Genomic DNA, 115,343 nt, shown 5'->3' with positions numbered 1-115,343 from the left:
CAACCACCAAGCACTTCCGATCAACCGTGCGCGTAATGAAGTGAACAACTACCAGCGTGATGGTCAAATGCGTTTCGATAACAATGGCGGAAGCGGCGTTTACTATGAGCCGAACAGCTTCAACGGTCCGAAAGAAGACCCTGCAAGCAAAATTGCTCCATTCGAAGTGTCCGGACAAGCTGACAGCGTCGGTTACGATGAAAACGACCACTACACACAGCCTGGTGATCTTTATCGCCTTATGACTGATGATGAAAAAGCTCGTCTTGTACAAAACTTCGTTGATGCAATGAAGCCTGTTACAAGAAAAGACATTCTTGAACGCGAAGTAGCTCATATCTACAAAGCAGATAAAGAATGGGGCCAACGTGTAGCTGACGGCCTAGGAATTGCACTTCCACAGGAAGTTTAATAAAGAAAAAGGGTAGCTGAACAATTATGTTCAGCTACCCTTTTGTTTTTATATACCCATATAATTCTGAAAGCATGTGATGTAAAACTAGAATCACTTCTTCTCTTTGTTTATAAACCGATGTGTAGAAATTAATCTTTTCAATCTCTTGCCTTGCTTTATCAACGGATTTCTCCATATGATCAGGTACCTTGCATTCAGATAACCGTTTATCAAGTTCATTTATAGAAATGTTACTCTCTTCAAAGTTATTACATATTTCCCTGACGTGAGATAGATTATCCTTAGCAACTCTCCAGGCCGGATCTTTCTTATCATGATTATATGGTTCTCTAGTATATGGAATAACTCGCCTTTCACAAGCTCCAAAATCCATGTAATTCTTTTGCGCCTCTATAAGAGAAACTGTGTTGGCACCTCCTGCTTCATAAACATGCGCATTTTGGTAAGGATCATCCTCCCAAAAGCATATTGGACATATATCATATGAACCTTCATCATCTTCCAAAGTTTTATACCCGCAGCAAGTACACATATATAACATAATTCCTAATCACTCGCTTTCATTAGCTCAATTAAAAAAGTACACCACTCTAACGTGATGTACTCTTTCTCATTTATCTGGAGAATCTCCTATAATCCGTACTTCCCGGTGAAGACTCACATCGAATTTCTCTTTGACTGTTTCTTGTACGTGTTTGATCAGATTGATGTAATCTGATGCTGTACCATTGTCTACGTTTACCATGAAGCCTGCATGTTTACCTGACACCTCTACACCGCCGATTCGCGTCAGCTGCAGTCCTGCATCCATGATCAACTTGCCAGCAAAGTGACCTGGTGGGCGCTGGAAGACACTGCCGCAGGATGGATATTCAAGCGGCTGCTTTGATTCACGAAGGAATGTTAGTTCATCCATCTTCGCCTTAATCGCCGTTTGGTCACCATTCTCTAATACGAATGTTGCTTCTACAGCGATGTAATTATTCTTCTGCAGAAGGCTGGTACGGTAACTAAGCTCTAATTCTTCACTTGTCATTACCTTACGCTCACCAGTATCCGTTATGACAACTACCTGCTCCAATACATCCTTCACTTCTCCGCCATACGCGCCAGCATTCATATACAATGCTCCGCCGATAGAACCAGGAATGCCGCAGGCAAACTCTAATCCGGTCAAACTAGCATCTAGTGCAATTCTGGAAACATCTATAATCGCTGCACCTGACTGAGCTGTAATCCTGTTACCTTCTACTTTGACTTCATCGAGTTTCGTCAGGATCATGACCACTCCGCGCAGCCCGCCATCCTGTATAATGACGTTAGATGCATTACCGAGGATCGTCAGCGGTACACCATTTTCTTTTGTATAAGCAACAACCTGTTCGATTTCCGTGTAACTTCTCGGGAAAACGAGTACATCCGCTTTTCCGCCTACTTTTGTATACGTATAATCTGCAAGCGGCGCTTCTATAAGTACATCTGCAGCCTCTAAAAATTGCTTTATGTCTCTTTCCAATGTATTCACATTCATCATATAATCCCTCATTATTGTATTAGCCGCTGTAAATCAGCGTGCCCCAACCTGTATTGTATACCACATTTCGCACACGTGACAATGCCCTTATTTACCTGTTAGGCCAGACACCTATAGTTTATGCAAAAAAAGAACAAATGCGCATCATTTACAGCTTAGTACAATGTCCCGTAATCACTTGGTATTGCTCACCGATCAGCTGCCATACACGTGTATAAATAAAGTCACCACTGATTTTCTCGTCTCCCTCTTGTCCTTCCAAGTGGATACGGGAAATCGTTACGGCTCCATCCTTTGTCGGTTTGATTTGCAGATCGGAACAAGCTACTTTTGTAAAGCGGACAGCAAGTGTCCGATGTGCCTCCAAATCCATTTCCTTGGTCACATAGCTGCCTTCATGATTGATGAAAACAAGATCATCATGCAAAAATGTATCCAATGCAAATATATCCCTCGTCTGCATTGCTTCCCGAAGCTCCTGCTCCAGAAGTTCAAACTGATTAGGACTCACGATTTCTTCTGTTTGTTCAATCTGTTTTGGAGTCACGTTAAGATCTGCCTGTTCAAAACGATCAGGTCTCTTAATCACGTCTACAATGGATTGAATCTTAACTATATGAGCGGTAGCAATATGTACGTCCCCAATTACGATAAAAGCTTTATTCATCATGCCTTGGTTGTTCGTTATATGCTCTAGTATTTGATGTTCAGGCGCTTCTGTTCGAATTTGCTCACCTGTTGATAGCGTAATAATTGTTTCATTCATGAGTGTTCACTCCGTTCTATTTTTCTTCCGACATAAAGTAACTTTCATAATTGTATCGCGATACGAGCACTCAAGGAAATCATATGGTCTATTTTCGCTGACGCCAAAAATAGGAAAAGCTCCTTGGACTGTTTAGAGTAAGCCCTAAAGGGAAGGGATAAACTATATATGTAAATCTGGAGGTGTACAAAGTGAGTAATGATACGCGCGAATTCCGAACAGGACAAGGTGTACCGCAAACAGGTGTGTATATCTGTCAGTCTGGTGAAAGAGTTGAAATAAAAGAAAACGATGTGTTCCCTGTATGCCCGACAAAGGGCGAGGAAACAACGTGGAAACAAGAAAAAGCGTAATAGGGTGCTGAGGACTTCTCTCTCTGCACCTCTTTCTTTTCTGGAACAAATTTAAAACTAAATATATCAAGCAGATAAAAGGCCGAATCCCAAGTGGGAATCGGCCGTAAATAATTCTCTAATGTTCGTTAGAGAGTGACGATAATCGGACCATTTTTAGTAAGAATAATCGTATGTTCCACTTGAGCTACAAAGCTTTTTTCTGTAGCATAGGTCCAGCCGTCATTCTTTTGGAATACTTCTTCCTCAGAAGTTGAAATAAATGGTTCGAATGCAATAACCATCCCATCCTTTAATAATTCATCATCAAATGTATCCTTATAATTATAAATATGGTCAGGTGCTTCGTGAATTGTGCGTCCAATTCCATGTCCTGTAAGATTCGTGATAACAGTCAAATCATTCTGTCTTGCTGTTTGGAATACTGCTCTTCCGATTCCGCTTTTTTTGGAACCAGGTTTAGCTTTCTTAAGGCCTGCTTCAAAGGCTTGCTTAGCAACGTCACATATTTTCGTTAAAATTTCTTCTCCTTCACCTACTACAAACGAAATCCCTGTATCCGCGAAATAACCGTTTTTAGACCCAGAAACATCTACATTCACTAGATCTCCTTCAGAAATAACACGGCTTCCTGGAATACCATGTGCCACTTCATCATTCACACTAATGCAAGTATGGCCAGGAAAATCATATTCACTTTTCGGAGCAGAAACTGCGCCTTCTTTCTCGAACATCTCTCCGGCAATATCATCAAGTTCTTTCGTTGTTATGCCAGGAACTGTTCTTTTTACCAATTCATCTCTAATGGAGCCAACAATCTTACCAATTTCCTTCAATCCATTAAAATCTTCTTCTGTTTTTGCAATCATTTTTTTACCTCACTTTGATCATTAACTGTATAAGTGCTATTTTCTCGAAAAACACAAGTAATGTAAATCATAGTGTTTAAAGAGATGAAACAGTCTATCAAGACATTAATCTGAACTCTTATCCTTGTGCTTAAAAAAAGCCTGGAACGTTTAAACGTTCCAGGCTTTACTCCATTCCTACTATGTAAGGATGGAGACGGTGGGAGTCGAACCCACGTCCAAAGATAACGGCACTCAGGCATCTACGTGTGTATTCGCTATATTATAGTTCGCACACGCTTCGGCCTAACGACAGGCTTTCAGCGAGGCTAGCTTGATTGTCTTCTTCCGATTATCCGCAAGCCGAGAATAATGGCGTAGCCCACTTAAGTTTGAGACCCTCAAATCTGCCACATGGGCGATAGCAGCAAGGATCCACTAGTGCTGCTTACGCAGCTGCTAGAGAGTAGTTGTTGTTAGTTTTGCCAGTTATATTTAGGCGTAACGTTTTACGAGCCGTAACCTCGACACGCAGCCTGAGCTCGAACTATCCCTGTCGAATCCGTAACGTCCCCATGATATGGGGGCTACAGGAAGTAACCCGTTCTAAATCAGGATAATCAAATCCCAGACAACTTCCATTATATCATCTTTATTCGAAAATGCAAGTTTAGTAATCGCGGTCACGCATAGCACGATCTACATCGCGTTTCATCTGCTTTTGCTTGAGGTCTTCACGCTTATCATATTTCTTCTTCCCTTTACCGACACCTAATAATATCTTCGCAAAGCCGTCTTTGATATACATCTTTATCGGCACTAAGGAATAACCTTGCTGCTGCGTCTGACCAATTAGCTTATCGATCTGTTTGCGGTGCAATAATAACTTCCTTGTCCTTGTCGGATCATGATTAAATCGGTTCCCTTGTTCATAAGGGGAGATGTGCATATTGATGATACGCACCTCGCCACGGTCAATCCTTGCGAAACTATCCTTTAAATTTACGCGGCCGGCACGAATCGATTTGATCTCAGTACCTTGCAGGACGATTCCTGCTTCCATCGTTTCCTCAATCGCATATTCGAAATTAGCCTTCTTATTCTGTGCGAGTACTCTACCTTGTCCCTTAGCCATAGACTTCTTCCTCCTAACTACGAGCTTTATTTTATCAGAAACTGTATGATAATCCTAACGATTCATATACTGAATCGGGTATAGACAAGTGAACCCGATCGATTGGAGTGTACATAAATGACAACCATTAGACAATTGACAATAAATGATTATCAGGCAGTGCTTGCAATGCAAACAGGTATTGAGGATGACTATGTCCTCCGTATCTTCCCACAGCTGATTGAGAATTCAGCCCAAACTTTATTTGGCTTGATAACAGCAGAAGGTATTGCTGCAGTAGCCGGGGTGTACCGTTTACCGAATGGAAATGGGATACTCGGCCGATTGCGGAGTGATATACGTTTTCACTCCAAAGGAAATGCTACTTCTTTACTTCAGCATATTATTGCGTATTGCGAACAAGATCCAACTATGAATTGGCTCGGTGCTATCACCCTCAAGTCCAATCTACCTGCGCAGCGGGTGCTTGATAAACTTAATATACAGCCTGAGAGCTCCTTCATCAGTCTGTTGATGAAAGCCCCTGAAAGATTTATTGTCCCTTCTGCTGCACCTTGGGAATTGATCGAAGGAATAGATAGGAAGCGAGCTGTAATTGAACAAGCAGCTGTTGAAGCAAAAGCGGCTTTCTATCCATATGAGGCATATTTCCCGATCCCTTACGCTTCAGCCATATTAGAGGATGACTATATAGAAAAATTAGCTGTATTTCGTGATCCTAAATCCAGCCGCATCATGGCGATTCAAGAAGACTATAAGGGGCAGGATATAGCACAAATCCAATATTTCTGGCCAGATGTATTTCAACAAGACGGCTTATGGACTACTGTGTTCAACTATCTCAAGCAATCGGACAAGCAGCTGGTACCGCAGCTGGACGTGTCTCCCGAAACTGCCTCCAGCATACCTGCCGCCTTTCGCGACAGCTTCACGGAAAATAATGATCCTTGGCTCATTTATGGAAAATATATCAGATAACAAACGCCCCGACAATAAAGTCGGGGCGTTATTTTTATGGTCTTTTTCTTGTGTTGCGTTTCTTGCTTTTCTTTCCTCTTGCCGGTGGCTTCTTTTTACCTTTGTTCTTCGGCGGACGATGATCACCTGGTTTGTTCTTCTTTTCGGCTTTAATAATTGTAGGACGGTCACGATTCTCTCGCGGCTTACGCGGCTTCATGCCGACCACTTCGAAATCGATGATACGCTCTTCAATATTTACCTTCACAACGCGAATTGTGATTTCATCCCCGATACGGAATTGATTGCCTGTCCGTTCCCCGATCATCGCGTAACGCTTGTCATCGAAGTGGTAGAAATCATCTGTCAGGTAACTGACATGAACCAGACCTTCAATCGTATTCGGTAGCTCGACGAATAATCCGAAGCCTGTGACAGAGCTGATGACACCATCAAATTCCTCACCGACTTTATCTTGCATAAATTCTGCCTTTTTCAGATCATCTGTTTCCCGCTCTGCATCGACAGCAGCACGTTCTCGTTCCGAGGACTGTCTCGCGATCTCAGGCATCCGTTCTTTCCAGTGATCTTGTGTCTTTTTGTCCAGCTGATTGTTGACAATATACGTACGAATCAACCTGTGCACGATCAAATCCGGATAACGTCGGATTGGCGAAGTGAAATGTGTATAGAATTTCGTCGCCAGACCAAAGTGACCCAAGCCTTGCGGATCATATTTCGCCTGCTGCATTGAGCGCAGCATAAGTCGGTTGATGATCATTTCCTCCTGCGTTCCTCTTACCCGTTCCACGATTTTCTGCAAAGTCTGAGGATGAATATCCGAGGATGATCCTCTGACTGTATAGCCTAAACTCGTAATAAACTCGAAGAAATTCTGCAGCTTATCTGGATCCGGATCAGTATGAATCCTGTGGATAGCTGGTACATCCATCCAGTGAAAATGCTCCGCAACTGTTTCATTGGCAGCAAGCATGAATTCCTCAATCAGCTTCTCTGCAACAGAGCGCTCCCGAAGGATAACATCAATCGCCTTTCCTTCTTCATCAACAGCAACTCGCGCTTCTGGGAAATCAAAGTCGATTGCTCCCCGGTCCATCCGCTTCTTACGCAATGCAGCGGCGAGATCCTCCATTTGCTGGAACATAGGAACAAGATCCGAATAGCGGTCTTTCAGCTCCTGATCATCCTCTAGCAATATCCGGTTCACATCTCCATATGTCATCCGCTCATTCGTTTTGATGACACTTTGGTAAATCTCATGTTCCACCACTTCTCCTTGTGGTGTGATCTGCATATCACATGTCAAGGTAAGCCGGTCCACTTGTGGATTAAGAGAACAAATACCATTGGAAAGACGATGAGGGATCATCGGTATTACACGGTCGACAAGATAGACGCTCGTTGCTCGTTCCAAAGCTTCTTCATCAATTGGAGAGCCTTCTTCCACATAATAAGAGACGTCCGCAATGGAAACAACAAGACGATAGTTCCCATTTTCAAGACGGCTGACAGAAACCGCATCATCTAAATCCTTTGCGTCTGCACCATCTATGGTAACGGTCATCATATCTCTGATGTCCCGGCGGTTTTCTATCTCTGCAGGATCGATTGTATCTGGTGTATTCGCCGCCTGTTCCAGTACTTCCGGCGGGAATTCAGTGGAAATGCCATGCTTATAAATGATGGATAGTATATCAATACCCGGGTCGTTCTTATGACCAAGTATGCGAATAACTTCTCCTTCTGCACTCATGCGTCCTTCCGGATACTTTGTGATTCTTGCGATGACTTTGTGTCCATCAGTCGCTCCGCCTGATGCTCCACGCGGTATAAAGATATCGTTTGGGATACGTTTATCATCGGCAATAAGGAAGCCGAAACGGCCATTATCTTCATATGTACCGACAACCTCCGCTATTGCTCGCTCTAGTATCCGAACAACTTGTCCTTCGCGGCGCTGTCCGCCCTCGGCCTGATTTTCGATGCGTACCAGCACTATATCATTATTCATGGCAGACTGAAGATCGGAATAGTGGATATAAACATCAGCTACTCCCTCTTCATCTGGTATGAGGAAAGCAAAGCCTTTTGCATGCATCTGGATCTTTCCTCGCACGAGATTCAATTTTTCAGGCAGACCGAAGCGGTTGCTTCTCGTTCTTACAAGCTGTCCTTCTGTTTCCAGTTCATTCAGCCCTTTGACAAGGACAGTGAACTCACTTGCTTCATCGAGCGTTAATTGCTCCTCGATTTCTTCTACTGTTAACGGCTTAGCCGCATTTTCTTTGAAATAAGCCAATATTTTCTGTTTGATTTCTTCCATTATTGCTTCACCTTCTTTTCGGCTCTTTTTTCATCTAGTATGAACTATTCCCAATCAAGTGATTCGAGAAACTGATACACATCTTCATGCAGCTGTTCCTTTTCTTTCCCCATCGTAATAACGTGAGAAGAGTTATCGTACCACTTGATTTCTTTCAAATCTGACTCTGCGTGCTCATAAATGAAATTCGCACTTTCCGTGTTGATCATTTGGTCTTCTGTCGCTTGCACAGCGAACAGCGGTGCATAAATTTCATCTACATGCTTGCTCACATCAGTTATAAATGCTCCCAGACGCTGGAACATATCCGCAGTGGCAGGTGCCTCCATCAATTCAGCTAGTTCCTGCTCTATCGCCTGATTATCTTTTCCTTGCAGCTGTTTATGTTGTCTTGCATATAGCTTGAATCCTTTATTCAACTGGGTTTCGTTATCAAAGAACATCGGCGAACACATTGTTATAATGCCTTTTACAGGATACGAATAGGCAAGTTTTAAACCAAGTACTCCGCCAAGGGACAATCCAGCTACAGCTATTTTTTCATAACCTTTATCCTTCAGCTCCTGGTAAGCTGCCTGAACGTCCTCCCACCACTCATCAGAATTCGATGCAACGATATCATCAGGTGTTTTCCCATGACCGCGATAAATTGGAGCGTGAGCAGTGTACCCTTTCCCAGCAAGAAAACGGCCCATCATCCGCACATCAGCTGAATGACCAGTAAAGCCGTGCAGCAGCAGAACAGCTCGATCTCCTTTCCCCTCAAATGTGAACGGCTCTGGCTGTTTCATTGTGACCATATGTATCTCCCCTGTTATTTCTATATTATATAGTAGGTTTCCGCATTAGTTTTCCCTTCATCGGGAATAAATAATCCCCCACCACAGAAGTTGTGACGAGGGATGAAATTGGCTATTTGATTATTGCAAGACGTACGCCAAAAGGAACGTCAAAATGAAAAGAATTACTCCTGTAACAATTGTTCCACGATGGAGGAACAAGTCCAGTCCACGGGCTTTCTGTTTACCGAACAATTGCTCTGCCCCGCCAGATATCGCTCCGGACAAACCTGCACTCTTACCAGATTGTAAAAGGACTAACGCGATAAGCGCAATGGCATCGATTATTAATAGAACTACTAAAGTTGTCTGCATCCCAGCACCTCCTATAACAGCAAATACCTATGTCAACTGTAGCATACGTGTCAGATAATTGGCAAGATGTTCTTGTCCAATCGACGATATGCGACAAAACTATGAACTATTATTGCAGAAAATGAATTTATATGGAGATTTTTGAACTTTTTTGGTTGCAAGCTGAAACCGTTTCCTTTATAGTGTACTTAAGTTCAGGAGGAGGTTATGGAAATGCTTACACCTGAGCGGCAGGAAATGCTCTTACAGATGCTGCAAGAGCAGCGCGTTGTAACAATTCCAGAGTTCGTGAAAGCAACAGACGCTTCCATCTCGACAATACGCCGAGACCTGATTGAACTGGAGAAGCAGAAGCTGCTTCAGCGAGTTCATGGCGGAGCAACGATTGTTTCTTCATTAAGTTATGAAATGAGCTATACGGAAAAAGAAACACAAAACCAAACTGGAAAGCAGAACATCGCCGCTTATGCTGCAAGTCTTGTCGGTGAAGATGAATGCATCTTCTTGGATGCAGGTACGACAACATATCAAATGATTCCTTTTTTATCTGGCAGAAATGTAACCGTCGTCACAAATGGTTTGACACATTTGGAGGCGCTGTATGAAAAGGACATTACCGTGTATGTAACCGGCGGATTAGTAAAGGATAAAACGAGGACTTTGATCGGCCGAGGTGCAATGACAGCCCTCGCTCAATATCGTTTTGATAAATGTTTTCTCGGGACCAATGGTGTTCATCCGGAAAACGGCTATACAACCCCAGACCCGGAGGAAGCGGCCATTAAACGTCAGGCATTGCTTCGATCAGATGAAACTTTCGTTTTAGCTGACCGCAGTAAACTGGACAAGACAACCTTCGCGCATATAGCGGATCTGACAGAAGCGACACTTGTCGTAGACACTGTCAGTTCAAAACAGCATACTGCTTACAAGAAATTTACATCAATAAAGGTTGTGGACTCATGAATTACACATGTACGCTGAACCCATCCATCGACTATATCATGCATGTGGACGGCTTCAAGGCAGAAGATTTGAACCGTGCCACAGAGACAGCATACTTTGCTGGCGGAAAAGGTATTAATGTTTCCCGCTTGCTAAAACGATTGGATGTGGACACAACAGCATTAGGATATATCGGTGGTTTCACCGGAGCCTTCATTAGGGAAACGCTTGAAAGTGCTGGCATTGAACATCAGTTCATCGAAATCAATGAACCGACACGTGTTAATGTGAAACTTAAGTCCGGCGGAGAAACAGAGATTAATGGACCCGGACCATCCATTACAACAGAACAGCTTGCTTTGCTTTTTGAACAAATTAGAAGCCTCGGGAAACAGGATGCTCTGGTTGCAGCAGGAAATGCCCCCGGCTCCGTTCCGGCTGACATCTATGCAAGGATGGCTGATATCTGTGAAGAGAATGGAACTAGATTCATCGCTGATACATCGAGTGCTGCCCTTCGTGACTTAATCGGCAAGCGTATGTTCCTCGTAAAGCCAAACCATCATGAATTGGGTGAGCTTTTCGATACAACAATCTCTTCTATTGAAGACATTGTCAGCTACGCACGTAAGCTGCACGAAACAGGCATCGAAAACGTTATCGTTTCAATGGGTGGTGAAGGTGCCATCTTTGTGAACAAGGATCATGCTTGGAAAGCCCAGACACCAAAAGGAACAGTTAAGAACTCTGTTGGTGCTGGCGATAGTATGGTGGCAGGCTTCTTGGCCGCATATGAAAAATCAGGTGATTACAAACAAGCTTTCACCTACGCAGTAGCAGCAGGAAGTGCTACGGCATTCAGTGATGACCTCGGCGAGAGACAATATATAGAAGAATTAGTCAGCCAAGTCAAACTCACATCTATTTAAGAGGGGTGTTAATCATGCGCATTACAGAACTACTTACAAAAGATACGGTTATTTTGCAGCTTCAATCCCAATCAAAAGCAGATGTGATTGAAGAGCTTGTTTCCAAACTGGACCAAGCTGGCAAGTTGAATGATAAAGCAGGATTCAAAGATGCAATTCTTGCTCGTGAAGCACAATCTACCACAGGAATTGGCGAAGGAATTGCTATTCCGCATGGTAAATCCGCTGCCGTTAAAACACCGGCTATCGCTTTCGGTCGTTCTAAGGAAGGCTTGGATTATGAAGCGTTGGATGGAAAGCCATCCCATCTATTCTTTATGATTGCAGCTTCTGAAGGAGCCAATCAGACGCATTTGGAAACATTGTCCCGACTTTCTTCTTTCTTAATGGATAGCACATTCCGCTCTAACATTGAAAATGCTGAAACGGAAGAACAAATCATGTCTATCATCGATGCGAAGGAAAAAGAAGAGCTAGGTGAAGAAGAGGAACAAGAAAATCCAGCTGTAGAATTGGCACAGGATGCACCAGGCACACAAGGTAAAGTACTAGCCATTACTGCTTGCCCTACTGGTATCGCACATACCTTCATGGCTGCAGATAAGCTGAAGCAAACAGCAGCCGAGATGAATGTGCCGATTAAAGTACAAACAAATGGAGCTGGCGGAGTCAAAAACCGTCTGACTGATGAAGATATTAAAGATGCAACTGCTATTATCGTTGCAGCTGATGTCAATGTCGATCTTAGCCCATTCGACGGCAAACACGTTTTGCAAGTACCAGTTGGACGTGCGTTGAAAATACCAAAAGAATTGATTGAAAAAGCACTTTCTCAAGATGCACCAGTACATCATAACAGTGGTGGCGGCTCAGAAGCAGCTGCAGAAGGCGGACAGAAGAAAGAACAGCGTTCCGGATTCTACAAGCACATCATGAATGGTGTTTCTAATATGCTTCCATTCGTTGTCGGCGGCGGTATCCTGATCGCACTAAGCATTCTTTTCGGTGAGTTGTTCCCAGACAGCCGTTTTGCAGAGATGCTGAATGAAATCGGAAGCAGCCAGGCGTTCTTCCTGATCGTACCTGTACTTGCTGGTTTCATTTCCAGCAGTATTGCTGACAAACCTGGTTTCGCACCTGGTGCTATCGGCGGTTTGATTGCTGTTACTTATGGTCATGGTGACGCGACTAGTTCCGGATTCCTTGGCGGGTTAATTGCAGGTTTCCTAGCTGGTTATGTAACACTTGGTATTAAAAAAGCACTATCTGGTCTTCCTCCTGTATTGGAAGGGTTGAAAACGATTCTCTTCTTCCCTGTATTAAGTATTTTCATTACAGGTATGATCATGCTATTGATCAATCCTTCTTTGACACAAGTTTATGTAGCACTTTCTAACTTCCTGGAAGGTCTTGGAGGCACGAATTTAGTTCTGGTAGGAATCGTTCTTGGTGCCATGATGGCAATTGATATGGGCGGTCCGATCAACAAAGCAGCTTATACTTTCGGTATCGCCATGCTTGATGCGGGCAACTTGGAATTCATGGCTGCTGTTATGGCCGGTGGTATGGTACCGCCGCTAGGACTAGCGCTGGCAACTTCCCTATTCCGCCACAAGTTTACGAAACAAGAAAGAGAAACAGGTAAGACAGCATACGTGCTGGGCGCATTCTTCATCTCAGAAGGTGTTATTCCATTCGCAGCTGCTGACCCGCTTCGTGTCATTCCAGCAACAGCAATCGGTGCTGCAGTAGCAGGAGGTCTATCTGCCTTCTTCGCAATTGGTCTGAATGCACCACATGGCGGTATTATCTCAGCAAGCCTGGTAGATGGAAATCCATTGCTTTACTTCCTTTCCATCATTATTGGTGCATTTGTCACAGCTATTATTGTAGGACTATTGAAAAAAGACCTAAGAAAAGTATAAAATAAGATAGAATGAAAGCATTCACAAAAATAAGGATGAAAGCATTCACATAACAAAAACTTTGGAGGTATTTACCATGGCAGAAAAAACAATGACTATCACAGATGAGACTGGCGTTCACGCTCGTCCGGCAACAATCTTAGTAAATAAAGCGGGCGGATTCAAATCCGACATCCAGCTTGCATACAACGGTAAAAGCGTTAACCTTAAATCTATCATGGGTGTTATGAGCCTAGGTATTCCACAAGGTGCTGAAATCACGATCTCTGCTGAAGGCGACGATGCAGAAGAAGCAGTCAACACAATTGCGGAAACAATCAAAAGCGAAGGCCTAGGAGAATAATTCCGATGAGCATGATAAACGGAATTGCAGCTTCAAATGGTATTGCTATTGCAAAAGCATACCATTTGGCTGTACCAGACCTCTCTTTCGATAAGACAACTGTTGCGAATGCGGAAGAAGAGATCAGCCGTTTGGATGCTGCCCTCGAGATCAGCAAAAAAGAGTTGGAGAAAATCCGCGAGAATGCTCGTGTGTCACTTGGCGACGAGCATGCCGAGATTTTCTCGGCTCATTTGCTTGTCTTGGCAGATCCAGAACTGATCAATCCTGTGAAAGACAACGTTCGCAATAATAACATTAATGCAGAAGCTGCTCTTGATGAGACAGCTACAATGTTCATCGACATGTTCCGCAGCATGGACAATGAATATATGAAAGAACGCGCTGCTGACATCCAGGATGTTACAAAACGCGTTATGGCACACCTTTTACAGGTATCCTTCCCGGATCCTGCACTTATAGACGAAGAAGTTATCATTATCGCTGAGGACCTGACTCCTTCTGATACAGCACAGCTAAACAAACAGTTTGTGAAAGGGTTTACAACTGATATCGGCGGACGTACTTCCCACTCTGCCATTATGGCTCGTTCCCTTGAAATTCCTGCTGTTGTTGGTACGAAGTCCATCACATCTTCAGCTGCAAATGACGTTATGATTATTGTTGATGGTATTGAAGGTACTGTTATCATCGATCCAACAGAAGATGAACTAGCAACATACAGAGCAAAACAAGAAGCTTTCGAACAGCAAAAGCAAGAATGGGCGAAGCTGAAGAACGAACCGACTATTACAACAGACGGTGTTCATGTAGAGCTTGTTGCTAATATCGGTACGCCAGAAGACGTTATCGGCGTTCAAAACAATGGCGGCGAAGGTGTTGGCCTTTACCGTACAGAATTCCTTTACATGGGTAAGAGTGAGCTTCCAAGTGAGGACGAGCAGTTTGAATCCTACAAAGCTGTACTTGAAAACATGGGAGACAAGCCTGTCGTAGTTCGTACATTGGATATCGGCGGCGACAAAGAGCTAAGCTACTTGCAGCTTCCAAAAGAAATGAACCCGTTCCTAGGCTACCGCGCTATCCGCCTTTGCCTAGAGCGTGATGATATCTTCCGTGTTCAGCTTCGTGCTCTACTGCGTGCAAGTGTATACGGTAACTTGAAGATCATGTTCCCTATGATCGCTACATTGGAAGAGTTCCGCCAAGCAAAAGCTATCCTACTTGAAGAGAAAGATAAGCTTGTAGCAGATGGCGTGTCAGTCTCTGATTCTATCGAGATTGGTATCATGGTTGAGATCCCTTCTACTGCAGTTGCTGCGAAGCAATTCGCGAAGGAAGTTGATTTCTTCAGCGTTGGAACAAACGACTTGATCCAGTACACAATGGCAGCTGACCGTATGAATGAACGCGTAAGCTACTTGTACCAGCCATACCACCCAGCAATCCTGAACCTAGTGCATAATGTTATTGAAGCAGCACATGCAGAAGGCAAATGGGCTGGCATGTGTGGTGAGATGGCAGGCGATGCAATTGCAATCCCGCTTCTTCTAGGTCTTGGCCTTGATGAATTCAGCATGAGCGCAACAAGCATCTTGCCAGCAAGAACACAAATCACGAAGCTTTCCAAAGCAGAAATGCAGGAGCTAAGTCAAGAAGCATTGACTCTTAGCACTGCTGATGAAGTGGAACAGCTTGTCCGTCAAAAGACAGGCCAATAAGAAACAGCTCTCCGTAATGGAGAGCTGTTTTCTTTATAGATATTGTGATACTACTTCCACCGTTGTCTCTTTAGCCTTCCTAATTACATCTTCCGCTTTCATCTCATAATACTCCGGTCGAAATAACTCTACAGTTACTGCCCCATCATAGCCTTTTTCCTTCAGCACAGATAGAATTCCTTCCAAATCAATCGCTCCGTGTCCTGGCCATACACGATCTTCGTCCACAAGGTTTCCAATCGGAAAGTCTTCTGTATCATCCATATGAAGAATGAAAATCTTAGATATATCCGCCTGTTTTAGTGCATCAAAGCTTGAACCCATTGCGTGGAAATGGAAGCAATCTAGAACTAAACCTACGTTCGGGTTATCAACCGTCTGAATTATATCGTAAGCTTGCTCGAATGTATTGATCGTACACTCTGGGTGGCCGACAAATTCCAATGCCAACTTAATCCCGTACGGTTCTGCAAGACCGGCTAATTCATTCAGGACATCCACACTGCTCGCTTTGATATCTTTCTTAAGTATTTTTTCCTTGGTTACTAGCGGAACTACAACGATGTAAGGCACTTGTAATTTGTCCGCATAATCCAGCATTTGCTTAAATTCATTTAGCAGTACCTGATAATCTTCGTTACTGCGATTATTAAAGTATACAAGTGCATTGAGTGCCAGCGGTTTTATATGATGCTCCTTGAAATATTCTGCTAATTGATCCAAAGAATGCTGCTCCAGATACTCTGGTAGCTTGTCCATCGTACGGATTTCGATATAGTCATAGCCATGCTGTTCACATAAATCGAGGTCAGTTGCTAGATTTGAATTTTCCAGTGTTGTAGCTTGATTAAAACCTAGTTTCATCATAATCCTCCTATTTCATTCCTACATCTGCTTGTAATATCTTCATAGTTGTTTCCAATTTATCTTAAAGCTTGAGCTTCTGCTGTTTCTTCCTTACTATAGAAAGCAGGCATACTCTCCAGCTCTATCGGCTCTCTCTGACCGGATTCTTGCGCTTTCAGACATGCATCAGATGTAACTGCAGCTACATACCCCTCCCAAGCAGAAGGACCCTGCAACGCCTCTTGTTTGGCTACCTGATTGATAAACGCTTGTATTTCCTTATCATAGGCATCTTGGAAACGCACCTTCCAATCTTGTAAGACATCCGTGCTTTGTTTTCCATTATTGCGTATGTTAAGGCTTTCCGTCTCGGGCAGACTTACGATTCCCTCTTCCCCTACTACTTCACATTGAATGTCATATCCGTATTTGATATTAACAGACACTTCTGCTTGGATAAGTACACCGGATTCCGTTTCAAGTAAGATGACTTGCGGATCACGCAAATGTGGGAGTGCATGTTTATTTTTTCGTGGATATAGCACTTGAACAGAGATATAATTGTCTCCTAACAGCCAGTGCAGAATGTTTATTTCGTGGATCAAGGTATCCGTAATTGCCATATCTGTGGTGTAGGCCGCATCCACTTCTGGAGCACGATGAGCGCATTTAATCATGAGCGGTTCCCCTACCAATTTGGAATCAACAGCTTGTTTCAGCTGCTCATAGCCTTTGTCGAACTGCCTCATAAAGCCAACTTGCACAATACGCTTCCCATATTCCATTTCATCCTGCATGATTGTTTTGCAGCCTTTTGCGGTAACGGAAAGAGGTTTTTCGCAGAAGACATATTTCCCGGCTTCTATTGCTTTACGGACTGTTGCTTCGTGTGCTGGTCCGATGCTTGTGACAAATATCGCATCTACTTCCTCTGCATCTATCAATGCTTGATCATCTGGATAAAAGTTTGCTTCAATACCTAGTTCATTAAGAGCCTCTTCTGCTGCTGCAGGATTAACATCTGAAACAGCCGTAATCTTCGCTCCTGATAATCTTTGTTCCACCCTATTCATATGCTCTTTTCCAATAGCACCTGTTCCAATTACTCCGATTCTTACTGTCATCTTGTTCTCCTCCTAAATGGCATGTTCCCCTCCGAAAAGGAGGTCATGAGCGAGTAGCATTTCGCCTTCTATTTGGGTTAATAGCTTCTTATTCTAAGTAAAGAATTTCTTTCTCTTGCTATACCCGTTTTCGCCTTTTAGAACACTAGTGACCAATCTAACAACGGTCAAAGAAAAAGCGGGACATTCGATTAATCTATCGAAAGTCCCGCTTTAGTATTTATATCTTAAGGATTTGTTGACCACAGACCAGCAGACTTAATAAATGTGCGGCTGTTTAATTTCAGCTGTGCCACGACAAACTCTGCAATGTCCTCAGACTGCATCACTTTTTCAGGATTGCCATCTGTCAGCTTGTTTTCAAATGCCAAGTCGGTTGCCACTGTACTTGGTGTCAAGGCTGTTACTCGAATGTTGTGCTTGCGCACTTCCATTGCAAGTGATTCAGTCAATCCTAGCACACCGAATTTCGATGCACTGTAAGCACTTGTAGCAGGCGCACCTTTTTGACCAGCTGTAGATGATATGTTAATGATGTCTCCTGATTTTTGCTCGATCAAGTCCGGCAGTACTGCGCGTGTGACGTTGTACACACCCATCAGGTTTACATCAATGATATGCTTCCATTCTTCCGGATCAAGATCCATGAATCCGCCAAACTTCGCGATACCAGCATTATTGATTAAGATATCAATGCCGCCTAGTTCGTCTTTCACCTTGTTGACTGCTGCTGTGACATCTTCCAAATTGGAAACATCCGCTGCAGCATAAGCTGTTTTTACTTCACCAAGATTTTCTGTTACTGCTTTAATATGTTCTTCAGAACGGCCAATTAAGCCGACATGAGCGCCTTCTGCTGCAAGTGCCTCTGCAATTGCTTTCCCAATGCCGCGTCCTCCGCCTGTAATGATAGCTTTTTTACCTTGTAATGATTGTGCCATTATGTATTTCCTCCTTCAATAAAACCATTCTTTATATTATCAGCATGATGCAGGCTCAACAAGAGTTTTGCTCATCACTGATAATATGAGATTGGTTCAATAAACACTGTTCTAAAATCCTTTTGTATTATTCGTCTTTTCACCAAAAACATACCTTGATAGTCACTAGTAAATTCCTATTCAAAAGAGGATAAGTTATAAGCCTTTTCAACTACATCATAAAAAAAGATAATCTGCCTTTGAAATAAAAAAAGCCAGCATTATATGCTGGCCTTATACTATTATTTTATGGAGCAATTAACATTCAAATTTATAATGTTGATTCAATAAATTCCAGTGTTTTTTCGATAATAATTTGCTGGTCAAAATCAAGGGTTGCAACATGATAGCTGTTTCTTAATGGATATAATATCTTTCTTTCAGCTGCAATCTCATCATGGATGAGCTGCGCATTTGCCGGTGGGACTACATGATCCTCATCTGATACAAAAATTAATGCAGGACATGTAACCTTGGAAAGGTCCCTTCTCACCTTCTCCATTAACTGCAAGATCTCTTTAACAGATTGAACCGGCGTTTTTTCATAAGCTAGCTCTTTTACTTGAGGATCTTTTATATCAGAGCCAATAGCATCAAGATATCTTACTTCTCCTAACTCATGAACATTTTCCATCGATGGTACGGTTACTGCTGCATTGATTGGAATGATTGCATGAATATCCGGATACTTCTCCGCCATATATAGTGTCAGTGTGCCTCCCATCGATAGTCCTGTGACAAAGATCGTATATACTTCATTCCTATTCCTCCAATAGTGTATATCACTAATGTATTGGACAAATAGAAATCGTAAACTATTATAGTTCGTCAAATATTGCAGTCTGATGATAAAATGAAATTATTACCAATTTACTAGGAGCTGAAATAGATGGAAGAGTTATTAAAAGCATTACCCTCACTGCTTGGGGTTCTAATCGGGGGATTAATTACATTTTTTGTTCAGAATACAACCGTACGCAAACAGCAGAAGTGGGAAGCAAGAAAAATAGAAATAGATATATATTATAAAGAACAAACTCTAAAGTTTCAGACATTCAATAAAATCTTACAGCTAAATAGATTTTGTAATGTTCTTGAGTATGATATACATTACGGTCCTGAATTGAATGAAAAAAACTACAGAAAGCATATTAGACCACTACTTTTCGATATTTTTCATTTATTAGAGAATAGTTTAGCAAAAGACATAAATAATATTGAAGAGATTTACGAGAGACAACATGCAGTAGGAGAAGAATACTCTGAAGATAAAAAAGCTTTAAGTGAAAGTTATCAGAACATAATAAAGTCAATCAATGGGCAGTTTAAATTGTTAAGAGAATCAAAGCATTTGAGCCGAGGGCATAAGAATTATTCCTAACTGAGATACTATTTCGTTTAACAATGATCTGTTCGATTTAGTGCGGTGTCTTTTGTCCGTATTATGTACCCACTGTATAAATATTCTAGTATTGGTAGAATAAAAGCACAGGAGGTGAGAATATGAAAACACAAATCTATCTAAAAAGCGCAGTTAACATAACTGAAAGACCTACTGAGATTGAAGGAGTTTCTGCTGAAGCTGATAAGTTCATAAGAGACAACCAAGATAAAATTGTTGAAGTAGAATTGGCCAAAGTTAAAAAATGGGAAACATTTTGGTATGCAATCACAATCCATTATATAGATGAAGAATAATAAAAAGGTACTCTATTATGAGTACCTTTTCTGCTTATGAAAATATTAGAGCAGCTATAAGTAGATTCAGTCCGTTGTTTTCTACAAGAGCTTTTCTTCTGTAATCACTGCCGTTATACGTGTGAAACCATTCCTCGAGGTAATCCTCAGTTTCTTGTTTCTTTGCGAAATCTGCTAAATCTGGCATATCGTATTTTTCGCCTAAGTACTTGAATAATGCTCTGTTCAAACATTTTTCTTCCACTAATGAAATTTCTTCTTTGGCACCTCGGTCTATCAAATGATTGATAAATAAAGTTGGTGTTTCTAAATGTTTACTACTATTCATATGTACTCCCCTTATTCTTTTGATCGTTTAAACATTAATGCGTAACGTGCTAATTTGATTTCTTCAATTTGATAATCACTATTAGACATACTATCGTATTCTGGAACTACGTTCACCAATTCCCAACCTTGGTCTCCATATTTATTAATCAAATCTATTGCGTCACTAGAAATTATTGATTCAAATACTTTATCAGATGTATATTCCCATTTCGTCATAATATCACTTCCAATGTATTAATTCGACATATGGTTACATTTTCCTGCATTTAAACAACAATAGTTCGTCACTGGTTACTTGCTTGTTGTTTTTGTGATGATCCATTCAAAATATAAAGAAAACCGCCTAGCTCGTTAAAGCTGACAGTTATTTAAAAAGTTCATTATAAGAATATTCTTATTGTGGTAATCTGTATGAAAAGGGATAATTTTGAAGAGGGGGATATCTAATGAATATGAATAGCTTTAATGCCATTCAAATTGCTTATACGAAAACGTATCATAACGCTTGTGATTTAATCGAGGAATCAAAATTGCTTCTGGACAACGAAAGATATGCAAGAGCACATCTGTTAGCTCACATTGCGATAGAAGAAATGGCTCGTTGCGTTATGCTTTCATCCGCCATTATGAAATTCAAAATAAGGTCATTAAACGTCAAAAAGCTTAGAAACAGGGAAACGAATCATAAAGATAAAATACAGCTTGCTTATTCCATGGTCGAACACATGAAAGGCTATACTAGTCCTTTAAGTGAGCAAGACCGTTTGGAAATATTGGCTAAAAGTGCTGTTGCTCTTATCGGTCAACATATTATTACTGACCAAGAAATAGATAAGCTGAATGATCTGAAGAATTCTTCATTTTATACCGACCATTACGGAAATGAGACCAAAAAACCAAGTGAAGTAATTACAAAAGAACTGGCAACAGAAATGTTTAATTCTGCAGCCGTATTCAGAGATTATATTTCCTTTAATAATTGGCATGAAGGAAATGGTCTGATTGATCTTGTACGAAATATGGATAACGAAAGTTTGACATCCGTAAAAAACATATATTTCGAAGGACATAAAACTTTTTAAACGGACACTGCTCGATTTAGGGCGGTGTCTTTTCTGTATCTATACGAACAAAAAGAAAACCATACTAAACACAAAAGAGACTGGGGAGGTCCCTCGTTAATTAGTTATTGTATCCATGAAATCTCATGGCACAATCATCCTGATCTTTGCATACCCAAACTTTTTTCTGAACTTCTTTCCAACCGTCGTCAAGAGTTACCGCCTTATACTCAATCTCTTCTTCGTTCGTGTTTCCACATGCAAAACATTCCTTACTCATTCTATTCGTGCTCCTATTCTATTTGTTTTGAAAATACATATTTTTATATACATGATTTTAGCATACATCCTATTGATTGGTTGAACTTAATTACTCCGTTAGTTCATTATATGAAGCGTAGTTACGTCTTCAATATCATTGATTTCGAATTCATCTTCCAGATAATAAACTAATTGAGAACAATTGTAGTTGTATGTATCAATGGTTCTTTCAGCGTAATTCTTAATTTTTAAATCAAGTACAAATTCTTTCAGCAATGAAGACAGCATAAAAACCCCCGTTCATATGAGTTTTAATCACATACAAACAGGGGTTTCTGCTCCAATATTCTGTATTGCTAAAGTTTAAGTCGTTGTACGACTAAGTTTAGCACTCAAAAAATTGGTCTGTACGACTTAGTTCAGCCGTTTTATAAGCGTTGATTCTTATTTATTCAAGTTGTAGAAAGATGCAAGTCCGCCGTAGATGCCGGATGCTTTCAACTCGTCTTCGATACGAAGAAGTTGATTGTATTTCGCAACACGGTCAGTACGTGATGGTGCACCAGTCTTGATTTGGCCAGCGTTAGTCGCTACAGCGATGTCAGCGATTGTTGCATCTTCAGATTCACCAGAACGGTGAGAGATTACAGCTGTGTAGCCAGCGCGTTTAGCCATTTCGATTGCATCGAATGTTTCAGTAAGTGTACCGATTTGGTTAACTTTTACAAGGATGGAGTTACCAACGCCTTGCTCGATACCTTGTTTCAACCGTTTTGTGTTTGTTACGAATAGGTCATCACCAACAAGCTGAACTTTGTCGCCAATGCGGTCAGTCAATAGCTTGTGACCTTCCCAGTCGTTTTCGTCCAAGCCATCTTCGATAGAGATGATTGGGTATTTGTTTGTCATTTCTTCGTACCAAGCAACCATTTCTTCAGAAGAGCGAACTACGCCTTCACCTTTAAGGTTGTACTTGCCATCTTCGTAGAACTCAGAAGATGCAACGTCCATTGCAAGCTGTACTTCTTCACCTGGTTTGTAACCAGCAGCTTTGATTGCTTCTACGATTGTTTCAAGAGCTTCTTCGTTAGAAGAAAGGTTTGGTGCGAAACCACCTTCATCACCTACACCAGTGTTCAAACCTTTAGACTGAAGAACTTTCTTCAGACTGTGGAAGATTTCAGCACCCATGCGAAGTGCTTCTTTGAATGTAGGAGCTCCTACAGGCATGATCATGAATTCTTGGATATCAACGTTGTTATCCGCATGCTCCCCACCGTTAAGGATGTTCATCATTGGTGTTGGAAGTGTTTTGGAGTTGAATCCTCCAAGATAAGTGTAAAGTGGTACTCCAAGGTGATCTGCTGCTGCATGTGCTGCTGCCATGGAAACACCTAGAATAGCGTTGGCACCAAGTTTACCTTTGTTTTCTGTACCATCAAGTTCAATCAAAAGCTGATCGATGATAACTTGGCGAGTAACATCGACACCGATCAATTCTGGAGCGATTTTTTCGTTTACGTTAGCAACTGCTGTTTGAACACCTTTGCCAAGGTAACGATCTTTATCGCCATCACGAAGCTCAACTGCTTCGTATTCACCAGTGGACGCACCACTTGGAACGATTGCAGAACCGAAAGCTCCGGATTCTGTTAATACTTCTACTTCAATTGTAGGGTTACCGCGGGAGTCAAGGACTTCGCGTGCATATACGTCAGTAATGTATGGCATTATTTTTTCTCTCCTCTTATTTTTGGATTAGGCTTGTGCCTGTCATTTCTTCTGGTTTCTCAACATCCAATAGATCCAGTAATGTTGGAGACAAATCAGCAAGAATACCGCCGCTGCGAAGTTCTGCGCCTTCTTTTGTCACGATTACAGGAACCGGATTTGTCGTATGTGCAGTCATTGGCTTATCTTCAAGCGTAACTACTTCATCCGAGTTACCATGGTCAGCCGTAATAATAGCATGACCGCCTTTTTCAATAATTTTGTCGACGATTTTGCCGAGGCATTCATCAACTGCTTCAATCGCCTTCACAGTCGGTTCCAGCATACCTGAATGTCCAACCATGTCCGGGTTAGCGAAGTTCAAGATGATCGCTTGGTGTTTGTCCTGATCCAAGTCATCAAGTAACGCGTCCGTCACTTCGTATGCACTCATTTCAGGTTTCAAATCATATGTCGCCACTTTCGGGCTGTTAATTAGGATGCGATCCTCACCAGGGAACTCTTCTTCGCGACCGCCGCTCATAAAGAACGTAACATGCGGGTATTTCTCTGTTTCTGCAATACGCAGCTGTTTGATATTGTTCTGAGAAAGCACTTCGCCAACTGTGTTATCCAAATTGACTGGCTTATACGCTACATCACCGTCTACCGTTTCACTAAAATTCGTCATGCAGACAAATTCATTAATCGTTGGCGGGTGTTCACCACGATCAAAGTCACGGAAGTCTTTGTTAGCGAAAGTCCGAGAAATCTGGATAGCTCTGTCTGGGCGGAAGTTATAGAAGATGATTGCATCATCATCCTGTATTTTCGCTACCGGTTCACCATTTTCCTCTGTGATGACAGATGGAAGAACGAATTCATCATAGATTTCATTTTTATAGGAATCTTCGATGACGTCATAAGGACTCTTATAGGCAGGGCCTTCTCCGTAAACCATCGCATCATACGCTTTTTTCACACGATCCCAGCGTTTGTCGCGGTCCATGGAATAATAGCGTCCTGTAACTGTTGCAATCTTACCAACACCAAGTTCTTTGATTTTTGCTTCAGTCTGATCAATGAATTCTTTCGCGCTTCGCTGACCAACGTCACGACCATCAAGGAAACCATGGATATAAACTTTCTCCAGTCCATGCTTCTTCGCAAGCTCAAGTAGAGCGAACAAATGCTCAATGTGACTGTGTACGCCACCATTGGATAAAAGACCGAAGAGGTGCAGACTCTTATCGTTCTTTTTCGCATGGTCGACAGCTTTAAGAAGCACTTCATTATCATAAAAGTCGCCATCTTTGATGGATTTATTCACGCGAGTCAGGCTTTGATACACGATACGTCCAGCACCGATATTCAAGTGACCTACCTCAGAATTCCCCATCTGACCTTCCGGCAAGCCAACAGCCTCTCCGCTAGCAGTAAGTTCGTTATGCGGATACTTGTTCCAGTAACGGTCGAAGTTCGGCTTTTTGGCATGCTTCACTGCATTACCCTTTTCTTCACCACGGATTCCGAATCCGTCGAGGATGATGAGGGCAGCTAGTTTGTTCTGACTCATTTTGCACCAGCCTCCACAAGCGCTAGGAAGGAATCAGCTTCCAGGCTTGCACCGCCGACTAGAGCGCCGTCGATATCAGATTCAGAAAGTAGTTCGTCCACGTTTGCTGGCTTTACGCTTCCCCCGTATTGGATGCGTACAGCGTCAGCTGCTTCAGCGGATACTTTCTCATTTACAACATTACGGATGAAGGTGCAGACTTCATTCGCTTGCTGTGCTGTTGCAGTTTTACCAGTACCGATAGCCCATACTGGCTCATAAGCAAGAATTACTGTTGAAACTTGTTCAGCAGACAGACCTTCCAAAGCCTTTTCGACTTGGCCGCCGACTACTTCATTTGTTTTGTCAGCTTCACGCTCTTCAAGCGTTTCGCCGATGCAGACGATTGGAGTAATACCATGCTGTAATGCTGCATGTGTCTTCTTGTTAACAGACTCGTCTGTTTCGTTGTAATATTCACGACGCTCGGAGTGTCCGATTACCGCATATTCCACACCAATGCTTTTCAGCGCTGTTGGGCTGATTTCACCAGTGAATGCGCCGCTTTCTTCATAATGCATTGTTTGAGCAGCAATCTTAAGGTCCGTACCCTCTGTAAGCTTCACTAGCTCAGTCAAATACAATGCCGGTGCACAAACAATTGCTTCTGCTTTGTCACTGGATGGAATCTTCGCTTTCGTCGCTTCGATGAATTCTTTTGCTTCAGAAATTGTTTTGTTCATTTTCCAGTTTCCTGCGATGACGTTTTTACGCATAGTTCTCCATCCCTTCAGTCTTTTTATTTGTCGTTCAATGCAGCTACACCAGGCAGCTCTTTGCCTTCCATAAATTCAAGGCTGGCACCGCCGCCAGTGGAGATATGATCCATTTTGTCAGCAAGACCGAATTTCTCTACTGCTGCAGCAGAGTCTCCGCCACCGATGATAGAGAATCCTTCTCCTTCTGCCAGTGCTTCCCCAACTGCTTTTGTTCCTTCAGCAAATGCGTTCAATTCAAACACACCCATTGGTCCGTTCCAGATGATTAGTTTGGAATCTTTAACGATTTGCTTGTAAGTTTCACGAGTTTTTGGTCCGATGTCCAACGCTTCCCAGTCAGCAGGAATTTCTTCGATGCTTACTTCGCGCTTGTTGGCATCTTCGGAGAAATCATCAGCAACAACAACATCCTCAGGCATTACCATATTGACGCCTTTGTCTTTTGCTTTTTGCATGAATTCTTTCGCCAAATCGATTTTATCTTCTTCAAGCAAGGATTTTCCGATCTCATAGCCGCGTGCTTTAATGAATGTATAAGCTAAACCGCCGCCGATGATCAAATTATCAACCTTATCAAGCAAGTTATCGATAACACCAATCTTATCTTTTACTTTTGCACCGCCAATGATGGCAGTGAATGGTCGTTCCGGATTAGATAGTGCTTTACCAAGTACTTCTAGTTCACGCTCCAAAAGCAAACCTGCAACAGCTGGCAGATGTTTTGCTACTCCTTCTGTAGATGCATGAGCACGGTGTGCAGCACCGAATGCGTCATTTACATACACATCAGCTATGGAAGCAAATGCTTTTGCTAATTCTGGATCGTTTTTCTCTTCACCAGCTTCAAAGCGTACATTTTCGATAAGAAGTACATCACCATCAGCAAGACCTTCTACTGCTTGGTTCACTTCTTCGCCTTGTACTTGATCAACTTTAACGACTTCCTTATCAAGCAAATCGCTAAGACGCTGAGCAACAGGGTCCAAACGCAAATCTTCTTTTACTTCGCCTTTCGGGCGGCCAAGGTGGCTGGCAAGAATCACTTTTGCTCCTTGTTCGACAAGATGCTTGATTGTCGGAAGGGCAGCCTTGATGCGTGTATCATCAGTTACAGTGCCATTTTCCATTGGTACGTTGAAATCCACACGGCAGAAAACTTTCTTACCGGCTACATCAATATCGCGGATTGATTTCTTGTTCATATTTACGCCTCCTCGAATACTTGTTACCTATGTATCTGTTCTCTTTATTCACCCATCACGACAGGTCTGTTCCTTGTGTTGACTAACTAACTATCGGCATTAGCTAGAACCAGAAACAAAAACTACAGTATAAGCAACAGCCCTTCAAGAGTAAAAGTCCTCCTTAAAGGTCTCTTACTTATCCTTCTGACGTCAGTTAGAAAAAAAGAACAGGCATAGGTTAAAAGGGAGGGAGGTGCTCCTCCCTCCCTTTCTACCATTGCTTATTTAAAAATTAGATGCCTTTGCTTTTCAAGAATACAGCCAAGTCTACGCAACGAGTGGAGTAACCCATTTCGTTATCGTACCAAGAAACAACTTTTACCATGTTATCTTCCAATACCATAGTAGAAAGTGCATCTACTGTAGAAGAGTTTCTGTTTCCGATGTAATCGGAAGAAACAAGCGGCTCTTCGCTGTAACCAAGAACGTGGCTAAGTTCGCCTTCAGCAGCTTCTTTCAAAGCAGCGTTAACTTGCTCAGCTGTTACGTTTTGGTCGAATTCAGCAACCAAGTCAATAAGGGAAGCATCTTTAACTGGTACACGCATTGCCATACCATTCAATTTACCTTTAAGTTCAGGCAATACTAGAGAAACTGCTTTAGCAGCACCTGTAGTTGTAGGAATGATGTTTTCTGCTGCTGCACGTGCACGACGGTAGTCTTTGTGCGGCAAGTCAAGGATTTGCTGATCGTTTGTGTACGCGTGAACAGTTGTTACTAGACCACGTTTGATTCCGAATGTGTCATGAAGTACTTTTGCAACCGGAGCCAAGCAGTTAGTAGTACAAGAAGCGTTTGAAAGTACAGTATGCTCAGCTGGATCATAGCTGTTTTCGTTAACGCCCATTACGACAGTAAGGTCTTCGCCTTTAGCTGGTGCAGAGATGATAACTTTTTTCGCTCCTGCTTCAACGTGTTTCTTCGCATCTTCACCATTTGTGAAAATACCAGTAGATTCAACTACTACTTCTACACCAAGATCTCCCCAGCCAAGGTTAGCAGGATCGCGCTCAGAAAGAACTTTGATCTCTTTACCGTCAACAACTAGGTTAGTGCCGTTAACAGATACTTCTGCATCAAGAGTACCGTGTACAGAATCATACTTTAACAAATGGGCAAGCATATTCGCATCAGTAAGGTCGTTGATTGCAACTACCTCTGCTTCGCTGTTAGCTAGCGCTTGACGGAATACGTTACGTCCAATACGTCCAAAACCGTTAATACCAATTTTTACTGTCATGAAAATTTCCTCCTTGTAATAACTAAATGATTAAAGGGACTAATTACCCTTTATTAACTGGTTCGCTGCCGCCTCATCCGTCACTAGGATATTGTTCCTTCCAAGCTTGAAGTATGAGGCGATTGCACGAGCTTTCGAGGCACCGCCTGCAATAGCTATTACATGTTCTGCTTTATCTAAGTCCTCTAACTGCAATCCAACCGTCCGTACACGGTGGACTACATTCCCCTCAGCATCGAAGTAATAACCAAATGCCTCACTTACTGCAACACCGCTCTTGATTTGCTCGACAAGCGGCGCAGGCGTCCGTCTCCGTTCCGCCATAGTCATGGCGTCACCGATACCGTGGATAACCACGTTCGAACGGTTGATGATGGACAGAACTTCCTTAACGGAAGGCTCTTCGATAATTGTCTGATAAGATTCTTCCCCGATAGGGTCAGGAACATACAACAGTCGGTACTGACTCCTGGCTCGCTTCGCCATAGCAGCACAAATCGTGTTCGCTTCATTTTCCACCTGCTCACCAATACCGCCGCGTGCAGGTACGAACATGACATTTTCAGCTGTATGAATCGGCGGCATCGCTGCTGCCAGCGCGGCCATAGTGGTGCCTCCTGTTACTGCAACCGTATAGTTCGGATGCAGCATACCTTCCAGAAGTTGTGCACATCTTTTTCCCATCTCTTGTTTTACCCAATCTTGGGTATCACTATTACCGGGAACGACAATACAATTATCTATTCCTAGTCTTTCCCGGACACGCTGTTCCAAAACACTTATTTCAGAGGCTTCGAGCATAAAAGCTTCTAATTGCTCGTGAACTTCCAATCCTTCATCGGTAATCTGTACCCCTTTTGTGGTGATATAGATCATTCCTTGGTTCTGAAGGAAGTCAATTTCACCTCTGACTACCCGTTCTGCAAGATTCATGTTTTCAGCAAGTGTGCGACGTCCCAGCGGTCCCATTGTTTTGACAAACTGCAGGATTCCGTATCTTCGCTGCATAATTGCCAGAACATCCGGGAAAAGCTTCTTTTGTAGATCTATTACCGATCGCATAACATACCCCTTCTTCATAAAGCTTAATGGGTCAAAAAAGTCCCAGTATGTCATTTATTGTCCCACTTGCTATAAAAAAAATTCCTCTTGCAAATTCATCATAACAGTAAGGCTACATATATTCAACTTAAAACAACCGAAAAAACAATTAATTCACATATTTATTTAACTTAACAATTTCATAACAAAAAGGCACCGACAAGTTCGTCGATGCCTTTCTTCTATATATTACGTTAATGCAGTTTCCGGAACTGCTGCCTGTTCTTTCTTTTCCCATGGACGGGAACGCCATCTCCGGTAAGCGAAGAAACCGCGGAACCATTCATCTACGCCCATCGCAATCCAGACTCCAAGTAATCCGAGACCAAACGATACGCCTAGTGTGTAGCTAAGAAGTACAGCAATACCCCACATGCTAATGACTCCGATAATCGCCGGAAATTTTGCATCACCAGCTGATTTGAGTGAACTCATTAAGACAATATTCATCGCACGGCCAGGCTCAGTGAAGGCAACTGCCCATAAAATCGGTATACCCACTGCCAAAATAGCCGGGTCATCTGTGAACATTTGCAGAATAGGTGCTCCAGTTAATGCAAAGCCCATTGAAACGATGAAAGACGCTATCATAGCAATTTTAAGTGTACGCAAGCCACGCTTCAATGCTCGATCGTACTGCTTACCGCCGATGTAGCGGGATACAAGCAGCTGCGTACCTTCTGCAATAGATAGTGTGAACAAGTAACAAAGCATGGATATATTATTGATATATACACGAGCAGCAAGTGAAGCATCACCAAAATTCGCTACGATTGCTGTAATGACAATCTGGGAATATTGATAAGACAAGTTTTCTGCCGCAGAAGGAACACCGATAACTAGGATGTCCTTGATATCTTGCATGTTTAACTTAATTAAATGCGTACCTGTAAAACGAATTGCTAGATAACGATAAACAAAGTAGAACAATACAACAACTGCAAAAATACGTGCAATCACGATTGTCCAGGATACGCCGACAACACCAGTGATTGGTAAGCCGAACAATCCAAAGATGGCAACCAAATAACCGAATACACTTAGTACGTTCATCAGAACTGCAACAACCATGGAGACTTTAGTCCGGCCATTCGCACGGAGTATTGCACTAAGAGTTAAAGATAATGATTCTAAGAATAAAGACGCACCACATATTTTCACGAAGGTGGTCGCATAAGCGAGTGTCTCACCTTTCAAATCGAAGAAGCTTAAAAATACAGAACCGAACAGAACGACGACAGCAGATACGATCAAACCAAACCAGAAGTTCATACCGAACGCTGTCCGAGCAGTCTGTCGAGCATGCGCCAAATCCTCTGCACCGAGCTTCTGGCCAATGATGATCATAGAAGCAATAGAAGTGACGTTAAAAACCAAAATAAAAATGCTAATCAGCTGATTCGCTACGCCCACTCCGGCAGCAGCTAAATCTGAGTAATGACTCAGCATCAGTGTAGCAACAATACCCATTCCCATATGAAGTGCTAATTCAATAAACAGCGGCCAAGAGATGCGAAACAACGTCTGCTCAGATGTAGAAGTTGGGTTACCCAACAGACATTCTCCTTTTCGTTAAAATCAAACTCACTCTATATTAATCCTTTTTTTTGGAATGTAAAGGGCTTTGACTAAAAAAGATGAAATTATTTTTATGACACATTTATGTGGACATGACACGCTTTTTTAATTGGAAATCAGCAGTTATTGCTGTTTTTGAAAAAACCAACATTTGAAATCGCTTCCAATAATATTAATAAGATATTCAGGTAGATTTTGTTAAGTCCTATGCTATTACCGCTTAATGAATAACAGCATTCACTACAAAGGGCCGATACAGGATCGCAAGACAAAAAAGAACCTTCCTGAGGAAGGCTCCATTAACATCACTATCTTTACATTATAAGATTAAGATTCGGTATTTCGTTTAGGTGCCAATTCGATAGCAGAAGTTATGGCGGCTTTCATGCTCTTGGAGTCGGCGATGTTCTTTCCTGCTATATCAAAAGCTGTTCCATGATCCACTGATGTTCGGATGATACCGCCTTTGAGTCCGACCGTAATATTGACTCCTTCTTCAATCCCCATTACCTTGATGGGAGCATGACCTTGATCATGATAGCAGGCCACTACGATATCAAAGTCTCCTCTGCCAGCACGGAAAAACAATGTATCAGCCGGATACGGTCCTGTGGCGTCAATTCCTTCTTCACGAGCTCTTTGTATACCAGGAGCAAGCTTTTCCTCTTCTTCCCCGTTTCCAAACAAACCATTTTCCCCTGCATGAGGATTAATACCACAAACTGCGATTTTAGGCTGCTTCTGACCTGCTGCCGTTAGGGTATCGTGTGCCAGTTTAACTACTTTATAAGTTCTTTCTGGAGTGATTCGCTCAATTGCTTCTATAAGACCGACATGCGTTGTTAAATGAATGACTTTCAGGTTAGGCGTAGTGAGCATCATCGAGAAATCCTCTGTATCCGTCAGCGCGGCCAGTATTTCAGTGTGCCCTGGATAAAGGTGCCCTCCTTTATGCAATGCTTCTTTATTTAAAGGAGCTGTACAAATCGAATCAATTTCTTTCGCTTTCGCTAATTCAACTGCTTTTGCAAGATACTGATAAGCAGCATCACCAGCTTCACTGGAAATGACACCGAATGCTAAATCCTCCGGAAGTAGGTTCAAATCAATTACATCAATTACACCAGGTATGTTTTTTGCTTGAGAAACTCTTAATATGGAATGTATTTCACTTGTCGATCCAACTACTGAAGCTGCACGCTTTATTATCTTTGCATCACCTATTACTATAGGCTGACAATCAGCATATATGCTTTCATCCATAAGTGCTTTGGCTATTATTTCAGGACCAATACCTGCTGCATCACCCATAGTGATTCCGATAACTGGTTTTGTAATCATATATGAACAACTCCTCTAAGTTTTTTAATGGCATCTATAAAGACGGTTTCTTTACCAAATCCACCAGCTTTCGTTATGACAAACAATGTCTCTTTGCCGATAAAGGCAGAGATAGGAACACCTATTTCCAGTTCATCATACAAATGAAATCCATTTGTATCCAAAAGGCTGCAAACTTGTTTGGCAGTGTCTCCTCCAGTCATAACCAAACCATTGAACAATTCTTCCCTTATCAATTTTGCTATAACTTCTCCCAGCATTTTCACAATTTCATTACTCACTTGAGTCTCATTCAACCCCTGTTTTCTACCTGTTTCCCTTGCATGGCTTATATCTTCCTTACTTCCGGCTGTATAAATAGCTGTATCCAATCCTCTGGCAGCTGTAACTTTGGCAGCCTCAACGATTCTTTTGATTTCTTTTTCTCTTTCTTCTATAGAAGATACAGCTTTTGCGGAATCCAGACAGATACCTACTGTAGACGTTTCCTTCAGCAGCAAGTTCAATTGATTTCTTGACTGCTTGTTTACACTGCCCACAACAGTCAGAACCGGTTTATCGTGAGAAGGAATCAACAGTTCCTTGTTTACTTTGTGCTGGATACCATAATAAGAAGGCAGATAACTAGCCAAGCCTGCTGATCCAACCCAAGCAATGGAATAGGACGAGTTATTCGTAAGCTCTAAAAGACGTTGAAGATCTTCTTCTGCATCTGAATCAGCTACTACGTACTTAATATTTTGTTTTTTGAATTCATGTAACAAAAGCTGCACTATTTTTTCATTTGACCTAATCACTTCGAGCGGAATCAACCCTATTTCCTCATCAATCTGCCCTCTCAAAAGCGTAGGGATGTGAGCCTCATGCACAGGTGTTTTTGGATCGTGAGCAATTTCAGTTTGATTCAACAGCACCCCATTCAAATAGTGGTTGCCATCTATTACGGTTCGGCCGTTTTTCGGATATCCAGGTGCAATAATAACAAAATCTGTCTCTATCGTATCACCGAATGCTTTTATTTCGTTTCCGATATTTCCGCGCATCGTAGAATCTATCTTCTTGTAAATGGAATGAAACCCCGCCTGCAGCAAAAACTCCGTAATAGATTTAATTTTGTTATATGCCTCATTTGGAGCAATCGAACGACTATCAGTATCGAACACTATAGCCTCTGCTCCTTCGGCCGCCGAATAGTCCTGTTCCAAAAATACTTTTGTCTCCAACCCGGCTCTTGCCAGCTGAACACCGCTATCATTAGCTCCTGTAAGGTCATCTGCTATAATTGCTAACTTCATATATGCCACCCCTTAGTTGGTACCGTTTTCAATTTGTATCTAGTGTCATTGTAATAGCAAGTGATTAATTTCGCAACATTTTTATTTCTTTCAGCTTAATTCAGATAATAAAAAATGGTAATAATACATAAATAACGAAGAAAATCATTTTATTTGGTGCATTTTAAAACAAACTCATAAACCTTGCATTAATAACCTCTACTTATTCCAACAATATTTTTTTCTGCTGTGAGTGAAATATTTTTCTTCCTGTATTATGCTAAGAATATAGAGAAAGAAGTAAGACTGAGATGGCAAAAGGAGAACATATGACCATAAAAATATTGTTTATCGCACCCTATAACGGTTTAAAAGAACTGGTTAATGGTATGAAAGGCAACTTTCCGAATTTAGATATAGATGTACTTGTAGGTGACTTAGACGAAGGAGCACGTTTTGCCAGACAGACATACGAACAATACGACTTGATTATAAGCCGCGGAGGAACCGCTCAGTTCATAAAACAGAGCGTACCCATTCCTGTAGTTGAAGTAAAGGTTTCTGGATATGATGTACTGAAGGTTTTAACACTAGCCGAAGGGTATCCCGGCAGGACTGCAATTGTAGGATTCTCCAATATCTCAGAAGGCGCCCGTACTATCGCGGCACTTTTAGACTTGGATATCAAGACAGTAGAAATCAACAGCAGCGCAGAAGTCGAAACCACTTTAAAGGATTTGCAAAAAGAAGGCATCAAGTCCGTAATTGGAGACACAGTAACCATTGAAACTGCTAAAAAGACTGGATTGAACGGTATATTAATCACTTCTGGTTCAGAAGCAGTCAGCGAATCCTTCCAAGAAGCCATTCATATAAATGAATTACTCAACAGGTTAAAGGAAGAGATACAGCAGTACAAAAAGCTCCTGATACATGAAAAAAATGCATATATGTTATTTGACAGCAAAGGTAACGTCATAGAACAAAACCAAGCCTCTGAACAACTGTCCGAGAAGCTGGGAAGAGAATTTGAACAACTAAAACAATATGCCCTGGAAAGCATTCAGTCTAATAACACACTTTCCAAAATCGTTATGAATAACGGAAATGCCTTTGAGGTTTTCTCCAGCCCATTCAAGGATGACCTATGCTGGATTCGGGTTACGGATACAATCAGCGGAGAACAAGATAACCAAGGAATCCGTGTAGAAGATATTACTGACAGGATGGAGATGATAGGATCCAGCAGTAAAATCCAAACTGTTCACGAACAGATCAAAGCGACAGCCAGCCACACTGCACCTATACTATTAATCGGAGAAAAAGGTGTGGGCAAACTGACAGCTGCAAAGGAAATTCATAGACATAGCCCTCTCTTCCACCTGCCATTCGCAACAATATTATGCGATGCCATTCCATCAAAAGAATGGAAAACGAAGATGGAATCAATTCTAAGCAGCAACCATTTTGGAACTTGCTATTTAACGAATCTAGAATCGCTGAGCACAGATAGTCTAAAAGGCTTGTTACAGGTGTTGAAAAATAGGAAAACAGGTCCTAGAATTTTATCAGGAATAGAACCTGACAAATATGAGTTATTGAATCAAGAAAGCACTACAAAGGAACTCCTTACAGAATTAGCAGCGTACGCTATTGAATTACCATCACTAAAAGACAGAATAGAAGACATTGAGTCGTGGGCTCATTATCTTATCTCCTATCACAACACGGAATTCGGAGGACAGATAGTAGGTTTTAGAGAAAGCGCCTTATCCCTGTTGAAAGAGTTTGATTGGCCAGGTAATATTGATCAATTAAACGCTGCTATAGAGCAGCTTATTGTAGAAACGAATGGCTATCATATTGAGGTGGAGACGACAGAAAAAGTAATACAGAACCTACGGGATCATTCAAAGCAAAATGTCCATTTCCCATTAAAAGGTACACTTGAGGAGATTGAAAAAGAGATAATAAAAGCTGTGTTAAAAGAAGAAAACTATAACAAATCAAAAACAGCATCGCGTTTAGGAATCAATCGATCCACTCTATGGCGTAAACTGCAATCCTAATAAAAAAGAGACAAGTCGACTAAATCGACTTGTCTCTTTTTGCTATTTATTGCAACACAAATTAAAGGATAACTGATTCTAATCATTAGTAAATGTTTGTTTTTGCAACTTAATTATAAAATAACACTTGTAAAATGCGTTGTAAGCATTTACAATTAGTAATTGAAAGCGGTTTAATGTACTGTGTGTTTAAAAATGAAACTAAAGAAGAGGGTGTCAAGATGAAAATTAAAGCTACATTGGAAAGAATCCCAGGGGGAATGATGGTCGTACCATTATTGCTTGCAGCTGTTTTAAATACATTCGCTCCTGATTTGCTTCGAATAGGAAATTTCACACAAGCATTGTTTGTTGATGGAGCCTCCACGTTAATTGCTTTATTCTTATTATGTACAGGGGCTCAAATCAATCTGAAATCATTCGGTCGTTCTTTAGGAAAAGGTGCAACATTACTTGTTACCAAGTGGGCTGTCGGGGCAGCATTTGGTTTACTCGCAATCTTATTTGCTGGCGAAGACGGTTTATGGCTTGGAATTGCGCCTATCGCTATGATTGCAGCTATGACAAACAGTAACGGTGGTATGTTCGTCGCACTTGTCGGCCAATACGGAAGCAAGGAAGATAGAGCAGCATATTCTTTACTAGCTTTAAATGATGGTCCTTTCCTTACAATGGTTGCATTATCCATCTTTGGCGCAATGGGATTTGTAAACGGTTTATTTTCTATCACTTCTTTCATAGCCGTTTTACTTCCAATTGCAGTTGGTATGGTTCTTGGTAATTTAGATGAGAACATGAGAAGCTTTTTGGAGCGCGGCAGCTCCATGCTTATTCCATTCTTTGCATTCGCCCTTGGTATGAGCATTGATTTCAAATCCATACTTTCCGGTGGATTAAGCGGGGTTATCCTTGGTCTGTTAACTGTATTTGTCACTGGTACAGCTGGTTACTTTGTATTCAAGGCCCTTAAATGGAATCCTATCGTTGGTGCAGCTGAAGGTTCTACAGCAGGTAATGCAGTAGCAACACCAGCAGCAATAGCAGCAGCTAATGCGAGCTTTGCTTCTGTTGTTGATATTGCTACAGTTCAAGTAGCGGCCTCTGTGGTTACAACTGCAGTTGTCCTTCCGATTTATGTAGGCTTCTTAGTGAAAAGGCTAGAGAAAAAAGGTTATCAATTTGAACAGAATCAAGATTCAGATATAACGGACGAGAATTCGGGAAATGTTTCGAAACAGATTACTAGTAATCAAGCTTAGAGAAAAGAGGAACTGCCATATCAATTTGTGGCAGTTCTTTTTTTATCCATAGTATTTACTAGCTTTAAACCTCTTTGAGTCAATCAATACTTACGCTTCAATTTAGTCCAACTTCAGTTTAGACCATATAGTCAGTGTATGGTCACAGATATGTCGAAGCATAAAAAAACGCCCTCCTCATTTGGAAGGCGTTTTTAATGCTAATTGTTTTTCTAATTCACGCTGCTTCAATTCCCGACGCAGGATCTTTCCGCTGATTTGTGTTTTCGGCAGCTCTGCCATTACTTCGATTTCCCTTGGTGCAGCATGAGCAGCCAAATTCTTACGGACGAACAATCGTAAAGATTCCAGCAGTTCCGGTGTCTCCTCATAGCCATCACGCAGTGTGATAAAAGCTTTAACGATTTCCCCGCGAACAGGATCCGGCTTCCCGATTACTCCCGCTTCTGCAACAGCAGGGTGTTCAATAAGCTTACTTTCTACTTCAAATGGACCGATCCGTTCACCTGAGCTATTGATCATGTCATCGTTCCGGCCTTGGAAGAAGATATAACCTTCTTCATCCTTCAACGCTAAATCACCGGAAATATACCAGCCAGGATAAACAAAGTAACTTTCATATTTCCCTCGATCGCCCCAGATATCCTGCATAAGACCCGGCCATGGCGTTTTAACGGCAAGCTGACCAATTGAATTCGCTGGCAACTCATTCCCTTCATCATCCAGGATACCAACCTGAATGCCTGGGAATGCACGTCCCATTGAGCCCGGTTTGATTGGTTCGGAAGGCAGATTGACGATAATATGTCCTCCAGTTTCTGTCATCCACCACGTATCGTGGATACGAAGCTGTAAGTTATCCCATGCCCATGTGATGACTTCCGGATTGAGCGGTTCTCCGACACTAAGAATATGACGCAAGCTAGTTAGATCATAATCCTTGTACAAATCTCCTTTTGCCTTGAGCAGGCGGAAAGCAGTAGGTGCACTATATAGTGTTGTCACTTTAAGCTCTTCAATGATTTTGTACCAAGATTCAGCTTGGAAACGTCCTCCTTGGATAACAATAGTTGCTCGGTTCAACCATGGCGCGAACAAGCCATAGACACTGCCAGTTACCCACCCAGGGTGTGACGTACACCAATACACATCATCATCTTGAACATCGAGCACCCATTTCCCGGATACAGCATGGTGGATGAAGGAACGATGGGCATGCAGGACGCCTTTTGGCTTACCAGTCGAGCCGCTCGTATAATGGATCAGAAGACCGTCTTCTCTGTCGACCCATTCTACTTCTCCTGAAACAGATGCATCCGGCTCAGCTGCATCAATTTCTTCTATTAAAAGAATTTCCTGCAAGGAAGGAATATCCTCGGCTGGAACTCTGTTAATCAAGTCCTGATCTGTTATCAGCAATGTACCACCGCAATCATTAATCCGATCACGTACAGCATCTTCCATGAACGCTTCAAACAGCGGACCTGCAATCGCTCCAACACGGATGGTTGCCAGTATAGCAATGTAGCATTCAGGATTTTTCGGAAGAAAGATAAAAACACGGTCTCCCTTCTCTACTCCACGTGAACGAAGGACCTTCGCATAATGCTCAATTTTCTGCTGCAGCTGTTCGAATGTCAAACTGGATTGCAGCACCCCATCTTTCACATAATGCAAAGCAGTTTTTGATCCATATCCGTCCTCTACATGGCGGTCGACAGCTTCATAGGATGCGTTACACCTACCATCTTTTCTGCCGAGAAGCTCCTCTTCTAGCACTTTCCAATCATGGTTGTTCAGTGCTTCTTGATAGCTTGAAAGATTATGCTTTTTGTCCGATTTCGGTGACAAGCTTGTAGTCATATGTCTGTTCCTTCCCTTCCAGTAGATCTAGTATGTCTTCTTTCCATTTTCCGAGCGCTGCACTTCCGCGAGAGCGCGGTCTTGTTAAAGCTATTTTCAAATCTTTGGCCAAAGTTGATGGTCGTCCTTGCAGGAGCAAGACACGATCACTCAAATATAAGGCTTCATCGATATCATGCGTAACGAGGATGATTGTGGTACCAGTTGTTTCCCAAATCTTCAAAAGAAGCTCTTGCAGCTGCATTTTTGTGAATGCATCAAGTGCACTAAACGGTTCATCCAGCAGAAGGATATCAGGCTCTGTCACAAGCGCACGTGCAATAGCTGCCCGCTGTGCCATACCGCCAGAAAGCTCCCGTGGATAGAGCTTTTCGGCTTCTTTTAGTCCGACAAGCTCCAAATACCGCCGTGCCTTCGCCTCATTTTCCTTGCGGTCTCCCTTCAAGCCGAAAGTGGCATTAGCTAAGACCGTTTTCCAAGGCAAGAGCCGCGGTTCCTGAAAGATAAAGCCAACACGCTGATCGGAAGGAATGCTGATGTTCCCTTCATAATCGTTATCAAGACCTGCCAGCGCCCGCAGAACCGTACTCTTACCGCATCCGCTCGTACCGAGCAGACTTACAATTTCTCCTTTTCCAACAGAGAAATTCACTTGCTGCAATACTTGTTTTTCCCCGAAGCTTCTTCCCAGCGCCTTTACTTGTAATGTCATGCTGATTCCTCCCTTGTCATTTCGCTAATGCGGTATCCTGCCAATGAAGCGACCGCTTCTGAATGAGCTTCAGCACCCAATCTGTCAATTTACCGAGCAGGGCAAACAAGAAAATACTGGCGATGATTACATCAGGAGAGTAAGTGTTCTGCCCTAAAATAAGAAGGTAACCCAGCCCTTGGCTAGCACCCATGATTTCTGCAGCAACAACGAACATCCACCCTAAACCGAGACCGCTTCTCAAACCGGTAAGGAAAGACGGCAGAGATGCCGGAAGAATAATTCTTCTTACTAGTGCTACTCCATCGAGGCCATACATTCTGCCCACTTCAATCAGTTTTCTATCCACTCCGCGAATACCGTCAACGATATTCAAATAAACAGGGAAGAACACACCGACTGCAATCAATGTCACTTTTGATGTTTCGCCAATCCCCATCCAAAGGATGAACAGCGGAACCCATGCCAGCGACGGGATGGAGCGAAATGCTTGAATCAGCGGATCGAAGAATCGTTCCGCAAGCTCGGAATAGCCGACAAGTGTTCCCAAAAGAATAGCTGCGATTGTTCCAATGATAAAACCAACAAACAGCCGATAAACAGTAAGTAATACATGATCCTGCAGAGTACCATCCTGCAAGTATGTAATGATGGTCGACAAAATAGCGCTAGGCGCAGGCAGTTGATAAGCAGGAATGACTCCTGCCCTGCTCAGAATCTCCCATGCTGCCAGCAATAAGATTGGCAGCAGTGAACCGAGCAGTACAGGATGTGTCCGTAATTTCTTCCACATAAATCATCATTCCTCTCCAAGTTCTTGTGCGAATTTCGGTTCAATATAAGCATTAACCGTTTCCGCTACATCTTTGTTGCCTTTCCATAGATTCGCCTTTTCCAGAACAGCACCTGATTGATTCAGAATCTCCCGCTGCGTATCGCCTGGGACAGATTCAGAGAAATCATTTCGTTCCAGCTGCTTTGCTGCAACTTCTTGGCTGATTCCTGCCTCTTTAGCAACAATCTCCGCTGTCTCTTCCGGATTCTCTTCTATCCATGCTCTTGCTTTGTCATAAAGTTTCAAGACTTCTTTTACTTCTTCAGGATGATTTTCAGCGAATTCTTCCCGAACGTTCAGGAAATTATATGTGTTGAAGTCTTCATTCCGATAGAAAAGCTGTGCGTCATTCTCTAGTTCAAGCTTTGCCATATGCGGATCAAGTCCTGCCCATGCATCTACATCACCTGAGAGCAAAGCGCTCGCTCCGTCGGCATGCTGCAGGTTGACGATTTCGACATCCTGCTCATCTAGACCAGCTTCCTGCAAAGTACGCTGCAAGAAGATATACGGATCTGTTCCAACAGTAGCGGCGACTTTCTTTCCTTTCAAGTCGGCAGGCTCTTTAATGTCGCTGTCCTTTGCCGCAACCAATGCTGTCCATTCTGGTTTGGACGCCAGATATATACCTTGAATCGGATTGCCATTAGCCTTGGCAAGCAAGGCGGCACTGCCAGCTGTAGAACCAAAATCCACGCTGTTACTGTTTAAAAATTCAAGTGCCTTATTACTCCCTTGGCTAAGTGTCCAAGTCACTTCAATGTCAGAATCCTTGAATGCTTCTTCTGCCCATCCTTTGTTCTTTATCACCAGACTTGCTGGAGAGTAGTAAGCATAATCCAAGCGAATTTGTTTTAATTCACCAGATGCACTGCTTGAGTTCCCGCAAGCTGCCAGAAATACGATTACAACTAAACTAAGTAAAGCTAGTAAACTTCTTTTATCTATAAGGGGAATCTTATTCATCAATCGTTACTCCTTTGTTATCCAGTTCACAGGCATAAGTACTTATTGTTCCGCGCAGGCGCTGTGCTTCTTTGTATGTGCAGCGATTGTGAACAACTTCCAATCCTGCTTCCCTGGCGATAGCAACAGCTTCTTGCGAAACGACACCTTCTTGGAGCCAGAAGATTTCTGGACGTACTTCGGCTGCTTCCTTAGCTAGCTCCACAGCTGCTTCGGGACTGCGGAAAATCTGAGCAATATCGATTTTCTCAGGCACGCTTGTCAAATCGGGATAAGCTTTTTCTCCCAATACACTCGTTTCAGCAGGGTTAACCGGAATAATTTTGTAGCCAAGTCGCTGCATCTTGCGAGCCAAACGGTTGCTTGGGCGCTGTTCCTTACTGCTCAAGCCTACTACTGCAATAGTTTTTTGACGGCCTGTCGCATCTGTCGCACTGCCGAGTGCTTCCCGGATAACGGCTTCATCATTGATGACGATTTTCCGTGATTCAGAACGGATTCCCGTCGCTTTTTCCAATGCTCTGTCCAAATCATGAATAAGATCATCCACTGACTCAATTCCAACAGACAAGCGTACCAATTCCTCTTTCACTCCCGTAGCAGCGAGCCCTTCTGCATCCAGCTGCAGATGTGTCGTTGATGCAGGATGTATAATCAATGATTTTGCATCTCCGACGTTGGCAACGTGTGACCAAAGTGCAACATTATTGATCAGTGTAGCACCAGCTTTTCTGCCACCCTTAATACCAAAATTAACAATGGAACCAGTACCAAATGGAAGTACTTTCTTTCCTAATTCATAGGATGGATGGCTGCTGAGTCCTGGATAAGCAACCCAATCAACTGCGGGATGCTGCTCAAGATAGTTCGCAAGCTTTTCTGCATTTTGGACGTGGCGTTCAACGCGCAAGTGCAAAGTCTCTAGCCCCTGAATCAGCTGCCATGCATTAAACGGACTAAGCGCAGCGCCTAAATCACGCAGTAATTGCACACGCAATTTTGTACTGAAAGCAAGGGTTCCGAAATCAAATGCATAGCGGATGCCATTGTAGCTCGGATCCGGCTCTGTAAATGTCGGAAATTTCGGTGAATTCCAATCAAACCTGCCTCCGTCAACAATCAATCCTCCAATAGAAGTACCATGACCGCCAATCCACTTCGTCGCACTGTGAACAACAATATCAGCACCTAATGTGATCGGTTTGCTCAAAATAGGTGTAGCAAATGTACTGTCAACGATTAGCGGAATACCCGCATCATGCGCCACTTCGGCTACGGCTTCCACGTCTAGTACATGCAGACTCGGGTTTCCGATAATCTCTGCAAATACAGCCTTCGTTTTGTCTGTAATCGCTGCACGGAAAGCTTCCGGATCAGTTGGGTCGACGAATTTTACGTTGATTCCATAACGCGGAAGTGTCGTTTGGAATAGATTATACGTTCCGCCATATAAGTTGGTCGCTGCTACGATTTCATCTCCAGCTGCAGCCAGATTTAGGATGCTGTAACTGATTGCTGCCATTCCAGAAGCAACTGCAACTGCTGCAACGCCGTCTTCCAGCAATGCAATCCGTTTTTCTAATACATCGACGGTAGGGTTACCAATACGGGAATAAATGTTACCTGGTTCATCCAATGCGAATAGACGCTCAGCATGATCTGTATCATGGAAAAGGTATGAAGTTGTTTGATAAAGCGGTACTGCTCTTGAACCTGTTGTCGGATCTGGTGCTTGACCACCGTGTAATGCTAATGTCTCTGCTTTATATACTTGATCTGTCATTTTGTCATTCCTCCAATTTTTATATAGATGAAAAAAGCAGCTTCCAGTAAGAAGCTGCTGCATAAGCATGAAACTTCTTATCTCTCAAACTCTTTGTTTGCTGGAAGTAGCACCTTCCAAGCATTGCTGCTTGCAGGTTGCCGGGCATCATAGGACCAGTCCCTCCGCCTCTCTTGATAAGTTATTATGAAATTTTCATAGGCTGCTGAAGCACCTCACGGATATGATGTCCCCATTTTTCAAATTCGAGCAGAAAGCCATCATGTCCATAAATTGTTTTAACGTCTATATGACGGGCACCCGGAACTGCCGCTGCAAAGCGTTCAATCTCTTCCGGCGGAAACAGCAGATCTCTGGAGAAGCCGAATGTCAGTACAATCGCTTTTATACTTTGAGCAGCAGACTGCCATCCTCCTCTTCCCCTTCCGATATCATGGCTGTTCATCGCTTCTAATAATGTCACGTAACAATTGGCATCAAAGCGATTGACGAGCTTCTCTCCTTGGTAGTTCAAATATGATTCCACTTCATAAGCTGCATCGTCCCTGCGGGAGGCAGCGCGACGGAAGCGTTCATTATATTGGTGATCAGAGCGGTAAGTAAGCATTCCTACCATCCTTGCAAGTCCGAGACCCGCAGCAGGTGGTTTATCTGCTGTGTAGTTACCATTGTTCCAATCGTGATCGGAAGTGATAGCTGTCTTGGCTAAGTGATTATAGGCAATTGCGTAATCACTTACATAAGGAGTTGCCGCCAAGGGGATCAGCACATCCATGAAATCTGGATACATGACACCCCATTCCAGTACTTGCATTCCTCCTAAAGATCCGCCGATCACAGCCCTTAAATGAGAGATTCCTAGCTTCTCCAATGCAAGGCGCTGAACCGAAACCATGTCACGGATCGTAATAGCAGGAAAAGCTGCCGCATACCTATCACCTGAAACTGGATCTGCCGATAAGGCACTTGTTGTGCCATTGCAGCCGCCCAGCACATTACATGTAATTATTTGATACCGGTCGGTGTCGATAAACCCTCCAGGCTTCAGCAATCCGCTCCACCAGCCTGGAACTGTACCATTACCAGCCGCAAGTTGATCTCCTGTCAGCGCATGGCAGATCAGCACCGTTTCTCCTGATTCGGGTCCGCTTCTTTCATAAGCTACTTCCACCTGTGAAAGGATTTCACCTGATTCAAGCTCGATATCCCCTATTAGAAGTTTTCCGGTTTGGTATGACTGTTGTGACCCCATGTTCCGTACACTTCCTCCCCTCAAAATAAAAAAACCACCCTGAGAGGACAGGGTGGCAATATGTACCGACATGTCTCTCTCATCTCTAAAGTGCATACGCACTTTCAGGAATTAGCACCTTATAAGCATTTCTGCTTGCAGGTTGCCGGGCATCGTCGGGCCAGTCCCTCCGCCTCTCTTGATAAGAGCTTGCTATTTATTTGTTAACAGGATTGTAGCATGGGTTAAAATATGAGTCAACTATAAATTCTGAAATTTCCATTTACGCTGTAAAATCCCCCAGAAATTTGGACGCCCCGCATCAGCTAATGCCAATGCGGGGCTAATAATGTAACTTTTCTATTGTAAGTAGAGGATACCTAATACATCCTCTTGCCGCGGTACTTGTTCCACATGGTAGTTTACACTTAAACGATGCAATCCCTACCTCTATTGCATCCTCACGGCTCCTAGGCCGCTCCAGTCTGAATAAGTACTTCTAATTAAAACTATAGCAGAATGCCAATGATCTTCGATAAAGTTACTTAAACATCGAAGACGTTAACTATCTTATCATGCTTTACAATTATTGTCAAACTCCCGATGGAGCGCCTATCCGCAGCTATCTATCTATTCCCGCTGTAACACCGCGCAAACTACTCCAAATTTCCCATATTTCTTAAATTCGGCACTATTTTAGTAACGCTTCATGACAAAAGCCCTGAAAACACTTACACGAGTTGGTCAGAAATATTCACGTAAGATAACCTGACAAGTTTGTTACATTTTTTTGTCTGGCACTTATAATGAGAAAAGATTTAAATTTTCAAACAATAAAGATAAACACAGGGGGTAGAGAAAATGGATATGGCTAATACGGTATTCATGTTTGTCGCAACTGTCTTGGTATGGTTGATGACACCAGCACTCGCACTCTTCTACGGCGGGTTAGTAAGAAGCAAGAACGTACTGAGCACAGCGATGCACAGCTTTACGACTATGGCAATCGTATCAATCATCTGGATTATTATCGGCTTTTCCCTGGCGTTCTCACCAGGTAACGGAATTATTGGAGGATTAGATTTCTTCGGACTTAATAATGTTGGTTTCGAGCCGACTGAAGGACACACTATTCCATTCAATTTATTCATGATGTTCCAAATGACATTCGCGATTCTGACAACTGCAATCGTATCTGGCGCTTATGCAGAACGTATTCGTTTCCCGGCATTCATCTTATTTACAGTTCTATGGGTCCTCATCGTTTACTCCCCACTTGCACACTGGGTATGGGGCGGCGGCTGGATCGCTGAAATGGGCGCTCTAGATTTCGCAGGCGGAAACGTTGTCCACATTTCCTCCGGTCTTGCAGGTTTGGTTGTTGCAATCGTTATTGGTAAACGGAAAAATGCAGGCACCACTGCACCGCATAACCTGATCTTCACCTTAATTGGAGGCGCACTTCTATGGTTCGGCTGGTTCGGATTCAACGTCGGCAGTGAGCTTGCTTTCGATGACGTAGCAATGTATGCCTTCATCAATACAAATACTGCTGCTGCTTCTGGTGTACTAGGCTGGATGATCATTGAATGGGTTGTCAATAAAAAGCCAACACTATTGGGAGCTGTATCCGGTGCGATTGCCGGTCTTGTAGCCATCACTCCTGCTGCAGGTTTCGTCTCCCCTATTGCCAGCATTCCTATCGGCTTCATCGGCGGTATCGTTTGCTTCTGGGGTGTCGGCTGGCTGAAACAGAAGCTAGGCTATGATGACGCACTCGATGCTTTCGGATTGCACGCAGTCGGTGGTACTTGGGGTGGTATCGCAACAGGCTTGTTCGCTAGCGATTCCATTAATTCAATCGTTGAGCACAATGGTCTTTTCTACGGTGGCGGTATTGATCTATTATGGAGACAGGTGGTTGCCATCATTGCGACATTTGCATTCGTCGGCGTTGTGACATTTATCCTCATCACAATCGTCAACCTTATCTTCAAAGCACGTGCTACTGATGAAGAAGAAGCAAAAGGCTTGGATTTGACAATGCATGGCGAGCGCGCTTACCAGGATTAAACTAAAAGGAGGAACGGTATATGAGTGACATGTTCAAGGTTGAGATTATCACTAGAAACTCAGCGGATCTTGAGGCATTTAAAATGAAAATGGCTGAAATCGGGGTATCGGGCATGACTTTCTCCCATGTGCAAGGCTGCGGCCTTGAGGAAGGCTACACTGAGCTATACCGCGGTGTCAAGAAAGTGCAGAACGTATTCGATCGGCTTAAGATTGAGATTGTCGTCAGTGCAGTACCTGTCGATGATGTCATCAAAGCAGCTACTAGTGCACTTCATACTGGTAAAGCTGGTGATGGAAAGATATTCGTCTATCCGGTCCAACAAACGATTGATATTAATACAGGAAAACAAGGTCCTGCAGCCTTGTAAAAAAAGCGCTCCTTTTAGGGGCGCTTTTCCTATGTAAAAAGCCAGCCTAATTTCAGGCTGGCCGGGAGAAGAACATGAGCTGCAATTACCACTAGATCATCAGTAAGCATATTATAAGCAGAAAACTGTAGTAGCAATCCCGCTTGGAGAAAGCAGGAGAGCTAATCTATAGCACTATTCTATATGATAGATTTTAGCTGTATTCGGGTCATTATCATTTGTGAGACGATCTTCTTCCACAAGGCTTTTCAAATTCTTGATAGCATCTTCGAATTCAGTTAGAGATAACTGATTGGTTGCGTAAAGGGAACAAAGCATAGCATATGCAATCGGCATTGTATTCACTTCTACAATAACATCGACATCTGAGTTACCACTATGGGCAACTTGGGAATTGTTATCGTTTCTGCTGGCAGAAAACGGGTTTTGATATTTTCTTAGATTGCTCATTGTTCTTCTCCTTTCTTAATAATTAATTAGCAAGGTCTTCTTTTATGTCTACGTTTTTTCTTACCTTTGCCGCCGCCATGATGACCATGGCCGTTGTCATCGTCATCATCTTCAAAATCTAGATCAAAATCTTCTTCAACTTCAGCGTCTGCTTTTGTTTTAACCCAAACATAAGAGTTGCCGCTTTTAACGACTTTTGCTTCATTGTGGTTTTTGGATTTGTTTTTAGCTGCGCTTTCCACTTCTACTTCGTCGAAGTTTTCATCGTCGTGTTCTTTGTCATGTTTGTAGTAACTCATTTCTTGGTTGCTCCCTTCATATTTGTTCTTCTTTTCCCATCTATCACCCATAAGTGATTCCTCCTTTAAATTTGTAATTAGCTTACAGTTATAAACTATGCAGCTGAAACCGTATATGTATGGTCAAACTGTTCAGGGGCAAACATGGAATTTGGTGATATAGTAGAGGAAAAGGAGGGGTGCGCGATGACTTTTGATTATATAGCGCATGCAGATGGCATTATAGTGCGGCCATTATGCGAAGAGGATTACACCAAATGGTTCAGCGGATTCAGCAGACGTAAACTGTCCCAGCATACCCATGATCCAGGGCTGCTCGACATGACAGATTGTACCGATTCCTGGTTTTCTGCTTTAGTAGACAAGCATCAGCAGCTCGCCGCAGAAGATAAAGCATATGTTTTTGGTGTATTCCGGGAAGCAGATGGTGCTCATCTTGGTATGATTGATTTTTCTACATTAGCGCGTGATGACTTTCAATGGGGAAGAATTGGCTATACAATCCACAATCAATACTGGGGTAAAGGATACGGTAAAGCAGCAGTCCATATGGCACTTGAAGTCGCTGTTTCTCAGCTCCGCTATCAGCGAATTGAGGCACATATAAACTTGGATAATCCCCAGTCAATTGCCCTCGCCAAAAGTGTTGGAATGCATTTTGAATGTATTCGCAAAGGCTTTATTTTCGAAAACGGGCAATGGACAGACCATCTTGTTTTTATACATACAGCACAAAAATGACGGGCTTCTGCTGAAGCCCGCCGAAATCTTTATCTATTCTCTTCTTCATATTCCCTCGTCAGGTTCTCTGCTTCTTCTGGCATTCCATCGTGTCGCTCGTACGTATCTGTACCTGTTTCTTCATATACTGCTTGCTGTTCTTCACCAGCAGCATTATCATAACGTATTTCCACGTATCCTCCATCAGCATATACATAAAGATCTGAAGTGTCACGAGTCAAATCCACATCATCTCCTAGATCAGCAAGATGCTCGTTCTCTAATTCGATAACCTGTTCAATCTCAGGATCATACTGCGATCCGCAGGCAGTCAAGAATACTAACAAAAGAGGAAAGGCTAAGAATAGTTTTTTCATGAATAAAACCTCCATCATCAACTTGTACTATCCCTTAGCCTATTTGGACCGTGTTTAAACTATTTATCCGGCGGATGTTTTCTTGAGGAGAACGTATTGTACAGACCCGCACTTGCCAGCCCGGCTATACCGCCTGCCCAGAGCCTTGCTGTAAGTTCAAAGTCTGTAAATGGATATGCTGCTGCACCCAGCAATGCACCGACAAAGAGGCTAAACAGCGCATGATAGGGTTTCGCTCGAGGAAAGCTCCGCTTCAGCAATTCCATCATTGCAGTTACAATCGGAGCGAGGATGGTTGCAAACACAAGCACTTGATACATTGTTTCATTTTGAATTGGTTCCATAAATCACACCTCCCTCTTATACTGCATACTATGCGGACAAGAAGAAACGTGCATTTGATACTAACCTAATAAAAAAAGACGTACAAGCTTCGCCTGTACGTTTACCTTATTACATCATCGATTTTGGAGGCATCGTATCATGATAGAGAAACGGAGCTGGTTTTAGTTTCGGTGCTCCGGCAAACGGTTGTGGCTCTGCTACATAATTAAACTGCCCTCTTCCGTCCATACTTGGCCCGCTTGCCCAGCGGCCTTTTGAGCTTTCACTGCCTCTGGAGAAATTAAATAGCGTGTACGCAACTTCTTCTTTCTCCAGCCTGCGAGGAAAAGTAGTCGGAACCACAATATCGTTTTCTCGTTCTTCCAGTTCCCGTACTGCTGCATACCATTGATTTTGATGCATTGTATCACGTGCAATAAGGAAGGAAAGCATATCACGGACACCAGGATCATCTGTCATACCATACAAACGTACTACCTGAAGCCGTCCCTGTGACTCCGCATTCAGATTCGCACGGAAGTCTGCCAGAAGGTTGCCGCTTGAGATGATATATTTTGCATTCCACGGATAACCCGCTGCATCCGCTGGCAATGCACCTAATCCCGACACAATCGCATGTTGCGGATTCGTTCCTCCCATGATCGCAGCAATGGCAGGATCACTATCATAAGCGGCTTTTTGATCCTCAAAAGGTGCATCATCAAGCAACCGCGCAATCATCGTCGCGAACATCTCTACATGACCAATTTCCTCTGTACCTGTATCAAACAGCAAATCACGGTATTTCGGATCTGCTCGGGAGTTGAATCCCTGCCATAGGTATTGCATCATTACACTGATTTCACCGTATTGTCCGCCTAAAGCTTCCTGCAGCTGTCTAGCAAAGACCGGATCCGGCTTAGATGGCTTAGCGTGATATTGCAGTTCTTTGATGTGAAAAAACATGCGCTGCCCACCTCTTTCGTTTTTATCCAACGCAGAATTATATGAGCGCCAGAACGAAAATATGCACATAATCCCACATGAGGACTATACAAATTGCAGCAAAATCAAGAAAAAGCGAGTCTTAATCCTCCAACATTGATTCCTGCTGGTTGTTACTTTTCCATATGAACGTAATAGCAAGACCAATAAACAAAATCACTGCCGAAAATAGATATGGATAGTGAATGTTTATATCGAATAATATGCCACCTAGTGCAGGACCAATTATGTTCCCTAAACTTGTATATGTTGAATTCATTCCGGCTACAAAACCTTGCTCCTTACCCGCAGTTCTAGATAAGAACGTTGTCAATGCCGGACGCAGTAAATCAAACGCAAGGAAGATTAAGCAAGTTACTGCAAGTACTAATAGGAAGCTAGAAATCACTGTCGATACAATTGCTAAAATACCACCGATTATCAGGCATAGCTGTATCAGCTTCTTCTCACCCATAACATCAACCATTTTTCCAAACAGCAGCACTTGCACAATTACACCGAAGATGGAACTAACAGTAATTATTAACGCTATGTCTTTTGGTGTAAAACCAAACTTGTGATCAGAAAACAGACTGAACACAGTTTCATATGCCGACAAACCGAATGCGAGAACAAATACAATGAAAAATGCAATGAAGTAGATTGGATTCAATGACTTTTTCAAGTCACCTAAGAAACTAGTTCCTTTTTTACTGTCTGCAATTTCAGCAAGCTGCTCCTTGGACAATGGCTCTTTAAGTATGAATACAGATAATAAGCAAGCTAAAAATGCGATGACTGCCGCAACATAAAAAGGCATTCGAATACCATATTCGGCGATGTAACCACCAAGCCCCGGCCCGATGATAAAACCTGTACTAATAGCTGCCGACAAATACCCCATCGCTTTCGGACGGTCCTTATTTGTCGTGATATCTGCTACATATGCAGTAACACCTGGCATAATGAAGGAAGCACTAATTCCCCCCAGGATTCTTGATAAATATAGTAAAGATACATGTGTTGCCAAGCCGAAAATCAGCTCAGAAACGGCAAAAAGAAACAAACCTGCTGTAATGAGTTTCTTTCTGCCATAACGGTCTACCCAACGGCCAGCAAATGGAGACATGATCAATTGTGCCCCTGCGAATGCTGCAACAAGATACCCCATCGTCTTGCCTGACAAATGCATAATATCCATGAATGACGGCATCACGGGAATGATAAGCCCCATCCCTAAAAATGCGATAAACAAATTGCTTAACAAGATTATTAATACGGATTTTTGTTCTTTTATTGGCTTCTTCAAAATCATTTCTCCTTTTGCTGCAGAACTATGCTAGAAGCTTTCTTAACCAATAATGCTTATCTGCACAAAAACATTCATTAAAAAGTTAAGTTAAGTTAATTAATCTATCCTCATTATAATTGTTTACTTTACTTTGTAAAGCTGCTAAAACCTGATTTTCTGAAAAGGTAAAAAGCAAGGCTGGCAAACTGCCAGAACCTTGCTTTTTACGTTACGTTATACTTCTTTACTTTATATAACTTCGTTTTGTTTCAGTGCCTCTATTTCTTCTTGAGAATAACCTAAGTCTTTTAATATCTCTTCATTATTCTCCCCTAGATCCGGCGCAATTGACCGGATGCTGCCTGGTGTCTTTCCGAATTTAGGTATAATCCCTGGTACTTTGATTTCTCCCAGTCTCGGATGCTTTACTTCGACAATATTTTCGCGAGCTTTATAATGTTCATTTTCAAAAATATCAGCGATACTCAGCACTGGGCTGATCGGAACCCCGTGTTCATCTAGCTTATTCAATAACACTTCACGCGGATGCTCGCTAATCCAATCAGCGACAATTTTGTTGATGCTATCATTGTTTTCCAACCGGTTTGCATTAGTATGATAACGTGGATCCGTCAACAAATCCTTGCGATTCATTGCAGCCGCAAGCCGATTGAAGGTTGTATCAGTGCTCGTAACAAGTACAACCCAGTGTTCATCTTTCGTCCTAAAGGTTCCGGACGGAGAGGAATGGCCGGCTAAACCTGGTGATCGCTCACGTATTTTACCAAGCTGATCATATTCGGCTACAAGAAATTCCATCATTCGAAAAACCGATTCATAAAGCGCAACATCTATCATCTGCCCCGATCCCGATTCCTTTGTATCTCGGTGATAAAGAGCAGTCACTGCCGCAAAGGCCACATAAATTCCGCAAATATAATCTGTCAGTGAAAATGGCGGACTTACCGGATGACGATCTGTGAACCCTTGCAAGTACGTATAACCGCTGAAGGCTGTCGCTGGCGTGCCAAATCCAGCCTTTTCCCGGTATGGTCCTGTCTGGCCATAACCTGAAACGCGGATCATGATTAAATCTGGATTGATCTCTTTCAACACATCATAGCCGACACCCCATTTTTCCAGTGTCCCAGGGCGAAAATTCTCCACCAGAATATCATGTGTTGCTGCCAGCTTCTTCATAATTTCCACACCCGCTGCTTTATGCAAATCAAGTGTTAATGACTTTTTGTTACGTGACAAGCCCGGCCAGCGCAGCGGTTCATCTCCTTTAAATGGTCCAACACTTCTTGATGTATCTCCTCGTCCAGGTATCTCGACCTTGGTAACTTCCGCACCAAAATCCCCCAGCAATGCCGTTCCGAACGGCGCCGCGATCATTGTGGAAACATCCAGTACTTTTACACCTTCTAAAGGTGTTGGCATGTTATCCCCCCTCCTTTCTCAAGGAATGCTCACATGTGATTTATCATTGTCAGGTGAATAAATATCATTGATATTCCATTTCCCATCTGTGGGAACTGGCTCATTTTTCATTGCTACATCGATAACAACAGGTTCGTTTGCTGCAATTGCTTCTTTTAATGCCCCTTTGAATTGCTCGGCATTTTCGATTTTTATTCCCTTTATGCCATAAGCTTTTGCAATAGCGGCGAAGTCAGGTGAGTAGCTATTACCGTCAATTTGAAATCTCGTTCCGTATGTTGTGTCATAATGCGCCATCTCCAGACCAGCGATTGTACCAAAAGCACTATTATTCATCACAACCCAGACAACCGGGATGTTTTCTTCTTTCGCTGTTGCAAGGACAGAAGGATTTTGTCCGAATCCGCCATCGCCTATCAGAGAAACGACCACTTTTTCCGGGGCAGCAATCTTTGCTCCAAGAGCCGCTGAACTGCCGAAGCCCATTGTTGCAAAACCGCCAGGTGTCAAAATGGAACCTGGCGTGTAAATAGGAAATTGCTGTCCCACGCCGTTTTTATTCCAGCCAACATCAGTTGTAAGATACGCATCCCGCGGAAGAACATCACGAACCTCAGCTAATATACGTTCTGGCTTCATCGGGAAGGAATTGCTGTGTACATTTTTTGAAATGCGCTCGCTTAATGATTTGCGATAGGATACGATTTCTTCTTTTAGCTGATGGTTACGATCAATACCATCCGGATACAGCCGACGTGCTACCCGATTTAGGGCATGGAAAGCTTTTTTCAGGTCAGCAACCGCCCCTATCTCTGCCGGATAGTTACGACCGATTTCATTCGAATCTATATCAATATGAATCAATTTCGTTTTTGGAAAATGAAAGGTTACATCATCATACCAACTGCTTGAATCTGCTTCAGAAAAGCGGGTGCCTGCCCCGAAAATATAATCAGCATTTTTTGTTTGTTCATTAATAAAGCTTGTGCCCCAGAAGCCTGTCATGCCAAGTGTCAATTTATGGTCATCAGGCAGGACACCTTTGCCCATCAAAGAATGGGCTACCGGTATGTTCATATGCTCCACAAATTCCCGCAGCTCCTCAGCCGCATCGGCTAGTACCACACCTCCGCCTGCATATAGCACTGGACGCTTCGCATCAGCTAATTTCTTTACAATATGTTCAGCTGTTTCTTCATCTAATGAAGGTTTTTCTACCGCTTGCGTATGATGCTGAATCAGCTTGAATCCGTCTTCTTCTATCTTCTTCGAGAATATATCCATCGGCACGGATATAAGAACGGGACCCGGGCGGCCGCTTTCCGCCAGCTGGAATGCTTTTTGAAGTATTTCCGGAAACAGCTCAGCCTGATCAACACGCCATGCTCGCTTCACAAATGGACGATAAATTTCATATTGTGCGCCGTCAGCATGCATATTCACTTCCTGGTGCGGGTGCTTTCCATAATAATAACTTGGCACATCACCTGCGATAACAACCATCGGAGTAGAGTCTAAAGCCGCATTAGCAACTCCTGTTGCGGCATTCGTCAATCCAGGTCCTAAGTGACTCAGTACAACAGCAGCTTTCTTCGTTACCCGGGCATATCCATCTGCTGCATGAGACGCAATTTGCTCATGACGCACGTTAATGAACTTGATTGAGCTTTTTTCTAATTCCGCTAAAACCGCTATGTTCGTGTGTCCGCACAGTCCAAATATATGTTTCACACCGCGAGATTCCAGATATTTGACTAACTGCTCCGAAACCAACTTTTTCATGATAAGGTATCCTCCTAGCTCTTGTTCTTGCTTACAATAAATCCTGAAGCACGACCATTTTCATCTCCGTCATTTCTTCCGCAGCAAAACGTGGACCTTCTCTGCCGATACCACTATTTTTGATTCCGCCATACGGCCAATGATCCAAACGGAAGTTAGAAGAACCATTTACAATAACACCGCCGACCTCCAGTTCTTTTGCTGCCTTACGGATCACTTCCAGCGAGTTCGAAAAAATGCCGGCTTGTAGGCCGAATTCCGACTCATTCACTTCTTTGATTGCATCGTCTAAATCATGATAGGGCAGCACACTTACTACCGGTCCGAATACTTCCTGGCACACAACTTTGCTTTGCTTTTTCGGTCGCAGAAGAATTACCGGTTCTATAGAAGCTCCGTTCGCATTTCCGCCATGGATAAGCTCTGCACCTTCTGCTAAAGCTTCGCAAATCCAATCATGGATTCGCTCTGCTGTTTGTGTATTTACGACACACCCGACATCTGTGCGCTCTTCTTCCGGATTTCCAACAATAAGTGCAGCCGTGCGTTGTTTTAGTTCCGCAACAAATCTGTCCAAGATCTGTTCATGAACATAAATACGCTGGACGGAAATACAGCTTTGTCCAGAATTGCTGAAAGCTGTTTTCGCACAAATGACAGCAGCACGCTCGACATTGGCATCTTCATGGACAATAGTTCCCGCATTTCCGCCAAGCTCCAATAACACTTTTTTCATGCCTGCTGTTTTGCTGATTTGCTGACCTCCTGGAACGCCTCCGGTGAACGAAACGAGATTGACTCGATCATCCTGGACGAGCTTTTCGCCTATTTCTTTTCCGCCTAGAATCATGTGGATTGCCTGCGTCGGCATTCCAGCCTCCAACAGCAATTCAACAAGCGCAGTTGCAATCAAAGGTGCTTGCGGAGCTGGCTTTAAAATGGTGACGTTACCCGCAGCAAAACTTGGTCCGATTTTATGACATATCAAATTGAGCGGTGCATTAAAAGGTGTAATAGCTGCGACGACTCCTACAGGAACACGGAAAGTCAACGCCATGGAAGATGCTCCCCGCTCTGATGCCCCTCCCGGAATTGTCTCGCCAAAAAGCCGTTTCACTTCCTCTGCTGACAGCTGTAATGTTTCTATCGATCGAGCCACTTCATCCCGTGTATTTTTCAGCGCCTTGCCTACTTCTTTTGCAATTAAAGCTGCAAATTCTTCTCTGCGCTCTTCCAGCAAAGCAGCAGCTTGATACAGCACCTTAGCCCGGAATGCCTGTGAAAGAGAAGCAATTTGCTTTTTATCGCTATGCGCTGCTGCCAGCGCTAGGTCAACCTCTTCTTTATTCGCTGTTAATTGAACTCCAACATTTTCATTTTTATATGGACCCACAACTGGGATAGGTTCACGATCATCGTCAATCCATACACCATTTACAAAAGGTCTGGCCTTTCGCATTGCTTATCACTCCTTCTGCAAGTCTTCTGGTATATCTCCTGTATATTTAACGAGCTTTTCTTCATTAGGACATGGACCTTTGATCAATGTGCCCTGCATTAATTCTTCGTAGGCATGCGCAACGATTCCCATTCCTCGCGAAAGAGAAAAAATCCCTTTTGCTGCTTCTGCCGGGATACTGAGCTCACATTGAATGGCTGCAGAAATACCATCAACATTAATCGTAAACTTGCGTTTCTTAACTACTGACATCGTTTGTCGGTAATCCTCTAGAATCGCAAGATATTCTCCCGTTATTTCTCCGCTATCAATCACCTTCTGCGCCAAATCGTACAACCTATTAACTCGCGGATCTTGATCATGCAGCTGATGGCCAAAACCAGGAAGCTTCTTTCCTTCAGTTAGGAATCGCTGCAAGGTATCCGCCACAGCATTTTTATTTGAAGCCAGTTCTGCATTCGTTTTGTATAACAATTCCATTGCGCCTTCTACTGCTCCTCCATGAATGTCTCCAAGCATATTAATCCCTGTAGCAACAGCGGAATTAAAACTAACACCGCAAGTAGCCGCCATTCTTGCTGCCGCTATCGAAGGAGCGCGCGGACCATGATCCGCACCGGCTACTAGCACACTTTCAAATAATTTAGCTTGCTGCTCAGTTAACTCTTTACCGACCAGCAGAAAAAACAACATTTGGCTGTAAGATATGTTTCCAATCAGATTCTCAATCCGTTTTCCACGAAGAATAATTGAGTTTTTCTTTATGTCGCTAATCTCTGTTTCCCACCAAGCACCGCCATTTTTGTAGTGCTCCAATGCACTTCGTCCACTCATTCTCTCACCTCGCAAAATCTTGTATACTAGTATATGTTCACGTCATCCAGATTCAGACTTATATATTCCTTAGCAGAGTTTAAGCATCTTCTCGCATATTCTTCGAACCCTAATTCCTTTGTTCGCCGCAGGTGAGGTATCTCTAAAGAATATGGGATCTTCGGAATCTCTTTTAAAATTTCTTTAATAGGAATACCACCTTCTCCAATGTAAAGGCGTTCTTCTCTCATTATCTGGATCATTTGTTCTCTAGATGCTGGAATTTCCTTGCTTGCATCACATAAATGAAACATGTGAAACCAATCGGAAGGTATTTTTCTGAGATCGTTTACATTTTCCTTTGAACGATGAAAGTGGTGGCTATCTATCATCAGTCCTGCATTATCCTGAGCAGCAGCTGTGAGCATGCTGACAGCTTGCGCTAATGTAGCCACGGAGGCAACAGGCACAAATTCCAATTCTACCGTCAATTGATAGGGTTTTGCTAATTCACATAATTGGATAAAACGTTCGGTTGCAAATACTAAATCATCAGTCCAAACGCTGCAAAGCACATGTCGAGCTCCCAGCTCTGCTCCGACTTCAAAAGCTGTTTCATACTGTTTCGGATCCATACCATCCACTATTTTGGCTAGCTCTATATCTAACACTTGGATACCAGTTTCACGAAGTGCTGTTTTTGTTTGTCTAAGCATTTTTCGGTTGCTAGCCAAGTTATAATTCGGTTCATTTTTCAGTCCCATACAAATCGGTCTGATGCTTACAAAATCAAAGCCTGCCCTGGCTGCAATATAAGTTAGTTTTGGGGGAGGACATGCTAATGCTGTCAGATGCGCTAAAGAAAATTGATCCTTCAAAGTGATCAACCTTTCTGTATTCTTTCTTCTGAGCAAAACCCGCCATTTTCCCACCTGCTTTTACTTCTCCTGAATAGAAACTATTTGTTCTCAGGATTACCTTTGCTTTCTCGAAGTGTCACTCGCCTTTTTTCTCTAATAGATAGATTGATTGCCTCCAGTATTTCTAACGTTCTTAAACCTGCTTCTCCAGGGACACGCGGCTCTTCGCCTTCTTTCAGTACCTCCATAAAATGGTGAAGTTCTGCTGCTATCGGATCAACAGTAGCAGCGGGTGGAAAATGCTGTTCTACCAAAGCATGTTTCCATCCATACTCACCCTCACTGTACTGATAACAGCGAAAGCTCGGAAAAGCCAAGCTCCCTTTTGTTCCGAAAAAGTAATAGCAATCTTCATCATAAAAGTTATAAATTGGGTTCTCTTTTACATTGAATTCATAAGACCACGGAGAAGGTACTCCGTCTGTCAGAAAGTATTGAATGACTGTCCCGTCGTCAGCTTCTAAGATAGCTGTTACTGAATCCTCTATTTCCAACCCGCGTATTTTATTACGACTAGTAGCGTAAACGCTTTCAATATTTAAGTTAGTCGCATAAAGCAGATTATCTAAATCATGAATGCCATTGATTAATAGTGGTCCGCCTCCTGCTTTAACACGCCAGGCTTCCTTGTAATAGTCTTTATCCTTGGCAAGGACCCACATCATATTTACGCCAACCAGATCTCCGATGACACCACTTTCTAGCAAGTACTTCAAGTGATTGATTTTTGCAGAAAAGCGTCTATGATGACCAACCATAAGCTTTACTTGCTTATCGTGGCAATATGCGATCATTTCATGAGCCGCTTCCGTTGTATCGGCGATTGGCTTTTCCACCAGACAATGCAGTCCTTTATCAGCGCAGTACGTAACTGCTTCTTTGTGTAAGTGATTTGGCAATGTAATAATCACGCCGTCCAAGGGGCACGTATCAATGAGCTCCTTATAATCTTCGAATAAAGGTACAGCCAGCTCATTTGCCCGCTCCATTGCACTCGCATTATTACCCGCTACCGCCACCAATGTGAGATCCGCCATATTTTTCGCCTGCTGTGCAAATGTGTATCCATGATTCAACCCCAGCACTGCAATTCTCATCCAGCTATTCTCCTTTTAACATACTAGTATACAAGTTATGGTTGATTCCGACTCTTTTACTGAGATTGCGATTCAAAGTAATCAGCATACTTCTTAATGATGTTTCCATAGTGATCGGCGGCTGTGTCCAGATGCTGATTTAGTCGTCTTACAACTCCAATTGCATCATTTTTTTGTATCAGCGTAATCAATTCTTTGTGGTCAAGAATGACCCTGCCCATTTCCCGTGACTCAAAAAAATCCAAATAACTGACCCTGTTCACATGTCCCCTTACCTGACGAACGATAGCCGCTAAGGTCTGGTTGCCGCATATTTCAAGGATCTTGTCGTGAAACTTCTCATCATACTCGTAAAAAGAAATAACCTCCTGCTTTTGTGCAGCAGCTCGCTGCTGATCCAAAATATGCATCAATTCAGCACTGTATTTACTCACTTGTAAATCAGATTCATCCCACACGACCGCAACTTCCCGAAACGCAACTGCTTCCAGACTTTTTCTAACCTGAAACGCTTCCTGCACCTTTTTCTTTGAAATATATTTCACCCTGATCCCTTTTTGAGGAATAATCTGCAGGAACTCCTCTGAAGCAAGTAAGTGAATGGCTTCCCTGACAGGTGTTCTGCTTAAGCCTAGTTCTTCTGCAATTGTGCTCTCAAAAATCATCTGCCCCGGCTTGTAATCTAGCGTGATAATCTTGTGGTATAAGTGTTTATACACTTCATAGGCTAATGTTTTACGCTGGACAGTAAATTTGTTCATGCTCATCAACTCTTTATCATCTGGATTGTTTAATCGAAAATGATACTAGTATACAAGTAAGAAATTGCGCTTCATGCTTCCACTGTATGCTTCTGAGTGAGATATATTTCCTTATTATATTCATTTATTTATACATACAAAAAAACAGCAAGAGTGGCATATAGCCAACCTCTTGCTGTTTCATGTATAGTAGCGCGCTCGGAGGGATTCGAACCCCCGGCAGACGTGGTAACGAAACCAATTTTTAATTATGAGCAGATAATAAGAGGTATCACCACTATGCTTTTCCTTGTATTAACGCACGTCTTACATCAGTAACTTACATAGCTTTCTCCGTATGTTGGCTCAGTATGTTAGCCTTCCAATTCATCGAGAGGAAAGGCTGAGATTGAGAAGTCAATTCATGATTCAAAGAAAATGAAGAATCAACAATTCAATCCCCGACTGATTTGATCGCAACTAACCGAATAATCAGTGACCAGTCAAGCTGGCCGCGCGCTCCCAACTCCAGATGCTACCCTCGTTAACCAGGCACCTTCATAGTCATGCAAAATCAGGCGAGTACGTCTTGATAAGGGAAAGGCGCTTCTCCCAGAGGACTGTTTGCCTCTGAGAAAAGTTTATAATTTTACGCACAAAAAAAGGTACCCATATTCTCCGGAATTGTTTACTTTCTACTGGATTATAGATTAATACTTACGTTATCTCAGTCAATACAAAATGGGAAATTTTACTTATTTATAATATTTTTTTCTATATTAATTCAAATTACCCAGGTCTTATGATTTAATAGAGATAGATGGGAGACAATTACATTTATGAAAAATAAATTCCTTATTTACATATTATTAGTAATGTCCACTTTAATCATTTCTGGATGTAGTACTAAGAATAACGATAAAGAGAATAGTAGTAATCAAGAGTCAGAACTATCTAATAGTACACATATTGCTGTAATAGATAGCGGCATAAACTCTATTAACAGTAGTTTGGAAGAAACTATTGTTGAAACGAAAAGTTTCATTGAGGAAACTAACGATGATATAGATCATGGAACACCCATTAGCGCTATAATCGTTGCCAATAAAGATGCGCTCAATAAGGATGTTTATTTACATTCCTATAAAGTGATTGATAGCGCCGGCAAAGTCGATAAGCAAGCTTTTATTAATGCACTGCAACATATAAAAATGCGCGACGACATTGACATAATTAATATTAGTTTCGGTTTTAGAAACGATTCTTCAGATATTATGGCGGCTATTAATGAACTAGTAGAACAAGGAGTAGTAATTGTTGCATCGAGCGGAAATACATTTGGCTTAAATGCAGACTATCCAGCAAAATACAGCAATGTAATTTCTGTGAGTTCTATAGATACTAATAATAAACCACTCAGGTTTAATGCTAAGGGCAAAATTGATTTTGTAGCTCCTGGATCAAACATAACTTCAATTAGTTCTCAAGGAGAAGAAGCCCAATATAACGGCTCCTCTTTCGCTGCCCCATATATAACTAAAAAGGTACTAGAGATATTAGATAAAAAAGATATTCCTAAAAATAAAGATAGGTATACGACTGTACATAAAGTATTACAAAGTATGTCTACTAATTTAGGTAAAAAAGAAATCTATGGAGAAGGAGTGCCAGAAAAAAAATAAAGGAATATCTTTTTAAATAAAATAGAAAGAGTGATTAAATGTATTCAAAATTTACTAAGTTTGTAAGCGTCCTATTAGCTGCTATTCTTATTTTCAGTGTTTTACCAATCTCACAAATTAAAGCTGAGGCTAGTGACGAAACAGACAATATTAATGCACCTATTGATGAGACAAAATTAGAAGATGCACTTAATGAAGAATTAGCAGATCAAAATATTAGCGTTAATGAAGTGGACTTTTCCAATGAGGATGATATAGTTACAATTGAAACTGAAACTACTGATGAAGAAATAGGATCAGTACAGGCACGATTTGAAATAGAACCTGGAGCAGACAATTTCAGCGTTTTTATCACTGAAGGTAACGTTGAAAAAGAATACAATGTCGAGCTTACTGAATTATCAAGTGATGTTGTTGAAGGTGATTTTACCGATGTAGAAACAGGCGAAACTTATGATCTAGATTCAACTGAAGGACAAGCTTCATTTGTATTTTTAATTCCAGTTGGCATAGTTATGACTGAAGCTGCATTGACTGCTCTTTACGCCACAGGAGCTATGATCATTGTTAGCGGAGCTGCATATGTAGTAGCAAATAAGGCTAAAAAAAGTAAAAAGTATAATCATTTTAAAGCTACTGTAAAAGGCGGGTCTGTATATATAGGTGCCGGAATGTCACGTAGCAAAGCCGTTTCATGGTTTAAGAGTAAACATGATGTATATTCTGTATCCAAAAATCAAGCAAAAGAAGTTGCAGCTGCAGCTAATAGAAGTGGAAAACCATATCATGAAGTTGATCAAAGATACGGTAAAAATAGAAAAGGTCACTATTGGCACTGGCATGCCTACAAGAAGAAACCTACAGACAAACACTCTTTTTACGGTAGCCCTGTAAAATAAAGGAGAAACTATATTGAACTTAGAATCTTTAATGAATAAATATGTCCACAAAAAAGATCAGTTATTTTTCCCTCGTGAACATATAGTCGAGATTTTAAAAAAGAAATTTAAAGCAGAAGTTTTCAACTATAAAGAATTATTAGATCTTCCTACTGGCGATACTCTTGATTACGATCGTATTTACATGGCTCTTTCTATAACAGATAGCAAGGTCCTTGCCAACATTTTCAATGATAGTGAAATAGAAGCACACAGAGAAGAGATAATAGACAATAGAGAAAACCCATTAAATTTTAAACGAATCAAAAAGAATAAAGAAGAAACTTACAATCATATTTTATTGGATGAGCAGGAAGGTCGCAGAATAGATATTGTTTTAGAAAGTGATGGAGAGATTGTTACTGAATTCGAGGTAAGGGAACAAGCGCTCTACATTAATAAGTACTTAAATGCCCTTATTGTAGGAGCATTATTATCTAAAGGAGCATCAGATATTAAGGAAGATTTAGATGATGAGGATTTTACATTCTACCTTGAAAACCTATATGAATTTGGTTTTATCTAATGATTAAAGGCAGCCTCCCAGGAGCTGCCTTTTTATAATAGTCCAGCAGCTGTAGCAACTCTTAACAATTTAGTACCTAGTTTGTCTGTTATTTATTCTATATTTATATATTAATCCTTTGTATATTCTGTTATGGTTTCCATGTATTTCTTAGGGGGGCAATAGTATGGCTCAAAGCACCAAACTTTGGCAGAGCATTGAAACAGAAAATTATTTTCCAGAATTAAAAGTTTCTGCTTCAGACTTAAAAAAATATGAAGACCAAAGAGGCATCCTACTTCCTTCTCTATATAAATCACATCTAATCGAAAAGAATGGCGGCAGGCCTGTATTAAATTCGTTACCTACTGATGTTCCTACAACATGGGCTTATGATTACGCAAACGTTTATCTCATCTTTGGCCTTAGAGATGAGGAAGGGATTCTGGATACCGATTATCTTGTTAAAGAATGGGAGTTCCCTGCAAAGAAAATTGTTATTTTCGCCATGAGTGAAGATACTGCCTTCTACTACTTTGATTATTCGAGTAAGAATGAGAATCCATCTGTAAAGATATTCGAACCAGAAGGCAATCTTAAAGGACATCTGGTAGCAGATAACTACGAGGAGTTCATAGCAAATCTCTATCAAGAAGATAGTTATGATTTCTCAGATGAAACAGATGCTGCAAACTTAGAAGAGCAACAAAAATGGTCAGATACAAAGATATTTGACAAGTATATTGAAGAGGATAACTTAGAAGAGTTATTACATGGAATTATCTTTTACAGCACCTCAGACGATTATGATTGGGTTACCGAGAAAATAATAGACCTCAGTAAAAGTAACCATTCTGACATTCGTATTAGAGCCGCTGAATTACTATTAGACATCGTCGAATACAGCTCCGAAGAAGTCGATTCAAAACTTCTTATGAAAGCAATTGTAATTTACGATCGTGATAATGATCCTGATGTTAAGTCTTATATGGAAGATATTAAAGAAAATATGCAATAGCATATTTTCTTTTTTTACATCTATGGTAATATCATCTAATGTCGGCAGCTAAAAAAATTATGAGGTGTATGATGAAGTCAAAGTTTAATAAGCTCTTTTCTCTATTTATCAATAGTTTTATTTCTAGGATTTATAGGTCCTACTTATGCTCAATCCAGCGAGAGCAATGTAGGTACAAAATCAGTTGGAACACCGGTCATTATTGTAATTGGCGATTCAGATGATGAATTTACACTAGAGCAACCTGAAGAGGAACTTACTGAAGATGAAATAAGTGATGAAGATTTTCAGAATGGTAGATTCTTGAAAGATGATAATTCCTCTCTTGAAGGTCAAGAAATTTATCCTGTTGAAAGCGATAGAGTAACAGCTTCATGGGCTTTCTTAATCCCTCCTGCAATTGCTATTGTTAGTAAAGTAGGCGGCAAGCTTTTTGGTGAATTTATTTCGGAACAAGAAGGTTTGCAAAATGTTTGCAACTGCTTTTAGACAAAAAAATAGCAAGGGTGGCAAACTGCCAGAACCCTTGCTATTACTGTATTTATTAGCGCGCTCGGAGGGATTCGAACCCCCGGCAGACGTGGTACCGGAAACCACCGCTCTATCCGACTGAGCTACGAGCGCATATGTAATTAATGTGACAACGATTATTATACGTTAAACTGCAGGTATAAGCAAGTTCTTTTTAAATAGAAAGAGGCTGGGACAAAAGTGTTTAAACCAGATGAAAACCCGAACTATATTACAAGTCTTCACACGAAGATTTGTATAAGTTCGGGTTTTTCATTTGTACAATTAATTAGCGTAGGCAGAACACGTAGACTCCTCGAAAATACCAACCAATTTTCTTCGTGCAAAGTGAAGCTGTCGAAGCTTTCCTTGTCCTACGGGAACAGCGCGAGCTGAAGACCCCGCAGTGGCGGTTTCTCCACGAGGAGGCTGAGGCCGTGCCCGTGGAAAGCGGAGTGTTCTGCCGAAGCGATGCTCAGGAATATTATTCATTTTTTTGCATTTATGCTTTAGCTATATTCTAGCTTCTGCTTATTTTGGATACATAAAGTCTGGTGCTGGATTTAGCTCTTGTTTTTCACCATGGGCTGTTGGAGCTTCTTCGTAGTTGAATTGACCACCATCAGGAGCTGTACCGGTTGCCCAGCTGCCTTCTTTGGACTCTTCACCTTCTGAGAAGTTGATCAGGCTATGAGAGAAGTTGTCTGCTTCGAGTTCTTTCGGGAAGGAGCCAGGTACGATGATACCGTTCTTCTCTTCCAGTTCACGAGCAGCAGCAATCCATTGGTTTTGGTGCATGGAGTCACGAGCCAGAAGGAAGGATAGCATGTCGCGAACACCTTTGTCTTCTGTCATTTCATATAGACGTGCAACTTGCAAACGACCTTGAGACTCTGCATTGATATTCGCGCGCATGTCTGCGAGCATGTTGCCGCTTGCGATGATATACCCTGCATTCCATGGCACACCGTTGCTATCTGTCGGACGAGGCCCTAGGCCGGCAACAATCGCATGCTGTGGGTTCATACCACCTAAAATGGCACCGATAACAGGATTTTTCGCAGCTTCTTCTTGTTCATTTACTGGTGCACCTTCAAGAAGACGAGCAATCATTGTTGCAATCATTTCAACGTGACCAATTTCCTCAGTTGCTGTATCCATGATCAAATCTTTATATTTTTCTTCACCACGAGCACTCCAACCTTGGAAGAGATACTGAAGGGCAACGCTAATTTCGCCATACTGACCTCCAAGGATTTCCTGCATTTGTTTTGCAAACAATGCATCTGGCTTGTCTGGTTTCGCTGGGTACTGAAGTACTTTCTGATGATGGAACATGTTGTTACCTCCTAGGGTTTAGTTGGTTTCAGTTGTTTACATTCCACCTTGGTAAATTTTCTAAACTATTTCCTAATGATGTAATTTAAATGAAAAATAAACCAGCTTGCAGGAGTTTATCTATTGAAAGTCAAACTTAACGAGAGACTCTATTTCTAGCGTTTATTTGCCTTCTAACTAGGGAAGCATGGAATAGGCGAAAGAAAGTAAGTATTTTGTTTGACCTTTATTGACCTTTTAGGTAATATAAGGTTAGTCATTACTTAGAATAATGAGCTCATATCCAAAGGAGGATCTACCATGAATCTAATTCCTACAGTTATTGAACAGACAAACAGAGGAGAACGTGCTTACGATATCTACTCCCGTTTGCTTAAAGACCGGATCATCATGCTTGGCAGCGCAATCGATGATAATGTTGCCAACAGCATTGTTTCCCAGCTGTTATTCCTAGCAGCAGAGGATCCAGAAAAAGATATTTCCCTATACATCAACTCACCAGGCGGATCTATTACAGCAGGTATGGCTATCTATGATACAATGCAGTTCATCCAGCCTAAAGTATCTACTATCTGCATCGGTATGGCTGCATCCATGGGTGCATTCCTATTGACTGCCGGTGAAAAAGGCATGCGTTATGCACTTCCAAACAGTGAAGTTATGATTCACCAGCCGCTAGGTGGTACACAAGGACAAGCAAGTGATATCGAAATACATGCTCGTCGTATCATCGAAATGAGAAAGAAATTAAACGAAATCATGGCAGAACGCAGTGGACAGCCGCTTGAAGTAATCGAGCGCGACACAGACCGTGATAACTTCCTTACAGCTGAACAAGCAGTAAACTACGGCTTGATCGACAAAGTAATGGAGAAAAAACCTGTTTAAGACATAAGAAAAAGCCATCCAGCAATTTATGCTGGATGGCTTTTTTCATTCATGGATAACAAGTGTGTCAGCGAACATATCGTGCAAGCCTTGCTTCCTTGGTGTGAAAGCTACTACTGCATAAAGGAAAAACAGAAATAGCAGACGATGAATAAAACGACCGACTACTTCCCGGATAAGTGTATCAGACCAGGACAGCCGCTCACCGTCCTTCCGAATAACTCGAAGGCCAAATATCATTTTGCCTAGTGTCTGTCCGCGCCATTTGGTCATGAACAGGAAATAAGCAAAGAATATTACTCCGCCAAGCAAACCGCTGACACTCCAAAGCCAAAGCGTAGCTTCACGAAATGAATCGATCATAGTGAATGGTTTGACGATCAAACCCGTCAAACTGAATACAACTATAAGGTCCACAATATAAGCCCAAAATCGCATCCAAAAGCCTGCATATCGCTGTTCACCTGTTAGTGGAGATAAAGGAATCTCTTCTTGTCGGTGATTCTTTATCTCCTTATCAGCAACTCGATTTTCTTGATACGTATTTTCATAGGCATCCGATGTATTATCTGACGCTGTATGTTCGTCAGTTTCCGTTGTTTCAGGTATCTCTGTTCTGGAATAATCCTGATCGGATGACGTCAGTTCTTCTGGATGCTCACGTTTCTCTTTATCCATAATCTAACGCCTCCTATTCCGTATATAGATACATTGCTTCAGGTGAGTTCGATTTGCCCATCAGCTGCTTGATACCGAGCAAATCAGAATCGGAAACAAACAGACCTTCAGCTGCTGTTGCCCAGAAGGAGCCCATACCAAAGCCATCTCCTGTATATTCGAATACTTCCGCATTTTCAAGTCCTTGCTCTTCTTTCATCATAGCGATAGTATCTTCAAGATCTCCAAGATCATCGACCAGACCATTTTCCATTGCTTGTTTACCGGAATACACACGTCCATCTCCAAGTTCACGTACTTGATCTTCCGGCATACCGCGTCCGTCTACAATGACTTGGACGAAGTCAGCATACATATCATCAATGATGGATTGCAGGATATCCCGCTCTTCGTCCGTCATTTCTCTTGCTCCAGACATGATGTCTTTATGCTCAGCGCTCTTGATAACTTCCTCTTTGATACCGATTTTATCTGCAAGCTCTGCGTAATTGAGTGTAGACATGATAACGCCGATTGATCCTGTCAGTGTAGCTGGGTGAGCGACGATTTTATTTGCACTTGCCGCTAAATAATAGCCGCCAGATGCCGCTGTATTCCCCATCGATACATACACAGGCTTTCCGTATTCCTCTTGTACTTCTACTACTTTATCGTGAATTTCAGCACTTTCGACGACACCGCCTCCAGGACTGTTCACTTCGATGATGACACCGCCGACTGTGTCATCCATACCCGCCTGTTCCAATTGCTCTAAAAAGGCTGTATGGTTATATGTAGCGCTTCCCAATAGAGAAGATTCTTCTCCAGTATCTTGAATTGTGCCGTCTACTTTCAGCACCGCTATCCGATTTGTCATATCTCCGTCTTCAACAATTTCTTCACTCATAAAAGTGCTTCCTGTTGCTGAATCAATCGCTTCTGTGAAGTTGCTATTAATCACAGCGAACAAGGTTTGGAAACCGACCGATGCGGCGAGCAGCCCAGCTGCGATTCCGATTGCGATCCATCGTTTTGCGTTCAAAATATAAACTCCTTTCCATCTTATAAAAATCTTACAATACATAGCCTACACTAGGATAGCTTCAGTTACCACATATTAGCAAAAAAAAAGCCCTGAATAATTCAGGACTTTTCTGTGGGAAAATCAGCTAGCTGCCGATGGCGTGGTAATGAAGGCGGTGAGCTCCTCCATTGCTTCCACCTCATCTGAACCGTCGATTTTCAAGGTGATCAATTCTTCTTGGGCTATAGCCAGGCTCATCAAACCCATAATACTTTTTGCGTTTACCGATTTGTTCCCTTTTTCTACAAACACAGAGGCATTGAAACGATTGGCTTGCTGGACGAAGCTTGCTGCGGGTCTGGCTTGCAAACCAGTATCCAGGGTGACACGCAAGGTTTTTTGGATCACATGTGATTCCTCCCATCTTCCAAGTAAGCGCTATCAAAACATTGAAAAAGAAAACACCCATTTGAGTGTCTTCTAAGTATACCACATGCTATATCCGCTTTATACCTGCTTATGCTTTTTTTACTGATGTCCCATTACGAAGTCTGTCAGCGAATTCATCTATTTTACGCAGGCGGTGATTAATACCGGATTTACTGATCTTTCCGGTGGAAACCAGTTCACCTAATTCCTTCAGTGAAACATCTTGATGCTGGACACGAAGCTCAGCGATTTCCTGCAGTTTATCCGGTAATGCGCCAATACCAACTGTATTTTTGATGAAATTGATATTCTCGACTTGGCGGAAAGCTGCGCCAATCGTCTTGTTGAGATTCGCTGTTTCGCAGTTAACAAGCCTGTTAACAGAGTTGCGCATATCTCGTACAATACGCACATCTTCAAACTTAAACAAAGCGCTGTGAGCACCTACGATATTGAGAAATTCCGTGATTTTCTCCGCTTCTTTTAAGTAAGTAATAAAGCCCTTACGACGCTCCGTACTGCGGGCATGCAAATCGAATGTATTCATCAGCTCGCAAAGCGCATCACTATGTTCTTTGTGTGTGTTGAATATCTCTAAATGGTAGGAAGATGTTTCCGGATTATTTACTGAACCTCCTGCAAGAAAAGCACCACGCAAATACGCCCTGCGCTTCTCAGCAGTATCAGTGAAGGATGTGCTAATTGTGCGGACAAAAGTGAATTTGTCTTCCAGAATTTCAAGATTGCGCAGCAGGTCATCCACTTGTTTATTTAATCGTACGATATAGACATTATTTTTCTTCAGCTTCATCTTTTTACGAACGAGCAGTTCGATTGGATGCTGATAGATTGCCTTCAGTAGCGTATAAATACGCCTTGCGATGGCCGCATTCTCTGTCTGGACATCCAGCATATATTCCTGTCTCGAATAGGAGACAGAGCCGTTCATCCGGATCAAAGCTGCAAGCTCACTTTTTACGTCCGTCATTTCGATTGGAATGGTCGTCAATTCCTTCTTTATTTCTGATGCAAAGCTCACGAAGCTCTCCCCCTTTCTCGTGCCTCGCTTTTACAGCATTGCGTAAAGCAGCTTAGCAATTTTATGTGTATCATGCCGGAGCTTGCGCTGATCATGATCGATAATATCCGCTTCGACCACTTCAAGTCCCAAAGACTTTAAGCGGCTGATATCATAAACGACTGGTTCAGCATGCTCTTCTGCATAATTTTCACGAATGTCTTGCTCAATTTGACTATTGTTGACGACGATCGTCGAGACAATATCAGCTCCAATATGATCATGTATAGCTTGAATATGATCTCCTGCTGTATAGCCCGTCGTTTCGCCGTATTGCGTCATCACATTACATACGTAGACAACCTTGCCTGGTGCGTCTCTTAAGGCATTCTCAATCTCCGGAACAATCAGATTCGGCATAACACTCGTGTAGAGACTTCCTGGACTGATAACGATTAAATCAGCTTGCTTGATTGCTTCAATGGCATCCGGCAATGGCTTGACCGGCAGCGGACTGACAAATACTCGTTTAATCTGTTTATTTGCAAGAGGAATATTAGATTCCCCTGTCACAATCTCACCGTCTGTCATCTCTGCATGCAGTACGACGTTCTGATTGGCAATCGGATAGATATTGCCCTTTACTTTAAGTACGCGTGATATTTCTTTGATACCATTATAAAAATCTCCGGAAATAGAGGTCATCGCTGCCAGCAGCAGATTTCCCATCGAATGACCTGACAATCCATTTCCATCCTTAAATCGATGCTGGAACAAGTCAATCAGCATCGGTTCTGCATCGGCCAATGCAGCAATGACATTCCGGATATCCCCTGGTGCCGGCATTGCCAGCTCGGTACGCAGTTTACCTGAGCTGCCGCCATCATCGGCTACCGTGACAATTGCAGAAAGATCGACAGGAAGCTGTTTTAGTCCTCGCAGCAGAACAGGCATGCCTGTTCCGCCCCCAATGGCAACTATTTTCTTCCTTGTCATCAGTGGCTTTTCCTTTCTACATCACGATGCGTCACATGCGTCGCATAGTTATCACTGTATCGTTTAGCCAAATACTCTGCGATGGCTACTGAACGATGCTGTCCGCCTGTACAGCCGATAGCTATAATAAGCTGACTTTTACCTTCCTTCTTGTATTGAGGCAGCATGAAAGTAAGCATATCCTCAAGCTTCTGTAAGAAAGTATGCGTATCAGACCACTTGAATACATATGAGGAAACAGGTTCATCCAAGCCCGTCTGCGGTCTAAGATTCTCCACGTAGAAAGGATTTGGAAGGAAACGGACATCAAAGACGAGATCCGCATCAATTGGAAGCCCGTATTTAAAACCAAAACTCAGCATCTGCACCGTGAACTCTTCATAATTGGTATCCTTGAAGCGTCTCATAATCTTCTCGCGGAGCTGCTTTGGCTTCAAAGTCGATGTATCCACGATGAATTGTGCTCTGCCACGCATTTGATCAAGCAATGCACGTTCCTGTTGGATACCTTCAAGCGGAAGACCTTCCGGCGCAAGCGGATGCGTCCTGCGCGTTTCTTTATATCTGGTTACGAGCACTTCATCCTTTGAATCGAGGAATAATACTTGCGGTTCCAACCAATTCTCCTGTGTCAGCTTGTCCAATGCTTCAAATAAAGAATCGAAGAATTCCCTGCCTCGTAAATCCATGACAAGCGCTACCTTTTTAATATCATTAGCAGCATCTCGCATCAAATCAAGAAATGTTGGCAATAGTGCTGGAGGCAAGTTATCCACACAATAGTAACCCAGGTCCTCGAAGCTTTGAACGGCAACAGTTTTTCCTGCTCCGGACATGCCTGTAATGATGACGAGCTTGGTTTCATTTAACTGTTTCTCCATACGTATCCCCCGTTTTATTCTGGTGTCGTAGGATCCAGCTTTGATTGCAGCAGCTGGCGATCCTCCGTGTAGACGAATGTGCCGAACAATGGCTCATCTGTGTTGAACATATGGGCGAATATATCACGATCTCCCTCAGCCATCGGCAAATCCTTGATTTTCTTTTTATCTATCCATTCCAGCTTACCTTCCTGGCTTTCTTCAAGCAGATTACCAGTATATTCCTCAGCGAAGAAGGTGAACATCATCCATTCATGTACAACTTTTTCGCCTTTCTTTATAACAAAAGTAAACGTACCGCGAAGCTCGGGTTCATGTATAGTCAATCCTGTTTCTTCCCAAAACTCCCGGACAGCTGTTTCTTTGACGGACTCGCCCAGCTCCATCTTTCCGCCAGGTGCTGAGTACCATCCTTTACTCGGTTTCTTCAATAAGAGAACTTTGTCATCAACTGCCAAAATGCAGTTTGCAACACGTTGCATGCTTCCACCTCTTTCTCTGTGTAAGTGGACATGTTGGTTCGTTATACACATCACTCTATATTATACTATTTCTGTTTATCTTCAAACAGTATTATGTTTCCTAAGTCTTTACCAAAAATCGCCGATAATCCCTAAAAGAACAAAAAAAAATGCATAGGTGCCGAGACACCTATGCCAATAACTAATTTATCTATTAAAAGGGGGTCAATTAGTTAAAACCAGTATAGCAAATGATTATGTCGCCCATGTTACAGCAGCATTAAGAATCATTTACAAGGAATGGCCGAGCCTATTACTTGCCGATTGCGTTCAGCTCTTCTTTTAGAGTTTCTACATAACCTTGAGCAGCTTGAGCAGCAATACTGCCGTCTCCTGTTGCTGTCACGATTTGTCGAAGCTCTTTATCACGAATATCTCCAGCTGCGAAAACGCCAGGTACAGCTGTTTCCATACGTTCATTCGTATGAATATAGCCAAGATCATTTGTGATACCAAGAGATTGGAATGGTTCGCTCAATGGTACCATTCCGACATAGATGAACACACCATCAGCAGATTTTTCATATTTTTCTCCAGTGCGCTGATTCAAAAGCGTTACGCTGGATACTTTATTGTTTTCGCCATTGATTTCCTCAACAGTTGTATCCCAAATGAACTCAACTTTTTCATTTGCCATAGCACGCTGCTGCAAAATTGGCTGTGCACGTAATTTGTCACGCCGGTGTACGATTGTAACTTTCTCAGCAAAACGAGTCAGGTAAACACCTTCCTCGACAGCAGAGTCTCCTCCGCCCACTACGATTAACTCACGGTTTTTAAAGAAAGCTCCATCACAAACAGCACAGTAAGAAACACCGCGTCCGCTCAATTCATCTTCGCCCGGTACACCAAGCTTTTTCCACTTCGCACCTGTCGTGATAATAAGAGAGCGTGTTTTATACTCTTTGTTTCCTACAACCACTGTTTTATATTCCTTGCCGTCCTTCACTTCCTTAATATCTCCGTAAGCATATTCTGCACCGAATTTCTTCGCATGCTCAAACATCTTATTGGAAAGATCAGGTCCTAGGATGGAATCATAACCAGGGTAGTTCTCTACATCTTCTGTATTCGCCATCTGACCGCCCGGAATACCTCTTTCCAGCATAAGCGTATCAAGATTCGCACGTGAAGTGTAGACTGCTGCTGTCATACCAGCTGGTCCCGCACCTGCAATGATTACGTCATAAATTCTTTCTTCAGTCATATAAATTAACCCCTTTCCTCTTTATCAGTCGTTTTATCTACTCGTTAGCATATAAGATTCTGTGCGTAACGTCCATCTTTCTGCCTATAGCTTTAAGACAGCCAATAAAAGTCTTCTTTTGTCAGATGGCTGAATCTGCGGCTGCCTTCCTGCCATAGCTTTTCAGCATATGCTCCGTTGCCAGCTTTCTTCGCGGCCAAGCTGAACCACTTATAATAGGAAGCATGTCCTTTCACACGTCTTTTATCCAGGTGAAGGAAGCGTTCGACAGCGTCTTCATAGTGCCCTGTCATAGAAAAAGTGCACGCAATACGTAAATGCTGCTCTTCATGGATAGGAAAAATATTGCGAAGTAAGCGCAAATGTTCATCTCTTTGGTCGAATTGATTCATTTCATGGTAAAACATAGCAAGATTCACATGTGTGTAGACAGAGACTTGCTCACTCAACAGGTGCTCTTCTTCCATTCGCACTGCTTCCTTTTGATTACCAGAAAAGAAAAGTGCTTTGGCAAATTCATGCTTCGCCAGCATATGTTCCGGAAACATGCTCATCATTTCTTCCAGAATCGGCAAAGCAAACTGCCATTCTTCCCGCTCTAAATAATAAAATGCCGATTCCTGGAACATGATGAGCTCATCTTCTTCCTCTGTTGTCCATAGCTCATCGTCCTCTTCCTCAGCTTCCACATACGTCAATAGTTCCTCAGCTTGCTCCCGAAAGTCTCCCTCCGGATCCATTTCCAAGTACAAGTTAGCGTACTTTTCTGCGTCGTGCATATATCCAAGCTTAGAATAATTATGGGCAAGCAAATAAAAGCATTCCGCGTAATCGTCTCCATGCTCTTTAATGATGTCATCTAGTATATAGATCGCTTTATGGAACGATCCCATTTCCGTAAAAATAACCGACTTCTGGCAGTGATAAATCACTTCCGTCGGTTCCATTTCGATTGCTTTATTAAGCCATTTCATAGCTTTGTCCAGCTTACCGTTCCGATAGGCTTCTACGCCCTTTTTATAATAGAAATCTCCTTCAGGAATGAAGGGGATGATATTTGACGGTCCTGCCTGCTGCTCTGCTGGTTCCAGCGTTTGCATGTGTTTCCTCCTACTGCTTTTAGATATCCCAAGAAGTATACCATATTTCCACATCTGCTCCTACACTTGAAGAAAAAAAGACTGCTCCCCCTAAGGGAAACAGTCTATTCTTGATGAGAAAGATTACACAGTTTGCAAGTCGTCTTCTTTAACCGGTACAACTGCTTCTTTCGCCAATACATCTAGCTCGCGAGTGTACTCAGCTTTTTGCTCTGCAGAGTAGCCTAACGTTTCAGCCAAGTAATCGATAACAGCATCTTTGTTTGTATGAACAAAGTTGATGTTGAATAGCAAAGCACCTGTGCGTCGAACAAAGAAGTCGACTGGTTTGAATGCTAGCTCTTCTTCGATTGCATAACGAAGCTGTGCGAATACAAGCGGATCGATGTTAGCAGCTTTTGCTTCATCTTTCAGTGTTTCGAAGCGTTCGAATACTTTATCTACGTTCGCTCCGTAACGGCTTACCATCTTAAGTGCATCTTCAGCAGAAAGACCGATAGCTTTTCCTTCATCCACTTTACGCTCTTTAAAACGTTCAAAGCCTTTGGATCCGCCAACTTCTCCTCCGGAAATTGGAAGATGCTTCGTATCAGCTTGGGAATAAAGAATGCCTTCTTCTTTCTTGAACTGATCAGCAACAATGTTTACTGCTTCAATTGCCATTTTACGGTAACCAGTTAACTTACCGCCAGCCATAGAGATCAAACCACTGTCAGAAACGAAGATCTCATCCTTACGAGAAATCTCACCAGGTTTTTTGTTTTCTTCCTGGATAAGCGGACGAAGACCTGCCCAGCTGGATTCTACGTCATCTTTTGTGATTTCAACTGTCGGGAACATATAGTTAACGGAATCAATGATATAATCACGATCTTCAACAGTCATTACAGGGTGCTTGATATCACCTTTGTATGTTGTATCTGTTGTACCAACATATGTCTTACCTTCACGCGGTATTGCGAATACCATCCGGCCATCTGGAGTATCGAAGTATACTGCTTGACGCAATGGGAAACGCTCGCCATCAAATACTAAGTGAACACCTTTTGTAAGATGCAACGTTTTACCTTTTTTAGAACCATCTTTTTCACGTAGTGTATCAACCCAAGGACCGCCGGCATTTACAATTTTCTTCGCGAAGATACGATGCTTTTCACCAGTTGTAAGGTCTTCTGTTACGACACCAGTCACTTTACCACCAGCATCATAAATGAACTCAGTTACTTTCGTGTAGTTAATCGCATGAACGCCTTTTTCCACAGCTTTTTTCAAAACTTCAAGAGTCAGACGCGCATCATCTGTTTTGTACTCAACATAACGACCGCCGCCAAGAAGGTTTTCTGATTTAACTAGTGGTTCTCTTTCCAATACTTCATCACGTTTAAGCATTGTGCGACGTTCTGCTTTTTTAACGCCTGCAAGATAGTCATACACACGCAAACCAATGTTTGTCATGAATGGACCCATTGTTCCGCCTTTGTGGAAAGGAAGCAGCATCCATTCTGGTGTAGTTACGTGAGGACCATTTTCATAAACGATTTCACGTTCCTTACCAACTTCAGCAACCATTTTCACTTCAAATTGTTTCAAGTAGCGCAAACCACCGTGAACCAATTTTGTTGAACGAGAAGAAGTTCCCGCTGCGAAGTCCTGCATTTCAACAAGACCTACGTTCATTCCGCGCATTCTTGCATCAAGAGAGATACCTGAACCAGTGATCCCCCCACCGATTACAAGAACATCTAGAGGTTTATCAGTTAAATTTGCATAAATTTCATTACGTTTTTTACTAGAGAAAACAGTCATGCATGAACACTCCTTTTTAGATTCAGCGCTCCCATTATTTCTATACCCCAATAGTGTAGAAGTCATGTATAGAAAGCAAAAAGAGACCGCAAATAATCCATACTATGTATAGATATTTACGGTCTCTCCAAAGTCTCGGGCCGAATCATTAACTTGTGAATTCAGTATAACATGCTCAGTCCGATTTGAAAAGTTATATTACTTGAAAGTACGTGTCGCTTCCACAGCTTTTTTCCAGCCTGCGTAGAGCTGATCTTTTTCTTCTTTGGAGCGATTCGGTTTGAACGTGCGATCGATCTGCCATTTGTTGGCGATCTCATCGCGGCTTTCCCAGTAGCCGACAGCCAAACCAGCCAAGTAGGCAGCACCTAAGGCTGTTGTTTCCTGAATGACTGGACGTTCTACATCTACATCAAGCATATCGCTTTGGAACTGCATAAGGAAATCGTTTTTCACGACACCACCATCAACACGAAGCTGTTTCACATCGATACCGGAATCCTCGATCATCGCGTCAACAACATCCTTGGATTGGAATGCAAGAGATTCCAATGTTGCACGTGTGATATGCGCACCAGTTGTTCCGCGTGTGATACCAAACATAGCACCGCGTGCATCACTATCCCAATATGGTGTACCAAGACCAACGAAGGCAGGCACTACATAAACACCGCCATTATCGGTAACACTAGTAGCTAGACGCTCACTATCTGGAGAAGACTCGATGATTTTCAAGCCATCACGCAGCCATTGAACTGCAGAACCTGCTACGAAGATACTTCCTTCTAGCGCGTATTCTACTTTTCCATCAAGGCCCCAAGCAATTGTAGTCAATAGCCCATGATCAGATTTTACAGCTTCTTCACCAGTATGCATAAGGACGAAGCAGCCTGTGCCGTATGTGTTTTTAACCATACCTGGCTCATAGCAAGCTTGACCAAATAAAGCAGCGTGCTGGTCACCAGCGATACCAGCGATTGGTACCTCTTCACCGAAGAAGTGATAATCGATTGTGTTAGCATACACTTCAGAAGAAGGTTTTACTTCTGGAAGCATTGATTTAGGTACTTCAAGGATATCTAATAACTCATCATCCCATTTAAGTTCGTGGATGTTGTACATCAATGTACGAGCAGCATTGGAATAGTCAGTAACATGCGTTTTACCGCCGGAAAGCTTGTAAACAAGCCAAGTATCGATTGTACCGAACAGCAAGTCACCATTCTCTGCTTTTTCACGTGCGCCTTCTACATTATCCAGGATCCATTTCACTTTCGTACCGGAGAAATAAGCATCCAACAATAGACCCGTTTTTTCACGGAATAGATCGTTGTGACCTTTTTCGATCAATTCATTTACGATGTCAGCTGTTTGACGGGATTGCCAAACAATCGCTTTATGAATCGGACGGCCAGTGTTCTTATCCCATACGACTGTTGTTTCACGTTGGTTCGTAATACCGATACCCGCAACTTGTTTCGCGTCGATATCCGCTTTACGAAGTACTTCTGCCATACATGCAGAAATTGATGTCCAAATTTCGTTCGCATCATGCTCAACCCAGCCGGATTGCGGGAAGAATTGCTCGAACTCCATTTGTGCTGTTTCCACAATGTCCCCATTGTGGTTGAAAAGAATCGCGCGTGAGCTTGTTGTACCTTGGTCAAGTGCCATGATAAATTTTTCCATTACTTAATCCCCCTTGTTTTTGCACCATTAGTCGCTGCTGCTTCTGCATTAGCTTTCGCAAGTTCCCCTCGGACTGCAACGATAATGATAGCTAAGATGACAGCAGATAAAATCCAGAAACCTACTTGCAAGTCTTCCTTGAAAAATCCGATATAGAAATATGCACCGTATGCACCACCAAGCAATGGACCTACGACTGGAACCCAAGCGTACTTCCAGTTAGAAGAACCTTTGCCCGGAATCGGCAGCAATGCATGCGCGATACGCGGACCTAAGTCACGGGCAGGGTTGATAGCATATCCAGTAGGACCACCAAGCGCCATACCAATAACTACGATGAGTAAACCTGTCAATAATGGATTAAATCCTTCTGCTAAAGAGTTGCCTCCAATGAATAGAATACCAAGCATTAGGATGAAAGTGCCAATGATTTCTGTCAACATGTTCGAAATAGGACTATCAATTGCCGGATCTGTAGCAAAAACAGATAGCTTTGCCATCGGGTCTGACGTTTTCGCCCAATGCGGTAAATATACTAAGAATACGAGTACAGCACCTAGAAATGCACCAACCATTTCACCTGCGAGATATGTCGGTACGACATTCCATTCAATAGCTCCGTTAATCGCTAAACCAAGTGTTACTGCTGGGTTTAAATGTGCTCCCGAGAAGCCGCCTACTGCATAAGCACCCATTGCTACTGCAAGACCCCATGCGATAGTAATTACAACCCAACCTGAGCCTTCTCCTTTGGACTTGCTCAAGTTACTTACTGCTACTACTCCTCCCCCGAAGAGTATTAGTACCATTGTGCCGATTGTTTCAGCTGCAAAGATGCTCATTGTGATTGTCCCCTTTATTGATAAATTTTTTCGGAGAGCGCTTTCATTAAGCGTCCAAATCAACCGCACCCTAGAAGCATGATAGAAAATAGCTACAATCACCCTAAAAATATTACCAGGAAGCGCTGTCTTTTGGATAAGAAAAATCCATCACCTAATATAACATAGTATGCCCCTTGGCGTGTACTAAAAAGGTAATGGATTCTCCGTATCTCCGATCATTGATATTAACTTATAGGTAGACTTTACACCTATTTGAAAGCGGTGTCAACAACTTACCACAAACTTTTTTTAGAAGTTGAAACCGCTGTCGCACCTGCTTCCAATGCAGAATCCACATCTTCACGGGTCCGAATGAGCCCACCTGCGATGACCGGGATGCCCACTTGCTCGGATACTTCTTTTATCATATGAGGAATTAACCCCGGTAAAACTTCTATAAAATCCGGCTGTGTTTTCTTGATCAAAGAAAGATTGTGATCCAATGCATGGCCATCAATTAAGAATAATCGCTGAACTGCAGTTATCTTATATTTTTTAGCTGCATGAATTACATTCGTTCTCGTCGATATGACGCCATCAGGTTTCAGACGCTGACAGACAAAGTCCATACCTGCGTCGTCCGTCTTCAATCCCTGTATCAAATCCACATGCAGAAATACCTTTTTACCCGCTTTTTTCGCATATTTGATTTGAGAAGGAAGCTGTGCAATTCTTGTTTCGAGCAGGACCATCATCTGCATATCTTCCCGATTAAGCAATTCGTCAAAATCTCTTTCATTACGGGCTGCAGGCAAAATACGCTGTCCTAAATCCATTCTATTCCTCCTTATAAAACAAGCAGACACACTAAGTTGTCTGCTTGTTCTTTCGTTGTTCTGCTGTATAAATCACTTGCATCGGATTTCCGCCAACCATCGCACCAGGAGGCACATCCCGATGTACAAGTGTGGCAGCGGAGACGATCGCTCCATCGCCTATTGTGACACCTGGCAGTATCGTCGTATTAGCTCCTACCATCACATTATCCCCGATGATGACGTCACCTAGACGATATTCAGTAGTTAAATACTCGTGCGCCAGTATCGTCGTATTGTAGCCGATAATTGTATTCCTACCAATCGTGATCCGTTCCGGAAAGAGAAAATCAGGCACAACCATGAGAGCTAGCGCTGTTTCTTTACCTATTCTCATCCCTAGGAATGTCTTATACAACCTACTCTTCAAAGCAAGGAAGGGTGTATAGCGGCCGAATTGGATCACAATGAAGTTTCTTACTACTTTCCAAAAAGAAACTGTTTTATAAAGCTGCCAAAGCGAGTTCGATCCTTTAACGGGATAGCTTTCCGTTTTCCGCATGCGCTTCTTCCTTTACGATATCGAGTAGGTCACGGATATCCTCCAGCATATAATCCGGCCCATAAGCCAGTAAGGACTGCTTGCCTTTGATCGACCAAGCTACGCCAGCAGTTTTCGTGCCAGCATTCTTACCAGACTCGATGTCATGATAATTATCTCCAACCATAATCGCTTCCTCAGGCAAGCTTCCGAGTGCATCAAGACCTTTCAGAACTGGTTCTGGATGAGGCTTTGCGTGTGTGATATCATCATACCCGATTACCACATCAAACAATCCTCCAAGCCCACATACCCGAAGACCACGCTCAGCTGTGTCGCGCATCTTCGTAGTTACGATACCCAGCTTAAAACCTGCCTGCTTGAGCTGCTGCAGAGTTTCAGCCACATACGGATACGCTTCAACGTAAGCATCATGATGCTTCAAGTTATGTTCCCGATATGCTGCAATCATTTCTTCCGCTCTCACAGGATCGATATTTTCAAACACATCCTTCAGAGGAGGACCAATGAACGGAAGCAGTTCTTCCCGTTCATACGTCCGCCCCGTATACTGCTCCAGAGTAGCAGTGTACGAAGCTAGAATCAGACTATTTGAATCTATCAGCGTTCCATCAAGGTCAAACAACAATGTTGTAATTGACATTTCGCACTCGCCTCTCTATTTCTTAATCTTTATAACGAGGTGTATTCGCACCAGGGCGTCGGCGGATAATAACTATAATTATCGCAATGGCGATAGCCACGATTGAGACGATTTGCGCTGCACGCAATCCCTCAGCTACAAGACTATCTGTCCGCATTCCTTCGATAAAGTAGCGTCCAAGGCTATACCATGCGAGGTAGAACAAGAACATTTCCCCACGTTTCAGGTTTACTCTGCGAAGAATGAGCAAAATAACGAAACCAAGAATATTCCACAATGATTCGTAAAGGAATGTTGGGTGATACAGAACTCCATCAATACACATTTGGTTATTGATGAAATCCGGGAGATATTGAATATAATTCTGGTATGCTTCTGCTGAAACAGGTCCGCCATGAGCTTCCTGGTTCATGAAGTTGCCCCAGCGTCCAATTGCTTGTCCAAGTATTAAACTCGGAGCCGTAATATCCGCCAGCTTCCAGAAAGGAATTTTCTTTACTCGGCAGAAGATGATTGCCGTAATGATGGAACCGATCAAGGCACCATGGATAGCGATGCCACCTTCCCATATTGCAAACACTTTCCAAAACGGACCATCCGCATAGCTTTCCCATTCAAACGCAACGTAATAAATACGCGCAGAAATGATGGCAGCCGGAATAGCGAATACAAGGAAATCTACGAAAGTATCTTTATGTAATCCGCGTTTTTTTGACTCGCGGATAGCCAGCCATAGTCCAAGCGCCGCACCGACTGCGATAATGACGCCATACCAATAGATAGACACCGAACCGAGCTGCAGAAATACCCGATTAAGCGGTTGTACTTCACACATTTCCATCCATCATGTCTCCCTCATCATCTTTTCCTGTTTCAATCATCTTGGTAAGACGCTGTGAAAATTCTTCAGCTGCATTCACGCCCATACGCTTCAGACGGAAGTTCATCGCAGCTACTTCGATTATGACTGCCAAGTTACGTCCAGGACGAACTGGTACTGTCATTTTCGGTACGTTTACATCCATGATTTTCATCGTGTCTTCATCAAGACCGACTCGATCATATTGTTTCGATTGATCCCATGTTTCCAAGTTGATGACAATGGAAATTTTCTTGTGACTGCGTACAGCACCTGCACCAAATAGCGTCATCACATTGATGATGCCTAGGCCTCGAATCTCCAGTAAATGTTCGATTAACGACGGAGAATTTCCGATAAGGGTATCATAATCCTCCTGCCGGATTTCAACACTGTCATCTGCAACGAGACGGTGTCCGCGCTTGACGAGCTCCAATGCTGTTTCACTCTTACCTACACCGCTTTGTCCTGTGATCAGAATGCCGATTCCATAGATATCTACCAATACACCATGCACTGCGGTGAACGGAGCAAATTTCGCTTCCAGGAAGTTCGTAATCCGACTGATAACACGCGTCGTCTTATGTGGTGAACGTAATATCGGAACACCAGCAGCCTCTGCTGCTTCTTTCATCTCAGGCGGAACTTCCTGACCTCTTGTGATAATCAGACCTGGCGTAACGTCAGAGCATATTTTCTCGAAACGGTCTCGCTTCTGCTCACTTGTCAGCTCCTCGAGAAAGGAAAGCTCCGTCTTTCCGAACAGCTGCAGCCTATCTTTCGGATAATATTTAAAATAACCAGTCAACTCTATACCAGGACGGGAAATATCACTCATGAAAATCTCACGCTGTACGCCTGCATCCCCTGTCAGCAATTCCAGATTGAAACGATCTAATAAATCTTGAATGACCACTTTTGCCATAAGAACCCTCCATCCTAACAATTCTTGTTTATTCTAGCATACTTCCAGAAAAGATAGATACTTAGGCACAAAAAAGCCCTGCAGCGATATGCCGCAGAGCTTCTTCAATTTGTAATCCGATCACGGATGAGCCAATTCAGTATAAGATTCAGCAAAGCAAGGATAATTGCCGCGATAATCGCTGTACCAAATCCCTCGATAACGAAACTATCACCAATCAGACCTTGTGTAATCATCAAGGTAACTGCATTGACGACAAACAGAAACAATCCGAATGTCAAAGCAGTCAATGGCAGCGTCAAGACAATCAGCACTGGACGGACTAGAAGATTAAGAACTGACAAAATAAAGCTAGCCAGGATGGCAGTACCAAAGCCTTCTAGATAAAAGGAATCAAATAAATGACTGACAATGATTAATGATACGCTGTTCAGTAATAGTGTCAAAATCCATCTAAGCATAATTTATCTCCATGTTAAGGAAGCACCCATACAGAACCTGTCTTTGTGTTTGCTTCCAAGTGGAGTTTTTCTGCTGCCGCTGGATACGTCTCGAATTTGAGAGCTTTTTTAACGACTTCCTTTGATTCATCAATAACAATATATTCATCCAAATCACAATGCAGCGACCCGATATTCGTCGTAATTCGTCCATTAAGCGGGATTGCCGCTAAGGACTTCAATCGGATACTGCCATTCGTAGCTTTGAAGAAAGCACTGTCTGGATCATCGTTATGCCACTCGCAATGGATGCTGCCATTGAAAGTTTGCGCATCAAGCTTTCGGAAATTCCCTTCCAGTCGGAGCGAGCCGTTAACGGACTCACACAGAAGATCCTTCGCAGCCACATGTTTCAGCTTGATACTGCCGTTGGAGGTTTCAGCACTGACGATAGAACCGCCGCCTCCTTGCAAATCGATGCTGCCATTCGTCGTTTTGCAATATATATTCGTGCTGCTCACAGAATCCGTACGAATCGTACCGTTAAAAGTTTTCAAAACACATTCTTCATACACTGATTCTGGAACATACAAAGTAATTTCAGGCTTGATCCGTTTATCTTGTAAGGAAAACTGTAGTTTGCCGTCCGCAATCGCGAAATAAGCTTTATCAGTAAACCGCTTCCTAGCAGCCTGCTCATCTTCCTCCTGATAGACCTTCGCTTTCGTCTCGAGCCGTGCGAAAGGCTCATTCCAGCTCTTAACCGCAATCGAGCCATTATATATTTTCAGCTCTAATTTCGCGAATGTCTCATCGGCCTGAAAAATGTGATCGACTGTATAATGATCGCCAAAGTTTAAATCCAAATCAGCATTCTTAATCTTACTGAAAGCTTGTTGGACATATTGAAGCACTTTTGGACCGACATTCTTTTTCTTGGCTGTCTTGCTGCCGGTACGTTGCGTTTTAGGATCCTCACCAGCTGTTACAAGCTCCTGAACCACCAGTTCCTTCTCTTCGTTGATATCCTGTTCCTGCACAGCACCGAAAGCCCGCTCATCGAGAGCAGCAAGCTGCAGCTCTGCTTCTTCAGCGGTAAGCTTTCCCTCTTCCAGCTGTTTCAGAATCTTCTTTCTCTCTGTTCTCATACATAGCCTCCTTTTCACATATACGGATTATATGTTTTCGAAGTTCCAAGTATAGAATGTTTCCTCTTTGAAATGTTCCAATGCGATAGCTTCCATGTTCTCTTCTGTAAGTTCTTCGCCAGTGACATTTCCAAGCACGCCTTGCGCTTGAGATTTATGGCAAAGAATCGTCTTCACTTTCGTTTTTACAAAAGGACGGATATCCTGTACGACATCAGGTTTTCCTAAGATCTCCTGGTATCCGCGCATAAACGCCTGCGCCCAAACTGTCGGACGAGTACTTTCCTCCATCCGTGACACAGCATCGATCGCAGCTGCACCAAGTGCATTGTGGTCAGGATGAACTGCATACTCCGGATAGTGCGTGATTACAAGTGTTGGTTTGATTGTCTCAAGCAACTCTTTCAAATGATCGCTAACTTTAGATAGATCTTCGAATTCCAACACTTTATCTCGGTAACCAAGCATTTTCAATTCTACATCCATCACTTTACAAGCATCCTGCAATTCTTTCTTACGAATTTCAGGTAATGACTCACGAGTCGCAAAAGTAGGATTACCCATATTGCGCCCCATTTCTCCCAATGTGCCGCACAAGTATGTTACCGGCACACCTTCCTGTCTGAACTTAGCAATTGTACCAGCAGCTCCGAAAGCTTCGTCGTCCGGATGCGGGAAGATAACTACTACGTGTTTTTCCATGATTATTGCTCCTCCTTAGAACGCTGTCTCGCTTATTTCCAATGAAACCATCAATCGACCTTCACGATCATGACCAGCCATGAGCAGACGATTCTTCTCATCCAATTCCCATGCATTCAGTCCTTCTGCGTAAACCCAGCCGTTTTCTGTTTTCAATCCAACGCGATAGGCTGCTCCAGCACCTTTTATCTTGCCATGCTCGTAAGTCACCTGTGCATTCCGGATAAAAGCACCAACATTGTACGCTTTTTCATTTACATGATTAGCATATGCACCATTTGTCGTTTCCAGATGTATAAACACTTTTTTTCCAGCAAATGCATCTATTTGTTCTTGCACTTCATTCAAATCAATCGGCTTCACCGTAAGTCGCTCCTTCCAAAGCTATATCTAAACAAATATTTTACTACAAATTCCCCTGCAATGCTCATTTGGACGTTTTTAAGGGATTAACATATGTAAAAAAATACAGCGGGCAATAGCCTCGCTGTATCTTTTTAGCGTTCTGCAACATGCGTTGCATACTCTATTTGGCTCGTCGTACGTTCACGATCACGCTCAAGAATCGGCTTCAAGTACTTACCAGTGTAAGAAGCAGGAACTTCTGCTACTTCTTCTGGTGTACCGGTTGCTACAATCTCTCCGCCTCGATCTCCGCCTTCGGGACCTAGATCAATAAGGTAGTCAGCTGTTTTGATAACATCGAGGTTATGTTCAATAACGAGAACCGTATCCCCATTTTCCACAATGCGCTCAAGTACTTTCAGCAATCGTGAAATATCGTCCACATGCAAGCCTGTTGTCGGTTCATCCAGGATGTAGAATGTCTTACCATTACTGCGTTTATGCAGTTCACTGGCAAGCTTCACGCGTTGCGCTTCACCACCGGATAATGTCGTTGCAGGCTGTCCTAGTTTTACATAGCCAAGACCCACATCAGAAATCGTCTGCAGTTTACGCTTGATTTTCGGGATGTTGGCAAAGAACTCCAAGCCCTCTTCAATCGTCATATCCAGGACATCTGCAATACTTTTACCTTTATATTTAATCTCAAGTGTTTCCCGGTTATACCGTTTACCATGACAAACTTCACAAGGTACATACACATCGGGAAGGAAATGCATCTCAATCTTGATGATTCCGTCTCCGCGGCAAGCTTCACAGCGCCCGCCCTTGACGTTAAAGCTGAAACGGCCTTTTTTATAGCCGCGAACCTTTGCAGCATTCGTGCTTGCATACACATCACGAACATCATCGAAAGCACCAGTATACGTAGCCGGGTTAGAACGAGGAGTCCGTCCGATTGGAGACTGGTCAATGTCGATAACTTTGTCCAGATGCTCCAAACCTTTAATCTGTTTATGTTTACCAGGCTTCACTTTGCTCCGGTTCAGCTTCTGCGCTAGAGTTTTGTGAAGGATCTCATTTACGAATGTACTTTTTCCGGATCCGGATACACCTGTAACCGCGGTGAAAAGACCGAGCGGAATCTTCGCAGATGCTTTTTTCAAGTTATTTTCTTCCGCTCCGACGATTTCAATGGAACGCTGCATATCCGGACTGCGGCGTTCGAATGGCAGCGGAATAAATTTCTTGCCGGACAAATATTGTCCAGTTAGTGACTTTTTATCTTTCATCACTTTTGCAGGTGTTCCCTGACTCGTGATTTGTCCGCCATGCTCACCGGCACCAGGTCCGACATCGATAAGCCAATCGGCTTCCATCATCGTATCTTCATCATGCTCAACGACAAGAAGCGTATTGCCGAGATCGCGCATCCGCTTCATCGTTTCGATCAGCCTGTCATTATCACGCTGATGCAGCCCAATAGACGGCTCATCCAGCACATACAATACACCAGTCAAAGCCGATCCAATCTGGGTAGCAAGACGAATACGCTGTGCTTCTCCTCCCGACAATGTGCCAGCTGCACGGGAAAGCGTCAAATAATCCAAGCCGACATTATTCAGGAAAGTAATCCTATCTATAATCTCCTTGGTGATCATAAAAGCAATTTGTCTTTCCTTCTCGCTCAGTTCAAGGTCTTCCATGAAGTGTTTCACTTCAATTACTGATTTAGCAGTTACATTACTGATGTGATGACCGTTGATAAGAACTGCGAGCGATTCTTCGCGCAGACGATGACCTTTACATTTCGGACACGGTCGGTTGTTCATATACTTTTCCATCTGTTCACGGATGAAATCGGATGTTGTTTCCCGGTAACGCCGAGCAATATTAGTTAAAACACCTTCGAACTCGATATTGCTTTCTCTTACGCGGCCAAAGTCATTTTCATAGCGAAAATGAATCTTGTCCTTTTTCTTTCCGTTCATTAGGATATCAAGCTGTCCCTCCGGCAATTCGTTTACCGGTACATCCATATCGATACCAAAGTGGCTGCAGGCAGCTTCCAAGAGCTTCGGATAATACTGGGAGCTAGTCGGTTCCCACGCTGCAATTGCGCCATCGCGCAGTGTCAAATCCTTATTCGGAATTACTAGATCAGGATCGACCTCTAATTTAGTACCAAGTCCGTCACAAGTTGTGCACGCCCCAAATGGATTATTGAAAGAAAACATGCGAGGCTCCAGTTCTCCAATAGAGAATCCGCAAATCGGGCAAGCATGGTGCTCACTGAAAAGCAGTTCCTCGACATCCATCACGTCCACGATGACTTTGCCGTCTCCCAGCGTAAGTGCCGTTTCCAATGAATCTGTCAGACGACCAGTAACACCTTCTTTGATAACAATACGATCGACAACAACTTCAATAGAGTGTTTCTTTGTTTTCTCCAGTTTGATATCATCGTGAATCTCCATCATTTCACCATCAACGCGAAGACGGATATAGCCTTCCGCTTTAAGCTTTTCAAGCACCTTCACATGCTCGCCTTTCTTACCGGAGATTACAGGTGCAAGTACCTGTAATCGAGAACGCTCAGGAAATTCCAGAATACGATCGGCCATTTGCTCTACTGTTTGAGAACTGATTTCAATACCATGACGCGGACACGTTGGACGTCCGACTCTTGCATACAGAAGACGCAGATAATCATAGATTTCCGTAACTGTTCCGACAGTGGAACGCGGGTTCTTGCTTGTTGTTTTCTGATCGATACTGATAGCTGGCGACAAGCCTTCGATAGAATCGACGTCAGGCTTATCCATCTGACCAAGGAACTGGCGGGCATATGCAGACAAGGATTCTACATAACGCCGCTGCCCTTCTGCGTAGATGGTATCAAAAGCGAGCGAGGATTTCCCTGACCCAGACAGTCCAGTCAATACGACTAGACTATCCTTTGGTATATCAATATCGATATTTTTTAAGTTATTGGCGCGGGCGCCTCTGACTGAAATATTTTTCTTCGCCACTTTCTTCACCCTTCCACTTTTAGTTCCAATACAAGATCACGAAGCTCGGCAGCGCGCTCGAAATTGAGATCGCGTGCAGCCTGTTTCATTTCTTTTTCCATCTCGGCTATGACTTTTTCTTTTTCTTTCTTCGTAAGCTTCGTCAAGTCCGGTGTATCTTTCTTATTTGTTCCGGACTCTTCAGAACTAATCGTTGCTTTAATGACATCCCGCACTTCCTTCTGGATGGTACGCGGTGTAATGCCATGCTCTTTATTGTAAGCCATCTGAATCTCACGGCGTCGTGCCGTCTCATCCATCGCTTTTTGCATGCTATCGGTAATTTTATCTGCATACATAATGACATGGCCGTTTTCGTTACGAGCGGCCCGGCCCATTGTTTGAATCAATGAACGCTCGGATCTCAGGAATCCTTCCTTATCCGCATCAAGTATGGCTACAAGGGAAACCTCCGGAATATCCAAACCCTCTCGAAGCAAGTTGATTCCAATAAGTACATCGTATTTACCTACCCGCAAATCACGGATAACTTCAATTCGTTCTAGCGTTTTAATTTCTGAATGCAAATACGCCACTTTTATACCGATATCCTTCAAATAATCGGTTAAATCCTCAGACATTTTTTTCGTTAGCGTAGTGATTAATACACGTTCATTCTTTTCAGTCCGTTTATAAATTTCACTGATAATATCATCAATCTGTCCTTCGATTGGACGGATGTCGATTTCGGGATCCAGCAATCCTGTCGGACGGATGATCTGTTCAATCATTTCCGGTGTATGCTCGATTTCATAAGGACCAGGTGTCGCAGATACATAGACAAGCTGTTCTGTCTTCTTCTCGAATTCCTGGAATGTGAGCGGCCGGTTATCCATAGCTGATGGCAGACGGAAGCCATGGTCTACGAGCACCTTTTTCCGCGCTTGGTCACCATTGTACATTCCCCTTATCTGTGGCAGCGTAACATGGGACTCATCTGCGACAACTAAGAAATCATCGGGGAAGAAGTCCAGCAGTGTATAAGGCGTGGCCCCTGGTTCGCGGAAAGTAAGCTGAGCTGAGTAGTTTTCGATACCTGAACAAAAACCCATCTCCCTCATCATTTCCAAGTCGTAATTTGTCCGCTGTTCAAGACGCTGTGCTTCCAGCAGTTTGCCTTGCTCCTTGAAGACTTTGAGCTGGCCTTCAAGCTCTTTCTCAATATTGACGATTGCTTTCTTGAGATTCTCCTCGCGCGTTACGAAGTGGGAAGCAGGGAAAATAGCAACATGCTCCCGATCTCCGATTATTTCGCCAGTCAGGGCGTCCACTTCACGAATCCGATCTATTTCATCTCCAAAGAACTCAAAACGAATGCAATGTTCTTCCTTTGATGCCGGAATTACTTCAACTGAGTCACCGCGAACACGGAAGGTTCCGCGCTGGAAGTCAATATCATTCCGGGCGTATTGGATATCCACTAAGTTGCGGAGCAGGGCATCTCGGTCCTTCTCCATTCCAACTCGGACAGACAGCACCTGGCTTTTATATTCCTCCGGGGAACCCAAGCCATAGATACAGGACACACTTGCCACAATTAATACATCATTACGTTCAAATAACGCAGATGTAGCGGAGTGGCGCAGTTTATCAATCTCATCATTGATGCTTGCGTCCTTCTCGATGAATGTATCTGTCTGTGGTACGTACGCTTCTGGTTGATAATAATCGTAATAGCTGACGAAATACTCCACTGCATTGTTCGGGAAAAATTCCTTAAACTCACTGTACAGCTGACCAGCCAGTGTTTTGTTATGTGCAATGACAAGTGTCGGTTTATTTATCTCCTTCACCATGTTCGAGATGGTGAACGTCTTACCGGTACCAGTCGCGCCGAGAAGTGTCTGATGACGCTTGTTTTGATGGATGCCATCGACAAGGGCGTCAATCGCTCTAGGCTGGTCACCCTGCGGCTCGTATTTGGATACTAACTCAAACGTTTCCTTTTCTTTCAATGCCAAATTCCTCCGTTCTGTATGCTAGTTTCATCATAGCATAAAATATATAAAAACACGAACAAACATTCGTTTAAAATTCCACACACCTGCTAGTATAGATGTTTACCTAATATACAAAACATAAACAAATAGATAGCAAAAAGCCGCCAAAAATTGACGGCTTTATTATTAATTAGAAGCTTGATCGTATTGGTTGACCTCAAATAGATCAATTAAATCGACTTTTGGATTTTTATCCGTGAACCAGCGGAGGGCAAAATCATTCTTGAACAATGCCAAGTAATCCCCTTCGCGATCCTGTGCGAGCAGACTGCGCTCGTCGAATAGACGTTCATCCACTTGGTCGGCTTTCAGCCAGCGTGGAATGCGTTCTCCCATCGATTCCAATACCACTTCTACATTATACTCGTTTTTCATTCGATATTCGAATACTTCGTACTGAAGCTCTCCGACTGCACCCAAAATATAGCTATTGTCGCGTTTACCACGGAACAGCTGGATTGCTCCTTCTTGAACAAGCTGCTCAATACCTTTTTGGAACTGCTTAGCTTTCATAACGTTCTTGGCAGTAACTTTCTTGAACACTTCCGGCGGGAATTGCGGCAGCTCATCAAATTCAAAGTTCGCTTTTCCTTCAATGAGGGTGTCGCCGATTCGGTAAATATTTGGATCATAAATACCGATGATATCACCGGCATATGCTTCTTCGACCGTATCACGGGATGATGCGACGAATTGCTGTGATTGGGAAAGCTTGATCGGCTTCGCAGAGCGGGCTAGCTGAACGCTCATACCACGCTCGAATTTTCCTGAGCAGACACGCAGGAAAGCAATACGGTCACGGTGAGCTGGATTCATATTTGCCTGAATCTTGAAGACGAATCCAGAGAACTCTTCATTCTCAGGAGATACGATACCTTCTGTCGTACGGCGGCTGCCTGGCGCAGGCGCTAAATTAACAAATGTATCAAAGAATGTCTGTACACCGAATGGTGCAAGTGCACTACCAAAGAACACAGGTGTCTGCTTACCAGCAAGCACACGATCCAACGAGAATTGATCGCCAGCTTCTTCTAATAACTCCAGCTCACCTTTTGTATCTTCAAATGTAGATTCACCTGTTAAATCAGCATACTGCGGATCATCCAGCTGATCATAAGGAATGAATGTTTCTTCCTCATTACCATTAAAGCGGACAAATTGCTTGTTGTATCTATCAAAAATACCTAGGAAACGCTTGCCCATTCCTGCTGGCCAGTTCATTGGATATGTCTCGATATCCAATACACTTTCGATTTCCTCCAATAGCTCAAGTGGCTCCCGTCCTTCACGGTCAAGCTTGTTAATGAAAGTGAAGATTGGAATACCGCGCATACGACACACTTTGAATAGTTTCAATGTCTGTGCTTCGATACCTTTTGTCGCATCGATAATCATTACAACACTATCCACAGCCGTTAGTGTACGATACGTATCTTCACTGAAATCTTCGTGTCCTGGTGTATCCAGGATGTTGACTTGATAATCTTTATAAGGAAAATTCATTACAGATGATGTAACGGAAATTCCACGCTGCTTTTCGATTTCCATCCAGTCAGATGTAGCGAATTTGCCTGATTTCTTACCTTTTACCGTACCTGCAGTACGAATTAGATTCCCGAAAACGAGCAATTTCTCAGTCATTGTCGTCTTCCCGGCATCCGGGTGGGAGATGATTGCGAAAGTCTTGCGTTTTTGTACTTCTTGTTTTATTTGCATCGGTTCATTACCTACCGTTCTATTATCATTCGTATAGCCTGATTGTCTTTGTGATTGATTTCTTATATCACACTGCGTCAAACCTCATTTCCGCTCAAAAAATCAGTCTTTCTCTACTATACCTAATGTTAGCGCTTTTAGGCAATATCCAACTGACTGGATGTTTTTCGTTGACCCGCAGGGAGAAAACGCTTTAATATGATACTAATAAGATTTTCATCAAAATTCGATCTATTCCGAGGAGAGACATAATATGCTAAAGAAACTATTCGGTAAGAATATTACGGAAGAAAGTTTTGTAAGCCCTGTCAATGGAAAAGTAGTCCCGCTTGAAGAAGTGCCTGATCCAGTGTTTGCCGAGAAGATGATGGGTGACGGTATCGCTATCGAGCCAACAGATGAGACAATCGTCAGCCCTATTGATGCAGAAGTCGTTCAAGTGTTCGAAACAAAGCATGCCATCGGCTTGAAAACAGCAATGGGATTGGAACTGCTTCTCCATATCGGTCTGGATACTGTCAATCTCAAGGGAGAAGGCTTCGAGACTTTTGTCAAAGCAGGCGATAAAGTCTCTGCTGGCGATAAGCTCGTCACTTTCGAAAAAGCATTTATCGAAGCAAATGCGAAAAGCAGCATCACTCCTGTAATTATCACCAATTACGAAGCAAGTGAGTATACATTAGAAGCACTCTACCCGGATCAAGCTATTGCTGGAGAAACCCAGATATTCCAAGTTAAAAAGAAATAAACTGAAATGGCAGCCAAGTGCTGCCTTTTTATTTTGTCCTATTTTTATCCTATTAGGGAAGGCTATAGCTATATCTGTTATAATGATAGGATAATGATTTTTTTAGACTGGAGACTGGGCTTTCATGCAATCTTATTTTCTCGACAAACAAGATATCATCAAAGTGACAGGCGATCGATTCTACCGAAGAGGATTGGACTATGTCAATAAAGGGCGCGTACAAGGGCTAAGCTTTACGCCATCCATTAATCAATGGAAGGCTGTTGTCCGTGGCACCGAAAACTATCCTGTACGGATTTTCTTCTTTGAGGATGACGATCTCGATGGTGTCTGCAGCTGCCCCGCCTATCACACCCATTATACATGCAAGCATATTGCTGCCGTCCTGATCGCAGTCAGCCGGAATCGTTTCGACAGTAACGGATACACAGTTACGGAAGAAACAGCTGCACCGACAGCAGCTCGTCAAACCGATTTTACTGATCGTCTTGTGCAAGCCTTCGTATCTCCTTCCGAACGCTTGACATCCAAGCCTCCGGAAACATTGAAGCTTGAATACAAGGTCGAACAGCGCTTTATGCAAACAAACGGCAATACAGTCTTCGAGGTTGAACTGAAAGCAGGTACTGCCCGTACCTACATCGTGCGCCTGGCTGAAGACTTTCTTCGAAGTGTGCTGCATCAAACCCGCTATCAGGTTACACCGAGTTTCGCTTTTGATCCTCGTGTACATATTGTTACACCTGAGGACAAAGCTATCCTGGAGCGATTGCTGGAAGCTTGTGAAAACAGTATGATTCATGATTTCACAGCTTCTTCTCTACAATCGGAAAAACGCGCGATCAAGCTGACGCCATCCTTAGCCAAGAATTTGCTGCCGCAGCTTGCAGATGCTGGAGCGTCGCTTCACTTGCTGCATACAGACCCAATGGATTCATTTCAAGTGAGCAGTCAGCCAGCACGGCTGGACTTTTATTTGTCTACTGATGAAGACGAAATGCTGCAGCTAGGAGTTCAGGATATCGCAGCTTATGAATATATCAAAAACTATCACTACTTAGTCAAAGACGACACGCTATACCCTGTACCTCCTGAACAGCGGGAATTGGTGAAAGAATTGTTCACCATTCTCCCCTATCGGCATGATACACCGCAGACCGTATCAGATAAGAATGTCGACCGTTTTGTGTCACAGGTTGTTGGCAAGCTGGAACAAATCGGCCATGTACATGTAGCTGAAACAGTTCGCAGCAAAATTGAAATGGCTCCTCTCGTCGCAAAAGTCTTTCTGGATGAAACGGACGATGTACTGCATGCCAGTGTATCTTTCCATTATGGCGATCACGTCATCCAGCCCGGACAACAGCAGACAGACATGCCAGTTATCAAGCGCCAACCTGCAAAAGAAGATAAAGTTCTTCAGCAATTGCATGCCGCTGGATTCCGCTTTTCAAAAGGCCGATTCCATTTGCTTAATGCAGAGTATATGTATCTGTTTCTTCATGAGCATCTGCCAGCTTTACAGGAAACTGCTGAAGTGTATATTTCCAATCGAGTGCAAGCCATGCAGGCAGATGATCAGCATGAGGTATCCTCATCAGTCAGACTGCAACAGGAAAAGGGAATGCTGGAAATCAGCTTTGACGTGTCTGGTTTATCAGAAGCGCATATAAGTAATGTGCTGCAGGCAATGGTAGAGAAGAAAAGATACTACCGTATCCCTGATGGTGCATTGCTCGATCTCGAGCAGGAATCTATGGAAGACTTCCAAGACTTCCTGGAACAGATGCAAATCAAAAAGAACCAGCTGAATAATCAGCATATTTTCGTACCGATTGCCCAAAGCATGCAGGTAGAGGAGTCTCTGCGCGGAGCTGAAATGGAAGCTGCATTCCGCACACTGATTGAGCGGCTTCGCCATCCGGAACAGATTGAGTTTGACTTGCCATCCGGACTGCAGGCAACCCTGCGAGATTATCAGTTGACCGGCTTCAAGTGGATGAAGACACTCGCTTATTACGGACTAGGCGGTATTTTAGCTGATGATATGGGTCTCGGGAAAACATTGCAGACGATTACTTATCTCACGTCTGAACGAGAAGCTAATCCAGCAGCGCGTCCAGCGCTGATTGTTGTACCTTCTTCTTTGCTTTACAACTGGCAGAAGGAATTCGAGAAGTTTGCTCCAAACATGCGTACGCTTGTTATTTCCGGCTCAGCAGCAGAACGGCAGGAACAGCTTTCCCAGATGGAAGAGCATGATATTATCATCACGTCTTATCCGTTATTGCGGATTGATAATCATGTGTACAGCGGGCAAGTATTCGATAGTCTGATATTGGATGAAGCGCAGGCAATTAAAAACCATGCAACGCAGACCGCCAAAGCAGTGGGACTGATTCAAGCAGGTAAACGATTTGCACTGAGCGGCACCCCAATTGAAAACAGGCTGGAAGAGCTATGGTCGATTTTCCATACTATTTCACCAGGTCTATTCCGGAGCCGTAAGTCATTCACCGATATGGAACCAGAAAAAATCGCACGGATGACACGTCCATTCATACTAAGACGCGTAAAAACAGAAGTGCTGCACGAACTTCCTGAAAAGATCGAGACAACGAACTATTCAGATCTTACTCAGGAGCAAAAAGAGGTATATGTGGCTTATTTAGATCGAATCCGAAGGAAGATTGATCAGACAATCGCCGAGAAAGGCTTCGATCGCGGTAAACTAGAAATATTGGCTGGGCTGACACGATTGCGCCAAATCTGCTGTCACCCATCACTATTCATCGAGAATTACAGCGGACAATCCGGTAAATTAGAGCAGCTGCTCGAGGTTATCCGAGAGCTGAAACAAAGCAACAAGCGATTCTTGATCTTCTCGCAGTTTGCCAGTATGCTCGGAATCATCCAGCAAGCACTAGATGATAAGGACGTCTTCTACCTGGATGGCAGTACACCTGCCAAGGAAAGAATGCGGATGGCAGAAGCATTCAATGAAGGAGAAAAAGACGGCTTCCTGATCAGCTTGAAGGCTGGAGGAACAGGACTGAATCTGACAGGCGCAGATACAGTTATCCTCTTCGACTTATGGTGGAATCCAGCCGTAGAAGAGCAAGCTGCCGGTCGGGCACACCGCATCGGTCAGAAAAACGTCGTCCAAGTGATCCGACTGCTTTCGCGCGGAACAATCGAGGAACGAATCTTTGAATTACAGCAGCGTAAACGGGCTCTTGTTGATCAAATCATTCAGCCTGGTGAAACGATGCTTAATACACTTTCAGAAGAAGAAATACGCAGCCTGCTATCCATGCAGGATGAATAAGAAAGGAGCAAGCCATTTTGGCTTGCTCCTTCTTCTTATAATACAGATTGAATTATCTCATCGAACTTATCACTTACAAGACTTCTGTTATTTAAGATTTCTTCATTCTTGAACGTAACGCTGCCCCTATGTTCATCTAAATTCAAGTTCTCGACTAACGAAGAAAACATACCTTTGCTTCGCTTATCTATTTCAAAATAAATAGTTGTCTCATAATCGTTCTGATGGATATAAACCTCTAATTCATCGAGCTTCTTTAAGTATCTTCCATGTGTAGGAATAAATTCGTACTGCTGGATATATGGTCTAGCTACTTTGATTCCGTATGGCGGCTTCTGGTTTTCCATTTGTCTGAACCTGAATCCGATTACCTTTATCGCGTCGATGATATTTTCATGTACTTCTGTCGGCTCAATCGATATATGATCTACGTCACTTAAATCAACTGCGTTCTTCACATCTACATCCGTATCGATCCAAACTGGCGGTACATTTTTAAATGTTTTAGGATCTTGCATTGTGATTGGTGTATCCAAAGGAATTCGAAAAGCGAAAGGAATCTCTTTTCTCTCTCCTTTTGAGATAATAAATGGCTCATTCACCTTATGCATAAACACAACCGCCTGCGACAGACGATCACTATCCTCATGTCCGTACACCGTCATCAGCTTCAGTTTTATAGAGTCAATCTCCTGATCGGTTACGCCGCCTTTAATTTCAACGACACCATCCAGAATCTCTCCCTGAACGAAATAATTATTCCTAATCTTTGTATCCACCTTAGCAGAACCAATTCCAACACTGGCAATCAATTTATTAAAAATAGACAAACCCCATCACCTCATATTATTGGATAGACTGTATACGCATCGTTTGGAAAATAGTTTCGATTAGATTCAGTCAGCATCAATGAAAACAAAGTGATTCTGGTTTCTTCCCTTCATATTGCTTTTAAAAAATAAAAGGAATAATTTACTTTTTATGGTACTATCAATACTAGCACTTCACTTAAGCCAGGAGAGTTTAATAGATTACTGTAGCAAATTTATAAAAAGAAGGTTACACAATGGAGATTATAACTGAAAAATTACTGTTTATCGCTTTATTTATTTTCATCATTCATTCGATAGAAACACTTGCTTATGCTGTAAGGTTATCCGGTGCAAGAGTCAAAATGATCGCATCAGCACTATCTCTCTTTAACATAATGGTTATCGTATCAAGATTGTCTAACACGATGCAGCAGCCATTCTTAGGAAGTTTAATCGATAATGCACCAGCAGAAAATAAGTTCGAGTTTGTAGAGACTCAATTTCGTTTCCTTATTGGAGCATCAACAGTTGGTACAGCGCTTGGCATTATCTTACTTCCTACTTTCATCGCTCTATTTTCAAGAGCAATCATTCATTTATCAGAGGAAAAAGGTTCTGTCCCATCTTTAATGAAACGGACTTTTTCATTACATTACATAAAGCGCAGCATAACGCATTTTAGTCTTCCGAAGTTTTCTTATTTACAGGATCTAAAAGTGAAAGATATTCCAATAAGGCTTTTCCTCGTAAATATGTTTATTACTTCAATCTATACAATTGGTGTGTTAGCTGCTTTATATGCGGCTTTATTAGTTCCAGAAAGAGGGACTACAGCAATCATGGCATCAGGATTGATAAATGGAATGGCGACAATATTATTGGTTGTTTTTATTGATCCTAAATTGTCTGTAATAGCAGATGATATCGTGAATGGCAGAGGCAGCTATAACAAACTAAAAAGCATGTCACTGATGATGGTAACCTCCAGACTGTTGGGAACATTACTCGCTCAAGTGTTTTTCATATGGGGAGCAGAATATATAGCTTGGTTCACAAAATTCATTGCATAAGTGTTATTCCATTACCGAGTTCTTTAAATAATAAAAGCCCGCATAACTGTAATCAGCTAAGCGGGCTTTTATTTTAAATTAACAAGATTAACTGCTGATAGGCACAGCTTTCTTCTTATGCTGTTCTTGTACAAAGATAATACCCAACTCATGCGGCTCACCTTCATACATAGCACGTTGTTTAATCCGGATTTCGCCTTGTTCGTCACGGATTTCCATTTTGCAATATTGACTGTTAGACTGTACTGCTTCATAAAATGCTCGTTCCGTTGTTATACGGACGCCATTCACTTTTTCAATTTGTTCACCTGGTAGCAGACCAAGCCTGTCAGCCGGACTTTCAGGAATAACAGCAAGAACAAACATTCCACTGCTGCTCTCTGTGTAATACATCGCACGTTTGCGATCTTTGTTCCGGAAGGAGAGCGTGATAGCCTCTCTGCCGATAAGTGCGATAACGAAAGCTGCAATCGCGAAGTAATAGGAGTACATACTCGCCACGCTCACTGCTAGGGTAAGAAGCGCTAACAGCAAGACCATTTTCCCTTGCTTCCGTGCTTCAATGAATGCAGGACGGCCTTTGGAAAAGCCATCTACACCAGTTAGCAACGGTACTAGCAACAGTCCATAGCTTGTCCCGTTCAGATGGAAGAAAGGCCACCATGGAGCGAAGGGTTCAATTGCGCCAGCTGGCACTAACAAGAAGAAAGGAATGAACAACAGCTTACGGAAACGGTGCTGACCGATCCAACGACCGCGCGGACCTTTCACCAGCTCTGGCAACGTATCCTCTTGTTTGGTTGTGAGCAGCAGCACAGCTTCCGCCAGCATTACGATGCTCATGATAATCGCAAAGCTGATCCAATTAAGACCTGCCAAATCATCTGCCCATCCGTTCGGCAAATAATCAGCAGCGTATGGTGCTGCACCCAAGGCTAGCAAAAAACTGAATCCAAATATATAAGCTGATGACAGCCATGTGAAACGAAGCAGCAATGTCAGCAGAATCGTAACAACGCTGACTAATAATACAACAGCGGGCGCAATGACGATTCCCGCTCCTACACTTACAGCGGTAAGTAAAAGTCCGAAAACGAGCGACAGAACCCATGTGCCTGTCCACTCTTTGCCGAAACCAAATACCTTCGTACCAAAGTTGTTCCGCTCTTTTCTGATTCTGCGGTTGGAAACGAACAGAGTCAGCAGCACTGCCCAATAAAGCAGCGGATTTAAAAAGAAGTTTCCGATCCCATAAAGCAGTTCGGTCAACCAATCATTCACCATTATGTGTCTCTCCCTATAAACCAACTCTTATGTATATTGTCTATTCTAACATGATACTCCCTGTTTTCCTATGACAATAGAAAAAGCCTCCCGTATGAAGGGAGGCTTCGTTTTAATTAGCAAAGAGCTGCTGCAGCGCTTTGTCCATTTGGTTATCATGCTTGCCATCACGTACTTGTTCGATGATTTTCGTTTGAAGCAAATCTGCTGTTTCCTGATTGACTTCGCCTGATGCCTGCAAATCATTATCCTGCTGGAACTGCTTGACTGCTGATTCCGTTTTTTCATTGAAATAACCGTCTTTACGGCTCGGGTCATATCCAAGACCGTCCAACATGATTTGCAGATTCTTGATCTTGTCATTGTTATCATTGAATGCCAGCTTTTCATTGTCATCCAATTGGATTGGAGAGCTGTAGAAATACTCTGGCTGATTAACTTCGACAGTTGGCTTGATACCTTTTTCATGGATCCAATCTCCATTAGGCGTCAGCCATTTGTATAGAGTAAGTTTGAGCATTGACTCATTCTCTAATGGTACAGTTTGCTGTACAGTACCTTTTCCGAATGTTGTTTTCCCAATCAGCTCATAATCGCCAGCCTGATTCATTGCACCTGCAAGAATTTCGGATGCGGAAGCACTGCCTTCATCAATTAGAATATTGATCGGGTAATCTTTCTTCTCTTTCAATTCTGTATAAAACTCTTGTTTCTCACCATTCTTATCTTCAATCTGCAAATATGGTTTGTCACTTGTCACAAAGTTCTTCAGAATATCTTCTACAGTCGTCAGAATTCCACCTGGATTACCACGAACATCGATGGTCAAACCGTCGATACCTTCTTGCTCCAGCTTATCCAGCGCTGTCTTGAATTCATCAGCTGTGCTCTCGGAGAATGATGTAATTTCTAAGACACCAGCTTTTTTGCCATTCACTTCTTTTGTATCTGCATAGACAGTTTCAACTGGAATTTCATCCCGAGTTACATCAATTTTAAGTTCTTCCGAAACACCTGGTCTCTTCACAGATAATGTAACAGTTGTTCCTTTTTCTCCGCGGATTTTATTAACTGCTTCCTGCAGATCCAGCCCCTGCAAGGAATCACCATCCACTTGCAGTACTTGGTCGTTCGGCCGTAACCCGGCATCTTCTGCAGGCGAATCCTTGATAGGTGCCACAATGGTCACCTGTTTATCCACCATACTCACTTCTGCCCCGATACCTTCAAATGAAGACTCCAGCTGCTGATTCAGCTGCGTAGAGGATTCTTCATCCAGGAAAGAACTGTACGGATCATCCAGTGTTTCCAGCATTCCCTTAATCGCACCGTCCTGAAGCTGCTGTGCATCTGGTTTGGCTAATGCATTCTCCTTAATAAGTTGGTACGCGTTCTCCACCTCAGTTAGATTACTATTATCTTCCGAAGCAGATTGGATACCAGTACCTTTGTTATACACATATGATGTAAAGGCATAGCTACCCCCTGCCCCAACTACCAATGCCACAATGATTGCTATTATCAACGTCGCTTTTCTTATCTGCACGTTCGCTTCTCATCCTTTCTCCACTTGTCCAATCCGTTAATCCTACTATTATGCTTGACTCCCTCTATCTTATCACTAAAAAGAGTCAGATGATGTGAAAAAGACATCCTCCACTATTGGAGAATGTCTTTTTTAATCCGGTATTAGAAATATTTCATCGGGTCTACTGCGTTACTCTTAGCACCGTTCCATGTACCTTCATGTATTTCAAAGTGAAGGTGAGAACCTGTTGATGCTCCAGTGTTACCCATTTTTGCAATTTCCTGTCCTCTGGAGACTTTTTCTCCTACAGATACTTCACGGCTGTCCAAGTGTCCGTATAATGTTTCATACGTACGACCATTAATGGAATGCGTAACGATGATTACATTACCGTAACCACTCATCGTACCACTGCGGGAAACCCTACCATCTGCTGCTGCATGAACGGGTGTACCTGTTGCATTAGCGATATCTTGTCCATAGTGGTTTCCAGTAGATCCGCTTCCGAATGGATCATTACGTACTCCGAATCCAGAGCTTAGGCGACCTTGTGCTGGCCAAGAGAAGATACCAGCTTGTGCTGATTTCGCACTGGATGAGCTGCTAGAACTGCTAGAGCTACTTTCACTGCTTGAGTTACTTGACTTACTTGAACTGCTGCTCTTAGAAGAACTGCTTGCTTTAGAGCTAGAAGAGGAAGACTCTTGCTTGCTCTCTGCTGCTTTCTTAGCCGCAGCTGCTGCAGCTTTTGCTTCTGCTGCTGCTTTCTCCTGCGCTGCTAAATCAGATTTCTCAGATTCTGCATCTTCCTGTGCTAGACGAAGTGCTTCAGCCTGGTTAGCTGCAAGCTCCTTTTGTTCTTCCGCAGAAAGAATTTGATCTTCAAGCTTTGAATATTCGTCTTCAAGCTGTTGTTTCAAATCTTCTTGCTCGCTAGCTTGAGATTTTAAGTCAGATTTGATATCTACAAGTTTATCTTTTTGATCCTGCAAGTTCTGTTTTTCATCTTCACGCTGCTGCTTTTGATCTTCAAGCTTTTGCTTTGCTTGGATGTAGCCGTTCAACAATTCCTTATCAGAATCCATGATAGTAGTAACCGCGTTCAGACGGTTTACCATATCACCAAAGTTTTTGGAGCCCATCAATACTTGCAAGTACTGAACATCTCCACCGTTTTGCTGAATGCTGACTAGACGGTCAGATAGTTTATCTTCACGTTTGTCGATGTCATCTTCCGTTTCTACGATTTCACCAGAGATCTTTTCGATTTTCTCGTTTGTTTCAGTGATTTCATCTTCTTTATCATTCAATGCATTTTCATTTTTGTCGATCTGGTTGTTCAAATCATCCAGCTTCGCCAAAAGATTATCCTGTTCAGCTAGGTTATCAGACTGCTCGGACTCTGCATTATTAATTTGACCTTCGATTTCGCTTTGCTTATTGCTGTTTTCCTCTTGCTTCTTTTGCAGTTCATCTATCTCGCTCTGCACATCAGATGAGGATTTCGCGAACGTTTGAATCGGAGTATGTAGGATTGCTCCTGCAGCTAGAACAGCTACAAGAACAGGCTTGATCATCTTCTTCATTCTTCTCTCATTCCCTTTCTTCCTTTAAAAGCGTATATGGTAGGTTATTTAGACTTTAAGAAATTTACGGACACTCATAACACTTCCCCAAACACCGATGATCGCGCCGATTGCCAGCAGTATGCCTGCAAGCTGGAAAGCGAATGGTGCGTAAGGGAGAATCTCGACGAAACCGATACTGATGTTATCTGTCAAGTTGTTCGACAGGTAGTAGTAACCGCCGAGCACTAGTGCGACTGGAACGATAGCGCCCAATACTCCGAGTAGCAGACCTTCAATAAAGAACGGCCAGCGGATGAAGGAGTTTGTTGCACCAACCAGTTTCATGATGCCGATTTCTCTGCTTCTGGCAATGATTGTTATCTTAATTGTATTTGAAATCAGGAAGATGGCCGTGAACACTAGACCAACGATCAAGACCGCACCGATAATCCGAGCGTACTTGTTTACAGCAAAGAGATTCTCTACCGTTCCTTGTCCGTAATCCACTTTGTCTACTCCATCCAGTTCCGAGATCTCATCTGAAACAGATGCAATATCATGCGGGTCGGACGTTTTGACAATATATGTGTCACTCAATGGGTTGTCTTGTTCAAACAAATCCCATTCTGTTTGTCCCATATCTTCCATGAGCTGGTTTAACTGCTCTTCTTTTGAGGAATAAGTTACAGAACCAACCTTATCGATCGATTCGAGTTGTTCTTGAATCAATTGTACTTGATCCTCAGCAAGAGTAGGGTCTAAGTAAACGCTCATTTCAACATCTGATTCGATATTGGAAGCGAATTGATTTAAGTTGAATACTACAGCTAGGAAAACACCGACCAAAATCAATGTTACCGTTACTGCCCCAATCGAGGCGATGGTCATCCAGCCGTTACGGAAAATGTTCTTCGATCCTTCACGCAAATGGCGTTTCGCGGTATTAAATTTCATACCCGTAGTCACCTCCCGCTTCGTCACGGACAATGCGTCCGTTTTCGATGGCGATGACACGTTTCTTGATCGTATTTACGATTTCTTTACTGTGTGTAGCCATGATGATTGTCGTTCCTTTGTTGTTAACATCCTCTAGCACCTTCATGATGCCCCATGATGTTTCTGGATCCAAGTTCCCTGTCGGCTCGTCAGCTATGACGACCTTCGGGTTATTTGCAATTGCCCGGGCAATTGCCACACGCTGCTGTTCCCCGCCGGAAAGCTCATCAGGAAACGATCTAGCTTTATCTTTTATTCCAACAAGATCGAGTACTTCCATGACGCGATCTCGGATTACTTTAGGAGACTCTTCTATTACTTCCAGAGCAAAAGCAACATTTTCATAGATTGTCAGTTTCGGAAGCAATTTGAAATCCTGGTACACAACGCCGATTTTCCTTCTTACTTTTGGAATTTGGCGTTCTTTATAAGTACTCAAATCTTTGTTATCTACTTTCACGATACCGGTGCTCGGTTTCTCACCACGGAAGATCATCTTCACGAAGGTTGATTTTCCGGCTCCGCTCGGTCCTACTAAATACACGAATTCCCCACTGTCGATATGCACGTCGACACCATTAAGCGCAGTAACGCCATTGGAATACGTCTTATGCACACCCTTCATATCTATCATGTTTAACTCACCTTTGTTTTTATTCTAATCTGCTAATTTATCAACTAAGTATGTCGAACATTGGCGAAAGCAATCGAAAAAGCTCTCAAACCTGAAACCATTATAACATCTTATTCCTGTTTTTTTAGACATAATAATATTACATTTATGTTTCAATATATGACAATAGGCTTGGTTTTTGAAATATTTTGCGTAGTATCTTGTCGTAACCACTCGTTACTGCATAGGAAAAATACAACAAAATACCCATACAGCTTGTGTATGGGTATTTGTCATTTAATTATTACTGCTGCTCCTGGAGCCATTCAGCGATTTTTTCCGCTTCTTCTCCTTCAGCTTGCCCGGCAGGCATACCGCCTTTACCGTTTTCCATGATATCCACTAGTTCTTCTTTTGTATACTTAGATCCAAGATTATCAAGCGGAGGACCGCCATTGCCGCCGCTCAAGTCCTGACCGTGGCACATGGCACAGTTGTTTTCAAACGCTTCTTGCGGTGTTTCAGCCGTATTATCGCTATTACCGCAAGCAGCCAGAAAAAGTATAAACAAAAGACTGGAGCCAGTTAAAGCTAGCTTTTTCAAGAGAATCGCATCCTTTTCTTTGAGATGGAATAACGGTTCAGCTTGTTATGTTACAGGAACATTACAAAATGCCCTTAAATTGTGGAACGCAAGTATGCATTAATGAATGGATCCAGCTGTCCGTCCATTACAGCTTGTGTATTTCCGGATTCTTCATTCGTCCGATGATCTTTTACCATGGAATATGGATGGAATACATAAGAACGAATTTGGCTTCCCCAGCCAATTTCTTTTTGTTCGCCGCGAATTTCGTTCAGCTCTTGCTGCTGTTTCTCAATCTCAAGCTGATACAGCTTCGCTTTCAGCATCTTCATCGCATGCTCACGGTTTTTGATCTGAGAACGCTCAGATTGGCATGTAACGACAGTATTAGTCGGAAGATGCGTAATCCGTACGGCAGAATCCGTCGTATTGACGTGCTGTCCGCCGGCACCGCTGGAACGGTACGTATCGATTTTCAAATCTTCTGTGCGGATGTCCACATCGATATCATCATCGAATTCTGGCATTACATCACAAGATACGAACGATGTATGACGACGGCCTGAGCTATCGAATGGAGAAATACGTACAAGACGGTGTACGCCTTTTTCTGCTTTCAAATAACCATATGCGTTCAAACCTTTGATCAACAGCGTTACACTTTTCACGCCAGCTTCCTCACCAGGAAGGTAATCAAGCGTCTCCACTTTGCAATTATGCTTTTCAGCCCAACGTGTGTACATACGAAGCAGCATACTTGCCCAGTCCTGAGACTCTGTTCCGCCGGCACCTGGGTGCAATTCTAGAATTGCATTGTTTTTATCGTATGGCTCACTTAGAAGCATGAGCAGTTCGAATTCATCAAGCGCTTCACGCATCGAAACGATTTCTTCTTCCAACTCAGCGCGAAGATCCGCGTCGTCCTCTTCTTTTACCAATTCGAAACTAACATCCAAATCTTCATGCTGTGATAGTAGCTTTTCATAGCCATCCACTGATTCCTTCAAGCCATTGGATTCATTGATGACTTTTTGAGCTCCTTGCTGATCATCCCAGAACGTTGGCTCAAGCATCCGATCCTCTAACTCGGCAATACGGGCTTTCTTCTGATCTAAGTCAAAGAGACCCCCTAAAGTCAGTTAGTTGTTTTTCCATTCGATCAAGTTCATTTCTGATTTCTGCTAATTCCATTTTCTCTCACCTCATATAAGTCTGTAACAAACACTATTATACTCTATGACCGTGGCAGAACCCGCGCAACAATTTGCACGGGTTTGTCAAAATCACTGACCATGGCAGTTCTTGTATTTCTTACCGCTGCCGCATGGGCACGGGTCATTCCGTCCTATCGTGTCGCCTTTGACGACTGGAGCTTTTTTCTTTTTCTTATCCGCTTCTGTATCATCACCACTGACAGCTTGGACACCTTTCGCAACTTGTTCGCGCTGCAGGTTATCGCGAATTTCTGCTTTCAGTACGTAACGAGTGACTTCTTCCTTAATGGAAGTGATCATCGCTTCGAACATATTGTAGCCTTCCAGCTGATATTCACGAAGCGGATCGTTTTGACCATATGCGCGCAAGTGGATACCCTGGCGAAGCTGATCCATCTGGTCGATATGATCCATCCATTTCGTATCAACCGTACGAAGCAGGATAACTTTCTCAAACTCACGCATTTGATCGGGAGCCATTTCTTCTTCTTTCTGTTTCAAATGCTCGCCGATTTTCTTAAGCAGCAATTCTTCGATCTCTTCTTCGTCCTTGTTCTTCAGCTCATCGACTGACAGCTTGTCCTGTGGCAGCAAGTTAGCATGTGCATATTCCACCAATGCATCCAGCTCCCAAGTCTCATCTGAATCGTCGGCAGTATGCGCCTGGACAACCATATGGACTGTATCCCGGATCATTTCATCTACTATAGATTTCAGATCTTCACTGTCGATAACCTCAAAGCGCTGTTTGTAAATGATTTCCCGCTGTTCGCGAAGCACATCATCATAAGAAAGAACTGTTTTACGAGAATCGAAGTTGTTACCTTCTACTCGTTTCTGAGCTGATTCAACAGCACGTGATACCATCTTGCTCTCTATCGGCGTGCTGTCATCCATACCAAGACGATCCATCATGCTGCGCATGTTGTCGGAACCAAAACGACGCATCAGTTCATCTTCCATAGACAGATAGAACTGTGTCACACCAGGGTCACCTTGACGTCCAGCACGACCGCGAAGCTGGTTATCAATGCGGCGAGATTCATGACGCTCTGTTCCGATAACAGCAAGACCGCCAAGCTCCAGTACACCTTCACCTAACTTGATGTCAGTACCACGACCAGCCATGTTCGTTGCAATTGTTACCGCACCTTTTTGACCGGCATCTTCGATGATTTCCGCCTCACGATGGTGATTCTTCGCATTTAATACGTTATGCGGTACACCAGCACGTTTTAACAGCTTACTAATCAGCTCAGAAGTCTCGACAGCTACTGTACCGACAAGCACAGGCTGACCAGTTTCGTGGCGGGCTTTGATTTCTTCCACAACCGAACGGAACTTGCCTTCCATCGATTTGAAGATGTAATCAGATTTATCCTGACGTGTGATGTCTCTGTTCGTCGGAATCTGAAGAACGTCCATATTGTAAATATTGCGGAACTCTTCTTCCTCTGTTTTTGCTGTACCAGTCATACCGGCAAGCTTTTTGTACATACGGAAGTAGTTCTGGAAAGTAATCGATGCCAGCGTCATGCTTTCATTCTGGATCTGAAGGCCTTCCTTCGCCTCAATTGCTTGGTGAAGACCGTCGCTGTAACGACGTCCCTTCATCAGACGTCCCGTGAAGCTATCAACGATGATGACTTCTTCGTCTTCTACAACGTAGTCAGTATCGCGCTGCATCGTTACATGTGCTTTTAATGCCTGATTGATATGATGCGTGATAGATACGTTCTTCAAATCAAACAAGTTTTCCAGGCCGAAGAATTTCTCCGCCTTGTTGATGCCTTCTTCAGTCAGAAGTACAGATTTAGTTTTGATATCGTTCGTATAATCTTCTTCCATCTTCAACACACGCACAAAGGAGTTAGCTTGTGTGTAAAGACTTGCAGATTTTGCGGCTGAACCAGAAATGATCAGCGGTGTCCGCGCCTCATCGATCAAGATGGAATCGACCTCATCAATGATGGCAAAATTAAGCGGACGCTGCACCATTTGATTCTTATAGAGCACCATGTTATCACGCAAATAGTCAAAGCCCAGCTCGTTGTTCGTGCTGTATGTGATATCAGCGGCATAAGCTTCCTGCTTCTGTTCACGTGTCATACCAGCACCGTTTTGTCCGACAGTCAGACCGAGGAATTCGAATAACGGACGGTTATTCTCTGCATCACGACCGGCAAGATAGTCATTGACTGTAACAACATGCACACCTTCACCAGATAAAGCGTTCAAATAAGCTGGAAGCGTACTTGCAAGTGTTTTACCTTCCCCTGTTTTCATCTCAGCGATGTTACCGCCATGAATAGCAATACCACCTAGCAACTGAACGTGGAAAGGACGCATGCCAAGTACACGGTCAGCAGCTTCTCTTACGGTTGCAAATGCTTCTGGCAGCAAGTCATCCAAAGACTCGCCATCCTGATACCGCTTTTTGAATTCATTTGTCTTCTCTTTTAATTGTTCATCTGTATATGCTCGAAATTCATCTGCTAATGTTTCTATTTGTTCGGCTGTTTTCTGGGCACGGCTGACCTGCTTTTGCGTACCGTCTCCAAACACCCGTTTAAGTAGTCCACGCATAATAACGCTCCTCTTTTAAATCAAAAAAGTATAGTCCAAAAATAATAATAACATTGAGTTTAGCGGTTTACAAGAAAGGGAAACCAGCTCCTTCCAAAAACAAAAAAACAGCGGCGCCCAGTCCCGGGACGCCGCTTAACATGGAAGGAGTGCCATGTCAGACATTCGCAATATTGTAATCGCTACTCCAGCCGCATGATTGCCACCATCAGCAGGAATGCGCAGCCCCAAGGGAGGAGGCTGCGATCATCCAGGTGGAGTCTTGCGGGGAAAAGGAAGACCGCCCCTCAGAAGACACGTGATCTGGAGGACAGATCCCGCTGCATTTGTTCGATACACCAGCGTTCGAGCTGCTCTTGCTTCCATTGAAGTTCCGCCAGCCTTCGATTGGTCGCTGCGATGATCTCGAGCAGCTGCGTGATCGTATGCTCATGCTGTGTGAGTTGGGAATGGGAGACTCGTTGGACAGCATAATCTGATTCTCTGATGGTCAGTACCTCCTTTTGTTGTAGCTGACTTATTTATATCATGCTACTTTTGAAAGGAAAAACGACCGTTTTCGTAAAACGACTAAGGACTTTCTCCATAAAACACAAGAATTCGCCATCATCCGACAGCTTTCATCCCGAATTCTAACTAATATTGAGATATTCCATCTGCGTTTTTGCAAAACGAACCAAATTATAAAAGGCAGACGCAAATGCGTCTGCCTCGTTCAATTTCTTTTTAATTAGGCTCAATAAGCCCGTATTTTCCATCTCTGCGCTTGTAGACGACATTAGTGTCTCCACTTACAGAGTTTGTATATACGAAGAAGCTGTGACCCAGCATATCCATCTGCAGAATCGCTTCCTCGGAATCCATCGGTTTCAAGTCAAAACGCTTGTTTCGTACAATCTCGAACGGACTCAGATCTTCCTCTTCCTCCGTCGCGACGACAGCACTTGCTGCACTTTCATTCTCCATTGCAGCGAATGCATGCTTCGGTGCATCTCCGCTTTGACGGGAGCGTCGGTTCACTTTCGTCTTATGCTTCTTGACCTGACGTTCCAGCTTCGTTACAACCAGATCGATTGCAGCATATAGATCGTCATGACTTTCCTCTGCACGCAATAGCAGATTCTTCATCGGAATCGTCACTTCAATCTTCGACTCATTATTATGCACACTCAAGTTTACGTGAGCCTCGGAATCTACCGGGGAATCAAAATATCTCTCCAGTTTGCCTACCTTCTTCTCGATGTAGTCCTTGATTGCTTCTGTAGTCTCGACATTCTCGCCACGAATATTGTACTTCATAACAAGTGTCCTCCTTTCATCCTTATGAGGATACTTTCTACATTCCCTTTACAATACCTTCATAAACAAGAAAAAGACTCAGAAAAATAAGAAGTTTAATCGAAGTTTGTCACGATTTGGTCATCAAAACTTTACATAAGAAAAGCACCTGAACCAGAATCGGTTCAAGTGCTTCTTATTTCCGTTTATCTAAGAATCTCCCATCAAGTGTCTGCATACTAGCATACGGGTTTATATATTTCTTACCCGACTGTTTCTGTTTCTTAATTGTACGAATATCAACCTTTAATTGATCGAAAATATGCTGGACTTGCTTGCTGATTCGTTTATTCATCGGCAGAAGCTCTTTGCCCAAAATATTTTCCTCAGTTGTAAAAGGCGGCTTCAGCTCTTCCATCTGACTTGAGCGGACTTCGAGAAGTGCTGTAAGAGATTGGACGACTTCTTCCCGGTTCTCTGAAGTTACTGGCTGGCTGACAAGCGTATCCAGTTGGGCGGTCGTGTCATACAGCGCCTGAACTCTGTTCATTAGACAGTTGCTCCTGTGCCAAATTGCTGTTTGCGCGTTTGTTTCACGACTTCTTTCCATGTGTCGCGGAAATCAGTAATAAGATCCAATGCGCTCTTTAGAGCTTGTTGATCATTATGCGTATTTGCTTGGATAAGCTGCTGATTGATGAAATCATACAAAGGCATGATCTCATTTGTAATTGGAACTTCAGGATCAAGTGTAATCATCAGTTCACGCACGATGTTCTGCGCTTTTTGGATATTCGTATTCTTCGCTTCAATATCCTTCTTCTCTATTGCCTGCTGTGCAAATTTGATGAACTTGATACAGCCGTTGTACAGCATGAGCGTTAGCTCACCTGGAGAAGCTGTCTGGACAGAATTCTGTTGATACGCCTGGTAATTTTGTACCGACATGTTTGTATTACTCCTTTAGCGCTTATCCAAAGTTAGATGTCAGATAAGCGGATTGTTGGTTCATTTGGCTGATGGCTGTCTCCATGGCAGTGAATTGGCGCCAGTAGCGGTCTTCTACTTGTACAAGATAGTCTTGGAAGCTATCAATTCGGTCCTGAACATCATTAAGCTGTTTACCTAAAGTAAACTGATCATTAGTGTATGTTGACTTCCCAGCTTTTTGATATATGTTTTCCATCGTTGTTTTTAACGTATCTTCAATACGATTGACAATCCCTCTGCCTTCACCTTTTACGTCATTAGAAAAAAGCTTATAAACTCCATCAGGATTTTCTGTCAGTGCTGCTTTCAGTTTTTCTTCGTCAATGATTAGCTTTCCATTGTCTAAGTAATTGTTGGAAGTAGTGATGCCGATTTGTGCAAGCTGACTATAGGGTCCGTCATTTTCCACATTATTGTACCAAGCAGAGCGCAGTGAATAGAGACTGTTTTGCAGTACAGAGTCGCCTTTTAACATGCCGCTTTTTGCTTTTTCATCCCATAACTTGATCTCATCTTCTGACATTTCTTTTTTCTGATCATCTGTCAACGGCGGATAGTCCCGATATACCTTCTCACTGAGTTTCGAATTCACATCTTCTACTATCTTATTATACGAATCAACAAAGTCTTTGATCTTGTTAAATGCCGCATCAACGTCATTAGAGACAGTAACCTTGACTGGTTTCTCCGTTTTTTCGGTAAAGTTGAATGTTACCCCACCAAGTGTGTAGCTATTACTATGAGACGTTATCGGCAGTGCGCCGTTGTATGTGAATTGGGCATCTACGCCGCCCGTCTCCGCAGATTGATCAAGCCGTAAGACGTTATTAAAAAAGTTATTACTAAACTCAATTTCTTTACCATCTTTATTAAAATCACCGGTATCCTTTTTTTCTAAAATCACTTTTTTTGACTGTTCATCATAAAAAGCTCGAACACCCGCGTCTGAATTTGAGATATCTTTCAAAATTTTATTTAAACTATCAGTTGTGTTAAATTCAAAATCAGTCGTTTGAGCTGCTCCATCCTTATCATAGGTAGTGATAGAGAATTTTAGGTCATTAGCGGTAACAGCACCATTTGTAAAATTCTGGTCACCGATAGCTGCATTAGGATTGAAGTCTGTTCCAGCAATTGCTGCTTGACTTACATTGATTGCCGAAGTTGCAATCTCATTAACTTCAAGGGAATACGTCCCATTTGCGCTAGAGGAAGTTGCAGAAGCTGTTACAGCAGAACTAGTAGATGACGCAGTTTTCACGTTATAGGTTGTGGATAATTTCATGCTAAGTAAACTATCATCGAAACTAGCCAACGACGTATTCACTTCACGATAAGTATCCTGCTGCCAATTCAACTTTGTCTGTTGTTGCTGAAGTTTATAAAGCTTTTGACGTTCAGCGTTCATTAATTGTTCTACTAGAGAATCTGTATCCATCCCGGAAGCTAGTCCTCCGACACGCAGAGAGTTGCTGCCTGAAATACTATCTACCATATAATCACCTGCTCCTTATATTTTCTTATCAACGAGAAGTCCCATGAATTCTGCCATTTTGGCATACCCATCCAAAAGCTTCTTCGGTGGAATTTCTTTTATTACTTCCTGTGTATCTGAATCAACCACTGTTACAAAATATCGATCTAACTCTTCATGGAGTTCGAATTTCATATTCGTATGGGTTGGTTCTAGGAATTGATTCATTGATTCAATCACTTTTTCGATATCCGATTTATCATAATCGTTATACGGTTTGGAGGAAGCTGAAGCGGCCTCCTGTTTATGTACTGTTTCGCTCGCTACGGGACGATTTTCTCCCGACGGTTGTGTAACATGTTGTGAAGCAGAAGATAATCTATCAATCATCAAATCCCAACTCCTTGCACATATATGTTTCTTCTTATATCGGCAAGATGGGAAAGATGTGAAGAGATGTAAGATAAAAAAACACAAAAAAACAGGTACAGCAACTGCACCTGTCCTCGTAAAATCAATTGTATACAATACCACCATCAATCAGAATAGCTTGACCTGTCATATAATCTGCATCCTCAGAAGCAAGATAGGAAACGAACTTCGCCACATCCTCTGGTTCCTCACTGCGGCCAAGCGCAATATCATTCGTGAACTTCTCGAATGCCTGCCCTTTTTCGAGACCCATGTAATCCACCATCTTGTCATCGATACGTTCCCACATACTTGTACCGACAACTCCTGGACAGTAAGCATTAACCGTAATTTTATCCTGCGCTAGCTCCTGGGCAGCAACTTGTGTCAAACCTCTGACGGCAAATTTAGTAGCTGAATATGCACCAAGCAGGCTGAAACCTTTGTGACCGGCAATGGAACAAGCATTGACGATTTTCCCGCCGCCCTGTTTCTTCATCTGTTCAGCAGCTGCCTGCATACCGAATACTGTACCATTCACGTTGATGCTGAATATTTTATTCAGATCATCTTCGTTCACTTCTAAGATTGGAGCAACTTGGTCTACACCTGCATTATTGACGAACACATCAACAGAACCAAATGCTTCTGTTGCCTTCTCCACAAGCTGGAACATATCGTCGCGTTTGCTTACATTGGCTGGAATACTGATTGCTTCAATTCCGTTATCTTTCAATTCCTGTGCTGTCTCAGAAGCTTTGTCTTCCTGCAAATCACTAATAACAATTTTAAAGCCATCGTTCCCAAGCCGAGTTGCAATTGCTTTCCCAATGCCTTGTGCAGATCCTGTGATTACTGCTGTTTTTGCCATTTCTACCAGCTCCTTTTTAACTAATCACTAGTCTTTTTCCACTAGTAGAAAAGGATGAAACGTCGAAATGTAAGCAGTTTCACATTATTTGATAGAAATACGATTGCTTGTACGGATTGCCTGCGTTAATGTTGCCGTTGTTTTGGCGTTAAAGCTTACACCGAGCTGAACCGCAGTCTGTGCGATTTCCGGACGCATTCCAGAAATCACTGTTTCCACACCTACTAGTTTTAATGCATCAACTAAATAGAAGATTTGCTGAGCTACCATTGTATCGATTATTATCACACCGGAAAGATCAATAAACAATAAATCAACATCCTGTTCCGTACATTCACGCAGTGTGTTTTCTAAAATAAGCTTTGCACGATTCGTATCAATGTCACCAACCAGCGGCAATAGAGCTGTTGTATCATTCAATAAAATAACAGGTGAGCTAAGTTCATTGATCATTTCTTGCTGCGCTAGCAATTTACGATTTGAATAATGGTGCATCTCTTCTGTAAATTTCAGAATAACATCATCAAAAGCTTTAATGATTTCGCGATTCCAAAGCTCAAACATATCTTGATCAACAGTAGCCCTGTTTAAATTATAGAATTCACGAATCAGATCTAAATGCTGACCACGAGTAATCATAAACTCCCGGATAATCTGATGAGTTGGTGTACTCAAATGATTCTCGTCACGAGCTGTTGCCACAATCCATTCCTGAAAATCTTTTTCGAAAGCCTCTTTATCTTCTATAAAGATTCGGAAGAAATGAAGATGAAATTCGTAGTTTTGTAATTTGAGGTTATGTATGGTTTCTGGATCGGTAGAAGCATAAACGCCTGAACTATTTGTTTTGTCCAGCTGTTCATACCAATTCTCATTTAGGTCTTTTGCCTTTTGTTCTAAAAACAAATACAAGTCTTTATTCCTATGCATTTTACTGCTCCTCCTAGGGGTTCAATTAACATCTTCATGTATAAATATAAGTAATTTCAGCTTTTTTGTAAATTTATAAGAGATTTTCTGAAAAACTTTTTATCACTCCTGACTTGGGAGAATTTCCCCACTCTATACCCACTTTATTTTTACTTAAAACCTCTTTTTTTCAAAAATAAAAAACCGTCATCTAAAATGACGGTTTACACAGGTTGGGTATAAGCAGAGATCTTCTCCTGAATAAACTTCCAAACTCTATCAGACGACTTACTGTCTTGGAAGTGATGCACTTGATCTCGAATTTGCTTACGCTCAGCACCATACCAGGAAGGGTTCTCCAAAAATGACGACAGTGCATCTTGCAGCGCTTCCTGCGTGGTCACTTTCGGCCCAGGCGTCCAATTTGTATATGAATCGAGGATGAACCCACGATTTTGCTGGTAAGATTGTAAATCTACTGGAGAGAAGATAATAGGCTTATCCAACAACAAATAATCAAAGTATATGGAGGAATAATCTGTAATCAGCATGTCTGCCAGGGGCATGATTTCATACAAATCCATGCCATAACGCGTCAGCATCTCATCCGTCAGCAAATGAACACGCGTTTGCATCTCGAAATGATTTAGAAATAGTTTTTCCTCAGCGGGGTGCAGCTTCACAATCAGCTCCAGATTTTCTTTTTCTAGAAAGTCGTAAAATTGATCATTATCAAAGCTTTCCATTCCGAAAAGATTATCCCGATTTAAATTTGTATCCGCACGATCATTATGAGCTACTTGACGATACGTTGGCATAAAGAAAATCATCCGACTTTCACTTGGATCTATATCAAATTCTTCTTTAAGGAAATGTGTATCTGGTCGTTGCAAAAGCAAATCATTACGAGGAGCACCCGTCAGCTGAATATGTTCCGGATTAAGCTTGAAACAACGAGTCATCAAATCACTGAAGAAATCTGAGTACGAACATACATAATTAATGCTTCCCCAACGATCTGCCAGTACATGTTTATTCTGTTCGTTTTTATCCTGAAAGCCCATTGCTTTCAGCGGGAAGCCATGCCATGTATCGATAATCAGCTGATTCGGATTGTAGAGCTTCTTATTATGCTTGATATTTGCTTCTGTGATGATTAATACATCAGCAGCTTTGACTTTTTCTTGGAATTCTTGTGTTTCTTGCTGCTGAAGCAGCTCTACATCGAAGGACTCTTGTATTAAATCGGGGATGTGTTTAGCCATAGCATACGTATTTGATCCGCTGCTGTTACGTGCTACCATCACAAGCTTTTTACGTCCGGTTGTCGAAACAGATAGTTCTTCTGATCTGTAAGGAGCTTCTCTATGCAACTGATCGATTTTCCACGTTCCCGCTTTATTGATCAACTCTAGTCTGCAATATACTTTCTCAGACCAATTTTGGTCCACCCACTGTTGAATCAGCA

General features: G+C 42.7%; 108 protein-coding genes, 1 tRNA gene, 1 other RNA gene, 1 pseudogene and 2 riboswitches (2 of these 113 running past the window's edge). Of the genes and pseudogenes, 25 read left to right on the top strand and 86 right to left on the bottom strand.

The annotated features are described in order from the left end of the window. Positions 1-412: the end of a catalase KatA gene (gene katA / locus GZ22_RS16350; protein WP_038564789.1), read on the top strand. The gene continues 1,040 nt to the left of window position 1, outside the view; the window shows 412 of its 1,452 coding nt (coding positions 1,041-1,452); its start codon lies off the left edge, out of view; it ends in the stop codon at positions 410-412. 292 nt (positions 413-704) lie between these two features. Here the strand turns inward: katA and GZ22_RS18930 are convergent. The 3 genes and pseudogenes from GZ22_RS18930 to GZ22_RS18110 form a co-directional block, all read right to left on the bottom strand. Continuing rightward, positions 705-956: pseudogene (locus GZ22_RS18930) on the bottom strand (CPCC family cysteine-rich protein); the annotation flags it as partial. Between the two features lie 69 nt (positions 957-1,025). Continuing rightward, the gene (gene murB / locus GZ22_RS16340) at positions 1,026-1,946 is read right to left on the bottom strand and encodes a UDP-N-acetylmuramate dehydrogenase (RefSeq protein ID WP_038566329.1); all 921 of its coding nucleotides are present in this window, start codon (positions 1,944-1,946) and stop codon (positions 1,026-1,028) included. A 151-nt stretch (positions 1,947-2,097) separates the two neighbouring features. After that, positions 2,098-2,715, bottom strand: coding sequence for a nuclear transport factor 2 family protein (locus GZ22_RS18110; protein ID WP_051748403.1), 618 nt, complete (start codon positions 2,713-2,715; stop codon positions 2,098-2,100). Positions 2,716-2,906: 191 nt separating this feature from the next. Here GZ22_RS18110 and GZ22_RS18680 point away from each other — a divergent pair, with 191 nt between their 5' ends. Continuing rightward, positions 2,907-3,068 (top strand): hypothetical protein, encoded by a 162-nt coding sequence (locus GZ22_RS18680; RefSeq protein WP_164072107.1) that lies wholly within the window; start codon positions 2,907-2,909, stop codon positions 3,066-3,068. Between the two features lie 128 nt (positions 3,069-3,196). Here GZ22_RS18680 and map read toward each other — a convergent pair whose 3' ends face one another. The 3 genes from map to smpB all read right to left on the bottom strand — a co-directional run bounded on the left by map (position 3,197) and on the right by smpB (position 5,051). Further along, entirely contained in the window at positions 3,197-3,937 is a 741-nt protein-coding gene (gene map / locus GZ22_RS16330; protein ID WP_038564786.1) for a type I methionyl aminopeptidase, read from the bottom strand. 188 nt (positions 3,938-4,125) lie between these two features. Continuing rightward, positions 4,126-4,491: a transfer-messenger RNA gene (ssrA, locus tag GZ22_RS18315) on the bottom strand. A gap of 95 nt (positions 4,492-4,586) precedes the next feature. After that, positions 4,587-5,051 (bottom strand): SsrA-binding protein SmpB, encoded by a 465-nt coding sequence (gene smpB, locus GZ22_RS16325; protein WP_038564783.1) that lies wholly within the window; start codon positions 5,049-5,051, stop codon positions 4,587-4,589. A gap of 117 nt (positions 5,052-5,168) precedes the next feature. On the opposite strand from smpB, the gene GZ22_RS16320 reads away from it, so the two are divergent. Beyond that, complete coding sequence (locus GZ22_RS16320; RefSeq protein ID WP_038564780.1) at positions 5,169-6,029, top strand: GNAT family N-acetyltransferase; 861 nt, start codon at positions 5,169-5,171, stop codon at positions 6,027-6,029. 34 nt (positions 6,030-6,063) lie between these two features. Here the strand turns inward: GZ22_RS16320 and rnr are convergent, their stop codons facing one another. The 3 genes from rnr to secG all read right to left on the bottom strand — a co-directional run bounded on the left by rnr (position 6,064) and on the right by secG (position 9,506). Further along, entirely contained in the window at positions 6,064-8,352 is a 2,289-nt protein-coding gene (gene rnr / locus GZ22_RS16315) for a ribonuclease R (protein ID WP_038564778.1), read from the bottom strand. Positions 8,353-8,396: 44 nt separating this feature from the next. Further along, on the bottom strand, positions 8,397-9,152 hold the full coding sequence (locus GZ22_RS16310; protein WP_038564775.1) for an alpha/beta hydrolase: 756 nt from the start codon (positions 9,150-9,152) through the stop codon (positions 8,397-8,399). Positions 9,153-9,272: 120 nt separating this feature from the next. Further along, positions 9,273-9,506 carry a preprotein translocase subunit SecG gene (gene secG, locus GZ22_RS16305; protein WP_038564772.1) on the bottom strand — a complete coding sequence of 78 codons (234 nt, stop codon included), beginning with the start codon at positions 9,504-9,506 and terminating at the stop codon, positions 9,273-9,275. Positions 9,507-9,713: 207 nt separating this feature from the next. Between secG and GZ22_RS16300 the strand changes: the two genes are divergently transcribed. The 5 genes from GZ22_RS16300 to ptsP all read left to right on the top strand — a co-directional run bounded on the left by GZ22_RS16300 (position 9,714) and on the right by ptsP (position 15,369). Then, complete coding sequence (locus GZ22_RS16300; RefSeq protein WP_245609686.1) at positions 9,714-10,472, top strand: DeoR/GlpR family DNA-binding transcription regulator; 759 nt, start codon at positions 9,714-9,716, stop codon at positions 10,470-10,472. Continuing rightward, positions 10,469-11,380: a 1-phosphofructokinase gene (pfkB, locus tag GZ22_RS16295; protein ID WP_038564769.1), complete on the top strand. Its 912-nt coding sequence runs from the start codon at positions 10,469-10,471 to the stop codon at positions 11,378-11,380. The genes GZ22_RS16300 and pfkB overlap by 4 nt, the downstream gene beginning before the upstream one ends. Before the next feature lie 14 nt (positions 11,381-11,394). Further along, positions 11,395-13,305, top strand: coding sequence for a PTS fructose transporter subunit IIABC (locus GZ22_RS16290; RefSeq protein ID WP_038564766.1), 1,911 nt, complete (start codon positions 11,395-11,397; stop codon positions 13,303-13,305). Between the two features lie 76 nt (positions 13,306-13,381). Then, on the top strand, positions 13,382-13,648 hold the full coding sequence (locus GZ22_RS16285; protein ID WP_038564763.1) for a phosphocarrier protein HPr: 267 nt from the start codon (positions 13,382-13,384) through the stop codon (positions 13,646-13,648). 5 nt (positions 13,649-13,653) lie between these two features. Then, positions 13,654-15,369 (top strand): phosphoenolpyruvate--protein phosphotransferase, encoded by a 1,716-nt coding sequence (ptsP, locus tag GZ22_RS16280; RefSeq protein WP_038564761.1) that lies wholly within the window; start codon positions 13,654-13,656, stop codon positions 15,367-15,369. Positions 15,370-15,402: 33 nt separating this feature from the next. On the opposite strand, the gene GZ22_RS16275 is transcribed toward ptsP, so the two are convergent. The 4 genes from GZ22_RS16275 to GZ22_RS16260 all read right to left on the bottom strand — a co-directional run bounded on the left by GZ22_RS16275 (position 15,403) and on the right by GZ22_RS16260 (position 19,151). Next, on the bottom strand, positions 15,403-16,233 hold the full coding sequence (locus GZ22_RS16275; protein WP_038564758.1) for a sugar phosphate isomerase/epimerase family protein: 831 nt from the start codon (positions 16,231-16,233) through the stop codon (positions 15,403-15,405). A gap of 59 nt (positions 16,234-16,292) precedes the next feature. Next, on the bottom strand, positions 16,293-17,339 hold the full coding sequence (iolG, locus tag GZ22_RS16270; protein WP_038564755.1) for a bifunctional inositol 2-dehydrogenase/D-chiro-inositol 1-dehydrogenase: 1,047 nt from the start codon (positions 17,337-17,339) through the stop codon (positions 16,293-16,295). A gap of 227 nt (positions 17,340-17,566) precedes the next feature. Beyond that, positions 17,567-18,280 (bottom strand): 3-ketoacyl-ACP reductase, encoded by a 714-nt coding sequence (locus tag GZ22_RS16265; protein ID WP_038564751.1) that lies wholly within the window; start codon positions 18,278-18,280, stop codon positions 17,567-17,569. Positions 18,281-18,590: 310 nt separating this feature from the next. Beyond that, positions 18,591-19,151, bottom strand: a complete 561-nt coding sequence (locus GZ22_RS16260; RefSeq protein WP_425427787.1) for an alpha/beta hydrolase — start codon at positions 19,149-19,151, stop codon at positions 18,591-18,593. 57 nt (positions 19,152-19,208) lie between these two features. Between GZ22_RS16260 and GZ22_RS16255 the strand changes: the two genes are divergently transcribed. Both GZ22_RS16255 and GZ22_RS16250 read left to right on the top strand, forming a co-directional pair. After that, the gene (locus GZ22_RS16255; RefSeq protein WP_038564748.1) at positions 19,209-19,700 is read left to right on the top strand and encodes a hypothetical protein; all 492 of its coding nucleotides are present in this window, start codon (positions 19,209-19,211) and stop codon (positions 19,698-19,700) included. 122 nt (positions 19,701-19,822) lie between these two features. Further along, positions 19,823-20,017 (top strand): hypothetical protein, encoded by a 195-nt coding sequence (locus GZ22_RS16250; RefSeq protein WP_038564745.1) that lies wholly within the window; start codon positions 19,823-19,825, stop codon positions 20,015-20,017. A 34-nt stretch (positions 20,018-20,051) separates the two neighbouring features. Here the strand turns inward: GZ22_RS16250 and GZ22_RS16245 are convergent, their stop codons facing one another. Together GZ22_RS16245 and GZ22_RS16240 are read right to left on the bottom strand one after the other, a co-directional pair. After that, positions 20,052-20,345 carry a hypothetical protein gene (locus GZ22_RS16245; protein WP_038564741.1) on the bottom strand — a complete coding sequence of 98 codons (294 nt, stop codon included), beginning with the start codon at positions 20,343-20,345 and terminating at the stop codon, positions 20,052-20,054. 11 nt (positions 20,346-20,356) lie between these two features. Next, positions 20,357-20,563 carry a DUF4177 domain-containing protein gene (locus GZ22_RS16240; RefSeq protein WP_038564738.1) on the bottom strand — a complete coding sequence of 69 codons (207 nt, stop codon included), beginning with the start codon at positions 20,561-20,563 and terminating at the stop codon, positions 20,357-20,359. Positions 20,564-20,793: 230 nt separating this feature from the next. Here GZ22_RS16240 and GZ22_RS16235 point away from each other — a divergent pair, with 230 nt between their 5' ends. Next, positions 20,794-21,429: an AbiV family abortive infection protein gene (locus GZ22_RS16235; protein WP_038564735.1), complete on the top strand. Its 636-nt coding sequence runs from the start codon at positions 20,794-20,796 to the stop codon at positions 21,427-21,429. Positions 21,430-22,113: 684 nt separating this feature from the next. On the opposite strand, the gene eno is transcribed toward GZ22_RS16235, so the two are convergent. The 9 genes from eno to GZ22_RS16190 all read right to left on the bottom strand — a co-directional run bounded on the left by eno (position 22,114) and on the right by GZ22_RS16190 (position 33,512). Next, positions 22,114-23,400 carry a phosphopyruvate hydratase gene (eno, locus tag GZ22_RS16230; protein ID WP_038564733.1) on the bottom strand — a complete coding sequence of 429 codons (1,287 nt, stop codon included), beginning with the start codon at positions 23,398-23,400 and terminating at the stop codon, positions 22,114-22,116. Between the two features lie 16 nt (positions 23,401-23,416). Further along, a complete protein-coding gene (gene gpmI, locus GZ22_RS16225; RefSeq protein ID WP_038564730.1) occupies positions 23,417-24,955 on the bottom strand; it encodes a 2,3-bisphosphoglycerate-independent phosphoglycerate mutase in 1,539 nt (512 codons plus the stop codon). Next, complete coding sequence (tpiA, locus tag GZ22_RS16220; protein WP_038564727.1) at positions 24,952-25,710, bottom strand: triose-phosphate isomerase; 759 nt, start codon at positions 25,708-25,710, stop codon at positions 24,952-24,954. Before tpiA ends, gpmI begins: the two co-directional genes overlap by 4 nt. Positions 25,711-25,733: 23 nt before the next feature. After that, complete coding sequence (locus tag GZ22_RS16215) at positions 25,734-26,915, bottom strand: phosphoglycerate kinase (protein ID WP_038564725.1); 1,182 nt, start codon at positions 26,913-26,915, stop codon at positions 25,734-25,736. Between the two features lie 274 nt (positions 26,916-27,189). After that, positions 27,190-28,197: a type I glyceraldehyde-3-phosphate dehydrogenase gene (gap, locus tag GZ22_RS16210; RefSeq protein ID WP_038564722.1), complete on the bottom strand. Its 1,008-nt coding sequence runs from the start codon at positions 28,195-28,197 to the stop codon at positions 27,190-27,192. A 39-nt stretch (positions 28,198-28,236) separates the two neighbouring features. Beyond that, positions 28,237-29,259: a sugar-binding transcriptional regulator gene (locus tag GZ22_RS16205; RefSeq protein WP_038564719.1), complete on the bottom strand. Its 1,023-nt coding sequence runs from the start codon at positions 29,257-29,259 to the stop codon at positions 28,237-28,239. 228 nt (positions 29,260-29,487) lie between these two features. After that, positions 29,488-30,852 carry an MATE family efflux transporter gene (locus GZ22_RS16200; protein WP_093880369.1) on the bottom strand — a complete coding sequence of 455 codons (1,365 nt, stop codon included), beginning with the start codon at positions 30,850-30,852 and terminating at the stop codon, positions 29,488-29,490. Positions 30,853-31,203: 351 nt separating this feature from the next. Beyond that, the gene (gene pdxA, locus GZ22_RS16195; protein WP_038564712.1) at positions 31,204-32,217 is read right to left on the bottom strand and encodes a 4-hydroxythreonine-4-phosphate dehydrogenase PdxA; all 1,014 of its coding nucleotides are present in this window, start codon (positions 32,215-32,217) and stop codon (positions 31,204-31,206) included. Further along, positions 32,214-33,512 carry a four-carbon acid sugar kinase family protein gene (locus GZ22_RS16190; protein WP_038564710.1) on the bottom strand — a complete coding sequence of 433 codons (1,299 nt, stop codon included), beginning with the start codon at positions 33,510-33,512 and terminating at the stop codon, positions 32,214-32,216. The genes pdxA and GZ22_RS16190 overlap by 4 nt, the downstream gene beginning before the upstream one ends. Before the next feature lie 308 nt (positions 33,513-33,820). Here GZ22_RS16190 and GZ22_RS16185 point away from each other — a divergent pair, with 308 nt between their 5' ends. Both GZ22_RS16185 and GZ22_RS16180 read left to right on the top strand, forming a co-directional pair. Next, on the top strand, positions 33,821-35,560 hold the full coding sequence (locus tag GZ22_RS16185) for a sigma-54-dependent Fis family transcriptional regulator (protein WP_164072104.1): 1,740 nt from the start codon (positions 33,821-33,823) through the stop codon (positions 35,558-35,560). A gap of 221 nt (positions 35,561-35,781) precedes the next feature. Beyond that, on the top strand, positions 35,782-36,819 hold the full coding sequence (locus GZ22_RS16180) for a 2-keto-3-deoxygluconate permease (protein ID WP_051748399.1): 1,038 nt from the start codon (positions 35,782-35,784) through the stop codon (positions 36,817-36,819). Positions 36,820-36,996: 177 nt separating this feature from the next. Here GZ22_RS16180 and acsA read toward each other — a convergent pair whose 3' ends face one another. From acsA to metX, 6 genes are all read right to left on the bottom strand, one after another. Continuing rightward, complete coding sequence (gene acsA, locus GZ22_RS16175; RefSeq protein ID WP_038564705.1) at positions 36,997-38,682, bottom strand: acetate--CoA ligase; 1,686 nt, start codon at positions 38,680-38,682, stop codon at positions 36,997-36,999. Beyond that, complete coding sequence (locus GZ22_RS16170; RefSeq protein WP_051748394.1) at positions 38,642-39,394, bottom strand: ABC transporter ATP-binding protein; 753 nt, start codon at positions 39,392-39,394, stop codon at positions 38,642-38,644. Before GZ22_RS16170 ends, acsA begins: the two co-directional genes overlap by 41 nt. A gap of 16 nt (positions 39,395-39,410) precedes the next feature. Continuing rightward, positions 39,411-40,187, bottom strand: coding sequence for an ABC transporter permease (locus GZ22_RS16165; protein WP_051748392.1), 777 nt, complete (start codon positions 40,185-40,187; stop codon positions 39,411-39,413). A gap of 6 nt (positions 40,188-40,193) precedes the next feature. Further along, positions 40,194-41,195 carry an aliphatic sulfonate ABC transporter substrate-binding protein gene (locus GZ22_RS16160; RefSeq protein ID WP_038564702.1) on the bottom strand — a complete coding sequence of 334 codons (1,002 nt, stop codon included), beginning with the start codon at positions 41,193-41,195 and terminating at the stop codon, positions 40,194-40,196. Then, the gene (locus GZ22_RS16155; RefSeq protein WP_038564698.1) at positions 41,188-42,978 is read right to left on the bottom strand and encodes a PLP-dependent aspartate aminotransferase family protein; all 1,791 of its coding nucleotides are present in this window, start codon (positions 42,976-42,978) and stop codon (positions 41,188-41,190) included. Before GZ22_RS16155 ends, GZ22_RS16160 begins: the two co-directional genes overlap by 8 nt. Before the next feature lie 74 nt (positions 42,979-43,052). Then, positions 43,053-43,161: riboswitch (SAM riboswitch) on the bottom strand. Position 43,162: 1 nt separating this feature from the next. Beyond that, positions 43,163-44,230: a homoserine O-acetyltransferase MetX gene (gene metX / locus GZ22_RS16150; protein ID WP_038564695.1), complete on the bottom strand. Its 1,068-nt coding sequence runs from the start codon at positions 44,228-44,230 to the stop codon at positions 43,163-43,165. Positions 44,231-44,306: 76 nt separating this feature from the next. Further along, a riboswitch (SAM riboswitch) is annotated at positions 44,307-44,418 on the bottom strand. A 652-nt stretch (positions 44,419-45,070) separates the two neighbouring features. On the opposite strand from metX, the gene GZ22_RS16145 reads away from it, so the two are divergent. Both GZ22_RS16145 and GZ22_RS16140 read left to right on the top strand, forming a co-directional pair. Beyond that, a complete protein-coding gene (locus GZ22_RS16145; RefSeq protein ID WP_038564692.1) occupies positions 45,071-46,282 on the top strand; it encodes an ammonium transporter in 1,212 nt (403 codons plus the stop codon). A 20-nt stretch (positions 46,283-46,302) separates the two neighbouring features. After that, positions 46,303-46,653, top strand: a complete 351-nt coding sequence (locus GZ22_RS16140) for a P-II family nitrogen regulator (RefSeq protein ID WP_038564690.1) — start codon at positions 46,303-46,305, stop codon at positions 46,651-46,653. A 174-nt stretch (positions 46,654-46,827) separates the two neighbouring features. Here GZ22_RS16140 and GZ22_RS16135 read toward each other — a convergent pair whose 3' ends face one another. Together GZ22_RS16135 and GZ22_RS16130 are read right to left on the bottom strand one after the other, a co-directional pair. Continuing rightward, positions 46,828-47,103, bottom strand: a complete 276-nt coding sequence (locus tag GZ22_RS16135) for a hypothetical protein (protein ID WP_051748390.1) — start codon at positions 47,101-47,103, stop codon at positions 46,828-46,830. A gap of 26 nt (positions 47,104-47,129) precedes the next feature. Then, positions 47,130-47,453 (bottom strand): hypothetical protein, encoded by a 324-nt coding sequence (locus GZ22_RS16130; protein ID WP_038564687.1) that lies wholly within the window; start codon positions 47,451-47,453, stop codon positions 47,130-47,132. Positions 47,454-47,588: 135 nt separating this feature from the next. Here GZ22_RS16130 and GZ22_RS16125 point away from each other — a divergent pair, with 135 nt between their 5' ends. Then, entirely contained in the window at positions 47,589-48,143 is a 555-nt protein-coding gene (locus tag GZ22_RS16125) for a GNAT family N-acetyltransferase (RefSeq protein ID WP_038564684.1), read from the top strand. Between the two features lie 29 nt (positions 48,144-48,172). Here GZ22_RS16125 and GZ22_RS16120 read toward each other — a convergent pair whose 3' ends face one another. From GZ22_RS16120 to GZ22_RS16070, 11 genes are all read right to left on the bottom strand, one after another. Further along, positions 48,173-48,499, bottom strand: coding sequence for a hypothetical protein (locus tag GZ22_RS16120; protein WP_038564682.1), 327 nt, complete (start codon positions 48,497-48,499; stop codon positions 48,173-48,175). A 59-nt stretch (positions 48,500-48,558) separates the two neighbouring features. Further along, complete coding sequence (locus tag GZ22_RS16115; RefSeq protein WP_318250061.1) at positions 48,559-48,843, bottom strand: holin; 285 nt, start codon at positions 48,841-48,843, stop codon at positions 48,559-48,561. Between the two features lie 109 nt (positions 48,844-48,952). After that, positions 48,953-49,789, bottom strand: coding sequence for a manganese catalase (locus GZ22_RS16110; protein ID WP_038564680.1), 837 nt, complete (start codon positions 49,787-49,789; stop codon positions 48,953-48,955). Between the two features lie 121 nt (positions 49,790-49,910). Next, positions 49,911-51,116, bottom strand: a complete 1,206-nt coding sequence (locus tag GZ22_RS16105; protein WP_038564678.1) for an MFS transporter — start codon at positions 51,114-51,116, stop codon at positions 49,911-49,913. 231 nt (positions 51,117-51,347) lie between these two features. After that, positions 51,348-52,541 carry a CaiB/BaiF CoA transferase family protein gene (locus tag GZ22_RS16100; RefSeq protein ID WP_038564676.1) on the bottom strand — a complete coding sequence of 398 codons (1,194 nt, stop codon included), beginning with the start codon at positions 52,539-52,541 and terminating at the stop codon, positions 51,348-51,350. 18 nt (positions 52,542-52,559) lie between these two features. Further along, a complete protein-coding gene (locus tag GZ22_RS16095; RefSeq protein WP_038564675.1) occupies positions 52,560-54,323 on the bottom strand; it encodes a thiamine pyrophosphate-binding protein in 1,764 nt (587 codons plus the stop codon). Positions 54,324-54,354: 31 nt separating this feature from the next. Next, on the bottom strand, positions 54,355-55,782 hold the full coding sequence (locus GZ22_RS16090) for an aldehyde dehydrogenase family protein (RefSeq protein ID WP_038564674.1): 1,428 nt from the start codon (positions 55,780-55,782) through the stop codon (positions 54,355-54,357). Positions 55,783-55,788: 6 nt separating this feature from the next. Beyond that, entirely contained in the window at positions 55,789-56,616 is an 828-nt protein-coding gene (locus GZ22_RS16085) for a citryl-CoA lyase (protein ID WP_038564673.1), read from the bottom strand. Between the two features lie 26 nt (positions 56,617-56,642). Further along, a complete protein-coding gene (locus tag GZ22_RS16080) occupies positions 56,643-57,473 on the bottom strand; it encodes a sugar phosphate isomerase/epimerase family protein (protein WP_038566304.1) in 831 nt (276 codons plus the stop codon). Positions 57,474-57,553: 80 nt separating this feature from the next. Continuing rightward, positions 57,554-58,612: a Gfo/Idh/MocA family protein gene (locus GZ22_RS16075; RefSeq protein ID WP_038564670.1), complete on the bottom strand. Its 1,059-nt coding sequence runs from the start codon at positions 58,610-58,612 to the stop codon at positions 57,554-57,556. Positions 58,613-58,668: 56 nt separating this feature from the next. Then, entirely contained in the window at positions 58,669-59,373 is a 705-nt protein-coding gene (locus GZ22_RS16070; protein WP_051748388.1) for a GntR family transcriptional regulator, read from the bottom strand. Between the two features lie 818 nt (positions 59,374-60,191). Between GZ22_RS16070 and GZ22_RS16065 the strand changes: the two genes are divergently transcribed. The 5 genes from GZ22_RS16065 to GZ22_RS16045 all read left to right on the top strand — a co-directional run bounded on the left by GZ22_RS16065 (position 60,192) and on the right by GZ22_RS16045 (position 63,984). Continuing rightward, positions 60,192-61,034 (top strand): S8 family peptidase, encoded by an 843-nt coding sequence (locus tag GZ22_RS16065; RefSeq protein WP_051748386.1) that lies wholly within the window; start codon positions 60,192-60,194, stop codon positions 61,032-61,034. Positions 61,035-61,072: 38 nt separating this feature from the next. Beyond that, positions 61,073-61,933 (top strand): SAR2788 family putative toxin, encoded by an 861-nt coding sequence (locus tag GZ22_RS16060; RefSeq protein ID WP_038564667.1) that lies wholly within the window; start codon positions 61,073-61,075, stop codon positions 61,931-61,933. 13 nt (positions 61,934-61,946) lie between these two features. Then, positions 61,947-62,498 carry a hypothetical protein gene (locus tag GZ22_RS16055; protein WP_245609685.1) on the top strand — a complete coding sequence of 184 codons (552 nt, stop codon included), beginning with the start codon at positions 61,947-61,949 and terminating at the stop codon, positions 62,496-62,498. Positions 62,499-62,664: 166 nt separating this feature from the next. After that, a complete protein-coding gene (locus GZ22_RS16050) occupies positions 62,665-63,495 on the top strand; it encodes an SMI1/KNR4 family protein (RefSeq protein WP_038564655.1) in 831 nt (276 codons plus the stop codon). Positions 63,496-63,798: 303 nt separating this feature from the next. Further along, positions 63,799-63,984: a hypothetical protein gene (locus tag GZ22_RS16045; RefSeq protein WP_038564652.1), complete on the top strand. Its 186-nt coding sequence runs from the start codon at positions 63,799-63,801 to the stop codon at positions 63,982-63,984. A gap of 59 nt (positions 63,985-64,043) precedes the next feature. Here the strand turns inward: GZ22_RS16045 and GZ22_RS16040 are convergent. Further along, a tRNA-Arg gene (locus tag GZ22_RS16040) sits at positions 64,044-64,119 on the bottom strand. 417 nt (positions 64,120-64,536) lie between these two features. Next, the gene (locus GZ22_RS16035) at positions 64,537-65,343 is read right to left on the bottom strand and encodes a manganese catalase (protein WP_038564647.1); all 807 of its coding nucleotides are present in this window, start codon (positions 65,341-65,343) and stop codon (positions 64,537-64,539) included. Positions 65,344-65,643: 300 nt separating this feature from the next. Here GZ22_RS16035 and clpP point away from each other — a divergent pair, with 300 nt between their 5' ends. Then, entirely contained in the window at positions 65,644-66,231 is a 588-nt protein-coding gene (gene clpP / locus GZ22_RS16030) for an ATP-dependent Clp endopeptidase proteolytic subunit ClpP (protein WP_038564644.1), read from the top strand. Positions 66,232-66,276: 45 nt separating this feature from the next. On the opposite strand, the gene GZ22_RS18925 is transcribed toward clpP, so the two are convergent. The 24 genes from GZ22_RS18925 to GZ22_RS15910 all read right to left on the bottom strand — a co-directional run bounded on the left by GZ22_RS18925 (position 66,277) and on the right by GZ22_RS15910 (position 91,609). Then, positions 66,277-66,909 (bottom strand): RDD family protein, encoded by a 633-nt coding sequence (locus tag GZ22_RS18925; protein WP_245609684.1) that lies wholly within the window; start codon positions 66,907-66,909, stop codon positions 66,277-66,279. A 13-nt stretch (positions 66,910-66,922) separates the two neighbouring features. After that, positions 66,923-67,930 (bottom strand): signal peptide peptidase SppA, encoded by a 1,008-nt coding sequence (gene sppA, locus GZ22_RS16020; RefSeq protein ID WP_038564642.1) that lies wholly within the window; start codon positions 67,928-67,930, stop codon positions 66,923-66,925. A gap of 123 nt (positions 67,931-68,053) precedes the next feature. Further along, complete coding sequence (locus GZ22_RS16015) at positions 68,054-68,320, bottom strand: HPr family phosphocarrier protein (RefSeq protein ID WP_038564640.1); 267 nt, start codon at positions 68,318-68,320, stop codon at positions 68,054-68,056. Positions 68,321-68,429: 109 nt separating this feature from the next. Further along, positions 68,430-69,380, bottom strand: a complete 951-nt coding sequence (gene whiA / locus GZ22_RS16010; RefSeq protein ID WP_038564637.1) for a DNA-binding protein WhiA — start codon at positions 69,378-69,380, stop codon at positions 68,430-68,432. A gap of 30 nt (positions 69,381-69,410) precedes the next feature. Continuing rightward, positions 69,411-70,355 (bottom strand): gluconeogenesis factor YvcK family protein, encoded by a 945-nt coding sequence (locus tag GZ22_RS16005; protein ID WP_038564634.1) that lies wholly within the window; start codon positions 70,353-70,355, stop codon positions 69,411-69,413. Beyond that, entirely contained in the window at positions 70,355-71,236 is an 882-nt protein-coding gene (gene rapZ, locus GZ22_RS16000; protein ID WP_038564631.1) for an RNase adapter RapZ, read from the bottom strand. The genes GZ22_RS16005 and rapZ overlap by 1 nt, the downstream gene beginning before the upstream one ends. Before the next feature lie 14 nt (positions 71,237-71,250). Continuing rightward, complete coding sequence (locus GZ22_RS15995; protein WP_038564626.1) at positions 71,251-71,718, bottom strand: NUDIX hydrolase; 468 nt, start codon at positions 71,716-71,718, stop codon at positions 71,251-71,253. 292 nt (positions 71,719-72,010) lie between these two features. Then, positions 72,011-72,964 (bottom strand): thioredoxin-disulfide reductase, encoded by a 954-nt coding sequence (gene trxB, locus GZ22_RS15990; RefSeq protein WP_038564623.1) that lies wholly within the window; start codon positions 72,962-72,964, stop codon positions 72,011-72,013. Positions 72,965-73,056: 92 nt separating this feature from the next. Beyond that, positions 73,057-74,064, bottom strand: coding sequence for a tetratricopeptide repeat protein (locus GZ22_RS15985; RefSeq protein WP_051748384.1), 1,008 nt, complete (start codon positions 74,062-74,064; stop codon positions 73,057-73,059). Positions 74,065-74,187: 123 nt separating this feature from the next. Beyond that, positions 74,188-75,870: a glycerol-3-phosphate dehydrogenase/oxidase gene (locus GZ22_RS15980; protein ID WP_038564621.1), complete on the bottom strand. Its 1,683-nt coding sequence runs from the start codon at positions 75,868-75,870 to the stop codon at positions 74,188-74,190. A 198-nt stretch (positions 75,871-76,068) separates the two neighbouring features. Beyond that, positions 76,069-77,559 carry a glycerol kinase GlpK gene (gene glpK, locus GZ22_RS15975; protein WP_038564620.1) on the bottom strand — a complete coding sequence of 497 codons (1,491 nt, stop codon included), beginning with the start codon at positions 77,557-77,559 and terminating at the stop codon, positions 76,069-76,071. After that, positions 77,559-78,401, bottom strand: a complete 843-nt coding sequence (locus tag GZ22_RS15970; RefSeq protein WP_051748382.1) for an MIP/aquaporin family protein — start codon at positions 78,399-78,401, stop codon at positions 77,559-77,561. The genes glpK and GZ22_RS15970 overlap by 1 nt, the downstream gene beginning before the upstream one ends. A gap of 275 nt (positions 78,402-78,676) precedes the next feature. Then, complete coding sequence (locus GZ22_RS15965; protein WP_038564619.1) at positions 78,677-79,219, bottom strand: glycerol-3-phosphate responsive antiterminator; 543 nt, start codon at positions 79,217-79,219, stop codon at positions 78,677-78,679. 31 nt (positions 79,220-79,250) lie between these two features. Further along, entirely contained in the window at positions 79,251-79,760 is a 510-nt protein-coding gene (locus GZ22_RS15960; protein WP_038564615.1) for an acyltransferase, read from the bottom strand. Beyond that, the gene (ppaX, locus tag GZ22_RS15955) at positions 79,732-80,403 is read right to left on the bottom strand and encodes a pyrophosphatase PpaX (protein WP_038564612.1); all 672 of its coding nucleotides are present in this window, start codon (positions 80,401-80,403) and stop codon (positions 79,732-79,734) included. Before ppaX ends, GZ22_RS15960 begins: the two co-directional genes overlap by 29 nt. Before the next feature lie 22 nt (positions 80,404-80,425). Beyond that, positions 80,426-81,244: a prolipoprotein diacylglyceryl transferase gene (lgt, locus tag GZ22_RS15950; protein ID WP_038564605.1), complete on the bottom strand. Its 819-nt coding sequence runs from the start codon at positions 81,242-81,244 to the stop codon at positions 80,426-80,428. Then, positions 81,231-82,187 carry an HPr(Ser) kinase/phosphatase gene (gene hprK / locus GZ22_RS15945; RefSeq protein WP_038564602.1) on the bottom strand — a complete coding sequence of 319 codons (957 nt, stop codon included), beginning with the start codon at positions 82,185-82,187 and terminating at the stop codon, positions 81,231-81,233. The genes lgt and hprK overlap by 14 nt, the downstream gene beginning before the upstream one ends. A gap of 104 nt (positions 82,188-82,291) precedes the next feature. After that, entirely contained in the window at positions 82,292-82,651 is a 360-nt protein-coding gene (locus tag GZ22_RS15940; protein WP_038564600.1) for a phage holin family protein, read from the bottom strand. Positions 82,652-82,662: 11 nt separating this feature from the next. Beyond that, entirely contained in the window at positions 82,663-83,775 is a 1,113-nt protein-coding gene (locus GZ22_RS15935) for a DUF4097 family beta strand repeat-containing protein (protein WP_038564598.1), read from the bottom strand. A 27-nt stretch (positions 83,776-83,802) separates the two neighbouring features. Further along, the gene (gene bshB2, locus GZ22_RS15930; RefSeq protein WP_038564596.1) at positions 83,803-84,477 is read right to left on the bottom strand and encodes a bacillithiol biosynthesis deacetylase BshB2; all 675 of its coding nucleotides are present in this window, start codon (positions 84,475-84,477) and stop codon (positions 83,803-83,805) included. Positions 84,478-84,492: 15 nt separating this feature from the next. Beyond that, on the bottom strand, positions 84,493-84,840 hold the full coding sequence (locus GZ22_RS15925) for a YojF family protein (RefSeq protein ID WP_038564594.1): 348 nt from the start codon (positions 84,838-84,840) through the stop codon (positions 84,493-84,495). A 134-nt stretch (positions 84,841-84,974) separates the two neighbouring features. After that, the gene (gene uvrA / locus GZ22_RS15920) at positions 84,975-87,854 is read right to left on the bottom strand and encodes an excinuclease ABC subunit UvrA (protein WP_038564591.1); all 2,880 of its coding nucleotides are present in this window, start codon (positions 87,852-87,854) and stop codon (positions 84,975-84,977) included. Between the two features lie 5 nt (positions 87,855-87,859). After that, positions 87,860-89,848, bottom strand: a complete 1,989-nt coding sequence (uvrB, locus tag GZ22_RS15915) for an excinuclease ABC subunit UvrB (protein ID WP_038564588.1) — start codon at positions 89,846-89,848, stop codon at positions 87,860-87,862. 171 nt (positions 89,849-90,019) lie between these two features. After that, positions 90,020-91,609: a peptide chain release factor 3 gene (locus GZ22_RS15910; RefSeq protein ID WP_038564586.1), complete on the bottom strand. Its 1,590-nt coding sequence runs from the start codon at positions 91,607-91,609 to the stop codon at positions 90,020-90,022. A 253-nt stretch (positions 91,610-91,862) separates the two neighbouring features. Between GZ22_RS15910 and GZ22_RS15905 the strand changes: the two genes are divergently transcribed. Further along, positions 91,863-92,357 (top strand): PTS sugar transporter subunit IIA, encoded by a 495-nt coding sequence (locus GZ22_RS15905; protein ID WP_038564583.1) that lies wholly within the window; start codon positions 91,863-91,865, stop codon positions 92,355-92,357. A 124-nt stretch (positions 92,358-92,481) separates the two neighbouring features. After that, positions 92,482-95,685: a DEAD/DEAH box helicase gene (locus GZ22_RS15900; RefSeq protein ID WP_038564581.1), complete on the top strand. Its 3,204-nt coding sequence runs from the start codon at positions 92,482-92,484 to the stop codon at positions 95,683-95,685. Positions 95,686-95,720: 35 nt separating this feature from the next. On the opposite strand, the gene GZ22_RS15895 is transcribed toward GZ22_RS15900, so the two are convergent. Beyond that, on the bottom strand, positions 95,721-96,515 hold the full coding sequence (locus GZ22_RS15895) for a sporulation protein (RefSeq protein ID WP_051748380.1): 795 nt from the start codon (positions 96,513-96,515) through the stop codon (positions 95,721-95,723). Positions 96,516-96,751: 236 nt separating this feature from the next. On the opposite strand from GZ22_RS15895, the gene GZ22_RS15890 reads away from it, so the two are divergent. Continuing rightward, positions 96,752-97,567, top strand: coding sequence for a lipid II flippase Amj family protein (locus tag GZ22_RS15890; RefSeq protein ID WP_038564578.1), 816 nt, complete (start codon positions 96,752-96,754; stop codon positions 97,565-97,567). Between the two features lie 87 nt (positions 97,568-97,654). On the opposite strand, the gene GZ22_RS15885 is transcribed toward GZ22_RS15890, so the two are convergent. From GZ22_RS15885 to GZ22_RS18105, 16 genes are all read right to left on the bottom strand, one after another. Further along, entirely contained in the window at positions 97,655-98,851 is a 1,197-nt protein-coding gene (locus GZ22_RS15885; protein WP_038564575.1) for a PDZ domain-containing protein, read from the bottom strand. A gap of 112 nt (positions 98,852-98,963) precedes the next feature. After that, complete coding sequence (locus GZ22_RS15880; RefSeq protein WP_038566279.1) at positions 98,964-100,391, bottom strand: S41 family peptidase; 1,428 nt, start codon at positions 100,389-100,391, stop codon at positions 98,964-98,966. A gap of 149 nt (positions 100,392-100,540) precedes the next feature. Next, complete coding sequence (locus GZ22_RS15875; RefSeq protein WP_038564572.1) at positions 100,541-101,965, bottom strand: murein hydrolase activator EnvC family protein; 1,425 nt, start codon at positions 101,963-101,965, stop codon at positions 100,541-100,543. 48 nt (positions 101,966-102,013) lie between these two features. Beyond that, complete coding sequence (ftsX, locus tag GZ22_RS15870; protein WP_038564569.1) at positions 102,014-102,901, bottom strand: permease-like cell division protein FtsX; 888 nt, start codon at positions 102,899-102,901, stop codon at positions 102,014-102,016. Then, positions 102,891-103,577, bottom strand: coding sequence for a cell division ATP-binding protein FtsE (gene ftsE / locus GZ22_RS15865; RefSeq protein ID WP_038564568.1), 687 nt, complete (start codon positions 103,575-103,577; stop codon positions 102,891-102,893). Before ftsE ends, ftsX begins: the two co-directional genes overlap by 11 nt. A 283-nt stretch (positions 103,578-103,860) precedes the next feature. Further along, positions 103,861-104,160, bottom strand: coding sequence for a c-type cytochrome (locus tag GZ22_RS15860; RefSeq protein WP_038564565.1), 300 nt, complete (start codon positions 104,158-104,160; stop codon positions 103,861-103,863). Positions 104,161-104,234: 74 nt separating this feature from the next. Then, positions 104,235-105,333, bottom strand: a protein-coding gene (gene prfB, locus GZ22_RS15855) for a peptide chain release factor 2 (protein ID WP_099046372.1) whose coding sequence is annotated in 2 segments (ribosomal slippage) — positions 104,235-105,269 and positions 105,271-105,333 — 1,098 coding nt in all. Because the reading frame shifts where the segments join, the coding sequence is not laid out codon by codon here. 92 nt (positions 105,334-105,425) lie between these two features. Continuing rightward, on the bottom strand, positions 105,426-107,942 hold the full coding sequence (gene secA, locus GZ22_RS15850) for a preprotein translocase subunit SecA (protein WP_038564558.1): 2,517 nt from the start codon (positions 107,940-107,942) through the stop codon (positions 105,426-105,428). A gap of 726 nt (positions 107,943-108,668) precedes the next feature. Then, on the bottom strand, positions 108,669-109,241 hold the full coding sequence (gene hpf, locus GZ22_RS15845; protein WP_038564555.1) for a ribosome hibernation-promoting factor, HPF/YfiA family: 573 nt from the start codon (positions 109,239-109,241) through the stop codon (positions 108,669-108,671). Positions 109,242-109,416: 175 nt separating this feature from the next. Beyond that, the gene (gene fliT / locus GZ22_RS15840; RefSeq protein WP_038564552.1) at positions 109,417-109,770 is read right to left on the bottom strand and encodes a flagellar protein FliT; all 354 of its coding nucleotides are present in this window, start codon (positions 109,768-109,770) and stop codon (positions 109,417-109,419) included. Further along, on the bottom strand, positions 109,770-110,168 hold the full coding sequence (gene fliS, locus GZ22_RS15835) for a flagellar export chaperone FliS (RefSeq protein ID WP_038564548.1): 399 nt from the start codon (positions 110,166-110,168) through the stop codon (positions 109,770-109,772). Before fliS ends, fliT begins: the two co-directional genes overlap by 1 nt. Before the next feature lie 22 nt (positions 110,169-110,190). Continuing rightward, entirely contained in the window at positions 110,191-111,705 is a 1,515-nt protein-coding gene (locus GZ22_RS15830; protein WP_038564545.1) for a flagellar hook-associated protein 2, read from the bottom strand. Between the two features lie 15 nt (positions 111,706-111,720). Next, positions 111,721-112,074, bottom strand: coding sequence for a flagellar protein FlaG (gene flaG, locus GZ22_RS15825; protein ID WP_051748377.1), 354 nt, complete (start codon positions 112,072-112,074; stop codon positions 111,721-111,723). 124 nt (positions 112,075-112,198) lie between these two features. After that, positions 112,199-112,966, bottom strand: coding sequence for an acetoin reductase (locus GZ22_RS15820; RefSeq protein WP_038564540.1), 768 nt, complete (start codon positions 112,964-112,966; stop codon positions 112,199-112,201). Positions 112,967-113,050: 84 nt separating this feature from the next. Further along, entirely contained in the window at positions 113,051-113,896 is an 846-nt protein-coding gene (locus GZ22_RS15815; RefSeq protein ID WP_038564536.1) for an STAS domain-containing protein, read from the bottom strand. A gap of 203 nt (positions 113,897-114,099) precedes the next feature. After that, positions 114,100-115,343, bottom strand: the final stretch of a protein-coding gene (locus tag GZ22_RS18105) for a CDP-glycerol glycerophosphotransferase family protein (RefSeq protein ID WP_051748374.1). Its footprint extends 1,258 nt past the window's final position; only the last 1,244 of its 2,502 coding nucleotides appear in the window; the start codon falls outside the window, past its right edge; its stop codon occupies positions 114,100-114,102.

The sequence above is a fragment of the Terribacillus saccharophilus genome, assembly GCF_000725365.1.
Lineage (GTDB): Bacteria > Bacillota > Bacilli > Bacillales > Amphibacillaceae > Terribacillus > Terribacillus saccharophilus.
This window is presented reverse-complemented; position numbering and strand designations above follow the sequence as displayed.

What these genes read in the sequence shown, in the direction of transcription:
- GZ22_RS16180 (WP_051748399.1), top strand. Translation starts at nt 35,782, where the DNA reads ATGAAAATTAAAGCTACATTGGAAAGAATCCCAGGGGGAATGATGGTC.
- GZ22_RS16240 (WP_038564738.1), bottom strand. Translation starts at nt 20,563, where the DNA reads ATGACGAAATGGGAATATACATCTGATAAAGTATTTGAATCAATAATT.
- GZ22_RS16320 (WP_038564780.1), top strand. Translation starts at nt 5,169, where the DNA reads ATGACAACCATTAGACAATTGACAATAAATGATTATCAGGCAGTGCTT.
- GZ22_RS15985 (WP_051748384.1), bottom strand. Translation starts at nt 74,064, where the DNA reads ATGCAAACGCTGGAACCAGCAGAGCAGCAGGCAGGACCGTCAAATATC.
- fliS (WP_038564548.1), bottom strand. Translation starts at nt 110,168, where the DNA reads ATGTCGGTACAAAATTACCAGGCGTATCAACAGAATTCTGTCCAGACA.
- GZ22_RS15830 (WP_038564545.1), bottom strand. Translation starts at nt 111,705, where the DNA reads ATGGTAGATAGTATTTCAGGCAGCAACTCTCTGCGTGTCGGAGGACTA.
- GZ22_RS16075 (WP_038564670.1), bottom strand. Translation starts at nt 58,612, where the DNA reads ATGAGAATTGCAGTGCTGGGGTTGAATCATGGATACACATTTGCACAG.
- GZ22_RS15965 (WP_038564619.1), bottom strand. Translation starts at nt 79,219, where the DNA reads ATGGATTTAGGACAGCGTATTTTGCCTGCAGCCCGTAATGAAAGAGAT.
- GZ22_RS15980 (WP_038564621.1), bottom strand. Translation starts at nt 75,870, where the DNA reads ATGACTGTTTTCTCTAGTAAAAAACGTAATGAAATTTATGCAAATTTA.
- GZ22_RS16095 (WP_038564675.1), bottom strand. Translation starts at nt 54,323, where the DNA reads ATGAAAAAGTTGGTTTCGGAGCAGTTAGTCAAATATCTGGAATCTCGC.
- tpiA (WP_038564727.1), bottom strand. Translation starts at nt 25,710, where the DNA reads ATGCGTAAAAACGTCATCGCAGGAAACTGGAAAATGAACAAAACAATT.
- GZ22_RS16065 (WP_051748386.1), top strand. Translation starts at nt 60,192, where the DNA reads ATGAAAAATAAATTCCTTATTTACATATTATTAGTAATGTCCACTTTA.
- GZ22_RS16165 (WP_051748392.1), bottom strand. Translation starts at nt 40,187, where the DNA reads ATGTGGAAGAAATTACGGACACATCCTGTACTGCTCGGTTCACTGCTG.
- GZ22_RS18110 (WP_051748403.1), bottom strand. Translation starts at nt 2,715, where the DNA reads ATGAATGAAACAATTATTACGCTATCAACAGGTGAGCAAATTCGAACA.
- metX (WP_038564695.1), bottom strand. Translation starts at nt 44,230, where the DNA reads ATGGGGTCACAACAGTCATACCAAACCGGAAAACTTCTAATAGGGGAT.
- secA (WP_038564558.1), bottom strand. Translation starts at nt 107,942, where the DNA reads ATGCGTGGACTACTTAAACGGGTGTTTGGAGACGGTACGCAAAAGCAG.
- GZ22_RS16250 (WP_038564745.1), top strand. Translation starts at nt 19,823, where the DNA reads ATGAAAACACAAATCTATCTAAAAAGCGCAGTTAACATAACTGAAAGA.
- clpP (WP_038564644.1), top strand. Translation starts at nt 65,644, where the DNA reads ATGAATCTAATTCCTACAGTTATTGAACAGACAAACAGAGGAGAACGT.
- GZ22_RS16005 (WP_038564634.1), bottom strand. Translation starts at nt 70,355, where the DNA reads ATGACAAGGAAGAAAATAGTTGCCATTGGGGGCGGAACAGGCATGCCT.
- pdxA (WP_038564712.1), bottom strand. Translation starts at nt 32,217, where the DNA reads ATGATTACAAAACCAGTTATCGGAATCACTATGGGTGATGCAGCAGGT.
- map (WP_038564786.1), bottom strand. Translation starts at nt 3,937, where the DNA reads ATGATTGCAAAAACAGAAGAAGATTTTAATGGATTGAAGGAAATTGGT.
- GZ22_RS16160 (WP_038564702.1), bottom strand. Translation starts at nt 41,195, where the DNA reads ATGAATAAGATTCCCCTTATAGATAAAAGAAGTTTACTAGCTTTACTT.
- ftsX (WP_038564569.1), bottom strand. Translation starts at nt 102,901, where the DNA reads ATGAAATTTAATACCGCGAAACGCCATTTGCGTGAAGGATCGAAGAAC.
- GZ22_RS15935 (WP_038564598.1), bottom strand. Translation starts at nt 83,775, where the DNA reads ATGAGAACAGAGAGAAAGAAGATTCTGAAACAGCTGGAAGAGGGAAAG.
- gpmI (WP_038564730.1), bottom strand. Translation starts at nt 24,955, where the DNA reads ATGAGTCAGAACAAACTAGCTGCCCTCATCATCCTCGACGGATTCGGA.
- iolG (WP_038564755.1), bottom strand. Translation starts at nt 17,339, where the DNA reads ATGACAGTAAGAATCGGAGTAATTGGAACAGGTGCTATTGGAAAAGAG.
- GZ22_RS16060 (WP_038564667.1), top strand. Translation starts at nt 61,073, where the DNA reads ATGTATTCAAAATTTACTAAGTTTGTAAGCGTCCTATTAGCTGCTATT.
- eno (WP_038564733.1), bottom strand. Translation starts at nt 23,400, where the DNA reads ATGCCATACATTACTGACGTATATGCACGCGAAGTCCTTGACTCCCGC.
- flaG (WP_051748377.1), bottom strand. Translation starts at nt 112,074, where the DNA reads ATGATTGATAGATTATCTTCTGCTTCACAACATGTTACACAACCGTCG.
- GZ22_RS15885 (WP_038564575.1), bottom strand. Translation starts at nt 98,851, where the DNA reads ATGGTGAATGATTGGTTGACCGAACTGCTTTATGGGATCGGAAACTTC.
- GZ22_RS15815 (WP_038564536.1), bottom strand. Translation starts at nt 113,896, where the DNA reads ATGCATAGGAATAAAGACTTGTATTTGTTTTTAGAACAAAAGGCAAAA.
- GZ22_RS16100 (WP_038564676.1), bottom strand. Translation starts at nt 52,541, where the DNA reads ATGCCAACACCTTTAGAAGGTGTAAAAGTACTGGATGTTTCCACAATG.
- fliT (WP_038564552.1), bottom strand. Translation starts at nt 109,770, where the DNA reads ATGAACAGAGTTCAGGCGCTGTATGACACGACCGCCCAACTGGATACG.
- GZ22_RS16090 (WP_038564674.1), bottom strand. Translation starts at nt 55,782, where the DNA reads ATGCGAAAGGCCAGACCTTTTGTAAATGGTGTATGGATTGACGATGAT.
- GZ22_RS16170 (WP_051748394.1), bottom strand. Translation starts at nt 39,394, where the DNA reads ATGACATTACAAGTAAAGGCGCTGGGAAGAAGCTTCGGGGAAAAACAA.
- GZ22_RS15970 (WP_051748382.1), bottom strand. Translation starts at nt 78,401, where the DNA reads ATGAGCATCTTTGCAGCTGAAACAATCGGCACAATGGTACTAATACTC.
- trxB (WP_038564623.1), bottom strand. Translation starts at nt 72,964, where the DNA reads ATGACTGAAGAAAGAATTTATGACGTAATCATTGCAGGTGCGGGACCA.
- GZ22_RS16205 (WP_038564719.1), bottom strand. Translation starts at nt 29,259, where the DNA reads ATGCGATCGGTAATAGATCTACAAAAGAAGCTTTTCCCGGATGTTCTG.
- GZ22_RS16190 (WP_038564710.1), bottom strand. Translation starts at nt 33,512, where the DNA reads ATGAAGTTAGCAATTATAGCAGATGACCTTACAGGAGCTAATGATAGC.
- GZ22_RS16070 (WP_051748388.1), bottom strand. Translation starts at nt 59,373, where the DNA reads ATGAACAAATTTACTGTCCAGCGTAAAACATTAGCCTATGAAGTGTAT.
- GZ22_RS16050 (WP_038564655.1), top strand. Translation starts at nt 62,665, where the DNA reads ATGGCTCAAAGCACCAAACTTTGGCAGAGCATTGAAACAGAAAATTAT.
- GZ22_RS16125 (WP_038564684.1), top strand. Translation starts at nt 47,589, where the DNA reads ATGACTTTTGATTATATAGCGCATGCAGATGGCATTATAGTGCGGCCA.
- ptsP (WP_038564761.1), top strand. Translation starts at nt 13,654, where the DNA reads ATGAGCATGATAAACGGAATTGCAGCTTCAAATGGTATTGCTATTGCA.
- GZ22_RS16310 (WP_038564775.1), bottom strand. Translation starts at nt 9,152, where the DNA reads ATGGTCACAATGAAACAGCCAGAGCCGTTCACATTTGAGGGGAAAGGA.
- GZ22_RS16245 (WP_038564741.1), bottom strand. Translation starts at nt 20,345, where the DNA reads ATGAATAGTAGTAAACATTTAGAAACACCAACTTTATTTATCAATCAT.
- rnr (WP_038564778.1), bottom strand. Translation starts at nt 8,352, where the DNA reads ATGGAAGAAATCAAACAGAAAATATTGGCTTATTTCAAAGAAAATGCG.
- GZ22_RS15995 (WP_038564626.1), bottom strand. Translation starts at nt 71,718, where the DNA reads ATGCAACGTGTTGCAAACTGCATTTTGGCAGTTGATGACAAAGTTCTC.
- glpK (WP_038564620.1), bottom strand. Translation starts at nt 77,559, where the DNA reads ATGGAAAAATTTATCATGGCACTTGACCAAGGTACAACAAGCTCACGC.
- GZ22_RS16140 (WP_038564690.1), top strand. Translation starts at nt 46,303, where the DNA reads ATGAGTGACATGTTCAAGGTTGAGATTATCACTAGAAACTCAGCGGAT.
- GZ22_RS16120 (WP_038564682.1), bottom strand. Translation starts at nt 48,499, where the DNA reads ATGAAAAAACTATTCTTAGCCTTTCCTCTTTTGTTAGTATTCTTGACT.
- GZ22_RS16110 (WP_038564680.1), bottom strand. Translation starts at nt 49,789, where the DNA reads ATGTTTTTTCACATCAAAGAACTGCAATATCACGCTAAGCCATCTAAG.
- rapZ (WP_038564631.1), bottom strand. Translation starts at nt 71,236, where the DNA reads ATGGAGAAACAGTTAAATGAAACCAAGCTCGTCATCATTACAGGCATG.
- bshB2 (WP_038564596.1), bottom strand. Translation starts at nt 84,477, where the DNA reads ATGGAAAAACACGTAGTAGTTATCTTCCCGCATCCGGACGACGAAGCT.
- ppaX (WP_038564612.1), bottom strand. Translation starts at nt 80,403, where the DNA reads ATGTCAATTACAACATTGTTGTTTGACCTTGATGGAACGCTGATAGAT.
- GZ22_RS15820 (WP_038564540.1), bottom strand. Translation starts at nt 112,966, where the DNA reads ATGGCAAAAACAGCAGTAATCACAGGATCTGCACAAGGCATTGGGAAA.
- GZ22_RS16235 (WP_038564735.1), top strand. Translation starts at nt 20,794, where the DNA reads ATGAATATGAATAGCTTTAATGCCATTCAAATTGCTTATACGAAAACG.
- GZ22_RS16290 (WP_038564766.1), top strand. Translation starts at nt 11,395, where the DNA reads ATGCGCATTACAGAACTACTTACAAAAGATACGGTTATTTTGCAGCTT.
- GZ22_RS16215 (WP_038564725.1), bottom strand. Translation starts at nt 26,915, where the DNA reads ATGAACAAGAAATCAATCCGCGATATTGATGTAGCCGGTAAGAAAGTT.
- GZ22_RS15890 (WP_038564578.1), top strand. Translation starts at nt 96,752, where the DNA reads ATGGAGATTATAACTGAAAAATTACTGTTTATCGCTTTATTTATTTTC.
- GZ22_RS16275 (WP_038564758.1), bottom strand. Translation starts at nt 16,233, where the DNA reads ATGAAACTAGGTTTTAATCAAGCTACAACACTGGAAAATTCAAATCTA.
- secG (WP_038564772.1), bottom strand. Translation starts at nt 9,506, where the DNA reads ATGCAGACAACTTTAGTAGTTCTATTAATAATCGATGCCATTGCGCTT.
- GZ22_RS16300 (WP_245609686.1), top strand. Translation starts at nt 9,714, where the DNA reads ATGGAAATGCTTACACCTGAGCGGCAGGAAATGCTCTTACAGATGCTG.
- GZ22_RS16265 (WP_038564751.1), bottom strand. Translation starts at nt 18,280, where the DNA reads ATGGCACAATCATTACAAGGTAAAAAAGCTATCATTACAGGCGGAGGA.
- lgt (WP_038564605.1), bottom strand. Translation starts at nt 81,244, where the DNA reads ATGGAAATGTGTGAAGTACAACCGCTTAATCGGGTATTTCTGCAGCTC.
- ftsE (WP_038564568.1), bottom strand. Translation starts at nt 103,577, where the DNA reads ATGATAGATATGAAGGGTGTGCATAAGACGTATTCCAATGGCGTTACT.
- GZ22_RS16145 (WP_038564692.1), top strand. Translation starts at nt 45,071, where the DNA reads ATGGATATGGCTAATACGGTATTCATGTTTGTCGCAACTGTCTTGGTA.
- GZ22_RS16115 (WP_318250061.1), bottom strand. Translation starts at nt 48,843, where the DNA reads ATGGAACCAATTCAAAATGAAACAATGTATCAAGTGCTTGTGTTTGCA.
- GZ22_RS16155 (WP_038564698.1), bottom strand. Translation starts at nt 42,978, where the DNA reads ATGACAGATCAAGTATATAAAGCAGAGACATTAGCATTACACGGTGGT.
- GZ22_RS16135 (WP_051748390.1), bottom strand. Translation starts at nt 47,103, where the DNA reads ATGAGCAATCTAAGAAAATATCAAAACCCGTTTTCTGCCAGCAGAAAC.
- GZ22_RS16035 (WP_038564647.1), bottom strand. Translation starts at nt 65,343, where the DNA reads ATGTTCCATCATCAGAAAGTACTTCAGTACCCAGCGAAACCAGACAAG.
- GZ22_RS16255 (WP_038564748.1), top strand. Translation starts at nt 19,209, where the DNA reads ATGGAAGAGTTATTAAAAGCATTACCCTCACTGCTTGGGGTTCTAATC.
- hpf (WP_038564555.1), bottom strand. Translation starts at nt 109,241, where the DNA reads ATGAAGTACAATATTCGTGGCGAGAATGTCGAGACTACAGAAGCAATC.
- GZ22_RS15875 (WP_038564572.1), bottom strand. Translation starts at nt 101,965, where the DNA reads ATGAAGAAGATGATCAAGCCTGTTCTTGTAGCTGTTCTAGCTGCAGGA.
- GZ22_RS18925 (WP_245609684.1), bottom strand. Translation starts at nt 66,909, where the DNA reads ATGGATAAAGAGAAACGTGAGCATCCAGAAGAACTGACGTCATCCGAT.
- GZ22_RS16185 (WP_164072104.1), top strand. Translation starts at nt 33,821, where the DNA reads ATGACCATAAAAATATTGTTTATCGCACCCTATAACGGTTTAAAAGAA.
- GZ22_RS15905 (WP_038564583.1), top strand. Translation starts at nt 91,863, where the DNA reads ATGCTAAAGAAACTATTCGGTAAGAATATTACGGAAGAAAGTTTTGTA.
- murB (WP_038566329.1), bottom strand. Translation starts at nt 1,946, where the DNA reads ATGAATGTGAATACATTGGAAAGAGACATAAAGCAATTTTTAGAGGCT.
- GZ22_RS16285 (WP_038564763.1), top strand. Translation starts at nt 13,382, where the DNA reads ATGGCAGAAAAAACAATGACTATCACAGATGAGACTGGCGTTCACGCT.
- GZ22_RS15910 (WP_038564586.1), bottom strand. Translation starts at nt 91,609, where the DNA reads ATGCAAATAAAACAAGAAGTACAAAAACGCAAGACTTTCGCAATCATC.
- pfkB (WP_038564769.1), top strand. Translation starts at nt 10,469, where the DNA reads ATGAATTACACATGTACGCTGAACCCATCCATCGACTATATCATGCAT.
- smpB (WP_038564783.1), bottom strand. Translation starts at nt 5,051, where the DNA reads ATGGCTAAGGGACAAGGTAGAGTACTCGCACAGAATAAGAAGGCTAAT.
- hprK (WP_038564602.1), bottom strand. Translation starts at nt 82,187, where the DNA reads ATGGCAAAAGTGGTCATTCAAGATTTATTAGATCGTTTCAATCTGGAA.
- GZ22_RS15900 (WP_038564581.1), top strand. Translation starts at nt 92,482, where the DNA reads ATGCAATCTTATTTTCTCGACAAACAAGATATCATCAAAGTGACAGGC.
- GZ22_RS16130 (WP_038564687.1), bottom strand. Translation starts at nt 47,453, where the DNA reads ATGGGTGATAGATGGGAAAAGAAGAACAAATATGAAGGGAGCAACCAA.
- GZ22_RS15960 (WP_038564615.1), bottom strand. Translation starts at nt 79,760, where the DNA reads ATGCGGAAAACGGAAAGCTATCCCGTTAAAGGATCGAACTCGCTTTGG.
- gap (WP_038564722.1), bottom strand. Translation starts at nt 28,197, where the DNA reads ATGACAGTAAAAATTGGTATTAACGGTTTTGGACGTATTGGACGTAAC.
- GZ22_RS16085 (WP_038564673.1), bottom strand. Translation starts at nt 56,616, where the DNA reads ATGAGTGGACGAAGTGCATTGGAGCACTACAAAAATGGCGGTGCTTGG.
- acsA (WP_038564705.1), bottom strand. Translation starts at nt 38,682, where the DNA reads ATGACTACAAGCTTGTCACCGAAATCGGACAAAAAGCATAATCTTTCA.